The sequence below is a fragment of the Winogradskyella sp. 3972H.M.0a.05 genome (genome assembly GCF_040493455.1).
In the GTDB taxonomy this organism is placed as follows: Bacteria; Bacteroidota; Bacteroidia; order Flavobacteriales; family Flavobacteriaceae; genus Microcosmobacter.
Genome location: NZ_JANFDA010000006.1, coordinates 57,672 through 173,014 on the forward strand (window position 1 = coordinate 57,672; position 115,343 = coordinate 173,014).

105 protein-coding genes and 2 tRNA genes (2 of these 107 cut by a window edge) are annotated in these 115,343 nt (G+C 34.2%); 54 read left to right on the top strand and 53 right to left on the bottom strand.

The genetic code is table 11. The features are described 5' to 3' along the window. Both NCE97_RS12485 and NCE97_RS12490 read left to right on the top strand, forming a co-directional pair. A protein-coding gene (locus NCE97_RS12485) for a peptidase associated/transthyretin-like domain-containing protein (protein ID WP_353779607.1) crosses the window boundary here: on the top strand, nt 1–546 show its 3' portion. The gene continues 1,275 nt to the left of window position 1, outside the view; 546 of the gene's 1,821 nt are visible here — the last part of the coding sequence; its start codon lies off the left edge, out of view; its stop codon occupies nt 544–546. Nucleotides 547–618: 72 nt separating this feature from the next. Continuing rightward, a complete protein-coding gene (locus tag NCE97_RS12490) occupies nt 619–2,433 on the top strand; it encodes a peptidase associated/transthyretin-like domain-containing protein (protein WP_353779608.1) in 1,815 nt (604 codons plus the stop codon). Between the two features lie 72 nt (nt 2,434–2,505). Here NCE97_RS12490 and NCE97_RS12495 read toward each other — a convergent pair whose 3' ends face one another. The 4 genes from NCE97_RS12495 to NCE97_RS12510 form a co-directional block, all read right to left on the bottom strand. Next, a complete protein-coding gene (locus NCE97_RS12495; protein ID WP_353779609.1) occupies nt 2,506–5,232 on the bottom strand; it encodes a carboxypeptidase-like regulatory domain-containing protein in 2,727 nt (908 codons plus the stop codon). Between the two features lie 63 nt (nt 5,233–5,295). Beyond that, nucleotides 5,296–6,180 (bottom strand): GLPGLI family protein, encoded by an 885-nt coding sequence (locus tag NCE97_RS12500; protein ID WP_353779610.1) that lies wholly within the window; start codon nt 6,178–6,180, stop codon nt 5,296–5,298. 156 nt (nt 6,181–6,336) lie between these two features. Then, entirely contained in the window at nt 6,337–7,152 is an 816-nt protein-coding gene (locus NCE97_RS12505) for a GLPGLI family protein (protein ID WP_353779611.1), read from the bottom strand. A gap of 117 nt (nt 7,153–7,269) precedes the next feature. Continuing rightward, on the bottom strand, nt 7,270–8,115 hold the full coding sequence (locus NCE97_RS12510) for a GLPGLI family protein (protein WP_353779612.1): 846 nt from the start codon (nt 8,113–8,115) through the stop codon (nt 7,270–7,272). A 138-nt stretch (nt 8,116–8,253) separates the two neighbouring features. On the opposite strand from NCE97_RS12510, the gene NCE97_RS12515 reads away from it, so the two are divergent. The 13 genes from NCE97_RS12515 to NCE97_RS12575 all read left to right on the top strand — a co-directional run bounded on the left by NCE97_RS12515 (nt 8,254) and on the right by NCE97_RS12575 (nt 20,081). Continuing rightward, complete coding sequence (locus NCE97_RS12515) at nt 8,254–9,780, top strand: sensor histidine kinase (protein ID WP_353779613.1); 1,527 nt, start codon at nt 8,254–8,256, stop codon at nt 9,778–9,780. Further along, a complete protein-coding gene (locus NCE97_RS12520; protein ID WP_353779614.1) occupies nt 9,773–10,456 on the top strand; it encodes a response regulator transcription factor in 684 nt (227 codons plus the stop codon). Before NCE97_RS12515 ends, NCE97_RS12520 begins: the two co-directional genes overlap by 8 nt. A 35-nt stretch (nt 10,457–10,491) precedes the next feature. After that, nucleotides 10,492–11,274: a hypothetical protein gene (locus tag NCE97_RS12525; protein ID WP_353779615.1), complete on the top strand. Its 783-nt coding sequence runs from the start codon at nt 10,492–10,494 to the stop codon at nt 11,272–11,274. 4 nt (nt 11,275–11,278) lie between these two features. Beyond that, nucleotides 11,279–11,893: a deoxynucleoside kinase gene (locus tag NCE97_RS12530; RefSeq protein WP_353779616.1), complete on the top strand. Its 615-nt coding sequence runs from the start codon at nt 11,279–11,281 to the stop codon at nt 11,891–11,893. Continuing rightward, nucleotides 11,880–12,329, top strand: coding sequence for a YybH family protein (locus NCE97_RS12535; protein WP_353779617.1), 450 nt, complete (start codon nt 11,880–11,882; stop codon nt 12,327–12,329). The genes NCE97_RS12530 and NCE97_RS12535 overlap by 14 nt, the downstream gene beginning before the upstream one ends. A 74-nt stretch (nt 12,330–12,403) precedes the next feature. Continuing rightward, nucleotides 12,404–14,017, top strand: a complete 1,614-nt coding sequence (locus NCE97_RS12540) for a glutamate synthase-related protein (protein WP_353779618.1) — start codon at nt 12,404–12,406, stop codon at nt 14,015–14,017. A 3-nt stretch (nt 14,018–14,020) separates the two neighbouring features. Further along, nucleotides 14,021–15,256, top strand: a complete 1,236-nt coding sequence (locus NCE97_RS12545; protein WP_353779620.1) for a cation:proton antiporter — start codon at nt 14,021–14,023, stop codon at nt 15,254–15,256. Then, nucleotides 15,256–17,205: a thiamine pyrophosphate-binding protein gene (locus tag NCE97_RS12550; RefSeq protein ID WP_353779621.1), complete on the top strand. Its 1,950-nt coding sequence runs from the start codon at nt 15,256–15,258 to the stop codon at nt 17,203–17,205. The genes NCE97_RS12545 and NCE97_RS12550 overlap by 1 nt, the downstream gene beginning before the upstream one ends. Continuing rightward, nucleotides 17,206–17,415, top strand: coding sequence for a hypothetical protein (locus NCE97_RS12555; RefSeq protein WP_353779622.1), 210 nt, complete (start codon nt 17,206–17,208; stop codon nt 17,413–17,415). A gap of 1 nt (nt 17,416) precedes the next feature. Beyond that, nucleotides 17,417–17,815: a hypothetical protein gene (locus NCE97_RS12560; RefSeq protein WP_353779623.1), complete on the top strand. Its 399-nt coding sequence runs from the start codon at nt 17,417–17,419 to the stop codon at nt 17,813–17,815. Next, nucleotides 17,815–18,843 (top strand): Rieske 2Fe-2S domain-containing protein, encoded by a 1,029-nt coding sequence (locus NCE97_RS12565; RefSeq protein ID WP_353779624.1) that lies wholly within the window; start codon nt 17,815–17,817, stop codon nt 18,841–18,843. The genes NCE97_RS12560 and NCE97_RS12565 overlap by 1 nt, the downstream gene beginning before the upstream one ends. A gap of 3 nt (nt 18,844–18,846) precedes the next feature. Continuing rightward, entirely contained in the window at nt 18,847–19,635 is a 789-nt protein-coding gene (locus tag NCE97_RS12570; RefSeq protein WP_353779625.1) for a hypothetical protein, read from the top strand. 2 nt (nt 19,636–19,637) lie between these two features. Next, a complete protein-coding gene (locus NCE97_RS12575) occupies nt 19,638–20,081 on the top strand; it encodes a YHS domain-containing (seleno)protein (RefSeq protein WP_353779626.1) in 444 nt (147 codons plus the stop codon). On the opposite strand, the gene NCE97_RS12580 is transcribed toward NCE97_RS12575, so the two are convergent. The 3 genes from NCE97_RS12580 to NCE97_RS12590 all read right to left on the bottom strand — a co-directional run bounded on the left by NCE97_RS12580 (nt 20,078) and on the right by NCE97_RS12590 (nt 21,389). Continuing rightward, on the bottom strand, nt 20,078–20,455 hold the full coding sequence (locus tag NCE97_RS12580) for an STAS domain-containing protein (RefSeq protein ID WP_353779627.1): 378 nt from the start codon (nt 20,453–20,455) through the stop codon (nt 20,078–20,080). The genes NCE97_RS12575 and NCE97_RS12580 overlap by 4 nt on opposite strands. Nucleotides 20,456–20,545: 90 nt before the next feature. Further along, nucleotides 20,546–20,812, bottom strand: coding sequence for a DUF1272 domain-containing protein (locus NCE97_RS12585; protein WP_353779628.1), 267 nt, complete (start codon nt 20,810–20,812; stop codon nt 20,546–20,548). Between the two features lies 1 nt (nt 20,813). Beyond that, nucleotides 20,814–21,389: a PhnA domain-containing protein gene (locus NCE97_RS12590; RefSeq protein WP_353779629.1), complete on the bottom strand. Its 576-nt coding sequence runs from the start codon at nt 21,387–21,389 to the stop codon at nt 20,814–20,816. A gap of 39 nt (nt 21,390–21,428) precedes the next feature. Here NCE97_RS12590 and NCE97_RS12595 point away from each other — a divergent pair, with 39 nt between their 5' ends. After that, nucleotides 21,429–21,953: a GNAT family N-acetyltransferase gene (locus NCE97_RS12595; protein ID WP_353779630.1), complete on the top strand. Its 525-nt coding sequence runs from the start codon at nt 21,429–21,431 to the stop codon at nt 21,951–21,953. Here the strand turns inward: NCE97_RS12595 and NCE97_RS12600 are convergent. From NCE97_RS12600 to NCE97_RS12630, 7 genes are read right to left on the bottom strand one after another with little or no spacing between them, the layout of a single operon-like run. Continuing rightward, on the bottom strand, nt 21,950–22,318 hold the full coding sequence (locus tag NCE97_RS12600) for an MmcQ/YjbR family DNA-binding protein (protein ID WP_353779631.1): 369 nt from the start codon (nt 22,316–22,318) through the stop codon (nt 21,950–21,952). The two genes, NCE97_RS12595 and NCE97_RS12600, sit on opposite strands and share 4 nt — an antisense overlap. Nucleotide 22,319: 1 nt before the next feature. Then, the gene (locus tag NCE97_RS12605; protein WP_353779632.1) at nt 22,320–22,928 is read right to left on the bottom strand and encodes a DUF4230 domain-containing protein; all 609 of its coding nucleotides are present in this window, start codon (nt 22,926–22,928) and stop codon (nt 22,320–22,322) included. Beyond that, nucleotides 22,928–23,284 (bottom strand): DUF4260 domain-containing protein, encoded by a 357-nt coding sequence (locus NCE97_RS12610; protein ID WP_353779633.1) that lies wholly within the window; start codon nt 23,282–23,284, stop codon nt 22,928–22,930. Before NCE97_RS12610 ends, NCE97_RS12605 begins: the two co-directional genes overlap by 1 nt. Then, complete coding sequence (locus NCE97_RS12615) at nt 23,281–24,030, bottom strand: cyclase family protein (protein ID WP_353779634.1); 750 nt, start codon at nt 24,028–24,030, stop codon at nt 23,281–23,283. Before NCE97_RS12615 ends, NCE97_RS12610 begins: the two co-directional genes overlap by 4 nt. After that, on the bottom strand, nt 24,031–25,191 hold the full coding sequence (gene hemW / locus NCE97_RS12620; RefSeq protein WP_353779635.1) for a radical SAM family heme chaperone HemW: 1,161 nt from the start codon (nt 25,189–25,191) through the stop codon (nt 24,031–24,033). Between the two features lie 11 nt (nt 25,192–25,202). After that, complete coding sequence (ruvC, locus tag NCE97_RS12625) at nt 25,203–25,754, bottom strand: crossover junction endodeoxyribonuclease RuvC (protein ID WP_353779636.1); 552 nt, start codon at nt 25,752–25,754, stop codon at nt 25,203–25,205. Beyond that, nucleotides 25,754–26,389 (bottom strand): outer membrane beta-barrel protein, encoded by a 636-nt coding sequence (locus NCE97_RS12630; RefSeq protein WP_353779637.1) that lies wholly within the window; start codon nt 26,387–26,389, stop codon nt 25,754–25,756. Before NCE97_RS12630 ends, ruvC begins: the two co-directional genes overlap by 1 nt. A gap of 27 nt (nt 26,390–26,416) precedes the next feature. On the opposite strand from NCE97_RS12630, the gene NCE97_RS12635 reads away from it, so the two are divergent. The 4 genes from NCE97_RS12635 to NCE97_RS12650 are packed head-to-tail and all read left to right on the top strand — an operon-like array spanning nt 26,417 to nt 30,185. Continuing rightward, nucleotides 26,417–27,388, top strand: coding sequence for a lysylphosphatidylglycerol synthase domain-containing protein (locus tag NCE97_RS12635; protein ID WP_353779638.1), 972 nt, complete (start codon nt 26,417–26,419; stop codon nt 27,386–27,388). Then, on the top strand, nt 27,385–28,515 hold the full coding sequence (locus tag NCE97_RS12640; protein WP_353779639.1) for a glycosyltransferase: 1,131 nt from the start codon (nt 27,385–27,387) through the stop codon (nt 28,513–28,515). The genes NCE97_RS12635 and NCE97_RS12640 overlap by 4 nt, the downstream gene beginning before the upstream one ends. Before the next feature lie 56 nt (nt 28,516–28,571). After that, on the top strand, nt 28,572–29,447 hold the full coding sequence (locus NCE97_RS12645; protein WP_353779640.1) for a hypothetical protein: 876 nt from the start codon (nt 28,572–28,574) through the stop codon (nt 29,445–29,447). Next, nucleotides 29,448–30,185: a Bax inhibitor-1/YccA family protein gene (locus NCE97_RS12650; RefSeq protein ID WP_353779641.1), complete on the top strand. Its 738-nt coding sequence runs from the start codon at nt 29,448–29,450 to the stop codon at nt 30,183–30,185. Here the strand turns inward: NCE97_RS12650 and NCE97_RS12655 are convergent. Genes NCE97_RS12655 through NCE97_RS12670 form a run of 4 tightly spaced genes read right to left on the bottom strand, consistent with a single transcriptional unit; the run spans nt 30,182 to nt 34,225 of the window. Further along, on the bottom strand, nt 30,182–30,658 hold the full coding sequence (locus NCE97_RS12655) for a hypothetical protein (RefSeq protein WP_353779642.1): 477 nt from the start codon (nt 30,656–30,658) through the stop codon (nt 30,182–30,184). The genes NCE97_RS12650 and NCE97_RS12655 overlap by 4 nt on opposite strands. A gap of 42 nt (nt 30,659–30,700) precedes the next feature. Continuing rightward, a complete protein-coding gene (locus NCE97_RS12660; RefSeq protein ID WP_353779643.1) occupies nt 30,701–31,837 on the bottom strand; it encodes a tetratricopeptide repeat protein in 1,137 nt (378 codons plus the stop codon). After that, nucleotides 31,834–33,861, bottom strand: a complete 2,028-nt coding sequence (locus NCE97_RS12665; protein WP_353779644.1) for an energy transducer TonB — start codon at nt 33,859–33,861, stop codon at nt 31,834–31,836. Before NCE97_RS12665 ends, NCE97_RS12660 begins: the two co-directional genes overlap by 4 nt. A gap of 1 nt (nt 33,862) precedes the next feature. Next, complete coding sequence (locus NCE97_RS12670; RefSeq protein ID WP_353779645.1) at nt 33,863–34,225, bottom strand: BlaI/MecI/CopY family transcriptional regulator; 363 nt, start codon at nt 34,223–34,225, stop codon at nt 33,863–33,865. Nucleotides 34,226–34,356: 131 nt separating this feature from the next. Between NCE97_RS12670 and NCE97_RS12675 the strand changes: the two genes are divergently transcribed. Then, nucleotides 34,357–34,854, top strand: coding sequence for a DUF456 domain-containing protein (locus NCE97_RS12675; protein WP_353779646.1), 498 nt, complete (start codon nt 34,357–34,359; stop codon nt 34,852–34,854). Between the two features lie 228 nt (nt 34,855–35,082). Here the strand turns inward: NCE97_RS12675 and NCE97_RS12680 are convergent, their stop codons facing one another. The 4 genes from NCE97_RS12680 to NCE97_RS12695 form a co-directional block, all read right to left on the bottom strand. Then, nucleotides 35,083–35,751, bottom strand: coding sequence for a response regulator (locus NCE97_RS12680; protein WP_353779647.1), 669 nt, complete (start codon nt 35,749–35,751; stop codon nt 35,083–35,085). A 7-nt stretch (nt 35,752–35,758) separates the two neighbouring features. Continuing rightward, nucleotides 35,759–37,777, bottom strand: coding sequence for an ATP-binding protein (locus tag NCE97_RS12685; protein ID WP_353779648.1), 2,019 nt, complete (start codon nt 37,775–37,777; stop codon nt 35,759–35,761). A gap of 114 nt (nt 37,778–37,891) precedes the next feature. Next, nucleotides 37,892–38,062 (bottom strand): hypothetical protein, encoded by a 171-nt coding sequence (locus tag NCE97_RS12690; protein WP_353779649.1) that lies wholly within the window; start codon nt 38,060–38,062, stop codon nt 37,892–37,894. Between the two features lie 468 nt (nt 38,063–38,530). Beyond that, the gene (locus NCE97_RS12695) at nt 38,531–39,391 is read right to left on the bottom strand and encodes a helix-turn-helix domain-containing protein (protein ID WP_353779650.1); all 861 of its coding nucleotides are present in this window, start codon (nt 39,389–39,391) and stop codon (nt 38,531–38,533) included. A 160-nt stretch (nt 39,392–39,551) separates the two neighbouring features. Between NCE97_RS12695 and NCE97_RS12700 the strand changes: the two genes are divergently transcribed. Both NCE97_RS12700 and NCE97_RS12705 read left to right on the top strand, forming a co-directional pair. After that, entirely contained in the window at nt 39,552–40,241 is a 690-nt protein-coding gene (locus NCE97_RS12700; protein ID WP_353779651.1) for a hypothetical protein, read from the top strand. Between the two features lie 222 nt (nt 40,242–40,463). Next, nucleotides 40,464–41,447, top strand: a complete 984-nt coding sequence (locus NCE97_RS12705) for a YHS domain-containing (seleno)protein (RefSeq protein ID WP_353779652.1) — start codon at nt 40,464–40,466, stop codon at nt 41,445–41,447. Between the two features lie 27 nt (nt 41,448–41,474). On the opposite strand, the gene NCE97_RS12710 is transcribed toward NCE97_RS12705, so the two are convergent. The 3 genes from NCE97_RS12710 to NCE97_RS12720 all read right to left on the bottom strand — a co-directional run bounded on the left by NCE97_RS12710 (nt 41,475) and on the right by NCE97_RS12720 (nt 45,124). Then, complete coding sequence (locus NCE97_RS12710; protein ID WP_353779653.1) at nt 41,475–42,971, bottom strand: S41 family peptidase; 1,497 nt, start codon at nt 42,969–42,971, stop codon at nt 41,475–41,477. A gap of 69 nt (nt 42,972–43,040) precedes the next feature. After that, nucleotides 43,041–43,733: a hypothetical protein gene (locus tag NCE97_RS12715; protein ID WP_353779654.1), complete on the bottom strand. Its 693-nt coding sequence runs from the start codon at nt 43,731–43,733 to the stop codon at nt 43,041–43,043. Between the two features lie 5 nt (nt 43,734–43,738). After that, nucleotides 43,739–45,124: an alpha/beta fold hydrolase gene (locus NCE97_RS12720; protein ID WP_353779755.1), complete on the bottom strand. Its 1,386-nt coding sequence runs from the start codon at nt 45,122–45,124 to the stop codon at nt 43,739–43,741. A gap of 147 nt (nt 45,125–45,271) precedes the next feature. Here NCE97_RS12720 and NCE97_RS12725 point away from each other — a divergent pair, with 147 nt between their 5' ends. Then, entirely contained in the window at nt 45,272–46,018 is a 747-nt protein-coding gene (locus tag NCE97_RS12725) for a hypothetical protein (protein WP_353779655.1), read from the top strand. A gap of 296 nt (nt 46,019–46,314) precedes the next feature. Then, nucleotides 46,315–47,685 carry a serine hydrolase domain-containing protein gene (locus NCE97_RS12730; RefSeq protein ID WP_353779656.1) on the top strand — a complete coding sequence of 457 codons (1,371 nt, stop codon included), beginning with the start codon at nt 46,315–46,317 and terminating at the stop codon, nt 47,683–47,685. 36 nt (nt 47,686–47,721) lie between these two features. Here NCE97_RS12730 and NCE97_RS12735 read toward each other — a convergent pair whose 3' ends face one another. Beyond that, nucleotides 47,722–48,243 carry an N-acetyltransferase gene (locus NCE97_RS12735; RefSeq protein WP_353779657.1) on the bottom strand — a complete coding sequence of 174 codons (522 nt, stop codon included), beginning with the start codon at nt 48,241–48,243 and terminating at the stop codon, nt 47,722–47,724. A 225-nt stretch (nt 48,244–48,468) separates the two neighbouring features. On the opposite strand from NCE97_RS12735, the gene NCE97_RS12740 reads away from it, so the two are divergent. The 8 genes from NCE97_RS12740 (at nt 48,469) to NCE97_RS12775 (ending at nt 57,169) form a co-directional block, all read left to right on the top strand. After that, a complete protein-coding gene (locus NCE97_RS12740; RefSeq protein WP_353779658.1) occupies nt 48,469–49,251 on the top strand; it encodes an MBL fold metallo-hydrolase in 783 nt (260 codons plus the stop codon). Between the two features lie 967 nt (nt 49,252–50,218). Continuing rightward, on the top strand, nt 50,219–50,575 hold the full coding sequence (locus tag NCE97_RS12745; RefSeq protein WP_353779659.1) for a helix-turn-helix domain-containing protein: 357 nt from the start codon (nt 50,219–50,221) through the stop codon (nt 50,573–50,575). Between the two features lie 98 nt (nt 50,576–50,673). Then, nucleotides 50,674–51,618, top strand: a complete 945-nt coding sequence (locus NCE97_RS12750; RefSeq protein ID WP_353779660.1) for a TolB family protein — start codon at nt 50,674–50,676, stop codon at nt 51,616–51,618. A gap of 188 nt (nt 51,619–51,806) precedes the next feature. Beyond that, nucleotides 51,807–53,444: a serine hydrolase domain-containing protein gene (locus tag NCE97_RS12755; RefSeq protein WP_353779661.1), complete on the top strand. Its 1,638-nt coding sequence runs from the start codon at nt 51,807–51,809 to the stop codon at nt 53,442–53,444. Nucleotides 53,445–53,524: 80 nt separating this feature from the next. Then, nucleotides 53,525–53,941 (top strand): GNAT family N-acetyltransferase, encoded by a 417-nt coding sequence (locus NCE97_RS12760; protein WP_353779662.1) that lies wholly within the window; start codon nt 53,525–53,527, stop codon nt 53,939–53,941. Between the two features lie 42 nt (nt 53,942–53,983). After that, the gene (locus tag NCE97_RS12765; RefSeq protein ID WP_353779663.1) at nt 53,984–55,354 is read left to right on the top strand and encodes a helix-turn-helix domain-containing protein; all 1,371 of its coding nucleotides are present in this window, start codon (nt 53,984–53,986) and stop codon (nt 55,352–55,354) included. A gap of 186 nt (nt 55,355–55,540) precedes the next feature. After that, nucleotides 55,541–56,230 (top strand): DJ-1/PfpI family protein, encoded by a 690-nt coding sequence (locus tag NCE97_RS12770; protein ID WP_353779664.1) that lies wholly within the window; start codon nt 55,541–55,543, stop codon nt 56,228–56,230. 54 nt (nt 56,231–56,284) lie between these two features. Further along, complete coding sequence (locus NCE97_RS12775) at nt 56,285–57,169, top strand: DPP IV N-terminal domain-containing protein (protein ID WP_353779665.1); 885 nt, start codon at nt 56,285–56,287, stop codon at nt 57,167–57,169. 366 nt (nt 57,170–57,535) lie between these two features. On the opposite strand, the gene NCE97_RS12780 is transcribed toward NCE97_RS12775, so the two are convergent. From NCE97_RS12780 to NCE97_RS12790, 3 genes are all read right to left on the bottom strand, one after another. Next, complete coding sequence (locus tag NCE97_RS12780) at nt 57,536–59,071, bottom strand: serine hydrolase domain-containing protein (RefSeq protein WP_353779666.1); 1,536 nt, start codon at nt 59,069–59,071, stop codon at nt 57,536–57,538. Nucleotides 59,072–59,234: 163 nt separating this feature from the next. Beyond that, nucleotides 59,235–59,939, bottom strand: coding sequence for a LytR/AlgR family response regulator transcription factor (locus NCE97_RS12785; RefSeq protein ID WP_353779667.1), 705 nt, complete (start codon nt 59,937–59,939; stop codon nt 59,235–59,237). Next, complete coding sequence (locus tag NCE97_RS12790; protein WP_353779668.1) at nt 59,936–61,078, bottom strand: sensor histidine kinase; 1,143 nt, start codon at nt 61,076–61,078, stop codon at nt 59,936–59,938. Before NCE97_RS12790 ends, NCE97_RS12785 begins: the two co-directional genes overlap by 4 nt. Before the next feature lie 304 nt (nt 61,079–61,382). Between NCE97_RS12790 and NCE97_RS12795 the strand changes: the two genes are divergently transcribed. The 7 genes from NCE97_RS12795 to NCE97_RS12825 all read left to right on the top strand — a co-directional run bounded on the left by NCE97_RS12795 (nt 61,383) and on the right by NCE97_RS12825 (nt 66,331). Beyond that, on the top strand, nt 61,383–62,114 hold the full coding sequence (locus NCE97_RS12795; RefSeq protein ID WP_353779669.1) for a hypothetical protein: 732 nt from the start codon (nt 61,383–61,385) through the stop codon (nt 62,112–62,114). 2 nt (nt 62,115–62,116) lie between these two features. Further along, the gene (locus NCE97_RS12800; protein ID WP_353779670.1) at nt 62,117–62,356 is read left to right on the top strand and encodes a hypothetical protein; all 240 of its coding nucleotides are present in this window, start codon (nt 62,117–62,119) and stop codon (nt 62,354–62,356) included. A 38-nt stretch (nt 62,357–62,394) separates the two neighbouring features. Continuing rightward, on the top strand, nt 62,395–62,940 hold the full coding sequence (locus tag NCE97_RS12805) for a hypothetical protein (protein ID WP_353779671.1): 546 nt from the start codon (nt 62,395–62,397) through the stop codon (nt 62,938–62,940). 114 nt (nt 62,941–63,054) lie between these two features. Beyond that, nucleotides 63,055–64,194, top strand: a complete 1,140-nt coding sequence (locus NCE97_RS12810) for a redoxin family protein (RefSeq protein WP_353779672.1) — start codon at nt 63,055–63,057, stop codon at nt 64,192–64,194. A gap of 106 nt (nt 64,195–64,300) precedes the next feature. After that, nucleotides 64,301–64,822, top strand: a complete 522-nt coding sequence (locus NCE97_RS12815) for a DUF6265 family protein (protein ID WP_353779673.1) — start codon at nt 64,301–64,303, stop codon at nt 64,820–64,822. Between the two features lie 184 nt (nt 64,823–65,006). Further along, nucleotides 65,007–65,768, top strand: coding sequence for a hypothetical protein (locus NCE97_RS12820; protein ID WP_353779674.1), 762 nt, complete (start codon nt 65,007–65,009; stop codon nt 65,766–65,768). Between the two features lie 77 nt (nt 65,769–65,845). Then, entirely contained in the window at nt 65,846–66,331 is a 486-nt protein-coding gene (locus tag NCE97_RS12825; RefSeq protein ID WP_353779675.1) for a lipocalin family protein, read from the top strand. Between the two features lie 95 nt (nt 66,332–66,426). On the opposite strand, the gene NCE97_RS12830 is transcribed toward NCE97_RS12825, so the two are convergent. The 3 genes from NCE97_RS12830 to NCE97_RS12840 all read right to left on the bottom strand — a co-directional run bounded on the left by NCE97_RS12830 (nt 66,427) and on the right by NCE97_RS12840 (nt 69,973). Then, nucleotides 66,427–67,371: a hypothetical protein gene (locus NCE97_RS12830; protein ID WP_353779676.1), complete on the bottom strand. Its 945-nt coding sequence runs from the start codon at nt 67,369–67,371 to the stop codon at nt 66,427–66,429. A gap of 343 nt (nt 67,372–67,714) precedes the next feature. Continuing rightward, nucleotides 67,715–69,442: a hypothetical protein gene (locus NCE97_RS12835; protein WP_353779677.1), complete on the bottom strand. Its 1,728-nt coding sequence runs from the start codon at nt 69,440–69,442 to the stop codon at nt 67,715–67,717. Between the two features lie 45 nt (nt 69,443–69,487). Next, complete coding sequence (locus NCE97_RS12840; RefSeq protein ID WP_353779678.1) at nt 69,488–69,973, bottom strand: hypothetical protein; 486 nt, start codon at nt 69,971–69,973, stop codon at nt 69,488–69,490. Between the two features lie 130 nt (nt 69,974–70,103). Here NCE97_RS12840 and NCE97_RS12845 point away from each other — a divergent pair, with 130 nt between their 5' ends. Further along, a complete protein-coding gene (locus tag NCE97_RS12845) occupies nt 70,104–70,682 on the top strand; it encodes a hypothetical protein (protein ID WP_353779679.1) in 579 nt (192 codons plus the stop codon). Between the two features lie 125 nt (nt 70,683–70,807). Here the strand turns inward: NCE97_RS12845 and NCE97_RS12850 are convergent, their stop codons facing one another. The 3 genes from NCE97_RS12850 to NCE97_RS12860 all read right to left on the bottom strand — a co-directional run bounded on the left by NCE97_RS12850 (nt 70,808) and on the right by NCE97_RS12860 (nt 73,189). Then, a complete protein-coding gene (locus NCE97_RS12850; RefSeq protein WP_353779680.1) occupies nt 70,808–71,674 on the bottom strand; it encodes a hypothetical protein in 867 nt (288 codons plus the stop codon). A gap of 633 nt (nt 71,675–72,307) precedes the next feature. After that, the gene (locus NCE97_RS12855) at nt 72,308–72,655 is read right to left on the bottom strand and encodes a hypothetical protein (RefSeq protein ID WP_353779681.1); all 348 of its coding nucleotides are present in this window, start codon (nt 72,653–72,655) and stop codon (nt 72,308–72,310) included. A gap of 96 nt (nt 72,656–72,751) precedes the next feature. Further along, the gene (locus NCE97_RS12860; RefSeq protein WP_353779682.1) at nt 72,752–73,189 is read right to left on the bottom strand and encodes a hypothetical protein; all 438 of its coding nucleotides are present in this window, start codon (nt 73,187–73,189) and stop codon (nt 72,752–72,754) included. A gap of 89 nt (nt 73,190–73,278) precedes the next feature. On the opposite strand from NCE97_RS12860, the gene NCE97_RS15955 reads away from it, so the two are divergent. Continuing rightward, nucleotides 73,279–73,500: a helix-turn-helix domain-containing protein gene (locus NCE97_RS15955; protein ID WP_503066114.1), complete on the top strand. Its 222-nt coding sequence runs from the start codon at nt 73,279–73,281 to the stop codon at nt 73,498–73,500. 1 nt (nt 73,501) lies between these two features. On the opposite strand, the gene dinB is transcribed toward NCE97_RS15955, so the two are convergent. Further along, nucleotides 73,502–74,719, bottom strand: coding sequence for a DNA polymerase IV (dinB, locus tag NCE97_RS12865; protein ID WP_353779683.1), 1,218 nt, complete (start codon nt 74,717–74,719; stop codon nt 73,502–73,504). Next, a complete protein-coding gene (locus tag NCE97_RS12870; RefSeq protein ID WP_353779684.1) occupies nt 74,716–77,679 on the bottom strand; it encodes a DNA polymerase III subunit alpha in 2,964 nt (987 codons plus the stop codon). The genes dinB and NCE97_RS12870 overlap by 4 nt, the downstream gene beginning before the upstream one ends. Before the next feature lie 68 nt (nt 77,680–77,747). On the opposite strand from NCE97_RS12870, the gene NCE97_RS12875 reads away from it, so the two are divergent. Continuing rightward, complete coding sequence (locus NCE97_RS12875; protein ID WP_353779685.1) at nt 77,748–78,512, top strand: XRE family transcriptional regulator; 765 nt, start codon at nt 77,748–77,750, stop codon at nt 78,510–78,512. Here NCE97_RS12875 and NCE97_RS12880 read toward each other — a convergent pair. Next, on the bottom strand, nt 78,509–79,240 hold the full coding sequence (locus tag NCE97_RS12880; protein ID WP_353779686.1) for an SOS response-associated peptidase: 732 nt from the start codon (nt 79,238–79,240) through the stop codon (nt 78,509–78,511). The genes NCE97_RS12875 and NCE97_RS12880 overlap by 4 nt on opposite strands. 296 nt (nt 79,241–79,536) lie before the next feature. Between NCE97_RS12880 and NCE97_RS12885 the strand changes: the two genes are divergently transcribed. From NCE97_RS12885 to NCE97_RS12895, 3 genes are all read left to right on the top strand, one after another. Next, on the top strand, nt 79,537–81,363 hold the full coding sequence (locus tag NCE97_RS12885) for a sensor histidine kinase (protein ID WP_353779687.1): 1,827 nt from the start codon (nt 79,537–79,539) through the stop codon (nt 81,361–81,363). After that, entirely contained in the window at nt 81,360–81,968 is a 609-nt protein-coding gene (locus NCE97_RS12890; protein ID WP_353779688.1) for a response regulator, read from the top strand. Before NCE97_RS12885 ends, NCE97_RS12890 begins: the two co-directional genes overlap by 4 nt. A gap of 76 nt (nt 81,969–82,044) precedes the next feature. Continuing rightward, on the top strand, nt 82,045–83,229 hold the full coding sequence (locus NCE97_RS12895; protein ID WP_353779689.1) for a hypothetical protein: 1,185 nt from the start codon (nt 82,045–82,047) through the stop codon (nt 83,227–83,229). Nucleotides 83,230–83,344: 115 nt separating this feature from the next. Here NCE97_RS12895 and NCE97_RS12900 read toward each other — a convergent pair whose 3' ends face one another. From NCE97_RS12900 to NCE97_RS12910, 3 genes are all read right to left on the bottom strand, one after another. Then, nucleotides 83,345–83,755: a hypothetical protein gene (locus tag NCE97_RS12900; RefSeq protein WP_353779690.1), complete on the bottom strand. Its 411-nt coding sequence runs from the start codon at nt 83,753–83,755 to the stop codon at nt 83,345–83,347. Further along, nucleotides 83,752–85,368: a hypothetical protein gene (locus NCE97_RS12905; RefSeq protein WP_353779691.1), complete on the bottom strand. Its 1,617-nt coding sequence runs from the start codon at nt 85,366–85,368 to the stop codon at nt 83,752–83,754. Before NCE97_RS12905 ends, NCE97_RS12900 begins: the two co-directional genes overlap by 4 nt. 223 nt (nt 85,369–85,591) lie before the next feature. Further along, nucleotides 85,592–86,782 (bottom strand): site-specific integrase, encoded by a 1,191-nt coding sequence (locus tag NCE97_RS12910; RefSeq protein ID WP_353779692.1) that lies wholly within the window; start codon nt 86,780–86,782, stop codon nt 85,592–85,594. Nucleotides 86,783–86,935: 153 nt separating this feature from the next. On the opposite strand from NCE97_RS12910, the gene NCE97_RS12915 reads away from it, so the two are divergent. Continuing rightward, on the top strand, nt 86,936–88,267 hold the full coding sequence (locus tag NCE97_RS12915; RefSeq protein ID WP_353779693.1) for a hypothetical protein: 1,332 nt from the start codon (nt 86,936–86,938) through the stop codon (nt 88,265–88,267). A 321-nt stretch (nt 88,268–88,588) separates the two neighbouring features. Here the strand turns inward: NCE97_RS12915 and NCE97_RS12920 are convergent. The 5 genes from NCE97_RS12920 to NCE97_RS12940 form a co-directional block, all read right to left on the bottom strand. Next, nucleotides 88,589–88,662: transfer RNA gene (locus NCE97_RS12920), tRNA-Asp, on the bottom strand. Between the two features lie 72 nt (nt 88,663–88,734). Further along, nucleotides 88,735–89,664 carry a DUF58 domain-containing protein gene (locus tag NCE97_RS12925; RefSeq protein ID WP_353779694.1) on the bottom strand — a complete coding sequence of 310 codons (930 nt, stop codon included), beginning with the start codon at nt 89,662–89,664 and terminating at the stop codon, nt 88,735–88,737. A 3-nt stretch (nt 89,665–89,667) separates the two neighbouring features. Continuing rightward, nucleotides 89,668–90,210 (bottom strand): ClpP family protease, encoded by a 543-nt coding sequence (locus NCE97_RS12930; protein ID WP_353779695.1) that lies wholly within the window; start codon nt 90,208–90,210, stop codon nt 89,668–89,670. 73 nt (nt 90,211–90,283) lie between these two features. After that, nucleotides 90,284–90,601 carry a thioredoxin gene (gene trxA / locus NCE97_RS12935; RefSeq protein ID WP_353779696.1) on the bottom strand — a complete coding sequence of 106 codons (318 nt, stop codon included), beginning with the start codon at nt 90,599–90,601 and terminating at the stop codon, nt 90,284–90,286. 127 nt (nt 90,602–90,728) lie between these two features. Then, the gene (locus NCE97_RS12940; RefSeq protein ID WP_353779697.1) at nt 90,729–92,120 is read right to left on the bottom strand and encodes a dipeptidase; all 1,392 of its coding nucleotides are present in this window, start codon (nt 92,118–92,120) and stop codon (nt 90,729–90,731) included. 105 nt (nt 92,121–92,225) lie between these two features. Between NCE97_RS12940 and NCE97_RS12945 the strand changes: the two genes are divergently transcribed. Next, nucleotides 92,226–92,307, top strand: a tRNA-Leu gene (locus NCE97_RS12945). A 68-nt stretch (nt 92,308–92,375) separates the two neighbouring features. Here NCE97_RS12945 and NCE97_RS12950 read toward each other — a convergent pair. Both NCE97_RS12950 and NCE97_RS12955 read right to left on the bottom strand, forming a co-directional pair. Next, nucleotides 92,376–95,426, bottom strand: coding sequence for a sensor histidine kinase (locus NCE97_RS12950; RefSeq protein WP_353779698.1), 3,051 nt, complete (start codon nt 95,424–95,426; stop codon nt 92,376–92,378). A gap of 56 nt (nt 95,427–95,482) precedes the next feature. Continuing rightward, nucleotides 95,483–96,328, bottom strand: a complete 846-nt coding sequence (locus NCE97_RS12955; protein ID WP_353779699.1) for an alpha/beta hydrolase family protein — start codon at nt 96,326–96,328, stop codon at nt 95,483–95,485. A gap of 134 nt (nt 96,329–96,462) precedes the next feature. Here NCE97_RS12955 and NCE97_RS12960 point away from each other — a divergent pair, with 134 nt between their 5' ends. After that, nucleotides 96,463–97,665, top strand: coding sequence for an alpha/beta fold hydrolase (locus NCE97_RS12960; protein ID WP_353779700.1), 1,203 nt, complete (start codon nt 96,463–96,465; stop codon nt 97,663–97,665). Nucleotides 97,666–97,736: 71 nt separating this feature from the next. Here NCE97_RS12960 and NCE97_RS12965 read toward each other — a convergent pair whose 3' ends face one another. From NCE97_RS12965 to NCE97_RS12985, 5 genes are all read right to left on the bottom strand, one after another. After that, nucleotides 97,737–100,595: an alpha-amylase family glycosyl hydrolase gene (locus NCE97_RS12965; RefSeq protein ID WP_353779701.1), complete on the bottom strand. Its 2,859-nt coding sequence runs from the start codon at nt 100,593–100,595 to the stop codon at nt 97,737–97,739. A 61-nt stretch (nt 100,596–100,656) separates the two neighbouring features. Then, entirely contained in the window at nt 100,657–102,468 is a 1,812-nt protein-coding gene (locus tag NCE97_RS12970; protein ID WP_353779702.1) for a SusE domain-containing protein, read from the bottom strand. A 10-nt stretch (nt 102,469–102,478) separates the two neighbouring features. Further along, complete coding sequence (locus NCE97_RS12975; RefSeq protein ID WP_353779703.1) at nt 102,479–103,618, bottom strand: SusE domain-containing protein; 1,140 nt, start codon at nt 103,616–103,618, stop codon at nt 102,479–102,481. A gap of 11 nt (nt 103,619–103,629) precedes the next feature. Further along, nucleotides 103,630–105,225, bottom strand: coding sequence for a RagB/SusD family nutrient uptake outer membrane protein (locus tag NCE97_RS12980; RefSeq protein ID WP_353779704.1), 1,596 nt, complete (start codon nt 105,223–105,225; stop codon nt 103,630–103,632). A gap of 6 nt (nt 105,226–105,231) precedes the next feature. Further along, the gene (locus NCE97_RS12985) at nt 105,232–108,135 is read right to left on the bottom strand and encodes a SusC/RagA family TonB-linked outer membrane protein (protein ID WP_353779705.1); all 2,904 of its coding nucleotides are present in this window, start codon (nt 108,133–108,135) and stop codon (nt 105,232–105,234) included. Nucleotides 108,136–108,421: 286 nt separating this feature from the next. Between NCE97_RS12985 and NCE97_RS12990 the strand changes: the two genes are divergently transcribed. From NCE97_RS12990 to NCE97_RS13010, 5 genes are all read left to right on the top strand, one after another. Continuing rightward, nucleotides 108,422–109,462 (top strand): LacI family DNA-binding transcriptional regulator, encoded by a 1,041-nt coding sequence (locus NCE97_RS12990; protein ID WP_353779706.1) that lies wholly within the window; start codon nt 108,422–108,424, stop codon nt 109,460–109,462. A 131-nt stretch (nt 109,463–109,593) separates the two neighbouring features. After that, the gene (locus NCE97_RS12995) at nt 109,594–111,102 is read left to right on the top strand and encodes an MFS transporter (RefSeq protein WP_353779707.1); all 1,509 of its coding nucleotides are present in this window, start codon (nt 109,594–109,596) and stop codon (nt 111,100–111,102) included. After that, nucleotides 111,095–111,751, top strand: a complete 657-nt coding sequence (gene pgmB, locus NCE97_RS13000; RefSeq protein ID WP_353779708.1) for a beta-phosphoglucomutase — start codon at nt 111,095–111,097, stop codon at nt 111,749–111,751. The genes NCE97_RS12995 and pgmB overlap by 8 nt, the downstream gene beginning before the upstream one ends. Before the next feature lie 42 nt (nt 111,752–111,793). Further along, a complete protein-coding gene (gene mdxK, locus NCE97_RS13005) occupies nt 111,794–114,100 on the top strand; it encodes a maltose phosphorylase MdxK (RefSeq protein WP_353779709.1) in 2,307 nt (768 codons plus the stop codon). Between the two features lie 12 nt (nt 114,101–114,112). Further along, a protein-coding gene (locus NCE97_RS13010) for a glycoside hydrolase family 13 protein (protein ID WP_353779710.1) crosses the window boundary here: on the top strand, nt 114,113–115,343 show its 5' portion. Its footprint extends 701 nt past the window's final position; 1,231 of the gene's 1,932 nt are visible here — the first part of the coding sequence; the start codon lies at nt 114,113–114,115; the stop codon falls past the right edge of the window.

Below are 115,343 nucleotides of genomic sequence, written 5' to 3' on the forward strand. Positions count from 1 at the left end.
GTCGACGATAACACTTTTTCCATTAATGCTTATGATTTTGACAATCTACAAACTAGTGGCGATATTAACTTCACGTTTACAACTCCTGATACAAACCTCGGAAATCTTCAATCATGCAATGATTTGACAGAGTTTATTCAATATACAATAGATGGTGACACATTCATTAGAACCATGAACATTACAGCTTCTTTCAATGAAAACAGCCCTATAAATGGTGGTCCTTGGATTCAAATTCTACCAGAATCAGATAATGGCTCCTTTAGCTTAAACGGAGCTCTTAATTCTTATCCATTCATTGGAACCTACCCTGTTGCTGACATAAACGATGATAATGCCATTGGTTTTAGCATGACTATTACCGTCCCTATTTCTGAAAGTACTTCACAAATGTATTCTCTTCCACTAGAGGGTACATTTAATGTTAATCACATAGGAAGTGTAGGCGAGTATATTGATATAAGTTTTACAGCAACTTACGATAGTGGAATCCCAGGGAGTCCTGCAATTGCCAGTGGATTAATTCATGTAATTAGGGATCAGTAAAATATTTTGATTAACACCTAGGATTTTTTATTTTCTGACTGTTATATTCTTGACAACCGTAAAAACTATGTTATGCAAAAAAGATCAACCCAATCGCTTTTTATTGCTCTATTTTTTCTGTTATTAATAGGCTGCGATAACGATGACAGCCCTTCAAACACTAATAACGGAGGGAATAATCAAAACACTGAAGCGTTCTCACAGAACTTCGGCAACGAAATTTCCAGACCCTTTCTAGGTACTGTTATTGACAAAAATAAAAATCCTATAGAAGGGGTTACCATTAGTATAGGTAGCAATTCTGCGATGACAAACGTTGATGGTGTCTTCATCATCAACAATGCGACAGTTAATGAGCGTTTTGCTTATATAAGAGCTGAAAAAGATGGATATATTCACGGATCTAGAGCTGTCGTACCAAGTGAAGGCACCAATAAAGTAACCATTATGCTTTTAGAGGAAACTGTTGTTGGCACTACGTCTAGTGGCACTTCAGAAACAATAAGCATGGGCAATGGTGCTTCAGTAGCTTTAGAAGGAGATTATACGAAAGATGATGGCACAAGCTATGAAGGCAATGTAGATGTAATTATGCATTTCCTTGACCCTATAGATGAAGATATGCAGTCCCAAATGCCAGGCATGCTATATGCTGCGAACAGCAATAATGAAGAACGTATGCTGCAAACTTTTGGAATGTTAGCCATAGAGCTTAGAGGAGCTGGTGGTGAAGACCTCAACTTAGCTGATGGTTCTGAAGCCGAAATCACAGTCCCTTTAGATCCAAGTTTGGTGGCTAATGCGCCTTCTACCATTCCACTTTGGTCTTTTGATGAAGTAAATGGTTATTGGAAAGAAGAAGGGCAAGCTAACTTAGTTGGTAATAGCTATGTTGGTACTGTAACACATTTTAGCTTTTGGAATTGCGACATTCCTGCTGAAGCAGTAAATCTCTGTATTACAGTAACTAATGAATCTGGAGATCTTATTTCAAGTTTATATACGACAATTTCAAGTAGTAACTTTGGAACTACAGATGGAAGTACTAATGCTAATGGCCAAGTATGTGGTTTAGTACCTAGTGGTGAATCTCTAGAACTAAACATTTATAGCTTCGACATTTGCGGTGATAACTCGATATACTCACAGAGTATTGGGCCTTTCACTCAAGACAGTAGCATTAATGTTATTATACCTGATACACCTGAGATTATCTATGAAACAGTTTTTGGTCAATTTAATACTTGCAGTGGCGATCCTGTTACTGAAGGTTATGTCCAACTTATATATGGTGAACAAAGTTTAAGTGAAGCAGTTAATGACGGTAGTTTTGAGTTTAATTTGATTAGATGTCAAGAGAATAATAGCTTTCAAATTAAAGGAGTTGATTACGCAAATCTTCAAGCAACAGATAGTATTAACTATACTTTTACAACGCCATTAACAGATATTGGAACTATCTCAGCTTGTAATACAGTAAGTGAATTTATACAGTTTACCCTCGATAACGATGACAATGTGTTAATACTTGATAACATCTATGCTACTTTTACAGAAAACAGCCCTAATATTAATGGCCCTTCTATTCAAATCCAAGGCTTTAGTGACATTGATAATAATCTCTGCTTTTATTTAGATAGCAGATTAAACGAATCTCCTTACCTAGGCACTTACGATCATTATGATTGGAATGACCCTAATGACACTGGTTTCAATCTCATTGAATGCTTTTTTATGTCTAATGAAAATAACAATGTAATTTATAACCTTAATACGCTTGGTGAAGTCGGTGAGTATATCGACATTAATTTTAGTGGTGATTACGAAGACTTTCTAGGAAATCCTCATACTATCACAGGAATTATCCATGCGCTGAGAGATCAATAAAATACATATTAAATAAAAAACGCCAACGGTCACTGAGCGGAGTCGAAGTGAAAGCTGGCGTTTTTTTGATTACTAAATCTCGTAGCGTAATCTGAAAGTAATAAATCTAGGTTGTATGAAGTATTCTGTAGCACTAACAGATACATTCCCTGCGGAACTTTGGTTTTGAGAGCGTGTATCTAATAGGTTTGTGGCCTTGATTTCATATTCCCATTTAGCATCTTTATTTTTTCTGTAGGATAACGAGGCATTCCAAAAATCGAAGGAGTTTATTGTACCATCTTCATCACTAAAATTGTTATAAGCATAGTCTGTTCTGAAAGTCACAGATTTCCATATATATGCATCAAATTCTATTGAAGGAGCGCTTGTGTAGAACTTAGTTCTTGTAGCACCTTGATCATTGTCTTGTATTGTATAACGATACCCTAATTCAACATTTGGTGCGTATCTAAAATTAGTTCGTAATCGAGCTCTATAGGTTTGCGAATAGTTTTCATTGACAGAACGAATGTCATTATTTATTTGATTGAACTTCGTATAGGTAAAGTTTCCATTCAAAGTCGCTCTTATCTTATTAAAAGTGCGTTGAAAACGTCCACTTGCTGTCAAAGATTCGTCAGCAAAATCTGAATTGAACGGCGTACTTACTCTTACTACACTTCCTGGTTCAAAATTTCCTGCAGTTCTTATCAAATCGATATTCTTATTGTAATTGATGTTCGCAAAAACATTAGTATAATTGAACATATTGAAACTGTAGTACGACAAGTTGATATTGTGAGACAATGCGCTTTCTAACTGTTGATCTCCAGAGAAAATAGAATTATAATTATTCAACACTAACCCTCGTGCTAAGTTCGTTACATCAGTGAACTGAGTTTGCATACGATAATTCAAATTAATCTGCTCACTCTTCTTCAATTGCATTATCATATTAAAATCTGGCAATATTCTGAAGAAGTTATCTGTAAAGCTTTGTCCAAACTGAGAATTCTTAGCACTATAGGCATGTGTAGAGAATCCAGGGGTAAATGTGAAAATTCCTGTTTTAACTCTATAGTGTACACCGAGATACACATCACTAAATGTGTACTGCGTGTCGTTTGTATCTAAACCATCATTTATAGTTGGTGTAGTTTCAAAAACTTGCCCATTATCTAAATATTGAAAGATATTAGAATTAAAATCTTGTCTACTATAAATGGTTCCTAGTGTAAGGTTGATGTTGCTCTTGGTGTTTAAGACATTCCAGTAATCTAGTTTAGCATCTAGCTGATTCGATTTTACGCGCTTATCTTGCGCAATATTATAGTTAAGCTGCGCTCCTTCTAACCCTAATGCTTGAGCCGTAACATCATAAGAATCTTCATCGCTGTCTGGATCGTTATCTAGGATAGCATTGTAAAACGGATCTTCATCTTGTAATAAATGCTGAGCCTCTAACGCAAATATGTTTTTCTCATTTAGTGTATAGTAATAATTAAGGTTCTGATTAATACTATAAGGACTAGTATCTTCCAATTGCTTAATATCTCCAATTACTGAAGAATTAAAATTTTGATCTTGAGACTCCTTAGACGTTCTTGCCAAGACATCGTAATCTAACTGATTATTTGCATTGGGCTTGTACTTAGCACTCAGCTTTAGCATTCCCAAATCACTTCTCTGCGTGGTATTGCTTTGTGTGTCTTCATCTGGAATTCCAAGTTCCGGATTGGTATAGGTTACAGAGCTATTCTGCTGTAATTCGTTTCTGTTACTCGAAAAGATTCCAAAACCACTAATATCTAAAGTTTTCTTAGGTGACCAGCTAAAGTTCGCCGCTCCAAATCTGGTATTAATTTCCTTGGCTCTATTATTTTGAAGGGCTAAAAACCCTAAAGCATTGCTGCCTAAATTAATGTTTGTACCGCTTTGTCGACTTGGCATTCTGAAACCTCCAGAAAAATTGAAATAATCCCTTCTAGTAAACGCCACTTCACCTATATTGTTAAGGTCGCCAATTACATTGATACTGTAATTGGGGCTGTAATAGAATAGTTTTGGTTGAATTAAATACAGTCCATCTTCCTGAGAGTCACCGCCTCCTGCAACAATATTACCAAACCAGAAATTTTTCTTGCCCTCCTTCAGCTTAATATTTAATGCTATATTATCTTGATTGTTGGTAACACCTCCAAGTTGTGAGACCTCTGAGTAATTCTTTAATACTTGAACCTTGTCTACAGCATTAGAAGGAATGTTCTTAGTTGCCAATTTAGAATCACCATCAAAGAAATCTTTCCCTTCGACCATGACTTTACTCACTGTTTTCCCTTCGACCTCTATTTCTCCATCATCATTGACTTCCACTCCAGGGAGCTTTTTGAGGACATCTTCTAGCTTCCGTTCTGTACCATCCTTAAAGGAATCGGCATTATAGACCAGTGTATCTCCTTTGATACTTACTGGCATTTCATAGGTTAACTCTACCGCATCCAAGGCATTATCTAACGTCATTGAAAAATCTCTTGCAATGTCCGCTTCTTTAGTACTTAGCTCTTCCTCTATAGTCTTCATGCCTATATAACTCACCTTTAACTGATAGACTGTATTTTTCTTCAGATTGAGTATATATTTTCCTTCATCATTAGATACTCCAAAGGATTCCAGAGCTTTCGTTTCTTTATTTATAGCAATGACATTTGCCAGTTCTAGAGGTGTTCCAATACTATCTTTAACAACACCTTGCATTTTTATTTGAGCAAAAGATTGCCCAGCTACAAAAAGTAGTAATACTATAATAATTTTTTTCATGTCTAGAGGCCTGAAATCTCAGGCGTTTTTTTCTGATTGATTAACTTAATTCTGGAAAGTATTTTAATTCCTTCTGAAGTTTCCACGTCTTCGTCCACCATACATTTCACGCATTTCCTCAACTTTCTTCTTCATGATATCATTGTACTCTTGCTTTGTGACTTCTTTTCCCTTTGAAGGTTTATCGATTGCTTCTTTTATTTCAGGATTCAATACTATCTTAGAACAAAGAATTGTGGTTCTATCTGCGCTCACTTCCAAGATTAAACCTGGAAGCCCCCAATATTCTCCTGGACCTTGATTTACTGGGATTTGTGGTGTATACCAAGCAACAACCTCTATCTCTTTTGGCACTTCAATTTCATCCATAGGATCTGTTGTTTTTGTTGAATCAGAAGCTTTATCAGCATCCTTTTTCTCATCCTTATCTCTATCTCTTCGCCTCATGCTTCTCCAATCGAACTCATCTACTTTCTTTATCGCTGTAGCTTTAAAGCAAGTATACTGACCTATTTGTTTCGTTTCAGAACCCATCTTCCATTCCAATGATTTTAATTCATCATTTATTAAAAACTGCTTTCCAAAAAACTCTTGTTCTTGTAATATTTGTTGATCCTTTACGTTTTTATATTGTGCTCCTCCAGTAAAACTGCTCATAAAAGATCCAAATCCTCTTCCTTGTCCTGGTGCTTCAAGTCGTTCTTCTTCCTTATAAGTGGATTCAAACTTATTGAACGTAAGGACAAAGGTTTTTTCGAGCATACTCTTCATACGTTCCATGATCATTTTCTTTTGCTGTTCGCTCATCTGACCTCTTCCCCAATTATCTAGATCGACAGTGGTCTTCGATTGATAATACGCTACACCTTGAAAATCTTGAGCATTTGAGTTTACAGTGAAAAGAATTGCAATTAGAACTAAGCCGAGTTTTAACGGAAGTGACTTCATGATAAGAATAGTATTTTGATGATTTTTAATTAGTCTCTTTATTTATTAACTCATTATGACTGAGTTAAACATCAATAAAAGTACTTTAATTAAATTATATGACTTTAAATTCGATTAAAAGTTTAACTCAATAAAAGTTAAAATAATCCTAAAAAATCATCTTCTACTTCTTCCCATTCGGTTATTTCGAAACTCTTTCATTTTTTCAACGATCGTCGCCTGATATTCTGCTTTGGTAACTATCTTTCCTTTATTTGGAGCTTCTATCTTGATCTTATCTTCAGGGTTCATTACAATCTTAGAACATAAGATTGTTGTGTCACCTGCACTAACTTCTAAAATCAAGCCTGGAAGTCCCCAATACTCGGAAGGCCCATGCCTTACAGGTATCTCTGGTGTATACCAAGCTTCTATATCCGTCATATTTGGCTCACCAGATTCGTTATCATCATTTCTTATTCTATCCCATGAGAATGAAAACCAAAGGAGATCATTGGTAGGAATAGAGGCTTTGGCTTTGAAACACGTATAGTTCCCTATTTGTTTCGTTTCAGATCCAAGTTCCCAGGTTATTGGTTGCAAGTTGTCTTTCACTAAAAACCTTTTGCCATAAAACTCCTGATCCTGAATCTGTATTTCTGTTCTTACATTCTTATACTGTTCTCCAGCTGCAAAATTCTTTCCCCAAGAATCCGTTGCTCCAGATATCGCATCTAGTTTGTCATCTTCTTTAAATAAAGATTCTTCTTTGTTAAAGGTTAATGTGTACGTCTTTTCCAATCTGTTTTTTAAACGTTCTTGAACTTGTTTCTTCTGAGCTTCACTTAAGCGTGCTCCCCATCGTCCTAGATCTAATGTAGATTTTGAAAAGTAATACGCCTTTCCTTGAAAATCTTTTTCGCTATCATTCGCTGAACTAGATAAAAGCAGTGCAAGAAAAATAATACCAAGTTTGGTTAGAATTGATTTCATAATAGTCTTACTTTATTTTGTTTAACAAATTTAATAAATAATTAAACAAAATGTTTTCTGTTTATCAAATAATTAACATCAATAAGGTTTTTAAGGAATCTAACCAATACCCAAATACTACCCGCCTATTCTTATTTCAAAGGTTTGTCCATCTCGCTCTCCTTCAGGTCGTCTATATCGTTCTTCCATCTCTTTCATTTTCTTTTCCATAATCTTATCAAACTCTTCTTGCGTTACTTCTTTACCTTTTTTAGGTTCAGTAATTTTCACCTTTTCCTTAGGATTAAGGACAATTTTACTACAAATCAGTGTTGTTTGTCCATCATTGACTTCTAATATTAAACCTGGCAACCCTTGAAAATTTCTCGGTCCATTATTCACAGGAATCTGTGGCGTATACCAAGCTGTAGTTGTTCTCATCTCCTTCTTGGTTTCTAATTCATCCAAATCTTTGTCACCATTAATGCTCATGCCGCTTTCTCTAACTTCAACTTCTCTAGTAAATGTAGCCTTATAGCAGGTATACTCTCCTATGTTCTTGGTTTCTGTACCTAGCTCCCATTCGTAATCTTCTAGTTCATCTTTAATTAAAAACAACTTACTAAAGGCTTCATTCTGATTTGTGTAGCGATTCTCTTTAGTATTCTTGTAAAGTACATCCGAACCAGAACCCATACCTACCATAACCATTTGCACTCCTGGTGCTTGAGGTGCTCCCAACTCTTCATCCTCTCTATATGTAGATTCCGATTTGTTGAAGTTGAGTAAGTACGTTTTTTCAAACTGTTTCTTCATCATTTCCATGACTTGATCTTGAAGTCCAGAACTCACTTGGGTACTGTCTAATTGAATGTCGATCTTGGTTTTGCTTTTGTATGTTGCAACACCCTGAAAATCTTGTGCTGAAACATTAGTGGCAATCAACACCAATGCAGCAACTAAAACTCTAATAACTGTTACCATAATTTGATTGTGTTTATAAAATGTTATTGTTTAATCCTTCCACAAAGATTCTACAAGACCTTTAATTATTAGGTTAACTACTGTTAACTAGTGTTAAGCGATTGGTATTAAATCATAATTAACATTTACTTTTGAATTGTGAATGACAAACGATACAGATATACACTATACCTAATTGTAATAGTTATCATTACTACTATAGGGATTCAGGTTTATTGGAACTACAAGAACTACCTTAATAGTAAGCAACAACTTATTAATGATGTTCAAGTAAGTTTGGATAAAGCAGTGGATGACTATTATGCCAATTTGGCTAAGCGCGCCACGATAGGTTTTGCATTTTTGGACAGCCTCCCTGTAGAAATTGATCACATATTTACCGAATTAGACTTTACCAGCAGACTTGAGATCGACACTACATTAAAATTTAATGGTGGTGGTACTTTTCAGTTAGAAATAGATAGTCATAGTGATAGTTTGAGACATCCTTCTGATTCAATCATTAAAGCGCTTAGATTTGGTGCTTTTGAAACCTCAGAAGATTCTTTAAAAACTAGCATTCAGCATTACAAAATTAATACCGATTCTTTAAGAGTATCTAATTTTAAAATGCTAACCTCAAAAGTTATTGCTTCCGCAAATGATGATGCTCTAGATATAGAACTGGTTGACACATTACTAAAATCTGAGCTTAATAGAAAGAAGATAGATATTCAATACCATATAAGTTATGATGATCCTTTTGTAAGGTTCAATAACAAAACACTCGATAACAAAGCCATTGAAAATATAGATAAGGATAAACTCCCTTTAAACACAGTATCCAAATCCTCTTTTTTACCTGAAGGCAGTAAGCTTACACTAAATTTTTCTAATGAAACAATGCTAATACTTAAGCGTATCTTGTCTGGTATTATTATTTCTACGCTACTCGTATTAACGGTAATAAGCCTATTGTTTTACTTGCTCAAAGTTATTAGGCAACAGAAGCAACTTGCTGAAGTAAAGAACGATCTTATCAGCAATATCACTCACGAGTTCAAAACACCTATAGCTACCATTGGAGTTGCGCTTGAAAGCATAAAGGATTTTAATACTATTGAAGATAAAGAGAAAACCAAAAGCTATTTAGATATGTCTAACCAACAACTAGACAAACTAAATATTATGGTGGAAAAACTCTTAGAAACAGCAACTTTAGATAGTGAAAACTTAGAGCTAAATATTGAGAAAATTAATATTTCCGAACTGCTTAGCAATCTAGTATCTAAGTATAAAATTCAGGATATTGAAAAGGAAATTCATATTGAAACTCCATCTGAAGTTTATGCTAATGTTGATGCCTTTCATTTTGAAAATGCTATTAATAATGTTCTTGACAATGCCATAAAATATGGTGGCGATATTATTAAAGTGAGTTTGGAGCAATGGCCACACATGTTTACAGTTAACATATCTGATAATGGTGAAGGGCTGAGCAAAGCTAATAAAGATAGAATCTTTGAAAAATTCTACAGAGTTCCCAAGGGAAATACTCACGACATCAAAGGTTTTGGAATTGGGTTATATTATACCAAAACAATCATTGAAAAACACAATGGCGCTATTAATCTAGACCTCAACAACAACCTTACAACTTTCAAAATTACACTGCCTAATGCCTGACACTATTACAATATTGCTGGCTGAAGACGAACCAGCATTAGGTCAAATTATTAAGGAAAGCTTAGAAACTCGTAACTTCAAAGTATTGCTTTGCGAGAATGGTGAAAAAGCATTACAGGTCTATAAATCTGAAGACCCTGAAGTATTGGTCTTGGATGTAATGATGCCCAAAAAAGATGGCTTTACCTTAGCTAAAGAGATTAGGACCATGGACGATACCATACCAATTATCTTTCTTACTGCTAAGTCACAAACGCAGGATGTTGTAGAAGGATTCACCATAGGTGGTAACGATTACCTCAAGAAGCCTTTTAGTATGGAGGAGCTCATTGTAAGAATTCACAATTTGATTAATCGAACGAAGCTTCAAAAAAATGCAGAGGTGCTAACCATTGGTAATTTCACTTTTAATTTCCCAAAACAAACACTGCAGTTTGATACTGAAGAACCAGAACTTTTAACGCATAGAGAGGCGCACCTACTGTTTCATCTTATCAAAAACAAAAATGAAGTTCTAGATCGCACCCTAATTCTAAATAAACTTTGGGGTAATGATGACTTCTTCTCTGCTAGGAGCATGGATGTCTTTATCAGCAAACTTCGAAAAAAACTAAAAAAGGACGAAAGCATTCAAATAATTAATGTTAGAGGATTTGGATACAAATTAGTTTGCTAAAAACTGGTTCAATTTTTGTATTTTCCCTAACTATTATGAGATGGATTGTTTTCGTACTACTATGTTTTTCAAGATTTGGCCTAGCTCAAGACAGCATTCAATCTACACTTATAAAAAGTGATCAATTCAAAGTCGATCAGATTGTCAGTATAGACAACTTCAATACCCTGTATTATACTTCCGACAATCTCAGCTTCAATAAAAAAAGTGATACACAAACGGTTGATTATAGTAATATTCAACTAGGGAGAATTACATCTGCCGATGCTTTCAACACCTTAAAAATCAATCTATTTTACAAGGATTTTAATACAGTAATCATTTTAGATAACAGGCTCGCCGAAGTCTTCAAAATAGATTTCAATATTACGCAGCCGTACAAAAATGTCTCTTTAGTATCTACGGGATATGATAATACAATTTGGATATTCAACCAAGATTTACAACAGCTAGAGTTATACGATTACAAAGCCAATATTACTAGAGTTTCGTCACTCCCAATACAAGACAATATATTAGCTATAGAAAGTGATTACAACTACTGTTGGTTACTGACCGATAAGCATCTATATGTCTATAATTACTTCGGAAGTTTAATCACTAAATACGAAAACCAAGGTTACACTAATTTGCGAATAGATAGTGGAAATATATTCTTACAGCGAGAAAATCACCTCTATATTTTGCCCAAAAACAGTGATGATATAAAGCCTGTAAAATTACCAGAATTGTTAATAAGTCAGTTTTTGGTAACGAATGAAACCTTGTATATTTACGACGATGAAATGCTTCATCAATTCCAATTAAAAATCGACTAACATTATGCATATTGCTGTAGCAGGAAACATTGGCGCAGGTAAGACTACATTGACTAAATTATTAGCAAAACACTATAAATGGGAAGCACAACTCGAAGATGTTGTAGACAACCCTTATCTAGATGATTTTTACAATCAGATGGAGCGCTGGAGTTTCAATCTACAAGTCTATTTCCTTAATAGTCGATTCCGTCAAATAGCTCAGATTCGTCAGAGCGGCAAGGATATAATTCAAGATAGAACCATTTATGAAGATGCGCATATTTTTGCACCAAATCTTCATGCTATGGGACTTATGACCAATAGAGATTTTGAGAATTACTCTTCGCTTTTTGACCTTATGCAATCATTCGTTGATGGTCCAGACTTACTGATATATTTAAGAAGTTCTATCTCTAATCTAGTATCGCAAATACATAAACGTGGACGTGATTACGAAAACTCTATTAGCATAGATTACTTGAGTCGCCTCAATGAGCGCTACGAAGCATGGATTTCTACTTACGATAAAGGGAAACTCCTTATCATTGATGTAGATAATCTCGATTTTGTTGCCAATCCTGAAGACTTAGGAAGCATAATCAATAAAATTGATGCTGAGATTCATGGTTTATTCTAAGCCAAAATATCTTCTTTTAATTCTTTTTGCTTTTGCGATACTGTTTTCTTGTGAAGAAACTTCAACACTTGAAAACGACAAAAAAGCCATTCTTAATGTTATGAAACTTCAGGAAGAAGCCTGGAACAAGCATGACCTTGAAGGCTTTATGAAAGGCTATTGGAAGAATGATTCCTTAAAATTTTATGGCAGCAGCGGTCTCACCAAAGGATGGCAAAATACACTGGACAACTACAAAAGAGGATATCCAACCTCAGCAGAAAGTGGCGCTCTAAAATTCACTATCGACGACATCTCTCCTATCGAACCTAATAGCTATTGGGTAATGGGACAATATCATCTTACCAGAGACGTAGGCGATGCAAATGGTAATTTCCTTGTTATCTTCAAAAAGATTGATGGCCAGTGGAAAATCATTGCAGACATGTCCTCCTAATCCAAACTTGTAATTAATTTAATACACTTTCGTCCAAAAGGTTGTAACTTTAGTAATCAACTAACAACAACTTTATGTCGAAGAAAATTGAAATTGCAAAGATTTCAAATCTACAAGAAAAGCAACCAGCCTACGCTTTAGTAAAAAATACAGACCTCGTAATTATCAAACATGAAAAAGGTATTTCCATACTCTACGGAAGGTGCCATCATCGTGGTGCATTATTAGCAGATGGTCATATCGATGGTCAAAATCTCATCTGTGGTGTACATGGTTGGGATTACAGATACGACACAGGAATTAGTGAGTATAACAATGATGAGCAACTGCACAAATTCCAAGAATATATAGAAGGTGATTCATTATTGATTGATGAAGATGAAGTCGCTGCTTTTGAGCATGGCCACCCACAACCCTTTGATCGCGATTCGTACTTAGGCACTTATGCCGACACACATCCTGAAGATACAGAACCATATACTGGTTATATCAAAGAACTAGCTCGAAATGGCCTGAAAAACATAGGACATCATGGGTTCTCAGCTTCTATGGGAGTCGATAGAAACACCTTACCTAAATGGAATGACATTCAGTTCTTACCAGCACAGTTGGCCACACGTCCATTATTAGACCATGAAGATGTAGCCACCAAAGTTGTTATAGGTCCTAAAGCTAAAAAACCCTTAGAATTAGACATACCCCTTTTTGTTAGTGATATGAGTTTTGGTGCTTTATCTCGTGAAGCTAAAATTGCTTTATCTAAAGGTGCAGAACTCGCCGGAACTGGAATTTGTTCAGGTGAAGGTGGTATGTTGCCACAAGAACAACAAAGCAACTCGAGATATTTCTATGAATTGGCGTCAGCACAATTTGGGTTTTCTTGGGATAAACTAGACAATGTACAAGCCTTTCATTTCAAAGGTGGTCAAGGCGCAAAAACAGGTACAGGTGGACATTTACCTGGTAATAAAGTTAGTGCCGAAATCGCTAAAGTACGTGGCCTGAATGAAGGTGAAGCTGCCATTTCTCCTGCTGCAAATCCAAACTTTCATACTGTAGAGGATTTTAAAGAGTTTTCAGATAAAGTAAGAGAACGTACAGGCGGAATCCCAATTGGTTTCAAAATAGCGGCTAGCCATATTGAAGCAGATATTCAATTTGCTTTAGACGTCGGTGTCGACTACATCATCCTCGATGGTCGTGGTGGCGGAACAGGTTCTGCGCCAACCATATTGAGGGATAACATTAATATTCCAACAATTTCAGCTTTAGCTAGAGCAAGACAATATTTGGATAAGGTTGGTGCAACTGATATCACATTAATCATTACTGGTGGTTTACGAATTGCCGAAGATTTTGCAAAAGCTATGATGCTCGGAGCCGATGCCATTGCAGTATCAAACTCTGCATTACAAGCGATTGGCTGTTTAGGTATGCGTGCATGTGGTACTAACAATTGTCCTGTCGGAATTGCAACTCAGAAAGAATCACTGAGAAGCCGTTTGATTATTGAATCTTCGGCTAAGCAGTTACACAACTATTTTGATGCGACTAATAACCTTATTAGGGTTATTGCAAGAGCCTGTGGTTATGACGATATCTCGAAGTTCAATAAAAATGATCTTTCAACATTCGATAGAGAGATGCATCATTTAACAGGTATTAATTACGCCGGAGTTAAGTCATAAGTTATGTTCGAATTATTCGTTGGCATTATTGCACTTGCAGCATTCCTAAGTTATTTGAATGCGAAATTTTTACGCCTTCCCGAAACTATTGGTGTCATGATATTATCCATCGTTGTTTCACTTTTATTTGCTGCTAGCTATTTTATTGATAAAAGCTATTTTCATGAAGTAACCGATTTTGCCAGAAGTATTGATTTCAAAACAATATTATTCGATTTCCTACTAGGTGTTTTGCTATTTGCTGGCGCTATTCATGTAAACTTGAAAGGCCTATTAAAAGAAAAAACGCCAGTTTTGATTTACGCTACTATCGGTGTCATTGCTTCTACATTTATTATTGGCTCAGCGTTTTTCTTTTTGGCTTCAGCATTAGGGTTAGAAATAAGTTACCTATATAGCTTGGTGTTTGGTGCATTGATTTCTCCAACGGATCCTGTAGCAGTTTTAGCCTTGCTCAAAAAAGCTGGTGCGCCAAAGCATATGGAAATAAAAATTGTGGGGGAATCACTATTTAATGATGGTGTTGGCATCGTGGTCTTCTTATCTATTCTTTCACTGGCAACAATGATGCATGAATTTGAGTTCACGCATATTGCAGCCGAGTTTAGTAAAGAAGCAGGCGGTGGATTTTTGTTAGGTTTTATTTTTGGTTACATAGGAAAGCTATGTGTAAAGAGTGTCGCCAAAGAACCAGTGATTGCAGTTCACATTTCTCTGGCGATTGTGCTTGGAGGCTATGTACTGTCTAACTTACTTCATGTTTCGGGAGCAATTGCAATGGTCATTGCTGGATTGATTATCGGTAATGGATTACATTCAAAAGATGTGACTGAAAACCTGAGAAATCACATGAATATATTTTGGAAGGTTTTAGACGAAGTCTTTAATGCAGTACTCTTTGTATTAATTGGCATTGTGATGATCACACTAGATTTCAATCTCACGCATCTAATACTTGGAATCCTTTCAATTTTCATTGTACTTTTTGCAAGGTATATTACCATTATCATCTCTAATGTGCTTCTGAAGAAATCGGATAAAGCAAATAAAAAAGAAACCTTAATTTTAACTTGGGCTGGACTCAGAGGTGGAATTTCTATAGCCTTAGCCTTATCACTCCCCGAAGGTGATGTAAAAGATATTATTGTCTACGCTACTTATGTTATTGTTGTATTCTCAATCATCGCTCAAGGATTGAGTATTGAAAAATTAGTCACTAAACTTTTAACTAAGAACTGATGGATAAAAAAATTGTTTGGCACAAAGTTTTAGATAACAAAAGAGAACTTCCAGAAGGCAGAGTAAAAACCGTAACTGCAGCTCATAAAGGCATATGTTTAACACATTATAAAGGAAAGTTTTCAGCTTTAGATAATCGCTGTCCACATCAAGGCGGTCCTTTAGGTGAAGGATCTATAGAAAATGGCCTTTTGAGATGCCCTTGGCATGGTTGGGATTTCGATCCTTGTACAGGAAAACCTCCAGGAGGTTATGATGATGGCATTGATACTTTTCCTATTAAAGAAGAAGGTGATGCAATATATGTTGGTATGGAAGAAGAGCAACCACATCAAACAACAGTCTCAGATATTATGGCTGAGACTATGGTGAATTGGGGCGTGACTAAAGTCTTCGGCATGGTTGGTCATTCCAATCTAGGCTTTGCAGATGCCATGAGACGACAGGAAGAAAAAGGCAATTTGAACTTTTACGGCATACGTCACGAAGGCGCTGCAGCTTTCGCAGCTTCCGCCTATGGAAAGCTAACTGGAAAGCCTGCTGCGTGTTTCTCCATTGCAGGGCCAGGAGCCACCAATATGTATACAGGAATGTGGGATGCTAAGGTAGACAGAGCGCCTCTGTTGGCACTTACTGGCCAAGTAGCAACACAAGTTGTTGGGACTGGTAATTTTCAGGAAGTGGATTTGGTACAAGCGTTTAATTCTGTAGCTGAATTTAATCATCGTGTGCAGAGTGACAGCCGCCATGGTGAATTAATGTCTTTGGCTGTAAAGCATGCTATTTTAAAACGTGATGTGTCGCATCTAACCTTTCCGGATGAAGTGCAAGAACGCCCTGCAAAACCACATGCTAAAGCTAAAGGTCCTAAGAATAGAATTACGTCGTTAGAGATTGCTCCTCCAAAAGCTGCTGCTGACGATGCAATCGCTTTAATAAAACAATCGAAACGTCCTGTAATCATTATGGGACATGGTGCCAGAATTCACAAAAAAGCTATTGTAGCTTTTGCGGAAAAGCTTAATGCTTGTGTTGTGACAACCTTTAAGGGTAAAGGGCTCATAGCTGACAATCATCCTCTTGGCGGTGGTGTATTGGGTCGAAGCGGAACACCAATTGCATCTTGGTTTATGAATGAAAGCGATTTACTCATTGTATTTGGCGCATCTTTTTCCAATCACACAGGAATTACACCTAAGAAACCAATTATTCAAGTTGATTTTGACCCATTGGCTTTGAGCAAATTCCATCAGGTTGAAGTTGCTGTTTGGGGTGAAATTTCTAGAACTTTAGACATCTTCTCTGATGCTTTAAAAGACTATAAACCAGAAATAGACCAACGCAATGAAATTGCTGAACGCTGGACTATCTGGAAAGCTGAAAAGCAAAAACGCCTACTCGAAACATCTGATAACGGCATTAGTTCTATTGCTGTGTTTGACACCATGAATAAACTCACACCAGACGATGCTGTAATGTGTGTCGATGTTGGTAATAATGCGTATTCATTTGGACGTTATTTTGAACCTACCAATCAAGACTTTTTGATGTCTGGCTATCTAGGTTCTATTGGTTTTGCATTACCTGCGGCTATTGGTGCATGGACTGCTGTCGGAAACTCGAGACCAGTTATTGCTGTTGCTGGAGATGGTGGTGTGTGTCAATACTTAGCAGAAATCACGACGCTTGTAAAATATAATATGCCTGTAAAGCTGATTATTTTGAATAATCATGAACTGGGAAAAATTTCCAAAGAGCAACGTGCTGGTGAATTTGATGTTTGGAAGACATCTCTATCTAACCCAAACTTTGCTGAATTTGCGCAATCGTGCGGTGCATGGGGAAAACGTGTCGATAGACAGGAAGACTTGGAAACTGCAATGAAGGAACTCTATGAGCAACCTAAAGCAGGCGTATTAGAAGTTATTGCAGATGTAAACCTGATTTAGATGGAATTAATCATCAACATATTTTTGATAGTGTTAGGGCTTTACGTCTTAATTGGGCTTTTTTTCGGATTGCTTTTCCTTTTCAAAGCTTCAAAAATTGATCCTCTCATGGCAGACACAAAGAAGAAAGTTAGGTTTCTTCTATTTCCTGGTGTTATTGCGACTTGGCCGTTTTTAATTGGAAAGTTATTTAAGTCTAAATCTGCTTAGTATGAATTCAAAACAACGAAAAACACATTTAGTGGTTTGGCTTTTACTAGCTATTGGTCTTCCTGTTTTTATTTTCTTATCGGTTAAGAATTTAGATTTCAATACCAATAACGGAAAGACATCAGAAGTGACCTTTAAATCTGAAAGCACAGTTTTAAAGGTTTCAGAAAATGAATTCATTAAAGTAAACACGTTTAAGGACAGCATAGAAATCATCTTAAAAAAGCCTTTGAAAAACGCCTCTGCTGTTGTTGTCGATTTGAATTCTGAAAATAAGTCCAAAACCCTAGGGCAAATTTCTCAAGCAGGCACATACAGATTTCAAGTGGATAGGCCTGTTGAAAAAATACTCATCATGGATAAAATAAAAAAGCAACCCATAACTACATTGATATTATAATGGCTTTAGATTATAAACTAGTCCTATGGAACCCTTTCAAAAAGCAATATGATAAGATTATTGCCATTGGCATGATCTTGTATATCATTTTGTTTGCCGCTATCACCTTGGTTTTTAATTCTGAAACGAGTATAGAAACATTGATCATTAGGTCGTTCGGTTCACTAGCAATTATAATGCTTCACATTATTTTGGCAATTGGTCCATTAAGCCGATTGAATAGTGGATTCCTTCCTATTCTTTACAATAGAAGACATCTTGGTGTGAGCATGTTTTTGGCAGCGTTCATACATGGTGGCTTTTCTACATTTCAGTTTCATGCATTGGGAGATGTAAATCCTATCTATTCCATTTTCACCTCAAATATGGATTATGGCTCATTGACCAATTTCCCATTTCAGGTATTAGGATTTTTAGCGCTGTTAATTTTATTCGTGATGGCTTCAACCAGTCATGATTTTTTCTTGGCTAACCTTTCAGCTAAGGTCTGGAAGCGTTTACACATGATGGTCTATTTAGCATATGCCTTAATCATTGCGCATGTATTTTTGGGCGCTTTTCAGCAAGAAACCTCCTTATTTACGATTGGGTTTATGATTATTGGTTCCATCACAGTTACTTCGTTGCATCTTATAGCAGCTTTCAAGGAACGTAAAGTTGATAGCATTAAGACTGAAGTCAATGAAGGGTGGTTAAAAGTCTGCGATGTTAATGAGATTGAAGACGACAGAGCAAAAATATTTACGGTAGATAAGGAACGCGTTGCTATTTTTAAATATGAAGGCAAACTCTCAGCAATTCATAATGTTTGCAAACACCAAGGCGGTCCTTTAGGTGAAGGCAAAATTATAGATGGCTGCGTAACTTGTCCTTGGCATGGTTATCAATATTTACCAAACAATGGACAATCACCTCCTCCATATACTGAAAAAGTAGCAACCTATGCATTAAAGCTTGAAGGATCTACAGTTTATATAAATCCCGAAGCTTTTGAAGAAGGCACTGAAGTAGAACCTTGTAATATCTAGATTATGAAACAGAATGATGAATTTTTCGTACCGTATATTGAAGGTAGTTTAGGTTCTAAAACCAAAAAGACGATAAAACGTTTTGGAATAGTAGCTATACTCATTGTCATTTTTGGTGCATTGGTCTTTGGGTTTACTCAAAAACCATTCAAGAATAGCTCTTTTGAGCTTACAAGTACTACGAAGATTGTTGGTACGTTCCATGAGAATCCTTATCCGATGTTGAGAGTACAACTGGCAGACAATACTTATAAGAACATTGTGCTACTGGGCTTTGGAAAATCTAGTGCTAATCCTTACTTGGAGGTATTGCTTACTAAAGAAAAAGGCCTCAACAATAAGATTCTTTCTATCGAGGGAAATTTAATCTATTACAATGGCAAAACGCTTTTACAAATTACTGATGAAGAAAAAGTTGCATTAGTAAGTTCTGATGGTATTGCTCCGACTAAATCTGAAACGATCGAGATGACTTTAGAAGGTGAAATTATTGACCCTAAGTGTTACTTTGGTGTCATGAAACCTGGTTTTGGTAAGATTCATAGGAGTTGTGCTGTACGTTGTATTTCAGGTGGTATTCCTCCTGTTCTGGCTACAACAGACGATAACAATATTTCTAAATATTACTTACTTACAGATTTAAATGGTAATGCTATTAATGATGCTGTGCTACCTTACATTGGAAAACCTTCAGAAATAAAAGGTATTGTTCATAAAATGGATGATTGGCATGTTCTTATGATCAACCCGAATGATATCAAAGTCACCGGTTCCAAATCTTCAATTTATTAATAATGAAAACATATTTTACAGTTCTATTTTTAGGAATTGGGTTACTACTGAATGCTCAATCTATTGATTACAACACTAAGAAGGGATTCGCGGTTCATGGCTATGATGTTGTAGCTTATTTTGATGGTTCTGCCGAAAAAGGCTCAAAAGATTTTGTCGTAACACATGATGGTGTTAAATACAAATTTTCCTCTCAAGAAAATCTAGATAAGTTTAAAGAAAACCCTGTACAATACCTACCTCAATATGGTGGTTATTGTGCGTATGCAGTAGCATTGAAAAGCAAAAAAGTGAATGTAGACCCGAATACTTTCGAAATAAGAGATGATAAACTCTACTTATTCTATAACTCATGGGGAACTAATACCTTAGAATCTTGGCTTGCCAAAACTCCAGACATATTAGTAGAAAAAGCAGACGCAAACTGGGAGCAAATAAAATACTAAGCTGCTTCTTCAGATTTAAAATAGTCGAATAATTCCTTAAGACCACTTCCAACGATAGACAAACGTTTGTTTTTTGTCAATGCTTCGTTGTGTAATTTCACCAAAGCATTAACGCCATAACGATCAATAGTCTCTAAGCCTTCAATACTGATGGTAATTTCATTATTAACATCTAATGCATTGTGAAACGCTTCTTGAAACTGCTGAATGTTTCGTTTGTTCAAAACGCCTTTGACCTTAAAAAAATTATTGTAATTAGATATAGCAAGTGCCATAACATTTACATTAAAATGATTAAACAATAAATTTGGTGCTACTAAAAAATAAGGGAATTCAATGGATTGATAATTATCAATCAACAATTGATGTTTCAAGATGCAACTATTCTAGCAAAAAATAAATTTTAATCGACTAAAGGACAATTGTTTAGACCATGACGCATTTCCTTGAAAGAATCCGCATATCTAACACTCATTGAGACGTTTTTTATGAGCTTCTAGATCTACAGGTTTATGAACTATTTTGGTAGAAACAGGATATTTCTCTAACAATGACTTTGGGCGAATAGGTCGTTGCGTAAAATTACCGCCACAATTTGGACACACATGATGTAGCAGATTCTCCACACAATCCTTGCAAAACGTGCACTCAAAAGTACAGATCATAGCCTCTTCAGAATCATAAGGTAATGACTTGTTGCAGTGTTCGCATGTGGGTCTAATTTCTAACATCTTAAAGCCTCTTTACGTATTTGGTAACAATCACAATATGCTGACCATCTACTTTTCCTTCGATATACTCAGCATTATCATGGTCTAGTGATATTCTTCTCACTGCCGTACCTTGCTTGGCTACCATACTAGATCCTTTCACTTTTAAATCTTTAATAAGAACTACAGAATCTCCTGCTTGCAATACAGCTCCATTGACATCGCGATGTACTAGTTTATCTTCACCATCATCACCATCGCCTTCTGCGTTTGCAAATGCTAAGGTCTCCTCATCGAGATACATCATATCCAAAAGATCTTGAGGCCAGCCTTCTGCCTTTAATCTATTGAGCATACGCCAGGCCATCACTTGCACAGCTCTGTGTTCGCTCCACATACTATCGTTTAAGCATCTCCAATGGTTTGGATCTATATTATCGGAATTCGTCATTTGATCTTCACAGGTATCGCAAACATATAAGCTATCCTGAAGGCTTTGTGAAGCTGGAGGCACTGTAAATACCCTTAAATTTTCTGTTTGCTTGCACAATTCGCAACAATTATGACTACGCTTTTGAAGATCGCGCTCTAGACTCATCTATCCGTTTTTATTATTGAACAAATGTAAGGTTTTGCGATGAACTCATTATCTTTAAGCATGCAAATTGAAACAGAGCGATTAGTTATTAAGGATATCTCTTCTAGTGAAGCGGCTTTTTATTTGAAGCTTTTTAATGATCCTGATTGGATACGTAATATCAGTGATAAAGGCCTTAAAACAGTTGAAGAAGTTGAAGAGTATATTGAAAATAAGGTCTTGAAAGAATTTCAGGTGAATGGAAATGGTTTTTTTACGATTCGTACCAAAGACCATATGAAACCTATTGGTGTATCTACATTATTGTTTAGAGACAATACCTCATTCTACGATGTTGGTTATGGATTAATGCCAGATGCGCGTGGTAAGGGTTATGCAAAGGAAGCTACTCTAGCTATGATGGCTTATGCTGAAAATACTTTTGGTATCCCTAAAATTTACGCTATCACAAAACTAGATAATGAACCTTCTATAGGGTTATTGCAAAGTTTGGGATTTAGCCTGAAAGAGCAATCAACAATCTTTGGTGAAGAACTCAATAACATTTTTGAGTATCAATACTAGTCGTCTTTCAATTGTGCTTGGAGTTTCTTCGGTAAACTTTTAACCACGCAATCATAAGAATGATCAATTAATTCTGAAACCAACTTTGGTGGCAACTCTCCTTTATAGAGCCTAAGTGTATTCCAATGTTTTTTACTCATGTGATAGCCTGGTTCAATACTTTCGTATTCTGCTCTAAGTTCTTGAGCATAGTCCGGATCACATTTTAGGTTGATTGCAGACTCTCCGTTTTCCCAACTGTCCATTCCAGTGAGTAAAAACATCTTATTCATCACCTTGAAGACTAACACATTATCATCAAAAGGAAAATGTTCGGTCACCTCCTTCTTGGATAAACAATATTCGTATAGCTGTTCGATGTTCATGTTATTCAATCAGCTTTTTGGATTTATCTTCTATTACTAAAGCAGAATAATCTAATTGCCATCCAATAGTTTCAACTATGTTCTCCATAAGTGAGATGGTTTGTAAAGCTTCTTTTTGAGCGGCTTCAATGAGACCACTTTCAGGAATTTTCGCTTCTATATGACCCTTAGCTTCTTGATGTAATTCTGTGAGATCATTTGCTTCAAACTTATTGAAATACCCATCTTTTTTGTCGTAGTAATTCAAATCTGTTTCGATAGATAAAATTTCAGGTTGCGGAAAATGATTCAGAAAAATAGTCTTAGAATCTTTATCTGCTCGCAACTGAATTTTAGACAAGTCATATCCGACATGAGCCTTAGCGTTTACGACAACTAATGCTTTCTTTTTGCTCGAAATCAGTTTCAAGAACTTTTCTTTCACATCTTCATAATGGTAAATCTCAGCAAAATCACCTTCAACAGTGATAAACTTACATACGTTCTTAATCTTATCTAGTAAAATCACAGATTGTGAATTGATAAGACTTTGACGCTTCAAAGATTTGAGATATGTGACCACACCCAAACTTGCCAATACGCCTATGATGATTCCTAAAAATGCTTCCATTAATTACTATTTCCTATTTCTCCCAAATGTGTATACTTGAATCCCTTTTCGTACTTAAGTCCATAGCCTAGACAACGGTCAAAAGCAGCATGAGAAAACAATATAATGCCTATCAATTGCAATACATCGCTTCTACTTATGGTGCCAATAATATAAAATGCTAGCGCAATAGCTTTGTGATGAAACACATTGTACATCCACGCTCCTATTTTTTTATCTACTAAATAACCCAACATACTAATATCTGGCACAAAGAACAAGCCAATAAACCACCACCAATTCCATCCCAGCAGTTCAAACCAGAATACGCCTAGCAAAAACATTGCCAGTTCTTCTATTTTAATGGAGAGTTTCATTCTATAACCTTATACAAAATAGGTTTGCTTGGTGAGGCATCGTTTTCGAAGGGTGCAATTTGCAGATTGACAAAATAAGTACCATCATCGATCTTATTGGACACATAGATAAACTCTGTAATGGTTGCATCCATTCTAAGTTTTCCCTTGGTATTCCAAAACGCATTATGACCAGCTAAAAGCCCTTCATCGTATTCCTTATCTACACTAGGTAAATCCACTAACAAATGCTTAATCCCTTTTTTTACCAAAAGCTCGATAGCTTCTAAAGTAAAGTAAGGCCAATTGGTATTAGAGTATTGCCTCGATTTTTTGTCTTTTATATTAGGAATAGTTCGTACGACCAATGCTTCTCTTTTTTTATTCCCTAGAGCAAATTGCAATTGCTTTTTAGAGATTACAAAGTCTTCACCATCTTTCTCTGGAGCCACTGTAATCACTTCGCCTAAAAAGAAAAACTGCTTTAGATTTTTATTAATAGAGTGAACTTTCTCCGTAATATGACCAACACACTCGGTATGCGTACCATGAGCATGAGGGTTGAAGTGAATCCCATTAAAATTTACTGAAGCACCTTCGGCAACGCTAATAGTACTACCATCTATAACTTCTGCCGAAATTTTTGGAGGTCCGATATACCATGCATTTACATTACTGTCTGAACTTTTTAGCGGTATGGAAATATCTAAAGGGTTGGATAAATCTATTTTAAACTTTCTAGAGTTGTATTGTATTTGTGTGATCAATTATAAATTCAGTTTAAAGAGTTGTGAAGCGATACCATCGCTCAAAAATTTTCCTTTTTTGCTAACCTGTAGCTTGTCGTTATGAAGATACAAAAACTCATCGTCAATATACCCTTTAGCTTGCTCTAAAAGATATGACCTATAATTTTTCCCAAAGTCAGTTTCGATCTTATCCAAAGAAACACCCCAAATGGTGCGCAGACCTGTCATAATGTATTCATTATAACGATCTGTCACTGTGAGGGTTTCGACTTCGGAAGGCAATTCATTCTCAGCTATTGCTTTTATGTATTTTGAATTGTTTCTCACATTCCAAGAGCGTTGAGCGCCATTAAAAGAATGTGCTGAAGGTCCTATACCTATATAGGGTTTGCCTTGCCAATAGGCTGAATTATTTTTGCTGAAATAACCTTCTTTTCCAAAGTTTGATAATTCGTAATGCACAAAATCTGAAGCTTCCAGAGTATCAATTAATATGTGAAACTGTTGTTCAGCCTTTTCATCATCGACATTATCAATAATGCCCTTTTTGATAAAGTTTTCTAAGGCGGTTTGGGGTTCTACTGTTAATGCATAACTCGATATATGGGGAATATCAAAAGACAACGCCGTTTCTATATTCTGAATCCATTGTTCGTTTGAAGCGCCTGGAATACCATAAATAAGATCAATTGAAATGTTGTCAAAATAGGCTCTTGCTTCCTCTAGGCAACGTTTAGCTTCTTCGGCATTATGAGCTCGATTCATAAGTTTTAGATCGGCTTCGAAAAACGATTGAATGCCTATGCTCAATCTATTAATTCCAATAGTTCTATAAGCATTGAAGCTATTTTTGGATGGCACTTCGGCTCCGCTCAGTGCCCCAACCAAATCATCTGGATTTGCTTCTAGGGTAATCTCTGGGTTTTCTGCAACATCATAATTAGCATAAACCTCATCAATAATCGATTGCAATTCTGCAATGGTCAATACACTTGGTGTCCCTCCACCGAAGTAAATGGTCTCTACTAATGTATTTGAAAATTCATCTTTTCGTAATCGCAATTCACTTTTGAGCGCCTCGACTAGTTCACCTTTCTTTTTAAACGATGTAGAAAAATGAAAATCGCAATAGTGGCAAGCTTGCTTACAAAATGGTATGTGGATGTAGATGCCTGCCAATTTAAAATCAGTTATTCAACTCTATCTTCGTTCGCTTTTACAAAAGCACTCCAACCAGAGTAACTTTTCCCAACGGATACACGTCCTTGATTGTAGAAATGACATACTGCTGCAGCCAAGCCATCGGTGGCGTCTAGATTCTTTGGTAATTCTTTCAAACCCAAAAGACTTTGAAGCATTTTAGCGACTTGCTCTTTACTAGCATTACCATTCCCTGTGATGGCCATTTTAATCTTCTTAGGTGAGTACTCTGTAATAGGTACTTCTCGACTCAATCCTGCCGCCATAGCCACACCTTGTGCACGACCAAGCTTCAACATACTTTGTACGTTTTTACCAAAAAAAGGTGCTTCGATAGCGATCTCATCTGGATGATAGGTATCAATAAGTTCTACAGTACGTTCGAAAATAAGCTTCAGCTTCAGATAATGATCATCGTATTTTTTTAGGTGCAATTCATTGAGCTGCATAAACGTCATGGATTTACCTACGACTTTGATAAGTCCAAATCCCATGATTGTGGTTCCAGGATCAATCCCTAATATTATTTTTTCTTTACTCATTAATTACACGTATAACAACCACTTAAAGAGAATGTAATTCCTAATGTAGCAGTGAGCACATTTCCGTTAAACGCTCCAAGTCCGGTTAAAGGTGGATCGTAATCATCTAAAGATGTAAATCCATAAATATAAGAGAGGTCTCCATATAGGGAAATGGTTTCAGACATTGCATAATGTAGCTCTACACCAGCCATAAAGTTTGCATAGGTTTGCTTGTTATCACCAAGATTCCCAAGCGGTTTTACAAAAGAAATCCCAGGTCCTGCATGTCCTACGACACCCATTCTTTGAGGCAAAAACCCTAAACTTGTTGTTGGATCGTATACAAACTGTGCATTGATACGTGAATAATTGGTCTTAAACTCCGGAACATCATCTCCACTCGAAAAACGATTGAATCCGTAGTCTAATTTTGCACCAAGTTGAGGCTTGAACATATACTGAATTCCTAAATTCACAGTTGGAAAATTGAGGTTCTTAGAATTTAGTTCATTAACAAAACCTCCCCAAAACGGTCTATTGAATCCTAAAGCGACTTGAGCTTTCCATACATTGGTAGCTTTTTGGGCGAATATCATCTCACAACTTCCAAACAACATTAAAAAAAACAAGGTAGATCTAAAAAGGGTCTTCATCTTATAATATTTGAGTTATTTTGCAGTATGTTCCATACACTTCCATACAAAACTAAGCAATTCTTTTTTGTGCTAATCAAGTTGAGTATCGTTGTTGGAGCCTTTTATTTTATTTATCAAAAACTAGCCGAAAACGAAGGTTTAGAGTTTAGCACTTTTATTCATTTTTTGACTGAAAATCGTGTGTTTTCATTAAAAAATGTCGTTTTTTTACTCGTTTTCACCCTTTTTAATTGGTTTTTTGAAATTTTGAAATGGCAACATTTAGTTGCTTCTATCAAGAAAATTTCCTTAAGAGCATCACTAGAACAAAGCCTTGGGTCATTAACCGCTTCTCTTATTACCCCAAACAGAATTGGTGAATATGGCGCCAAGGCTGTGTACTATTCCAAAACGCATAGAAAACGCATATTATTATTAAACCTCGTAGGCAATGTTTCCCAGATGACCATTACCATGATTCTAGGTACTATAGGGTTTGCTTTTTTTGTGAACAATTACGATATCAACATAGATTACTACAAACTTGTTAGGTTTGTTTTTGTAGTGATTGTTATTGGTGCATTAGGTCTTTTGGGTATTAAGCAGGATCGCTTTCGTATAAAAGGGTTTTCCTTTGAAAAGGTCTTGAAGTTCATTAAAGCCATAAGTGCAAAAACTAAAGCGACTGTACTACTGCTATCATTAATTAGGTACCTCATCTTTTCGTATCAATTCTATTTTTTACTTACAATATTTGGTGTTGAAGTCGACTATCTAAGAGCTATGATGGTGATCACTAGTATGTATCTACTGGCTTCAATAATTCCTTCAATATTTATTTTTGATGTTGTGATTAAGGGAAGTGTAGCAGTGTATTTATTTTCGGCTGTTGGCGTTAATGAGATAAGTGTTCTTAGTATTATATCCATTATGTGGTTATTAAATATCGTCTTGCCTAGTATATTTGGAAGTTACTATGTTTTAAACTTCAATTTTAAAAGCTTTCATGAGGAATGATTACAGTAATTTTTATCATAATCACAGTAATTTATCTAATACTCATCTTCAGTTTTGTAAGAGGGTTTAATAAAGTTGAGGTTTTCAATTTGCAGGACATAAACCCGAAGTCTCGGTTTTCGATCCTCATTCCTTTCAAAAATGAAGCAAAGAATTTGCCTGCATTAGTAGATTCAATTTCAAAATTAAACTACCCTAAACATCTTTTTGAGGTCATCTTTATTAATGATAACTCTGCAGATGATTCTAAACAGATTCTTAGTGCGCTTTGTAAAAAACATCTTAGGAACTATGTTATAACAGTAATCGATAACGAACGTAAATCCAAAGCTCCTAAAAAAGATGCGATAACGCTTGGTGTGTCCAAAGCTAATTTTGAATGGATTGTTACCACAGATGCTGATTGTCTATTACCTAAATACTGGCTAGATAGTTTTGATGAGTTTATTCAAAACTCTGATAGTGATGTTATTGCAGGACCTTTGCTTTATGCTACTTACAACACGTTTTTGGAGCGTTTTCAAGCTATGGATGTTATGAGTCTACAAGGGGCTACTATTGGTGCTTTTGGGCTAAACAACCCATTTATGTGCAATGGTGCTAACTTTGCTTACAAAGCAACAACATTTGAGACTTTAAACGGATTTGAAGGCAATACTAATATTGCAAGTGGTGATGATATTTTCTTTCTGGAAAAGGCTAAACGAAAAGGTCATAAGGTTGATTATCTAAAATCTGTGCATGCTGCTGTGATTTCACATCCAGAACCCAACTGGAACGCTGTTATAGTGCAACGAAAACGATGGGCTTCAAAAACTTCTGCAACCAAAAATACTCTTGGTAGGTTTACTGCTTTAGTTATCCTCTTAATGAATGCTGCGATAGCTTGTGGTTTGGTTTTAGCAATGACTTCAGTGATTTCGTGGAAACTGTTGTTGTATCTGTTTTTTATAAAAATCAATATAGACTTTCTATTATTATTTAAGACAGCTTCATTCTTTGATACCAAAGATGCTTTAAGTAGTTATTGGCTGGCTTGTCTACTCTATCCTTTCTTTAGTACTTACGTGGCTATAGTTTCCATGTTTTCAACCTATAAATGGAAAGGCGAGCATTATTCAAAGTAGAATTATAGAGTGTCGAAGATTTTTGGTAGCTTTACTCGAACCAAAATCTCACACTTATGAAAAGGCTAGTATTCATAGTAATTGCAATGCTTTTCTTTAGTTACAGCAATGCACAACAAACCTACACTGTTAATGGAGAATCTTTAGAATTGAAAACCGAAATTGATGGTACTCTGGATTTACTCTGGAATATCATTGATGGTCAATATCGGTATTTTGTAAGATCCGAAGATGGTACCATTACGGAACTAAAAAATACTCGAGGCGAAGACCGAAAATATCTTGAAGAGTACAAATCTGTTTTAGCGAGTCTTACTAATAATTCAATCTCTACTGAAAAGCTAAAGCTTACTTTATACGATCTCAGAAACTTTATAGACGACTATAATAGCAGTAAGGATAGTAGTTACCAATCCGTGACTACAAAATCTGATGTTCTTGTAAGACTGGGTATTAACGCTGGAATTACCAACAATCCTTTTGTTGAAAACCCTAATAATGACATTGCACCTTTAGGTGTTTTGGAACTGGAGGTTATGGAGCGAAATGTGCTGCAAAGGCACTCTGGGTTTTTACAAGTGAGGCATAGTTTTGAAAATGGCGAATTCAACTATTCAACGACTGAATTATCCTTAGGGTATCGTTATAGAATTGTTAATAAGGAAACGTTTAGTATTTACGGTCAATTGAAATTTGCTACAGTAAACTTCTCTAGAGCTGAAGTCGAAGTTCCACAGGGTCCAACAACAGTTACTAATGAAGCCAAAGACACTGCTTTTGATGCACCAATGATTTTTGGAGTCGGTGCAGAAATTGCTGTTGGAGATTCTGGATTTATTACGATTAATTATGGCGAACTGTTTGCCGTCTTTCTGGATAATCAAGGTAATTTTTCAACTGATATTACATTGGGATATAAGTTTAATCTATAAATGGCATTACGCAATTACAAAACCTCCAACCCTGTTTTTACAGGCTATTTCTGGGATGACGACCGAGACCGATCGTCCAAAATGACCGTCTTCGGAATCTTTGTAAAATCTATGGTTTGCATCCTGGTTATTGCAGCGATAGTTGCATGGATATGGAAACTTCACGAAGGTGGTATGTCTGTGCGATGGTTTACACTTGGAGGCATGCTAGCTTCAATAGTAATTAGTATTGTTATTTCCGTAAGAAAGCATTGGGCGTGGTTTTTAGTGCCTTTGTATACGGTTGCAAAAGGGTGTTTTTTAGGTGGTTTTTCGGCTTATGTAAGAGCTCGATTTCCTGAATTGCCTTATCAGGCCATTGGTGTTACCATCATTACTTTTTTCGTAATGCTTATCTTGTATCAGACCAGAATCATTGTAGTCACTAAGCTCCTTAGAAGTATCATTATCTCTGCTGCTGCCAGTATTTTTGTTGTGTATATCATTTCATGGATATTGAGTTTCTTCGGTATCAAATCTTTTTTGTGGGGTACTTCTAATCTGGCGATTGCCTTTAATGTTATTGCTGCAATTGTTGCTTCTTTTGCTTTGCTCTTGGACTTTGATTATATAGAACGTTATAAAGGCAGAGCGTCAAAGGATAAAGAATGGCTGGCAACCTGGGGACTATTGGCAACTCTGATTTGGTTGTATGCTGAAATCTTGAGGTTCTTGCAAAAGCTAGCAATACGTTTTTAGTCGATTCGTATAACTATAGGCAGAGTAAACTCTGTATCGACTTGTTGCCCTCGTTTTATTGCCGGAAATATCTTAGGTAAGGTTAATAGGCTTCGATTTACTAAGCTGTCTAGTTTTGGAATTTGTGCTTGGGTTAAGCTATCTATTTCTAGAGTTTGAAGTGATAAAACGCCTTGTTTATCAATCGCTATTTTTAAAGTCAGCGTGTCTTCGATATCTTCTGAAACTACAATATTTTGGTTAGAAAAATAATTGGCGACATGATCTATTAATGTCGTTTCAAAGCATTGCTTACGCTCTAGCTTTTCCTGTAATGCTTCACAATTCGAAAAGGATGGATATTGGTCTACATCGTTCCAATTAATGGTTTCGAGTTCTTCTTTTACGATATCTTCTGTATAGACTTTTTTCTTGTCGAAGTATTGACAAGAAGCTACACTAATGAGTAATAGCAAAAGTAGAGATCGTCTCATGGATTAGTTATACTGAAACGAAAAATACAACTTTTTTGAATTTTAGTCCTTTTTAAGAAACTTTTCCTTCTTCAATTCTGATAATCGTCTTTCAGCCAAAGGCTTAAAAGGACTTTGAGGATAAGCTTTTAGATACTCTTCATAGAGCTTTATTTTTGAATCTAAATCACCATAGAATTCGTCCTTAGTTCTCACCAAAAAGAACTGAGCGCTTATGTTGTTTGGATTTTCTTTTAAGGCTTTTTTAAAGACTTCAATTGCCTCTTTGTATTTCTTTAGATAATTGTAAGATGTGCCTAGTTTGGTATATTCTGCATCTAGTGGTATGTCTGATAATTTTAATGATTCTTCAAACCATTTTATAGCTTCTTCATGATCATTTAATCGTTGATAATATTGACCTATAACATACTTGGACGTTGCATCGTAAGGATTGTATTCCAAGACTTTTTTTCGATGTGTTATTGCTTTTTCATATTCGTATTCTTGTCCATAGCTTAGACTTAATTTTTCATGAATAAATTCTGATGATTCACCCATATCCAATAGCTTTTCAAACCACTTAATACTTTGAATATAGTTTTCTTTCCAGTAAAAATTTTGAGCTTTCAAACTAATAAGCGCAGCACTTTCTGGGTAAACTTCAAGTCCTCTATCTACATAAAAATTCACGATATCTGGCTTTCGTTTTTTTAAGTAATACTTTCCAAGCTTTATAATTGCTTTTTGATGTGTAGCGTCGTGCTGAAGCGTAGATTTATACTTATCTAGAGCCAATTCCATAGAATCTTTCATCTTCTCTAGCGCTAACCCTTTTTGATAATGATAATTTGGGTTTTTATAATCCTTATAGATCAGTTTTTCAAATAAGTTTGAAGCTTTAGCATAATCCTTGGTAACTAACAAAATCTTGGCATAATTGTACGTAATGAGCTCGTCCTCTGGAAATGCATTATAACTCTTTTCATAATACAGTTTGGCTTTTTTAATTGAGCCTAGCGCTCTGTAGCATTTGGCAATTTTATCAAAGACTTCTGTACTATCCGAGTGCTTTTTGTAGGCTTCTATGGCTTTGCTATAGTTACCTCTTTCAAAAAAATCATTACCAAGTTGTAAAGCCGAAGACTGTGCTTCGGCTTTCATACATATTAGTAAAAACAATACGATTATTTTCTTCATGCGGCAATTAAAAATTCAATCGGTAAGCTATACATCACATCTACAACTTCTCCTTTATGCTTTCCTGGAACAAAATTTGGCATCGAATAAATGATGCGTATCACCTCTTCTTCCAAATCTGGATGTGATGCTCGGGCCTTTACATTAGTCACTTCTCCTCGTTTGTTTATTTTAAATATAACTTCGATTCGATGTTTTCCTTTTAAACCTAAATCTTCAGCGAGTTTGAGATTGAATTTCTTATTTATGTACTTTGCAATGCCTTGGGATGTACACTTCCTCAATTCTTCCACATCAGATACCGAAGCACATGAAAGAAATGCAGGTGGTAAGTCTACTTTAGTAAATGGAATTTTATCTGTATGTCCATAGCTTTGCTCATCAGAACTTTTATCGTTCGAAGCTTTCTGTTCTGAATGTACCTGGAAAATGATAGGTAAGCTGTAAGGGACAATAACTGCTTTTCCTTGATGCTTCCCTGGGGTAAACTTTGGTAAAGTTGCAATAACTCGCTTTGCTTCTTCTTCCAAATCTGGATGTGGTGCTCTTGCTCGTATACCAGTAATATCTCCATTTTTATCTATTTTGAACAAAACATTGATACGCTGTCTGCCTTCTAATCCAAGCTGTTTTGCAATTTCCATATTGAAATTTCTATTGACGTGCATCGATATGTTTTTAGATAGACATGCCTTTTTGTCCGCATTGGATGTTAGTGATGCGCAAGAAGGATGAACAGGAACCTCATCTATAACTCCAAAAGGTACTTCTACTTCTTCTGCTACATCTTTGTATAATGGATTGTTGAGCCCATTATCTGTGGTAAGTACCAATAATCCTTTTAATGCCTTTTCTTCGAATGGTTGTAGATGACCTTGTGCTTGCATCTGATCAAAAAGGTCTGCTATCTTAGTCATTAAAGTTGTCTTGTTTTGTATTGCTATGTAGTCTTGAATTTGTTTTACTAAATCCTGGTTTATGCTTCGACTTTCTATTGTTTTAGCCAGTAACGCTATCCCTCTTTCTTCATCTGGATTCACATTGCCCTGAACCATTATTTGTTGTTTTATTGCATCAACTTTATTGGTTAACGGACTCGTGGTTTGCTCTGTAACAGTTTGTTCTGTAGTTGATTGTTTTACTGCCGTTTTCTTTGCAGAACAAGAAGAGTAAAATAACATACTACAAACAACTGGGATTAATAGTACATACTTGAGTTTTAGAATCTGCTTTGATTTCTCTTTGGATAACATAAAAATTCGCTTTTTTATTAATGACTGATTGAAAAATGTATTGATAAAAGACATATCGTTGACATCAAAAACTTGTTGAAGTAAGTTTTGATAATAGTCTTTTTTGTTTTGTTGCTTTATTGCTATTGAATCTGCTATGTATTCGTGTAGGCTCGCTATTCTATTTTGATAGATATAGATTAATGGATTAAACCAGAACACAATTCTGAGTATTTCAAATATCAATAGGTCTAGAGTATGTTTTTGTTTTACATGAATGATTTCATGCTTTAGAATAGTATCTCTTTCATTATTGTTTAATTCTTCGCCTACAAAAACAAGATTGAAAAATGAAAATGCCGCACTGCTTTCAAAGAGTTTCACTAAGACAAATCCATCTTCTCGCTGCTTAGGGCTTTTTTGAGCCAAAGCATATAGCTTGTATAGTTTTCTGAAAAAGATAAATAACGCCACAAAAAAGCCTGTGAAGAATATTGTTTTGAGTATGGAAAATGAACTAGACTCAATTATCAGAGTGTTTAGTGGAACTATGTTACTGTTTACAGCATCAACCTCTCCTATCACCACTTCTGGAAGTCTTACAATAAATTCATCGGGAACAATCCCTTGAAATCTACTAATCTCTATAAATGGTAATGCGAACGATAAGCCAATAGTGACGAGCAAGTACAGTCTGTTGTAATTAAAGAAGGTTTCTTTCTTTAAAAAGAGATCATAAATGATTAAAAATATGAGCTGAAATCCTATGGCCTGAGTTAAATAATGTAACATCTTACTTTTCTTTTTTATTAACTTCTTTAAGGATAGATTCTAATTCTTTCATGTTGATATCATTCTTCTTCATAAAAAACGACACCATACTTTTAAAAGAACCCTGGAAGTAATTATCCACTAATTTGTTGATCGATTGATTACTATAAGATTCTTTGGCAACTAAAGGAAAATACACATGGCCTTTCCCTTGCTTTTCATAATCTACAAAGCCCTTGCTTTCTAGAATTCTAACTATGGTAGATACTGTATTATAAGCTGGTTTTGGATCCGAAAATTGTTCAATAATAGACTTCACATTTGCCTTTTCTAATGCCCAAAGGACTTGCATGATTTCCTCCTCTGCTTTTGTAAGTTGCTTCATCTTTCAACTAAGTTTTTAGTTCAATGTATGAAGCAAATATAACTAAATATTTAGTTTGAACTAATTTTTTAGTTAAAAATGTAACAAAAAGAATTTGTCAGCGTCTTACAAAATGCACATTACTTATAATTATGGATATATTTTTAGTGATTGTATCACTACTTCTTATGATACTTGGTATTGTTGGTAGTTTTCTACCTGTGTTACCAGGACCTTTAACTAGTTGGATTGGATTGCTGATCTTGAAATTTTCGGATGCAATTCCAATAAGTAATACATTTCTTGTCCTAACCTTTATTGTTGCTCTTGGTATCTGGATTTTGGATTACATTATTCCGGCTATGGGAACAAAACGTTTTGGTGGTAGTAAAGCTGGAATGATTGGCACAACCATAGGTTTAATCGTTGGGCTGATTGCTCCTATTCCATTCGGGATAATAATTGGGCCTTTTTTAGGTGCACTTATTGGAGAATTAACTAACGATAGTGATTTCAATAAAGCGACTAAAGCAGCTTTTGGATCTTTTCTTGGGTTTATAGCGTCTACATTTTTGAAATTTATCGTGTCAATGATCTACCTCGGATTCTTTCTGGTTAAGGTATTTGGCAATCTAGATACACTCGTATAAAAAAATAACCTAGTAGCTGGGAAGCTACTAGGTTTTTCTTGCTATTAATTCAACAAATAACTTAGAGGGATTAATTAATTACTGTTGACGTATCAAAGTTATGTAAGATGATTAACTTTTTGTTGTGGAAAAACCTCAAACTTGTTACGGAAAAACCGTAGTTTTCAGCAATAGCAAGGGCTAAAAAATATCGACGAATGGTAAAATCTACGGTATTTTAACGATTTACTACAAAAATCCTTTCTCTCTGGCCTCTTTGAGCAAGGTTTCATCCTTGCCATCTTCTACAGAAAAGAGCATTTTTAGTTGTTTTTTGCGTTTTTCTATAGCACTCATAGAAAGGTCTATGTATTCTTTAAGGCTTCTGGTTTTTATACCTTGGGATAATAAGTGCAATATCTTTCTATTAATATCATCGATATAGATATCGCTAATGACCGTCTTCTTAAGGTAATTGCTTACTGTACTGCTGTAGTAAGGCGGTGATTTTAGTATCTGCTGAAAGGCTTCAGCTAGTTCTAATGATGTAAGGTCGCTCTTTATTAAAAATCCATCAGGGTTGATTTCTTTAATGATATTGTGAACTCTATACGATTCATTGAACATGGTAAGAATAATAACCTTAGCATCTGGTAGTCGCTCTCTGGCATATACCGCCAAATCTTCACCTGAAGCAAAACGACCATCGGATGATGCTGGTAAGCTAATATCGAAGAAGCACACATCGTATGGCGTTTCTTCGGAAGCTCTTCTAAGCATTCTATATGCAGTATCGCAATCGTTAGCAGTGTCTATCAGTAACGTTTGGTCATCGTGCTTGGTAGCCATTAGAGTATTTTGATAGCCCTCAATAATGATAGGATGGTCATCAACCATTAAAATATTGATATGCTGCATGGGTATATTAGCTTAAATAAGGTATTTTAATGTCAACAGTGGTTCCTTTATTTAGCTCAGAAGAAAAGACAACGTCACCTTCTAATTCATCGACTCTAGAGTTAATGTTCTTAAGCCCAATCCCTTTACGACTTTTTTGAACATCAAACCCGATTCCATTATCGGAAACACCTAAGCAAATTACGTTATTTTTTAGTTTAATGCTAATTTTTATGTGACTAGCTTGTGCATGTTTGTAGATATTTTGCATGGATTCCTGCACAACGCGGTAGACATTAATCTTGGTTTTATTGGGTATCAATTCCCAATTGATATCGTCGGTATAATCAAAGTCGTAGGTGAGTTGATAAGCCTTGGTTTGTTTTTCGATAAGCTCTGATAGAATATCCATAAAACCAGATCCTGCGACAAAATCCGTATTAAGATCGTGAGATATTTTTCGAATGTCCTGCTCTATGGTTTTGAGCTCATCAATGTATTGCATCCTGCTTTTGATAGCATCCTTGCCTTCCGAAAAATTGAGACTGTCGAGACTAAGTCGCGTCCCAAACAATCGTCCAAGCACACCATCGTGTAATTCCTGGGAAATTCGTTTTTTCTCATTAGCTCTGGCCTCATCAACTTTATCTTGTTGCGATAACATGAGGTTATAGATTTCCTCATTGGCCTTTTGCTGATCTTGTACAAATCGCAATTCTTTGTTCTTAGCACGTTGCGTAATGACAACATATACCAGAGCAACAGCTATAAGTAATGATATTGAAAGTGCGGTGAGCCATAGTCGCTGCTGTGAAATACGAACATTTTCGGCTTCTAACTCATCAGTTTCGAGTTCTATACGCGCATATTTGTTACGTTTGTTTCTTTCAACATTAAGCAAGCTATCACTGAGCTTAATATGTTCGTTAAGGTATCTTTTCCCTTCTTCTCCTTCTTTCAACTTTGACAACAAGATCATTGACTCCAACAAAATGTCATTAGATGATATTTTTTTTGCCAAATCATATGATTTCAAGCCATAATTAGTCGCTAAATCCTTGTCCTGTTGATGTAAGTAAAATTTAGTTAAATCTATAGATACAGCCAACTTCGTAATATCATCTTCTAAGCTATCACTAATTGCATACGCTTCATTGAACATTGTTAGCATATTATTATAATCCGTATGTCCAGCTAACAATTTTGTATAAGCTATATTGTCAATAATCAATGGATAGAAAGTTGGATCATAATCATCATATTCCTGCTTTAAAGAAACCAGACTTTGGTATAGTTCTAATGCTTTATTATAATTTTCCTTCTTCCTATAAATAAAGGCAATATTATTGATTGACAAATAACGATTGTAATCACCATATTCCATCCGCTCACTGATTTCCAAGGCTTGATTATGATAATCAAGAGATTTATCGTAGTTCTTAAGCTTCAATGAAATAATTCCAATAAGATTATTTAGGCTCCAAAGTCTGTCAAGATTTACTTCGGTAACAGGTAAACTTTGATATATTTTAATAGCCTTGACTGCATTTTCTTCACTACCTATATAGTCTTTTTCAGTTTCTTGAATATCAGCTATGTTTAAAAGCACCAATGCTTTACTGTCTAAATTGTTTTGGGAATTATAGAGTTTTAACACCTTAGAGTAATAATAGTAAGCACTATCATTTTCAGATTCCAGATAATAATATTGTGCAATATTTTGAGTAGCAATAGCCATTACCACTGAATCTTTCAATTTGGTAGACAATTCCAGATTTATTTCACTATGCTTCTTATAGTTCTCATAATCTTCGAGAACAAAGTAAGCGGAAGCAACTGCTCTTGAGCTTTCTAATACTATAGAATCATTATTAGTAGTATTTGCTAGTTCAAAAGCGATTTGGGCATTATCTAACCTTTCTTTAGGACTTATATTATTGTTCTTAGACTTTTGAATAAGGTTAGAAATACTATCAACTTTGGTTTGGGCAGATAGTCCATGAAAAGAAATTACTAGAATTAAGTAAAAAAATAAGGATTTCAGCAAAGCTTGATTAAAAAATTAAATCAAATTTAGCTAAAAAGAGAACAGATAAAAAAAGAAAAACAAGAAAACCCTTATAAATTATAAGGGTATTTCTAAATATATTTTGAATAGGGATTAACTTTGTCCGCCTAAGGTTTTCTTCTTTTTAGCATGTGCTAACAGATCATAAGCAGGAGCTTCTTTATAAGTATTCGCTTCATCTTTAGCAATAGTGTCACTAGTGCTTCCAGAAACAGTTAATACTACTACAGCTAGCATAAGTAGAGTAATTTTTAGGGTTTTCATGTGTATTAATTTAGGGTTATACAATAGTTTATCATTAATTATTATGGAATGTGGTATCACATTCAATCGAGGGAGGAAATGGATAATTAATTTAAAGCGGATTATCGCTTCTATTGTACAAAAATCTGAGGGCGTTTTAAGGCACACTAATTTGCCTTAACAGTAAAATGGATTAAAATGTTCTTGAGAAAGTTGATTCAGGGTCTTAAACAAGAACAGCTAATATAGATCAAAATGCCTCATTTTCAAAAGAATCATCGCTGAAATACATATTTTTATCGACGAAATACATTTTTCCTTTACCAAAACACTAATTTTTTAAGGCTCAACGCATTAACATAAGATTCGATATTTTTCAATAAATAAGGATTAAATTTGACAAACCTCTTCTGAAAAATCAATCAAAATGGAGGTGATAATGCAATAAGAGTCATCACAGGTTTTAGGGAGGAATTAGATTAAAACTCGCTAAACCTTTAATTTAACGACATCATTTGGGCAAAGTCCAAACTCTTTCTTAAATAATCTAGTAAATGTTCTTCTTTGTTTAAAGCCATTCATAAAGGCAATTTCCTCAATCAGGAAGTCTTTAGAATTCTTGAGCATATCATAGGCTTTATCTAATCTAACCTTAAGCAAGAAATTATAAGGCGTACGACCGTGGATATCATTAAAAATCCTAATTAGGTGGAACTTAGAAACACATGCGACTTGGCTCAATTCATCTAGTGTTATGTCTTTTGAGAAGTTATCCAATATATAGGTTTTGGCAATATTAACTCTATTGTATAATTCTACTTTTGTAGCCATACTAAGGGAGCATATTTTTTCTATTGCTTTGGAAACTTCTATTTGATGAAACACTAAATTCACAGCAACCTTGTCGTAAAACATAGCATCATCTTCTGTAGGATTGCGTTTAATCTCCTTAAACAATCCCGACATAGCGCTATTATCGAGCCAGTATTTTCCTGTATTAACTTGAAGCACACTCTTTAAATCATGATCATTGAACAATGCTTTGCATTGAATCTCTTCATAATATTTATTGACCATATTCTCGTCCAAATAGATACATTTTCCATCCACTGGTGTCTGCGCATCTACTAAGGTTTCAACTTTATCCCCTTTATTAATTAAAAGAAAGTAATCTGGAGTAATTAGATGTTCTTTACCATTAACAGTGTAAGCTTCTCTTCCATTAATCGGTATTTTAATAGAAATTGGAGAACTATCAACCTTATGATGGCATTCTCTTAATGAGGACGTTATCACAAAATTTCCGCCTTTGTTTGCTTTATTGAAATTACTGTCTGAGTAGTTAAGCATAAGCCTTCTTTTTCAACTCTATTTTGTGTTAATATACCAGAGACAATTATCAAAACTCCCTTATTTAACAAAGATTTATAATCTGCATGAACTTAATCAATTAGAAATTGAGCAATTATATCACCCTCTGGGCTTTCATTAGATATTACTTTCAGAATTTATGAGAAATATTTCCTTCCTAAGTCTGTGTATCTTCGCTTTGGTTTTACTATCGTGTTGGCCAAAAAAAAATGACCCCATTAATCTTACTTATCGATTATTATACAATAATGATTCTATTGGTTATATGACTTGTCATATTAAACTAAATCCTAATGGAGGCATTGTTTATGAAGAAACTCAAACAAATGGTTTTACGGAAAAGAGCTGGTCGTATTTTGATCCCAATTTCAGAATGGATTCTGTTAGAATTCAAGGAAATATTGGTGATCATAAAATTGATTGCTTTACCAAAAAAGAGGGAGACTCATTGAAAGGATATGTTGGGTTTCCTGTTCGGGATAATAAACCCAATCCAATAGTTCTTTCAGAAACCCATGACGTCTATTTTGAAAGATCAGTCGCTTTATTTATTATGCCTTCGGAATTACTGAAGCAAGAGGAGCATCAGATGTTTCAGTATAATGCAACAACAGGCAAATTTTACAGTATTGAGGTAAAGACCAATTTGGAGCTTGAGACCACTAAAATCCCTTCTGGCGAATATAATTGCCAAACAATTACTTACAGTGGTGGTGTCGCCAAGCAAAAATTCTACATCAATAACAAAAACATTATCAAAATTGTGATCATCGGACAGCCTTACGTGTACGAACTCATAAGCAAAAGCTCCGAAAATTCGGAGCTTTAATAACCAATCAAACAGTTAATCAAAAAGTGTGTTACACACTTAAACCATTCATTACGTGTAAATATATCTATCACTAAATAAGATTGAGGTCAAATTATTGCTTTAGTATGATTTTAATTAACTGATATTATGGAATTTAGCAATAATTCAACCCTCGACAATATGTAGGTTATCTACTTTCGAAACACATTCAACACTTTACACTTTAATTATATATTTCCTATGAAAGTTATTGTATTAAGCTTACTTACATTGCTATCGTGCATGACCTATGCTCAAAAAAAATATCCTGTCGGAAAATCTTTCTATAATGTCAATAAAGAAAACATTGCTATAAAAGGTTATGATCTTGTAAGCTACTTTGAAGGCTCTCCAAAAAAGGGTAAAACAAAATTCGCTCACAAACACGAAGGCTTAACATACTTTTTCTCATCTAATCAAAATTTGAACAGCTTTAAAGATAATCCTGAAAATTATCTACCTCAGTATGGTGGCTACTGTGCGTTTGGACTTGGAGCGCCTGCTGGTAAATACGGATTTAATCCGCAAAAGTTTGATATCGATCCGACCTCATACAAAATATTAGACAACAAGCTTTTGTTATTTTTTAAAAACGCTTCATTTGATGCTAAGCAATTTTGGCAGAATGAATCGGAACAGACCATGGTTCGACAAGCTGATAGTATTTGGTCTTCTATCGAAGCAAAGTATAAAGGGTTGAAAATCCCTGAAGGCATGAGTGCCAAAGCTCCTCCCGAAACACTTCAGATGGCTTTTTTAGCTGGTTCTTGGAAAATAGACTATAAACAAAAGCGCCAGGATGGATCTTACAGTTTAACCAAAGGAAAGTGGTATGGTTACTTTACTCCAGATGGTATGTCTATAATAGATTATTGGGGAAAAGGCATGCCAGTGCAAGGTATAAATGTGAGAACTTTTGATCCAAACAGTAATAAGTGGAGCATGACTTGGATCCAAAATAATACGCTTGGTAATAAAGCATTAATTGAAGGAGAAGAAATTAATGGTAAAATGGTTTTTCATACTAAGTATTGGGAGCTTGACCCTACTGGCCAGTATCAAAACCGGATAACATTTTACGACATAAGCGAAAACAGCTTCTCATATTTTATCGATACTTCAACCGATGGAGGAAAAACCTGGATTGAAAAAACCACAATTATCGAGGCTACCAAGGATGATTGATTGCTACAAGCGTATTGCAATTTGACTTTAAATATATTTTAAAACTTGAGTCAAAAAGAAGTCTTTCTTATCCTTAAACTCTAGAACTGCGTCCTTTTGATTGATTGGCTTGTCTGGCATTATATACTTTTCTGTCAATCTTTGTTTGATACGCTTAGAAAAGTCTATTTTCATGAGAGGAATAGACACTTTTATTTTACTATTTGGCAGTTCGTAGACAGCCATTTGCCCTGCTGTCATATCGCGATGCGAGCCTCCTGTTTTTTCACCATAAATCATCCCTCGTTCTTCACTCTTAAACAACGCTGTAAAATACGCTCCTGCTGACACCGTATTACCGCCAACCAATAAATGTACTTTGCCTTTATAGGCATTGGTTTTTGGCTCAACAATTGTATCTCTCAATATATTCAAGTACAAGCCTTCACTACTTTTGGTAAAGGTGTTTTTTAACTTACTCAAATAACTAACAAATTCATCCTTATTTGTAACACTACCAATAGAAACAAGGTGCTCTCTGTGAGGTAAATCGAATGTTTTCATCTTTAAAGCTACTCGCTCAGTAAAATTCTTTTTAGCTATATAAGAATATAAAAGTGGTGGTATAAAAGCATCTCCTCCTCTATTATGCCTTATATCTATGATAAGATGCTTTGGTTTTTTTTCCTTTATGCTTTTAAAAACACTATCGAATCGTTTTTCAAATTCTTGGTAGTGTGCTTTATTGTTTGCGACATGACTTTCGATTTCAAATGAATTCAATTGAAAATAGTAAGTATCAAACTTTGGCAGATATTCTGTGTTGATAATGTTATTTTGAGCTGTTGCATCTAGAGGAAATATTTGGTTAGAGTGAATTGCGCCTCTTTGAGACAACTCAATACCATTAAGAGCTTTTGTATGTTTTTTATTATTAACTATATATTCAACATTGTATACTTCGCCTCCTCCAATTAGTAGACAGTAAAGGATATCGAAATTGGCCTCAATATTTCTCAATTCGTAGGTGTCTTCCAAATTTCCTTTGGTAAGGCTAATTAAAATGTCTCTAGTGCTAAGTCCGTTAATCCCTGTAACCTCTGTTCCAAATGGCAAGTTTTCGTTTTCTGTATTGACGAATAACCTATTGTTTATAATCTTTAAAGGCACAGGAAACAAACGTTGTGTTGTAAGCTGTTTCACCAAAACATTACTAGGCAATGTAAAATTGCCATGTTCATCGGTTTTGAAATCAATAGACGTATTGGATAATACTTTTACAAACTCAAGACTATTCATAGAAGCATTATCTAAGGCTTTCAATTCTTTCTCGACCTCATCTTTTATGGCTTCCAAATCTTTTGCAGTAAGGTCTGGTGACAAACTCGAGATTACATCCATAGCCATTTTGTAATCTTCTTTTAATGCCGCTTCACTCAAAGTAAAATCTTGACCATAAATATTCTGAACAATAAACACTAGTAAAAGGCTTATTCTTAGATATTTGAAACGAAAAAACGTTACTATTTGCTTTAAAGTATTCATTATGCTTTGCTTTAATAACATTACTATCTAATAACAATGAAAAGTATCACTTGAATCCAATGCAAAGGGTTATATTTTGAAGAGGGTATTGTCTAAGTGAGTTTCAAATTCTACTTCAGAAATAATAACCCTTGCATCTCCTGAAGGTAATTTTATCAGTGTTTTGACAGGCATCAAAACCCCATCAAATGTTTTATAGTTTGAATATATTTTTTCTACTCCAGAACTTATTTTCTTGGATTTCCACACCATAAAAGTATTAGCATCAACCCATAAGTGTTCTTCTCCATAAGAGGGTATCTCAAATTTGATGACATGGTATTTTTTGCCATCGACACTTTCAGTATCCATAATAGAATACTTCCCCTCTAGCTTAAGAAAAGTTGCTACTCTAGAATCTATATCGGAACTTATTTTTATTGACATGTTCTGTTCACCAGAAAAGTGTTGTGGCTCGGTATGACCAGCAAATTCGTTGATCTCCCAACCTTTATCTTCATTAAAAACAACCAAATGTTTATTCCCGTTGAAAGTCAATTCTTGTTTCATTTTGTAACCTCTCTTCTGGGCTATATAAAGATCGACCTCTACACCACTTTGGTGTAAAATCCCTTTTACAGTTTTGGTATTGCGCTTCGCAACTTTGTCTTGACCAATCACTTTGAGATGATTATTGATTACCTCATCTGCTGTTTGACCATTTACTGTTAAAGCCGCTGAAAGGCATATAACAATTACTAACCAGTTTTTAATTAATTTCATATTATTTAGTCCTTTATACTTACTGTATTATTAATCCATTTTACAATTTTATCTATGGCATCGTAATCAAAATGTGTAGGAAGTAACGCTGCTATATTACCTCCACGATTAATCCGATAACTCTCTTCCAAAGATCCAATCTTCAAAAAATTATGATCTGTACCCTTCAGCTCTAAAAATGTAGCATTATTGGGATTATTTTTATTTACTATATCTACCAACTCTCTGTGTGAAAAATCATTGATGACTTGTATGTCTGAATCTCCCCATACTGATAATATTTTGGCCTCAGTCTTCAGCCATGCCTCAATACAATTTTTATTGTTCAGGGATTGGCTAAATCTTATGTTTCTACCTAAAAAGTTATCGCTATTGACGAGGCCAAAATCTCGCTGTAAAATTCTGCCGTATTCCTCATTTTTCAATATCATCTCTGATGGTGTCTTATTGTTAACTAAAAGTTCATATAGAAGAACTTCATATAGCTTAAGGTCTTTCTCAGCTTGCACATAATTTTCACCCAATCTCGGTATTTGATTTCTAAGCATTTCTGTCAAGTACTCTCGCCAATGCTTTATGGTTATTCCCATGGTAATTATGCCTTTAACATTAAAATCTTCAGCTATAAATGGCGCTTCCATACCACCAAGGGAATGTCCAAAAATGAAAACATTGTTTGCATCTACTTTTGGATGTTTATAGAGTGCTTTCAGAGCCTCCCTATATGAAGCTACTTCTGTATCAAAATCTATATCGACACACTTTTGCTTATTGTTAGAGTCTCCCATGCCTGGTTTTTCAGCTCGCATTACTAAAAATCCTTTCTTGGCAAGATGGTATACCAACTTCTTATAAGGGTGATTTACTCCCATATTATCTTGCGAAAAACAAGTAAATCCTGGCACAAACAAGATTGCAGGTTTCTTCTTAGCATCCTTATCTGCTGTTATTATTGTCCTAATAAGACCTTGATCAAACGAAAACTGACCATATTCAAACTCCAAACCTTCTTCCTGTTCCTTTGGCTTACCTATTGCTTGTAAAATCATTTCGATCTCTTTTCCTTGTCTGAAAATCTTGTATATTATCTGATCTCCTTCAATGATTTTCACTTTCATATCTGAAAGCGCTGAAAAATCATTCATTAGAACATTATTAATACTGATTATGACATCATTGTTTTGGAGACCTGCCTTAGCGGCATTACTATTTGGAAAAATATACTGGACCAACATGCCTTCTGCTTTGTCCATTTTTAGTTGTTTCGCGATTGCACTATCCACTAATCTTAGCGTAACACCATGAGAAGCTCTTCTTTTAAGTTCCTGGGCATTTGTTAGGGTAGCACAAAAAAGGAGTGTGATAAAAAATACTCTTATTAGCATTTGCATTTCTTTAAATCTCAAATATATTTTCTGAGACTTTCTAAGAGGGTCCAAAAATTGCTAATAAATCCCTGACTTTTCTTCAAAACAAAACACAATAGCAATAAATGAACCTTCTATGTTTTTTAATATTTCTTTTTTTGAAATAAAAAGATGAAGCGTTTTATTCTTCCTATACTATTATTGTTTCATTGTCTTGGATTTTCACAGAATGACAATGAAAATTTTGATGATTTAGATTGGCCTGATGTCCTTAACAACGGGTGGAACGATGTAACGCAAATATCAATTCCCAAAACCGCTCCATCTCCATCTGTAAATCTCATTGATCTGAGCAAGTCTAATAAAGCCATACAGTTGAAGCATACTGTGTCCACTAGCTGTGGCATGTATAAAGCCATTAGTTCTGTTGGAGATTACTCTCTTACTTCTGACATTAGAATCGATAATTGGAGTAATTCATCCAGACCTTTTTTTACAGACTGGGCTATCGCATTAGGGTTTTTTAATATTGTAGAAGGATGGGACTTCAATGGTGCTCCACAAATAACTTTCGTTGCACAACCTGTTTCTAATAATTTAGTGTTATACGCATTGAGGTCGGATGCTAAGCCTAATGAGTTCTTTAATTTGGAATTTCCTGAAAGGCTAGAAAAACACGTTTGGTATACGTTTTCGATTACTCTCGAAAACAAAACAGGTAAAGTAACAACCAAGGTAATCGAAAAGTCTTCAAAAAAAATAATTCATGAAGCGATAACTCAAATTCCAAACTGGAATTCTGAAAAATCAGGTAACTATCAAAATTATGGTTTTTGGGATGGCGAATATAATACGGATGCCACATCTGGAAATCAAGTCACTATCGACAATATAAAATTTAAGACTTCTAAACACTAAAGTAACTAACTAATTCAGACCAGATAACCCTAAAATCATGCTTGCAAATTTCGTGAGTTGTTTAGGGTTATTTTATTGGGTTTTCCTCATGGTGTTTTGAACTACGTAGCGCTAGCTCCTTCCATAGTCAACTAAGATAAAGGCATCCTACCTCTACAACCCAAAAATGGTTCCCCAGAATTGAATTATTAATATTCGAATTCGTGTTTTCAAACAAACTCTAACTCTATATAATAAATAAGCAAAGGCTTTTTTTCTAGGTTTATTCACATTAGAAAATGATTAAACTATAAACCATGAAACCTAAAGTAAATTATCTGTTAGTAATATTAGCTACTCTCTTGATTACTGGTGCTTGTAATAATTCTTCGTTAGATGATAAAAAAGTCGAGCAATTGAATAGTCTTATGCACTATGTGGATTCTACAGATATGTTCAGCGGGGCAATTCTAATCACAAAGAATAAGCAAGTTGTATTTGACAACTATTATGGGTTCTCGGACATGTCTGAAATGACAAAAAACACACAAACTATAAAATATAGCCTCGAGTCTTTGACCAAGCCAATTACTGCGACTGTAATTTTTCAATTAATTGAAGAAGGTAAATTGACATTGGACAGTAAGTTAAATGCACTATTATTAGATTTTCCTTACGATGAGATAAAAATCAAACACTTGCTCAATCACACTTCAGGTCTTGTAGACTATGCTTTTGTAGCTGACAAGAGTTGGTCAACAGATACGGATAACCTTTCAAACAATGATGTCATTAACTATTTAAAATCAAAAGCTCCAGCGCTTAAGTTTAACCCAGGTAGTGAATGGAATTATTGCAATACTAATTATGCAGTACTTAGTAATGTTGCAGAAAAAGTAAGTGGCAAGAAATGGGACGAGTTAATTAAAAACAGGTTTTTTAAGGATTACGAATTTGACACTTCAGAAATTGACTTTGCCAATTTTGACAAAACCGATATCGCTATTGGACATAGCTTTGATTTTTTAAAAGGCAAATACGTTCCTGTATACGAAAAAGATAGGCTGAAGCGAGATTTCTTTTTGAATGGAGTTGACGGAGCAAGAGGTTTATATCTCAGCCCATCCAAATTCAATGATTGGTTTTTAAAGCTGATGAATGGCGATTTTGTATCTAAAGAAAGCTTACAACTGATGGAAACGATTAATCATGACAAAGGTCAATATGGCTATGGTTGGCAGATTAGTACAGATTCATTATTTGGAAAAACGATATATCACCATGGTGCAGGCAATGGCTATAAAAATAGATTTTACAGCTTCCCCGAAAAATCTCTTAACATTTCTATATTCAGTAATATAGGTGAAGAGTACACAGATTCTATTTTGTTAGCAATAATTAATATAATGAAGAATAAGCCTTATGAGTTACCAAAAAAATCAGCTGTACAATTTATAGCTACAGATACTGAAAATAACATACAAAACAAGCTCTCGACTCTAAAGGAAAGAAAAACGTCTTATTACTTTAAAGATCAAGAAATAAAAAATTTGGTATTTAGTTATTGGTATTTAGGTGAGTCTAACAAGGCTGTTAAACTTTTAAAAGGGTTTACTGATATTCTACCAGAAAAGACAGAATTGAGAGACATATATAATCAGATGGTAGCTGCGATCGACTCTCAATAGATTTCAAATCATCTAACATAGATCCCCATTGTACTTTTACTTTATTTTATATTCGAGCAGTACAAGATCTAATCCTCTGTGCTGTTCGGGCAATACTTCTGTAAAAGGGGTTTTTACATTTCCAACTATGCTATATCCATAGCGTCTGTAATAAGTAATGAGTTTGTCATTCTCTTGCCATGTATCCATCCTAATAGATTCGAGCCGCTTAGCACTAGCTTGCTTTTTTAGCCAGCTATGAACATATTTGAAGCTTTTTTGCCCTCTATATAAATTATTAATGACCATGCGATGGAGATAAATCGAATGTCCTGTTTCACGTTTTCCCCAAATAATAGAATCATGAAAGCAAATACTAAAAAAGGCAAGAATAATTTCGTCATTTACTAGTTTATAATGCAATCCTTCCTTGATTTCGTTTTCAATTTGGCGCATATCAAAATTAACCCAAACAGGAAATCCATGCTCTTTTTGAAACCTAATCGCAAAATCTACAAAACGCTCTATCACTAATAGATCATCTTTAGTAGAGGGTTGTATTGAATACTTGTTTTGCAAAAATTTTCGTTAGAAAGCTCTTAGATTCATTGTTCTAGTGTTGACTCACCATATTAACGCTGTCCTTTTTTGATTGATTGAATATTATATAAATATCTAAAATTTGTTAGAAATTTAGTTTAGACTAATCCATATATTTATTCAACAGCATGCAAGAAGACAAATCTTTGAGTGTGGTTTTCACTTTAATAAGTTATTCTATTTTCTTTTACTCAAAAAAACATAATGAAGATCGCCTTTTACTTAGCATTCTTAATCATAATTTTACCCAATAGTTCAAACCAAGCTAATAGTGACATTGAAATTGAAAAAATTGCTAACATGGGAATTCTGGTCAAATACAAAGAACAGAGCCTAATCATTGATGCACTATTTGAGAAACATTTCAATGAATATGAATTCCCGAGTAAAAAATCTATAAAGAAACTGTTTAAACTCAAGTACTTGAAATACGTATTAGTTACTCATACGCATAGAGACCATTATGACTTTGGACTTACAAATCAATTAATAAAAGAGAAACCAACAACAGTTATAATACCAGCCGATTCCATGGGGCCAAAAGGCACCGTAGCTGGTAAGCGTGCAGGGTATTTGGGATTAATAAGCTTTATGGCAATGGAAAATGTATATGATACTTTTACCATCGACTATGAGGTATTTAAAATCACAGGATTTAGACTGCCTCATGTAGGGCGATCAAAAACCGTTAATATCTGTTATTTAATAGAATTCGATAACGGAAAACGAATACTGCACACTGGTGATGCTGATTTAGCTTATTTGTCTAATGAAAAACTTGATGGGCTACTAAGCTCAAGGATAGATATTGCATTTCTGCCTTTTTTTGAAGTTAATAAGCATTACAAGGAATTGAAGGAAATGAATATCTCCAAAATTGTTCCTGTCCATTTCGATTTAAGAGTTAAGAATATTGAAGAACAACTAAGAGAATTAAATATCCCTAACCTGACTTTTCTTCAGAAAAAACAAAAGATAACTCTTTAATTGAAAGCATTAAACATACACTTACTCTGGCTTGAATAGCTCTAGATTTCTAAAGCGCATAAAAATTCACAGCAGCTTTAACGTTTTTCTAAGATAAGAGAATTGGAATTTTAATACATTTAAGATCATCAATCAAAGTAATTCCCTATTCGTTTCAGTACGAGAATTATGCTATTGATATTTAATACAAATATCCTTAGAACCTCAAGTTGAAATGTTTGAATTCTTTTTTCCAATTATTTAAATGGAAGGCTTACTATCTGTTTTAGAAGAGATTAATTTGTTTGCTAACTTGAGTATCCTTGGAGTAGTTCTATTTATTTTAACGGGTATTCTAACAAGAAACAAAATAGCAAAGCTATCTTATGGTCGCTATATCTTAATCTTACTATTTTCTACGGTTATTATAACTATTAACCATATCCTTATTTTAAGACCTTACAATATTGAAGGTTATACCTATGAAAATTTTAGCAATGCCTTCACACTATTATTAGCGCCTTCTTTTTACCTATTCATTTTTGGTAAACTACGTAGAGAACCCAGTCAAAAATCTCTTTTAATTCATTATGGGCCTTTTCTAATATTTTTATTGGCTGTTGTATTAAATCTTGCATTGCCAAGATTAATGTCTAGTGCTTTTTCGATCGTTGAGAACTCGGCATTCTTTTTTCAAAAAATTCAAATTCCAGTTTACGTTTATCTTACCTATCGTATTACAAAGTCAGCCACACAGCATAATAAATGGATTTTTAATTTTCTTTTGGGAATCCTCATAACATTCTTACTATCGACCATCATAATTTTTTACTCAATATTTGTTTATAACCTTCCTAATGTTGTCAAAATATCTGCTGCAATACCATTCCAGATAGTGATCTTATTATTATGTTACAAGTGTTTTGTCGACATGAAACAGGTACTTATTATACCACACTATATAAAATCTAAACTGAGTGAGGATAAAATGAAAGAATACGTTATTCAACTAGATCATTTAATGACGCTTGAAAAACCCTACTTAAATCAAAATGTCAAAATATCGGATGTTTCAAACATGATCAATATCCCTTCTAAGTATATCTCAGAATCTATAAACAGAATCAAAGGTCAAAATTTCTATGACTATATAAATGGCTATCGCATAAAACATGTCACCAGATTATTAGAAGAGGACAATTACGAAAAACTAACGTTATTGGCTATAGCTCAAGAATCGGGTTTTAAATCGGGTTCAACGTTTAATTCATCCTTTAAAAAGGAATTGGGTATGTTGCCTTCAAAATATAGAAAAGAAACACTACATAAAAGAACCGCACTCTAAATACATTTTGTTTAAATGCATGTTTTCGCATATGCTTCGAGAAAAAAAGTGTCCTTATTTAAGGTAACTATACTATTCTTACTAAAAAATTTAAAGTTATGCGCAAGAGATTCCTTTTAGTTACTTTCTTTTCATTATCAATGACAGTTTGCTTTTCTCAAATTGAAGCAAATAAGATTATGTTTTCTCGTTGTAAGGGAACTTTATTAAAAGGAGGCAACATAGATATTATGACCATTGATCCGAGTGGAGAAAAAGAGTCGTTAATTATTAAAGGCACAGTCCCTAACCGAGGTGAGTATAATGCCTATAGCTCTCCAAAAGGTAATTTTCTTTCTTTTAACACCTATAGATATAGCGGCTGGAAAATTGCCATAGCTCCAATAAAAATCGGGACTGTTGGCAACCCAACAAAGTTTACAAATAGTAGTGATTATGAATATAACCTGTCTTGGTCTCCAGATGAATCCAAAGTCGTTTTCCAAGTTTTTAACTGGAACTCAAATGACCAGGATATATATATAGCGAATGCTGACAGAACCAACATGACCAACATAACTAATCAAATGGGAGGAGACAGAACACCTTCTTTTTCTAAGGACGGTAAGAGTGTTTTATTTACCACAGGCAGATATGGCAGTTATGATATATGTTTGATGGATTTGAAAGGTAACATTATTAAAAACTACACTCAAGACAACCTTAGATCGCATGACTTTGCTCCATCATTTTCACCAGATGGAGAAAAAATTTCCTTTCTCTCTAATCGTGATAAACACTGCGACCTCTATATTATAGATAAAAATAATGAGATCATTAATCTTACTGAAGGAAAGATAAGCCCACCCTTTATCTTTAATGGATGGTCAGAATCCGCTTCTTGGGGATACAAAACATCGTGGAGTCCAGATGGGTCTTCTATTGCATTTTGCATGAGTGATGGGAATGATTTAGAAATCTACACAATAAATATTGAAACCAAAGAACTTAGGAAACTCACTGACAATGACTACGATGATTTTAGTCCATTTTGGGTGAAATGATTTTTGTAAGAGGGGGTTAATCAAACAATAGTTAGTTGTTTTCATTATACTCATTAAAATATCGGATTCAAAAAAATAACCCTACAATCTCAATTATGTACGAATTCATTCACTTGCACTTTTTGCTTCAAAATATATAATCTGGGTATTTATAGAAAATATACTTTTCTAAATCTATTCAAGTTAATATGACAATATCGTACTTAAGGAATTATATTTTTCCTCTCTTTTTCATTCTACCATTCATTACTTCTGGTCAAATCAATTATTCTTCAATACTTGATAATTATTTTATCGAAGGTTTGCCTAACTCACCAGGTTTTCACCTCAGCATTATTAAAAATGGCAAACTCGTTTATTCAAAAAATCAAGGATTATCAGATTTAGAACATGGTATAAGTATCACTTCTAAAAGTGTATTTAATATCGCTTCTTTATCAAAACAGTTTACGGCATTTTCTATTTATTTATTAGAAGACAAAGGCAGTTTAGAATTAGATGATAAGATTCACAAGTACTTTGATGGATTGCCAGAATATATGTCACAGATAACTATCAATGATTTAATTCATCACACAAGTGGTATCAGAGATCATGTAGTACTAGCGATGTTAGCTGGACACAATGTTTTTTCTGATAACATCCCTGAAAATTTATTAATGGATATGATTAAAAGACAATCAAGTCTTGAGTTTGAGCCTGGCACTAAGTTCAGCTATAGCAATTCCGGATATCTTTTATTAGCTAAAATCGTTGAAACCGTAAGCGGACAAAAATTCTCAGAATTTACTACAGAAGAGATATTCCAACCTTTAAACATGAACAGTACTTTATTTATGGACAACAATAAAGTTATCATAACTAATAGAGCATTTGCCTATTCAAAAAATGAAAATGGTCATTATGAAAATTCTTTTTCTATAAACGAAAGAGTTGGTGCTGGTGGCTTATACACATCTGGTGAAGACTTTGCAAAGTGGATAGAAAATATTAAAAAAAATAGACTGGGCATAAACAAGCAAAGAGTTCAAAAAAGATTATTGGAGCAACACAATTTAAAAAACGGAAAACTCAATAGATATGCTGGAGGACTCTTTATATCAAAATATAAGGACAACGTAAGGATAAGTCATAATGGTTCTTCTGGTGGTTATAGGAGTAGTTTCTTGTATTTTCCAGACGAGGATTTGAGTATTTATGCCTTTTCTAATGCATCAGATTTTAGTTTGAATCTCTTAAAAATTGTAGATCTATTTTTATTTGAAGATATACCAGAATCTGGCAAAAGTGATGCTCATGATTTTAAAAAATTCTCGCAAGAAAAACTGAAGCAATATGAGGGTGTTTTTAAATTATCTTCTGGATACGTATTGTTGATTCAAGTAAAAGATGAGCATCTATATTATACTATCTCTGGAAATGGCGCCAATATAATTTTACCATTAAATGACAATATGTTCGTCGATCCTAATACAGGAATAAAGATCAAGATAAACACGGAAAACATAGATAATAAAAAAGCCACTATAATATATCCGACCATGTCTATGCCAGAATCGGAAGCACTAAACAAGGCATTTTCTGATCAAGATTATCTGAAACTGTTTGAAGGCAATTTCTATAATAGTGACCTTGACAGATCTTATGAAATCATTAGAGAAGGCGATCATTTAGACATTCAAATAGACGGTAAATCAATTAATAAAATCTATGGTGTTGACAAAAATGAATTTCATGGTGGGGGAATGACTATACTATTCACCAACAATGATACTTATGAATTAAATACCGGAAGAATAAAAAAATTACTTTTTAAAAGAATATAATTGCGTCCAAATTACTTCGTGAACAATGCTCTATATCTCAATCGCTGTTTTTGTTTTAACTTACCACTCAAAATTGCACAATGGATAACTTAACTATTTGCACTGATGTACATAAACTTGATGTAGATCTGATACATCAATTTATTTCTAATTCTTATTGGGGTAAAAACAGAAGCTTAGAACAGACTCAAAAAGCCATACACAACTCACTAAACTTTGGTCTTTACCTCAACAATAATCAAATTGGATATGCAAGAGTGATTTCTGATTGTTCAATCTTTGCTTATTTGATGGATGTATTTATTATTGAAGCACATCGAGGCAAAAAATATTCTAAAAAACTAATGGACCATATTTTAAACCATCCTGAATTAAAAGATGTACAAAACTGGAAATTATCAACAGATGATGCTCATGGGCTATACGAACAGTATGGTTTTGAAAAAATAACAAATCCCGACAATCTAATGGTTCTAAGAAAAAAACAATTTATCTAATCGAATATTAATCTTAAATTACCAGTACATAGATACGTATAAATGAAATCTAAGCTATTCTTAATCTTAATTCCAATTATTATTCTCTCATTACCTTGCTTAGAACTTTATCAAACTACAAATCAAAATAATAAGATAGAACTTAGGTGTCCTCCTTGCGGTTGTAATATGGATCACAAAGTCTTCACTGATATTGATGTTTGCCCTACTTGTAAGATGAAGCTAGTTGAAGTAAATCATGGTGTAAACGCCAAAATAGATAAACACATCTCATGGATTTTCATGACAAATATATTAGGCAAATTATATGACAAACTGATTTATCCAATATTCGTTTTGGGCATTATTATTTCCTTGTTACTCATATTTAGAAACCCTAAAACTGAGGCTATCAACACTTACTTTTTTCTTATAATACTTATCATTGGTCTCTATGCCTTCAAAAATCAGCTTTTTGGGGTTAAAAATGGCTTATCCTCATCTTATAAAAGTATTTTCACGCCTATCTCTTTTATAACAGCTCTTGGCCCATTGATATATTTTTACATTCAGAAAATACTATCCCCTCAATTTAGAGTAAATCAGAAAAACATATATCACTTTTTACCGGTCGTAGCTTTCTTTTTCTACTATTTGGTTTTGCTTTGTTCAAGCGATGTAACTCAAAGTGCTTATATGATTTCACCTTTTGAGGTACGATTTAGTCACTTTGAGCAGCTACTGACTTCCTTAGGAGGGTTAATTTACATATGCCTTTCTTGGAGATATATTTCTAGGCATAAGAAAAAATATCCCTTAACAGATAAGGATATTTATAATTGGGCTTTACAATTTTTATATGGTATGAGCCTAGTTTTCATGTGCTGGCTTTCACTAATTTCTATTAATTACTTTTTATATGATTTAGGTGTAGCTACTGTTTCATACAACTTACTCAATATTTCCTTCTTTCTAGTATTGGTATTTTTCTTTCTGAGCATATTCCGCAAACCAAAGTTTTTCCTAGCGCTAAAAAAACATAATCCTAATTCGAAAAGTGGCTCGAGATTAACCGAACAAGAAATAGAGACCTATATCTCTAGGTTGAATGATACAATGGAAAAAGACAAGCTTTATTTGAATATCAATCTGACTATTGATGATTTGGCTAAAAGTTTGAATACAAATTCCAAATATCTAAGTCTAATTTTAAACCGACATTTAAAAAAGAAATTCTACGAATATATTAACGAGTATAGAATCGAAGAAGCCAAAAAACTGTTACTAGACCCTTCAAAAAACAATTTAACTATTGAAGCGATTTCAAAGTTATCTGGTTTTAAATCTAAATCTACTTTTAATAGCACTTTTAAAAAATTGAATGGGATCACTCCAAAAACATTCATAAGAGAAAAACAGTCAAACAGTAAATAAAACTGAAGCTTCAATTAATCGAACCAGTCTGTTTTACTATGCTTGAATAATCATTTTATCACTAAACCTTTCAGTTAATAAGCTTAAGGAAATGTACAAATTCCCAGAAATGCACAAATGAAAAATTTCTTATTCCCTTAAACATGTTCTTCTTGTTAGCTTTGAGTCTAACAAGAAATTTTGAAGATGAATACATTAAAAACTACTCTTCTCTTGGTTTTTGCAATATTGTCCTTACAAGGCTTTAGCCAAGAGAAATCTAAAAAAATGAATGTCGCAGTTTTTATTTATGACGGTGTAGAGATTTTGGATTTTGCAGGACCAGCTGAAGTATTTTCTGCTTCTGCAAAACGAAACAAAAATGGTCAATGGGAACAAAAATTCAATGTGTATACCGTAGCATTTTCTGATCAGCAAATTACAAGTCAGGGCTTTATATCAATTTCTCCTAACTACAGCATAGCTAATGCACCCAAGCCAGATATTATTGTAATTCCCGGAGGAAGTTCAAGGGCTTCTAGAGAAAATCCAAAAGTCATATCATGGATTAAAGAAAACTCAAAAAGCACAATTTTTCTTACTGTATGTACAGGTGCATTTATACTTGCAGAGTCTGGACTATTAGACAATAACCATGCTACAACATGGTATGGAGCTGTAGAGTCATTTAAAAAAAGGTATCCAAAAGTTAATGTCTTATCTGATGTAAGATTTGTAGATAATGGCAAGATTATAACAACTGCAGGAGTTTCTGCAGGAATAGATGGCTCTTTACATTTGGTTAAAAAATTAATCGGAATAGAATCTGCAAGAAAAACTGCTCAATACATGGAATACGATAAATGGGATGAATCTGCAGGAAGGGTTTTTGACTGATTAGAATACTCAAAAAAATAATCACTTGTATAGAAAAAGAACAAGACTCAAAATATGAAAACTTTATTTAGCCTAATAATTATAATTTTTGCCGTTAAAAGCAATTATTCACAATCAAGAGATGCTTCTTTTTCAAAAGATGGCTCAAAAATAGTTTACGTTTCAAAAGTCGAAGACAAAAATCAAATCTTTATAGCGAACAGTAACGGGTCTAACCCTCAACAATTAACTCATCTTAAAAACAGCTGCTATTATCCTTTTTTATCTCCTGATTCTTCACAAATTGTATTTATGGAATCACTAGATGGCAAAACACTAATTTGCTTAATTGATTCTAATGGTGAGAATTATAAGCGTCTTACAAGTTTAGAAGATGATGCAGCTGATCCTTCTTGGTCACCAGATGGTAATGAAATCATTTTCAGTTCTAAAAAAACCGGCAATAATGAACTTTATATTATGTCCTTAGAAGGAAAAAAATGGGTTCAGCTCACAAACAATGAATTTTCTGATCAGACACCTTCTATATCACCTGTTGGCGAACATGTTGTTTTTGTGTCTGACAGAGATGGCAATAACGAATTATACTTAATGACATTGCGCAATAAAAAAATCACCCGATTAACTATAGACCCAAGATCGGATAGGGTTCCTAGATGGTCTTCTGATGGTAAAAAAATAATTTGGTATTCGAGAGAACCTTCAAAAGTTGCTGGTTCGGGTAAAAAATCTTGGAATGGTGCTGAAATTTATGAAATAGAAATATCTGGAAAAAACAGGAAACAAATTACGCACAACTTTTATAGAGACCAAAGCCCTGCTTTATCTCCAAACGGCAAAGCCGTAATGTTCACATCTAAGAGAACTGGCAAAAATGAGATTTATTTAATTGATAAAGAATCCTCAGAGGTCATTCAATTAACTGACTCAAAAAATTAGAAATCTCTAAAAACAAAAAAGCATCCCAATTTTCACAAGGTGAAAAAAGGAAAGCTTTCCATCGGTAAGACCCAAATCATTGGGTTTCTTACTACGTTATTCCGGCTTTCGCCGAAATAAACAACACAACTAAATTTTAATCTGCGGTCTATAAAACTTTCTAAACCGTCTTTATATCTTCAAGCATTCGATTAAACAAATGCTATATGTTTCTGAACTGGCGACAAATGTATAAACACTTATACACATTTACAAGCATTGTGTTGATTTTGTAATTGAAAACTCCTATTTCTTTGCTGTAGGGTAAAATCCTGATTTTAAGCACTAATCATGTGTTCAAATCCACAAAAACCAACCATTTTTATATTATAGACCATTTAGGTATTCGTGAGCAAAGTTATAAATTAACCCATTATTAGAATCTGGCACAACGGTGAATGCTTGTCTTCCATTTGATATAATGACCACACCTTTACCACCTTCCATTTTAACATCTGTGCTTCCTGTTACAAATCCACCTGCAGTATGTCCAATCCACCCGTTTAGTGAGCGCCATATTAGCGCAACTCCTGCTCCATATGCCAGATTTGCGTCTGGATATTGAACATCTAACATTAAATCGACAGTCGATTCTTCTAAAATCCTATTTCCGTTCAGTATTCCTCGGTTCAAAATTGCAATCAAAAAATTACTCCATTCACTTGTTGAAGTTCTCAATAATCCAGCAGGATAGTCTGGTTTGTATATGTAATCTGGAAACGTATTTCCTGTGGACGTAAAAATATCTGCTAATAACGTATCGTCATAACTCCCTGGGATATCCATTCTGTAGCTTGTATTATTCATTCCTAACGGAGCAAAAATATTCTCATCAGCATAGTCTCTGAAGTCAACTCCAGAAACCAACTCTACCATATAGGCCAAAAGAGCCATACCAGTGTTGGAACTCAAATGTTGTGTGTCTGGCGGATAATTCCTCCAGCTATCAGGATCATAATTCGCTCCAGTTGTCAATAAGTAATTAGGCACCCATGTACTAAATGGTAAACTAGCAGCAGAATCCCATGAATAAATTGCTGCTAAATCTGGTATTTCGCCAAATGTTGGTAATGACAAAGAAGATCGCTGCGTCATTAACTGACGAACAGTTACTGGCACATTAGGAAAATTAGGATTTCTAAACTCATAACCCAAATAAGTTGATACTTCCTCATCGAGATCAATAGCGCCTTGTTCGACTTGCTGCATAACAGCAGTTGCAATGATTAATTTAGCCATGGAGGACGTTACAAATAAAGTCTCATCTGTTGCTTCAGTTTGATTTGCTAAATCGTGCATTCCAAACCCTTTAGAATAAATCACTTCTCCTTCATTTATTAGAGCAATTGACAGAGCATTGATATTCCAAGCATTCATTTCCTGTGCAATGAGCGCCTCTAGATTTGCAATATTGTCTACAAATTCTGTTCCTATCAAACCTTTGGATAAACTACTTGTAGCATCACTCTCATTATTTGACTTAGAAAGAATATAAGCTTTATATACACCAGCATTTACTACTGCATCTCCATCGATATCATTAAGATTAGCTGGTAGCTGATTTTGAAAATCGCTCCCTGTCGGTGACACCGTCCAATACTCCTGAATTTCAAGTGCTTCTTCTAATGTAATATCGTTACCATCCTTGACCAACATTACTCTATACTCAGCTATCATTGATTCGTCATCAGCCTTGTCAAAATCTAACTGAAAATCTGAAGAATCGCCACTATCGGCTACATCCTGCAGTATAATATTAGTAACCTCTCCTACGAATATTTCAATTACTTGTTCTACTCTATCGTCATCACTATTACAACTGAAAAGCAGACATAAAACCGCAAATACACCTATTTTTTTCATAAACTTACTTTTACTTCAAAGCAAGTCAAAGTTTTGAGCAATTGACAGTAATATATTGTGAACGTGGTTTTTTTTTGTGTGAAAACTTACTACAAGTGAGCAGGAAGTTTTATACCAATCCAGTTTTTTGAATTCAGTTAAGTTCTAACTCCTGAATAAGTAATCAAGTAATTAACTTTTGAACGTTAGATCTATAGCTTTTTGATGAAAACACGGTCTTTTCGTTTGACATTAAAAATAAATAGTCACCGCTTTTAACGTGACGCATTTTCTGTATTTTATCTTTATTAATAATGTAAGATCTATGTACTCTCAAAAAGTTTTCATCTAACTTTTCGGAAATGTTCTTGATAGAAATTCTTTTCTTGAACAATCCATCATTCAATACTAAACTCACATAATTATTTTCTGCCTTTATATAGACTATATCCTTAATTTTGAGTCTAAACAATTCATTTTTCTCTTTTACTATCAAGATCTTTTCTTCGGGCGTGTTTAATAGTTCTATGTTTCTTTCGATACGCTCCATTAAGACTCTAAATCTCTTTCGATCGAATGGTTTCAACAAATAATCTAAGGCTTCATTCTCAAAAGCCTTTAAAGCAAAATTGTCAAAAGCAGTGATAAAGACAAGAAACTTAAAATCGCTTTTTTTTACTCTTTGCAAAACTTCGAAACCATTTAGTTTAGGCATCTTAATATCCAGAAATATAATATCTGGTTTATATGTTTTTATATAGTTTACAGCTTCAACCCCATTAGAAGCTTCCTTCACCACCTCAAACTTATTGTAGTTAGACAACAGAGAAACTATACGCTCTCGAGTTAGTCTTTCATCATCAACAACGATTATCTTATACCTGTTCATTTCTTTTTCAAAAGTTTGATTTCTACCATTGCTCCACGATCCAAGTTCACAATATTTAAGTTGAATTGATCTCTATAAAGGTATTGAAGTCTGTTTTTTAAATTTTTTAGGCCAGTCGAATTTTCCTTTGTCATATAATCAACCTCAAATCCCTCTCCATTATCTATGACTTCTAGTAATAACCAATTGCCATTATCCTTAACATTGATGACTATTTCAATATTCTCACCACTTATTTCATAGCCATGTTTAATAGAATTTTCAACTAATGGTTGCAGAATAAAAGGAGGTACTTTAAACTGCTTTAAGTAGTTATCACAGCTAATTCTGTACAACACTTTATTATCAAACCTGAACTTTTGAAATTCCAGATATTTCTCTGTTAAGTCCAACTCTTCTTCTATGCTGATAAAATCAACATTCAATTGGTTTATTGAATGCCTCAATATATCACTCAAGTCAGCTATAGCTTTATCAGCATAATCTGGATCGATATGTAAAAGATTAGAGATTGTCTGCATACTATTAAACAAAAAATGAGGTCGCAATTGAGACTTTAGAATACGTACTTTAGATTCTGTGAGTTCGTTGGTCAATACAACTTTCTCATTCTCTATTTTCTTTAAGTTTTTGACATAGTAGTAAATCAAAATAATCCCCAACATCGACGTGTAGGTTAGAAAATTTAAGTCGATGATATTAAGATAATGCTCTAATGATAAAAACCCCTTAATAGATTCTATTGATCTATTGAATAACAAATGAACAATTGCCACAAAAAATAATATCACCCAACCAAGTGAAAAAGCATAAACAAAGTGCAATGCGATAATATTTCGCCACCTTACTCTATTATTAATCATTGATTTGGTTTGTCCTGCAATAAAAAGCATTACACCTATCACAGCCAGATAATCCAATAAAATTTCGTTTACAAAAAGTGTCAACAGACCTATGTTACTGAGGTCTGGAGTCAATGGAGTCTGCTCAACTAAATTATACTTCCACAGTAAGATTTTAGTATAAAAAAGAATTTCTACAATTAAGTAATACCCAAGTAATATGATAACTAATTGCTTATCTACTTTTTGGTAAGAAAAAAAATACCTCCAAAACTTGCCTATTTTAATAGTCATCATTAGAATATAGGTCTTCTTTATCTACTAAATATATAACAATTTTCTACAAGGCTTAAGACCCCAATCTACAAGGAAATCCAATATTAACAAGAGCATAACACCTCTATTTACCTTATATTTAATTAATTTCAAATTAACAGCAACACTAGTACCAATATTTGAATTTAGGTATAGAAAGGGCTTTTCTAGGTGCGAAAATTTATAGAAAGATTGAAACACTCACCATCATAAAGGAAGCGTCTACTACAAAAAAGTCAATATGAAGCTATATATAAGCTAATTTAATCAATCAAAAAAAAGAAAAATGATGAAGACAAAAAAAACTGTAGCAAATAGAAACATTCTACTCTTACTGTTTTTGTTTGCAGTGACTAATCTTATTTTCTGTCAAAGCAACAATGACTTATTTAACAATATGCTGAATCGAATGGGAGGTGTAGAATTATGGAAGGAAACTAAGTCTCTACATATTGTCGAACAAATGAGAGCAAAGGCTTTACCAGAAATCATTAGACAAGAAATCTGGAGAGATTTGACCAAACCTGCAACTCGATTCCATCTAAAAAGTGAGTCCATGGATAGAACTAGAGCATTTGATGAAGTTCAAGGTTGGGGCATATTAGAAAATGGTAAATCTTACTCATTCAACGCTGATAGAATTAAAAACGAAAAAATGGTCTGGAAAAGGAACTTCATTACCATATGCCATCACATTGCTAATGGTAGCAAAAACTACACAATTAAAGAAAAAGAAGGTTATATATTGGAAGTTTATAATACAACTGGAGAAGAATTATTATGCACAATTGAATTGGATGGTACATTTGCTCCAATTAAATGGGAATCAGACATTGGAGGTGAAGTAGAAACCTACATATATGGACCTCTTAAGCAATTTGGCAAGTACAATCTACCTTCTTGGTGGACATCTTCTGATGGACATTGGCAGTATCATTATTTAAGCTTTTCTGGTTCAAATAAATCTCCAAACATTTCTTTTTTACCACCTGAAGATTTCAAAGTAGATAAAGATTAAATATGAAGAACCTAATAACTGTTCTATATATAGCTACATATCTTCTATTTTGTAGCACTTCGTTTTCTCAAGAAGTTGAACCTTCAGCAGATGTCAATCAAATTATTGATAGTTTAATCTCAAAGGTTGGAGGAAAAGAAGTCTGGAAAAAGGCTTACGAACCTAGTGATAAGTGGCATGTCACCATGGTCGATTATATATTGTTAGACGATCTCCCTACTGTAAAATTCAAATCTTACTAAGTGAAGATTGTAATTATGAATTTCAAACTTTTAAATATATGACTAGATTATTTTTATTATCACTATTAATATCAGTGGTTATACCTTGCGCCTCTTTCTCACAATCGTCAGAACCAAATGACAGTCTTATATACAAGAAAGATGTCGAAAGCATTCAAAGCATAATGGACAGCTATTACGATTGTATATCTGGTCCTATTGGTCAAAAACGAGATTTTGATAGACTTAAAAACTTATTTCACCCTGAAGCAAGACTAATATATTCTTATTGGAACGAGTCATCCACTGTTTCTGAAGTAATGGTATTTAACACCATTGAAGAGTTTATTTCTAAGTTAGATTATCTTGATAAAAAAGGATTCTATGAATACGAAATTCAAAATAGCATAGAACAATTTAGTTCTATTTCTCACGTATTTAGCACTTATACATACCGAGTAGAAGACAATAGTATCCCTCAGAATAAAGGCATCACTAGTTATCAATTGTTATTTGATGGAGATAGATATTGGATTATCTCAATGTTTTGGGCAGCCGAGAACAAGAAGTACAAGATCCCTAAAAAGTATCTTGAAAGAGAATGATTCTTATTAGGTAGATTCAAACTGAGTCAAGAAGTCATTTTCGCACCTAGAAAAGTCCATTTTACAACCTCAACTAGTGATTCTATAGAAAAAAAGACTGATCTTCTAACTCTTATGAGATCTAAGTTTTTCTTACTAATAGCAATCTGCTTTTTCTGCTTTCAGCCACATGTTATTGCTCAAAATGAAAATGATTCTGGAGTTCTAATTCAAAAGGCAATAGAAAAACTCACTAGTGTAAAAAGTGCCAAATTTGACTTTACTTATGAAGTCTCTATTGATGATCAAATAAAGGAATATAAAGGTCTCGCCAAAGTAACACCAAACCCCCAGACTACATTTGGATTTGACTTAGCTATAGTAAAACTTAAAGAAGCCAATAAAGCGCATTTTAATAAAATTGCGAAAATAGATGATGACATATATTTTCACGATTCCAATTCCGGTGAAACGCTTTACAGTCCAGTATATCGATTAGGCGCACCATTGTTCAGCACCAAAGTAAAGCATGCCTTATTGCTATACCAATATCTTCCCGTCTTATCCCAATATGAAAACGTAAAACCAATAATTGGCAGAACTGATAAAATAAATGGTGAAGATTGTTTACAGGTTACTTTTAACCTACCACAGTATCAATTTGACGCTAGTTTTTGGATAGGAACTGAAAGCTATTTAGTCAAGAAAATCGTAGACAGAGAGAACAACCTAACCTATGTGCCAACGAATTTTTCTTCCGAACAAAAAGAAAACATAAATAAGTCTATTGCATTTTTCGAGAACTCTAGTCTTACCGAGTATAATGTTGGCGGACCTACTGTTAATGACATTGCTCCAAATTGGAATCTTGAGAATTTGAGAACTAATGAAACGGTTTCTCTAGATCAATTCAAAGGTAAAGTTGTTGTGTTAGATTTTTGGGCAACTTGGTGTGCACCTTGCCTAAGATCAATGCCAGAAATGAATAAACTATCGAACGAATTTAATAATGACCTGGTTAGCTTCATTGGTATTACTTACAACGAAAAAGGAGATGCACTAGAACATATAAATAACAAAGGATATGACTATATCTTTCTTTCAGGGAATAAATCCATTGGAAAAAATTACGGATTAGACACTATAGGAATACCTACGGTTTATGTAATCGATCAAAATGGCAAAGTCGTTGAATTCGAATCTGGATATCAAGGAACAAAGGGTATTAATCGACTCAGAAAAACAATCCAGATGTTATTAAAAAGTGAAGATTAGCTTGAAAACCTTCTTATAAGATTGGATAGCTATGAGTGAAGCTACTTACTGATTCTAGAAATAGATGATATTAAAATAGGTTTTTACTGGAAAAACTAAAACAGTTATGAAAAACTCAATAATCATATTGATTCTGGCACTTACAATCAATAATTTGGTAACCGCTCAAAAGAAGATTTCGGATAATGTTTTACAACTTAATGAAAACTCAACAAGTCCAGCATCAACTTTGAACGATATAAAATGGATTGTCGGACATTGGGAAGGAGAAGCTCTTGACGGCAAATGCGAAGAAACCTGGTTACCTGCCCATAACGGTCGCATGATTGGAACTTTCAGAATGACAGAAACCAAAAAATTCAAATTCTTTGCTTTTTCGACGATTATGGAACAGGGCAACAGTTTAGAGATGAGAGTGAAACATTTTAACTACAATTTTGAGGGCTGGGAAGAAAAAGATCGATACATAGCCTTTCCGTTGGTCAAAGTAGAGAAGAACAAAATATACTTTGATGGTGTAACGATGGAAAAAATAGGCGATGATAGACTAAATGTCTATATGTCTATTAAATATAGAAACGGAACTGTAAGAGAAGAAAAATACAGTTATCAACGCACCAAAATCTAAACTAACTATACTTAATCATCTAAACGAACAGCTCAAAAAATCCTTCCTAATCTTTAATGTATCTAATTGGACATATTCCTTTTAGAGCTGATGACTTACCAAAAATATTCTAAATCAGTTCTTACCATTTCAGTAAGAATTATGTAAATTTGGTACTAGTGGACTGACTCTCCAAAAAAAAGCAATGAAAAATTTATTCATTTTACTTTCATTGTCCGTACTTTTTATTAGTTGTGATTCGGACGATGACGCAACAACCGTAACTCCCCTCAAACTACAGAACAAACAAGTAAGATATCATAATGGCGTCTTTTATGAAATCGATGCAATTTATAACACCGATTTTAAACTAGACTCGTTGATTATCAATAAATTTCAAGCCGGCCCATTTTATAACTTAACTACCGCTCAATACACGGATGGTATTATTACTTCGATCCGTGAGCAATGGGATTACGAAAGTACTTCGGTTACAGATGTTGATATAACATATGATGTTACATTTGATGATGGGCTTGTAATCTTAACATCAGACACCAATATCATTGAGATCAGTCATACTAATGGTTTTATTGATTCCATCGTACAGCAAAATGTTGACTTCCCAGAGTTTGGCGAAATTACAACTCTTACTAGAGACTCAGAGAACAACCTATTGACCTATGAGTTCTCGAATGGAAATGTGATTAATTATTTTTCTGATTTTGATTCTGGTAAACAAGTAAGTCCAGGAGGAACCATTATTGATGTTACTCAAAATCATCTCATAACATTTTTGGATCTAAAAGTTACGGCCAATAATCCAAGAACAAAAGCTCAAAGTATCCTCGGAGCTGAGCCCATTCTCCGTACTTTCAGTTATGAATACGACAGTGATGGCTATGTAACAAAAACAATTGATCCTGGAGGTGTGTTTTATCTAGACATATTTTATATAGAACCATAAAACAAAAAAGTATCCTAATTTTCATAAGGTGAAAAATAGTTGAGCAATTAATCAACAAAAAGTACGTTACACACAGTATGAAAAACTACACTATTCTAATTGCAATACTAATACTCTTTTCTTGTTCTGAAAAAACCACAGAAAAAGACCCATTAATAGGTAGTTGGAAATTGATAAAAAGTGCCAACATATACAAGAAGAAAAAAACTGTAGAGCATCCACCTTCTCCTTGTTTTTCTGAAACTAGATTCATATTTAAAAAAGACGGAACGTTTCATTACAAGTGGATTGAAAAGAATAAAGAAACTGGTGAATGTTACGAAAAACCAAAAGATTTTTGGACAGGATCATGGAAAGTTAAAAAGGGTGGAAACTATGTTATTACTAACATCTTTAAGTACTCTAAAGAAAATATAGTAGTTTCTATAGATTCAACAAACACCTATACCTTTGCCGACAATAATAATAGATTAAAGATTTACAATGATTTTGAAAAATCAGGAACTTCGGTCTTGGATGAGGTAGTAATAGCTGATTATGTTATTTATGAGAAGGTGGATTAATCTATCTTTTTAATTCTCCCCAAAACAAAAAAGCATCCCAATTTTCACTGAGTGAAAAAAGGAAAGCTTTCCATCGGTAAGTTATAATTGATTAGTTATTTAATTACATTTTCGATATTAAGAGTGTATTGCTCTTTAATATTTTCACCTGCATATTGTAATGCTGTCTCTAATTTATCCTGCGAAGGTTCATAATACACCTTAAATGAGCCGTATTTTTCGTTGAGTTTAGTATTGATTACCCTCTCCGTTAATTTGAAATAATGTAAACTATATTTGTTCCACTCTTCTTCAAAATAGATGCTTAATGCTTCTTGATAATCTTGATTGTTAAACTCCTCAAATTCCTTACCATCAAACCAGTTAAAGAACCAATTAGAAGCTCCTAAAACAATCTCAGATTTAAGATAGTGATTAAAAGAATCTTTCTCAATCTTACCATTCAAATTAAGCACAGTAATAAGACTATCTTTTACTTTACTAACGCGTTGCCATGCTTCCTTAATTTCTAAATCTCTCAATTTTCTATCGTGACGAACAGCCTCATAATATGGATTCTCTGTATAATACCTTCTCAGAAAATTATGATTTTCATCTTCATATACCACTGCATCCAAATCATGCGATTCCGACCATGTATTAATAGTATAACTCTCTGAAGGCTCAACAAAGAGCGTAGGATGATAAGCTAAAAAGTTTTTACACAACAGATACTGATATAGGTCTGGATTCATTTTAAACACCTGAAGCGTCCCTGGAATATTTTTAGAGCTACTATCTATTTTAACCAACATAGATTCTTTTAGGTCAATAGTAAACTTGAAATTACCAACACTATCTACAACTGTTGAATCAATTATAAAATCTTGGGTTAAAAAGTTGAAATGATTATTATCCTTTAAATATACCGTTGCTCCAATTAATTCTTTGCTATTACCAGAAATTGTAGTTTTTGAGTTGGTCTTTTCAACAGCTTCTTTTTTGGGGTTATTATTACAGCTTACCAGTACTATAACAAGTATAAGCAGGAGTCTTTTCATGCTCAAATATAAAGAAAATAAAGTGCGGCTTTTTGATCATTTTACATCAACCTCCCTAAAAACAAAAAAGCATCCCAATTTTCACTGAGTGAAAAAAGGAAAGCTTTCCATCGGTAAGTCCCAAATCATTGGGTTTCTTACTACGTTATTCCGGCTTTCGCCGAAATAAACAACACAACTAAATTTTAGTGCTAAAAAAAGCTCCAACTATGTTGAAGCTTTTGGCAATGTTTGCGGTCTGGACGGGACTAAACTATAACTCAAATAATATTTTACAATATAAATTTATTTTAAGAAATCAAAAACACCAATATCTGAATATACGAAATTCATTTTATTGAAATTAAGCGCACTCCTTTTCTTGCTTTAATCCAAACCCAAATTGATTCCATGATTCAATACTCAAATCCTTAATCTTAATTCTAGCCTGATCAAAAGAATAATATTCAAAAGCTTTCTGAAAATTAATTCTCATCAATACATTTTTATTAATAGCTCTTTTAGAATCCAAGAAAATTATTGATCTAAGAAATTCTTGAACAATATCAGAATTAACTAAGAAAAGAGCGATCTCAGCCTGGTCTTTTTCGTCAAAACCTATAAAATAGCACGTATCATCCAACATTAAAGGTCTTGATTTTTTTGGTGTGATTAACGAAAACCTCGTTGATTTATATAATCCAGAAATCCCCACTTTATATTTCTTGAATGAATAATCACCAATTCCAAAAATTGAAAAAGGCGGTTTATTCTTGTATATTGATGATTTACGATTGTTAAAAACATCTAGATGTGAGTTCAAATATTTAAATGTAAGAGGTAGCTCTTCTTTTATAAAATCAGTCTGTTCTCCAACCTTGGTCTGAGTAATAATAGTATATTTACGACAATCATTTATCACCTCTCCTTTTAAGTCTGAACTCTTTAGTAATCCATAAATTAAATCGCTCTCAATGGGAATCTTTTCTCCTAACCTATTAGTTAAAAAATTATCCTTATAGTCTACTTCCATAACTCGTGAACAATCATGTTTCACGCCTGATCTCCATTCAAATTCAGATATTCCATCAATTAAATTTGCTTTATCATAATTTTCAATGGAATTGACAAATTTATCCCTGTACCAACCAAAAGTATCTTTAATTTTTAAATCATATAAATTTCTTTCCAAGCAAGTAAAACTTGGAGTACTATTTAATTTCGTTAGGAACAATGAGGAGTCAACAGAAGCATTGAACTCTTTTTTAGAGTCAATATTAAGTTTCTCCATTTCACCCAATGAATAATTATTAGTTTTTTGATCATAAATGAGGTTTTTTATTACTGAGTTTTTAATCAAAAAAGCCAAGATTCCGACATGAAATTGAAAAGACCTTAGCATATGTAATGTGATAAACTCTCCAATGTCAAAATTACCATTCCCAGTAATGGCACTAATGCCGTTGAGCTTTTTAAAATTTGATTTACTTGGTAAATTATTAGATTTAATACTTCCAAGTTCTGAATTTGTGACCCAGGGCGGATTCCCAATAATTAAGGTTTTTAGTTCTTTCGTCTCATTAGCTAAATCAGAAAAAGAGTATTCAAATACGTTACCATGAATGATATCAATCTCAGGTAAATTCACACAGTCGTTTATAAGAAAATAGGACAGAATTTTAAATTTAGTCTCCCATACATAGGGTTTATAAATTTCTACACCTACTATCCTTGAAAAGGAATTTGATCCTTCTAAAGATGCCAAAATAAAATTTCCCTTCCCACAAGTGGGCTCTAAGAGAAATTCAAAATCACTATGCTTAGAAGCAATATAACTATATACTTTACAAGCAAGATCTTCATTAGTCTGAAAATCCCCAAATTCTCTTCCTCCCTTTTGAAATTCCTGCTTACTACCTTGAAAAAGTATATTTTCTAACTCTAAAACATCTTCTTCTGAGGAAAAAAAGTTGTTTATCCCACTTACGTTTTTTAATAATTCATTCAACCTCTTATAGTCAGGTAAAAGTTCTTTGTTCTTTTTGAAAAAATCAACTACAATATCATTTATAATTATCTCAAAATTATCCATTCGTACCAATCTCTATTTTAATAATTGAATTTAAAATATTTCGCTTCAGAAATCACTGATCATTTTTCTAATCTCATCCATTTTCTTCGCTTCTTTATCCATGAAAACCTCGTATGCTTTTCTCAACCCTTTAAGGAACTCTTTCTTTGATTGATTTTTATCTACCTCCAATGGCTTAGGCATTTGTATTACACCCCAACCTTGAGCTTCAATTGTTAGACAATTCCAACTTAAATGCTCAAATGGCAATAATCCTGAGTCATCAATGTACTTTACCCCATCTTTTGTGCTTTCGTAGTTCACAAAAATAAAGTACAACTTGTGTCCATCTTGCTCAATCCATTTTATTAACCTTTTTGCCGAAATAATATTTGGAGAATAGTTATTCTTCAGGATGTTATTGCTTTTAACATTTACAGGGCTTTTGATATCATCATTTAATAAAAAGTCCCCAATAGCTTTCCTTGTGCCCTTTGCAGTGGCTCCATACTTGTTAGCTGCTTCAATCTCTATTGCTCTATAGTCATCCATTTAATTTGCCTAATTAGTGATAAATAATTCAGCACTAATATACAAATTGTAACATGTGACTACACTCAGAAAAAATTAATAATTTTAAAGTCTTATCAAAGATTAGTTACATTATTAAAATTAGATAATTATGGACCACATAATAGGAGTTATTATTGGCTTTATAACCTTTTTTATTTTCCCAATATCTGAGCATATAGCTAAGAGACTATTTTCTAAAGAACTTGGCAACCCTGAGCTTTGGTTTCTTCCAGAATTTGGATTCAGGCTTGTAATAAGAAACATCCCTAATGAGACCAAACTTTATGATATAAAGTATCAATCAAAAATTATCAAAATTATACCATCTACAGCTTACTCTTCAGTATCAACCATTGACGAAACAATGTTAACTGAAACCGAAGAATTTTTCTTATTCTCGGGTAGCGACCAAGTAATGCTAAGCTTTCAGTTAAATAACATAGAAAACGAAATCGTTTTTGTTCATACTGATAAACTGGGTAAAGAAAAATGTTCATATCCATTGAGTAAAATTGATAATGTTATTTGTGATTATATGGCAAATATTGATAACAAATTTCATTTTGATGTAAAAAAGGGAAGGAGAGTAAACATTTCAAAAAATGATTTAAAAAATTACTATGATTTAATTTCTAAAAACAATAATGAGCAGAGGCTAATGTTGTTAAATATTCAGTCTGTCTGTTAATTTGCGTTTGTACCAAAAAATTTAATTAAGGTCTTACCAAGACCGTAATCCACTTTAATTACTTAAGTGACTACGGATATTAATTGATGGAATTAAAAAAGGGTACCTTTATGATACCCTTATTACTAATATTGGCTCTCAACATTATCATTGTAATCTCTAAGACCGACAAATAAGCTATAGAATTTTGGGTCTTTCACGCCGTTATTTATCCTTTTTGCATTTCTCAGAATTTTAGAAGATATATTATAAGAATAAATTTTAAACGATTTTATTTCTCTAATCATCTCTAGATCTTTATCTGATGGTCTAAACTTTGCAAAAGCAGGTACTATAGATTTTAATAATTCATAAAGACTCAAAACCAATTTTTCATCCTCTTGAGGATCACAAGAATCTTTTAAACTATCTATTAAATCAATCATGCTTTCCTCAACGCCATCATCAATAAAACTTTCTTCTTCATATTCTGCCACATTCATGTGGATAGTAGAATTAGTTTTCTTGTTATTAGTTTTCTTGTTATTAGTTGTTTCGCTTTTTTCACCCACATGAGATGGAAAAATACCATTTTTTGAAGTAGGATTTTCCAAATTCAAGGCACTATGTGCTACTCCAGGTTTTGATCTAATGTTTGCTTTATAATTCTTATATTTCTTAGAATTAACCCTTAGAAACTGATTAATATTTTTAAAATCCAGAGCATAGAAATTAGGTTTCGTAAGCCCCTGTCTCTTAGCAAATAACAGACCAGCATCCTCTAGAATTTTTATATTCTTCATAATTATATCCTTACTAAACATAGTTTCTTCTCTAATATCATCATGACTTATGAAGAAACCCTCTTTTCCATTTTTGTGAGTTAATTTCCCCTTACTCTTCCAATAATTATGTTTGTAAATTAATGTTGCCAATATATCGGCTGCTTTAGTACCCAATGCATATCTTACTATTTTATTAGATGCTATGAATTCATTTTCATCATTATTCATGAATTCCAAAATATTATAAAATTTTGATCCTAAGACTAGAATCTGTCTTTAAGTCCCTTTGTGAAGTTATTTTTTAAGGTTATATGTCCTAAAGAAACTTTATTTTACAAAAATATGTTATTTTTCTTACAAAAAAAAGTTTTTTTGTAGGTTTTTTTTTATTTTTTACAATTTCATTTTCAGTGGTTTTTGTTTTTAGCCTAAAAACCGTCTCAAAAGCTTGGTTATCTAAAAACAGCATAAACGGCTAATCAATCCTAATGGAGAAGTGATAATAATGGTAGTAGCCTCCAGAAATAACATAAACTACCTTTAACTCTTTGGATAGTTTTATTGAGTTTACAATTAGTCTTTGATCCTTTTTCAGTTTACCAACATCATAATTTGCAACTACATAAAATGGGCATTTAATTTCTACAAGTTTATTTCTAAAGTCTATGATGAGCAGAGATTTATTTGAGCAGTGGCTTAACAAATACTTTAAGTATTTACTGTTCATATAGTTATTATAAATTATAAGATTTTATTTTATTTCTTATCGCTAATAAGATACAAGCGCATAATATTATATCCATCTCATTAGGTTTTTAAATTCTTGAAAAAAAGGAGCATTTCTGCTCCTCTTTTTTTGCCTTACATAATAATTTCTGTTTCCTTAACTAAATGCTTTTCAATAGCTTCCAATTGATCATCTTTGTACTCCCACCGATGTGATAGTTGAATCGTTTCCCCTGTTTCCTCTATTGTATAAGCATAGGGATCACATGCCACCTTTGCTACTTCACCTTGGAATTCCATTCCAATAACTGTTTTACATGCTTCTCCATCTAAGGTGCAAGGCACGATCGCTCTACGTGATGTAAAATAAATGCGATTTGTTTTTTGACTTAAGACTGGTTGAACACCTCCTTCTACGATAAGTGCATTAAACTTTTCTCCATTACTTTTCGTGATAGTTTTGAAATTCTTTACTGTAACCATTTTAAATAATTTTTATGTTAAACAAGTTGGGGAGGACTCTCCCAATCTTCTAGAACGGGGTGGCTTATGACTAATTACTTGCCTCTTTAGCAGTGGCTACTTTTTTCTATCGTAATACAGGTGTAAAACTTGATCTATACCAGATTCATGGTAGGTAAAGAAGTCCAGACCTTCAAAGAGCTCAAAGTAGACTTTAGTTTTTGTAGCTAGCCTGTAGGCTCTAACCGTAATCATTTGATAGCTGCTATCTATGGATGTGATTACATAGTCTGCTCTGTTTTCTTTATTGTAATCAATCATCATTACCTGGGGATTAGCACTTTTTTGAACTAGTTTAAAATAATAGCGTTGATTTACCTGGTTAGGATAGCATTTACTTGAATCAAAAAAATTACAGATCTCAAGCTTATTAACATCAAATGCCAATAATTCACCTTCCCATTCAACTCCATTAGTATAATATTCTAAATCATTTTGTGCTATAGACAATTGCCCTGATAATAGTATATGTATTAATAATATGTAAGTTCTCATAATTGCTGATTATCAAAATTAATAATAATAATTTATTTTGCGTCCTTTAGTCCGCATTAATTATATAAGCATCTCCTTCCTTTGCTTTAATGGTTGATGTAAATAAGATAATTTGTAATTATATTGCTAAGGAGTGGGTTTCAACTAGCAAATCCAATAGATCTTTTGCGTTAGACCATAATGTAGATGAAAAAACAGTAAGAAAGATTTTGCAGAAAGACGGTTATAGAATGCCAATTAGAACACTCTATAAGATATGTGAAGCAAGGGAAATTAGTCTCTCTGAGTTCTTTTCTTTAATTAAACATTAGCTTACTGTCTCCTATTTGCTAGAAGTGGTGGTGGTTCACCAGTAAAAGGATTCCATCTACTAATACTTTTAGCACCAATACCTGAAGCTCTTAGAACTGCCCTATCACCATATCTCTCTCTCATTTTATCCATAGCTTGATATAAGCTTATGACCTTATCATTATCTTCAAATAAATTGATTTGATATCCTCCTTCAACTATATGACTAAACTTTACACCTACAAGGCGTACTAATAATCTTCTATTATATAGATTTTTAAAAAGCTCCTTTACTAAAGGAATAATAATATGATCTGCTGAAGTATATGGTATTCTCTTTTGTAATGTGTGAGTTTCTCTATCTGAATATCTTATCTTAAATGCCACACAAGCAGTTAACTTATTTGCTCTTCTTAATTGATAAGCTAAGTTTTCAGCCATTGCAATAATGATGCTCTCTAGTTTTTTTATGTCTGTAGTATCTCTATCAAAAGTTCTTTCCGTAGATATAGATTTACGCTCATTGTACTGTACTACAGGACTATTATCAATACCATTAGCTTTTTTCCAAATTGATGCACCATTCTTACCAAAAACCTTTTCCATCATATAAATTGGCATTTCTTGTACAGTCTTAATGCGTTTTATTCCTAAATCACACAATGATTTGTAGGTTACCTCACCTACCATAGGTATTTTTCTAACAGAGAGTGGAGATAAAAAAGGCTTCTCTGTACCCCTATCAATGTGTATTTGATTATTGGGTTTAGCTTCACCCGTTGCTATTTTTGATACCGTCTTATTTATGGATAATCCAAAGGATATAGGAAGTCCTGTTTCTTTAATTATTCTCTTTCTTATTTCTGTAGCCAGTTTATGACAACCAAAGAACTTATCCATCCCGCTTAAATCAATGTAAAACTCATCTATTGAGGATTTTTCATATGTAGGAACACTCTCTTTTATTATTTCAGTAACTACATCAGAAAATTTAGTATAAGTTGATGAATTTCCCCTTAGAACTATTGCTTCAGGGCAAAGCTGCTTTGCCATTCTCATAGGCATTGCAGAATGTATCCCAAAATCTCTTGCTTCATAACTACATGAAGCTACTACCCCTCTATCTGATGTTCCTCCTATTAAAACTGGCTTCCCTATCAAACTACTATCTAGTAATCTTTCACAAGACACAAAAAATGTATCCAAATCCATATGAACAATAGACCTATCCTTATTCATGATGCCAGTGCTTTATCATTGTACCTAGGGTCAGATATTATTGGTAGTTTTTCCATTTTACTTACCTCAATAGAAATACAATCAAACTCTTCCATTACCTTACCTGTAATCTCATAAATACCTTTGCCTCTAAATGGATATTTCTTAGCAATAGGTGGAAAATGAACTGTATCAATAAAGTCTCCTAAAACGTCTAAAAACGTCCCAAAATGCATCCTCTTGCCGCTGTGAGTACTAGTATTTTTAATTGTTACCATATAACCACAAATACTAACCATTTTTCCTATCATTTTTGGTAGATGTCGTGCTTTAAGCACACTAGTAATAGGTTCAGATAATAGATTGAATGGACTACTTAAAGGGAATCCAAGTAATTCCATTTCATCAAAAGCATCCTCTAAGTTTGTATTAGGTAAATTTGGCGTTTTGTAAGTGATTCTTTCTTGCTTAAATAAAGTAACTACATGCTCTTCAAAACTAATCTTGTTAATCTTCATATGAGCTTCCCACAACAACTCTCTTTTATTTCTTCCTGTAAATCTAAAAGCATTAATCTTAATAAGTATTTTAATTTGCTCTACTGATATAGAAACCCTATCAATAAAATCATCCATACTTTTAAAATTACCATACTTATCTCTTTCCGCTAAAATGTGACTAATTGTATTACTTTCCAATGAGTGCAAAAACATAAACCCTAAGTATATATTCTTCCCCTCTATTATAGTTTGAGATCTACTATTGTTGATGCAAGGAGCCTCAATATTACCTCCATGAAGTCTTGCCTCATGTACATAATATTCTGTTCTGTAGAACCCTCCAAAATTGTTAATTGTGGCTACCATATACTCTAATGGGTAGTATGCTTTAAGAAATAAACTTTGGTAACTTTCTACTGCATAAGATGCAGAGTGCCCCTTAGCAAAAGCGTAGCCTGCAAAACTTTCAATTTGTCTCCATATATCTTTAACTAACACCTCTTCTTTTCCAGCTTTCTCACAGTTCTTAAAGAATTGTGCTTTTACCTTTTGAAACTCTGCCCTAGACCTAAACTTTCCTGACATACCACGCCTTAGCATATCCGCTTCTCCCAATGTTAATCCCCCAAAATAATGAGCGACTTTAATTACATCCTCTTGATATACCATGACACCATAAGTATCTGGCATTATATCCCTAAGTACGGGATGAGCATCTTTTCTTCTCTCAGGATTTCTATACCTAAGAATATACTCTCTCATCATACCAGATTTAGCCACACCTGGCCTTATTACTGAACTAGCTGCTACTAAGCCTAAGTAATTATCTACTCTTAGCTTCTTAAGAAGCATTCTCATAGCTGGAGACTCAACATAAAAACACCCTATTGCTTTAGCATTTCTAAGTAAATCCTTTATTTGTTTATCTTCCTTGAATCGCTTGATATCATGTATATCAATTGGTGGTTTATCAGGTTGATTATATGCTACAACTTCAACAGCTTCTTTTATCTTTCCTAAACCTCTTTGACTTAATATATCAAACTTATACAGCCCTATATCTTCAGCTACAACCATGTCAAATTGTGTCGTTGCGAATCCTTTAGGAGGAATAAAAGTTGATGTATAATAGTGAATAGGTTTTTCTGAAATAATAATACCCCCTGCATGTATTCCCAAATAGTTAGGAAACCCTTGTATTAACTGACTATAACTCACTACTAACCTAGAAAGTTTATCCAAATGATTATAGTTATACTGACCAGAAGACAGTTTGTCTATTTCAAGCTTGGGAAGACCAAACACTTTTCCCAACTCTCTAACTGATGCTTTGTACTGAAAGGTATTATACACCGTCAATAATGCGGTATGCTTAAACCTTTTAAAAATAAAATCAGTAATATCATCTCTGTCCCTCCATGAAAAGTCTATATCAAAATCAGGAGGGTTCTTTCTATATAGATTAATAAACCTTTCAAAATAAAGGTCAAGCTCAATAGGGTCAACATCAGTTATTCTCAATAAATAAGCTATAATACTATTTGCCCCACTTCCTCTACCTACATAAAAATATCCTTTACTACGCGCATACTTTAATATCTTCCAATTAATTAGGAAGTAGGATACAAACCCTTTTTCCTTGATAATGGTCAATTCTTTACTTATTCGTTCTAATATTTGATCTTCTACGTTAGGATAGCGATATGCTAATCCATCATAAGTAAGCTTTTCCAGAAGCTTGAAATCAAGAGATGTATTCCCTGTATAAGATTCTTGATTATTTGGAGTCTCAGAACTGAAATCAAAATCAATTATACAGCTGTTTAGAATCCTATAGGTGTTACTCACTATATAAGGAAACTCTTTATAGTGTGATAGTATATTATTTACATCAGATATCGTATGGTCAGGGCTACCTTGCTCTGATAAACTAAGCTTACTGAGTAGAATATTATTATCTATTGCTCTTAGTAATCTGTGTGCGTTATAACATTTTTTATTTTGAAATGATACCGTCCATAATACCACTAACTTCTTTTTCTCCTCTTTCCACTTAGAAAATTTTAGTTTATTCAATTCATTAGGTCGTATCCCTATAAACTCATCCTCTTTAAGATTTATATTATTACTCTTGCTAAATGGATATATGGTTACTGTACCATAAAGATTTGGTGAAACAGTAGGAACTTCAGATTTACTATGCAATATTTCAGATAAATAAGAATTGATGTTTTGAAAGCCAATATTATTCTTAGCTAAAAGAATAAACTGTTGGTCAGCACCATTTCTAAAATCTACACCTAAAACTGGTTTGATATTGTAACTCTTGGATAGTCTAACAAAGTCTAGACATGCAGAAGTATTATTTATATCAGTTAAAGCCATAGAAATAGCACCGTGACTTCTACCAAGCTTCAATAATTCCTTGGTATCTATAGTACCATATCTAAGACTATAATATGTATGACAATTTAAAAACAAAGGGGTAGCAATTAATATTTCAAATTTAGTGTGTTTTTGTAGTAATTATTGCTTATATTTGTAGTATTGTGAAAAACATCACTAAAAATATCAGGCATTTAAGAAGACTCAAGAACAAGACTCAAGAGCAATTCGCAGACGAACTTGGTGTATCTCGTTCAAGGATAGGGTCTTATGAGGAAGGTAGGTCTGAACCACCAATAAGTTTCTTAGAGGAGCTATCAAATTACTTTAACCTACCTATTGATGTAATAATTAAGAATGACCTTACCAAAGCCACCAACGTATCATTCATGGAAATTGGTAATAAGAGGTTATTGTTTCCTATTGTGGTCGATAGTGACAATCAGAATTTCATCGAAGTTGTGCCAATAAATACCTCAGCAGGTTACTTAGATGGTTATGATGATCCTGAATACATTGAACAACTAGCTAAGATGAAGCTTCCATTCATACCCACAGGTAAGCACAGGGCTTTTCCTATTAAGGGCGATTCAATGCTGCCACTAAAGGATGGTTCTTTTGTTGTCGCTAGTTTTGTTGAAGATATCAACGATATAAAGGATGGTAAATCTTATATCATTATAACGCAAAATGATGGTATGACGTATAAAAGGGTTTATGATCATGGCGAAGCTTTACACCTAAAGCCTGATAACAAAGATTATGAGGATTACTTAATATCTAAAAGTGATATTTTAGAATTATGGGAGTTTACTTGTAGTATCAATACCCAAGAGTATGATGTGACTGAGTTAAAAATTAGTGGCATTGCTCAAATGTTAAATGAGCTAGGTGTAGAACTAAAAGAACTAGCAAAAAAAGTAAGTTAAAATAGTGTTCCCTTATCTACTGGCTCTAAAAACTCTGGTGTGTTAGTATTAATACCTTTTTTGTATAAATCTCTAGTCACTGGGTGAGCCTTAAACTCTTTACTAGTAAAACCATAAGCCATTAACTCATTTAAAGATTGTTGATTCATTCCCTCATCCATCCAATCTTCAAATAAATCTTTTGCAAGCACAAGAGGCATCCTTCTTCTCTTGTTGTGTATTTCAGCAAAAAACTCATTAGCTTCTACCGTTAGAATTGTAGCAGAGAATAACTGATCGTCTAATTCATTATAAAGTCCAGCGAACATAAATAAATCACCTTCAGGATATTCCTTAGATGGTTGATAGCAAAAATGTGGTATAGACACTCCATTTTCGTGGTGAGGTTCAAAAAAACCATCAGCTAATATCAAGCAGCGCTTACTTTCAGCACTTTCTCTGTAGGATGACTTTTCAAAAATACTTTCTGCTCTAGCATTTAGAGTATTACTTTTCTTTCTAAAAGCAACAGGATCATGTATACCCCAGCTAGGAACAAGACCCCAACTAGCAGGATATATAGCTTCTGGCTCATCCATCTTAATGATATAAAGATTGCCATAAGTAAATCCGTTCAAATGATAGTACGGATCATACTCTAGAGGAAATTCAAAATCAGCATCAGAAAGATTGATTAAACTTTGCTGTATTTGTTGCCTCTTTTTTCTTAGGGAAGTTGAGTAGCACACATTCTAAGATAAGAAAAACCTATTTAATCTCATTATTTTATGTTATATTAGATATACTAAACTTAAGCAAAACCGTTCCCTAAAAACAAGCTTAGTCGCTATTCCAATTCATTTATTTAGAACTCTAAAATAACTTCATTTAAACTATAATGATCTAAGGCTTGTACTTATATAAACACAGTCTAATATTGATTTAGATTATTTATCCCATATCTATCATTGATTTGATTAAATATTGGCTCTTGCAATAAAGAGAATAAGTCAATTAGTAAAATATTAGCAATAGATAAATTAAAATGAAACTCAAAACAGTATATCCATTATTTTTCATTTTAATTTTCACTTTAATCTTAAAAAGTCAAAATCAAAACCCTAGTACTGTTCTACTCAAAAATCTAAGAGAAAGAAAAATAAGCCAACTAAGCGACTGTCTAGAATCTTCAATTAATAAAATAAACAAAAAAGAATATTATTTCTATAAATGGGAATTAAGCAAATTAAGAAATGGAATTAATGATTCTTTTGTAGGAAACAAAATAATTTATTCAGGACAAAAAAATCACAGGCAAGAGTTTATGTCTAAAATTTACAGAGGCGAAAAAAAAATACTAGAACACAACTCTAACCTTGCATATAATGAATATAAGAAGGCTCTTAAATTTGCCCTAAAGTTAAAAGACTCTTCTTTAGTATGTACATCTCTGTACAGAATTTTACTTTTAAAATCTCAAAATCACAAACTAGCTTTAAATGTTGAAAAATATATAAAAATGTATCAAAGATACGCCAACAATCAATTAGAAAAATCCTATGCTGAGTACTACAATATATACTTCAATAAAGTTGGAGATAAAAAGAACTTAAAGCGTGGATTGATGCTATGTGAAGAAAGTAATAACTACTACTGTGAATTACTGTTTTATCAGCATATTGGCTTTATTTACAGCTCTGTATTCAAAGAATCTGATAGTGCCGAATATTTTTATAGTAATGCTTTAAATATAATTGATAATAACAAAACAGAATATTTCTTGCAACAACACAGAAAAAAAATACTATTTAATTTAGGTTATATTAAGTTCAGTAAGAAGAATTATAAATCAGCCCTTTCATATTTTAATCAAGCAAATTTAATTAGCACTAATCATAGGAGGTTAGAAGATGATTCTATTATTTCACATTGGAAATATAAGATATATAAAAATTTAAAAATCAAGGATAGCGCATTAGCATATCTAGAAAAGAAAGATTCTATTAACAGAGCGCTAATATTATATAGAGAAAAATTAATTTCAAATGATGAAAACAGCAAATACTACAATCCTAATTCCGAAAGTGTAAAACTTGTTCTAGCAATTTTTTCTCTTAAGATTATCTTCTGCGGTATATTAATAATAAAGAACCTACACAAAAAAAGAGAAAAGATCAAACAGGAAAAGCTTATTAAAGAAATTATGCTTCAAAATCTTATTAAAGAGCAAGAGATTAAAAGTATTAGCGACGTGATTTTAGGACAAGAAAAGGAAAGAAAGTTAATTGCTGATGAACTTCATGATGATCTAGGTGGGTTACTTACAACTCTGAAACTCTTTCTTCAAAACATAAAAGTTCAAAAGAATGAAATGAATAAGCACGATAGTAAATTATTTAACAAAGCAGAAGAATTGGTAAATGAAGCCTACATAAAAGTGCGCAATATTGCACATACAAAAAACTCTGGGGTTATGGTGAAAGAGGAGTTTTTACCTACCTTAAAGAATTTCGCGGACACTGTATCCTCCTATTCTAGTCTAAATATTAATATTGACGACTTTGCCCTTGACAGAAAACTCAACAAATCAATTGAACTCACCTTATTCAGCATTATTCAAGAGCTAATAACCAATGTTATAAAACACTCAGAAGCTACTATGGTAAATATCCATTTTACATCCTTAAGTAATAATTTAAATGTAATCTTTGAAGACAACGGCATAGGATTTAATTACTTAGAGCTAAATAACAAAAAAGCTATGGGTATAAACTCTATCAAATCCAGAATAAAGGGATTGAAAGGGAAAATCAATATTGATTCAACACCAGGAGTTGGCACATCAATAATTCTTAATATTCCTATAGCATGATTAGAGTGATATTAGCTGAAGACCATTTTGCCCTTATTGAAGGAATTAAACTATATTTTGAATTTGATAATGATATCAAAATTATTGGTTACGCAAAAAATGGTAAAGAGCTTATTGAGTTAGCACATAAGACAAAGCCAGACATTATTATAACAGATATCAAAATGCCCATCGTTGATGGCTTAACAGCCACAAGAGAAATCTCAAAATCACTCCCTAATACAAGCGTCATTACTTTCACAATGTATAACCAAGAAAAAGTAGTAAATGAAATGTTTGAAGCTGGTGTTCAAGCTTATGTTCTAAAAAACTCGAGCCTAGAAAAATTGAAAGAGGCGATAATAATTGTTCATAATAACGGAACTTATTATGATCCAAATATAATTCAACCAAATAAACAACCTCGCGATTCTATTTTAACCAAAAGACAATTGGAGATACTTAGATTACTTGTTGAAGGAAAAACCAATCAACAAATTGCAAATCTTCTATATATTCAAAAATCTACTGTTGAAACTCACAGAAAAAACATGGCAAGAAAGCTTAAACTCAGTGGGCAAAATGAACTACTAAGATATGGGCTACAACAGCGGTATAAATACTAATCAGTATTTACCCACACGTGGGTATTTTTTAATCAGTTCTTAGAAAATAATTTTGGTTCTAATAAAAATTAGAGTCATGTATAAAAAAATTATTACACTAGTAATCGCCTCAATAATTAACTTAAGTTTAATCGCTCAAAGTGATATAAAAAAATCAACTTCAGAACAAATAAAAGAAGAAAGAAATGCTGAACTTGAAATTAAAGATTCAATACTTAAACAAATTGATATAGATATTGAGAACCTAAATGAGCTTTTAAACAAATCCAAGAAACGTAAGGAAAAACTGGAAACATTAGAAAAGCTCCATTTAGCTCTTGAAACAAGAATTAAATACCTAGAAGAATATCCAAAAACCAAAATTAAATTTAATGGTCAATTAGCATTTACTGAGTTATTGAGCATTCAAAGAGATATCAAGCCTGCTGATTTATTTTCACAATCTCAAATATTCTTTACAGAGCTTGACAAAATTAGTAACGTTAATCAATATCACTCTTTTACTCACTGGCAATCCGAATATTACAAATTTTATGAGAGAAGAAAAGGAAAAAGTGATTTTATAGAACTATTAAACAACTCTATTAAACTCATAACAGACACTTCAAATGACGTCCCATTATTTGGATCTATTTTTCAAACTGCTGTTTCCGGTATTTCGTACTTACTTACATCATTAGGTAACCGTGACAAAGACTTATTACAAAAAACTCCTGACTTAATTCTATTATTAAATTCCATTAGTCAATTTGAACAACAAAAAGAAATAATTGATTTTGAGTGGCTAACAATCAATGAAGATCTTGAACAACTGAAAAAAGAGAATAATGAAATATTGATGGAACAAATAATTTATTACAACTTAAGCCTAAAAGGATTAGAGAAATACCTAAAAACTACCATAGAAGCTGAAAGAGATGAATACAAATTTGAATGCAGAGAATCTATTGCAAAAAAGCTCAATGAATTGGACAACACCCCTGAGAGCAAATGGCTGGCTGAAGTAGAAACATTCATGTATAGAGTTCAATCATTGAGACTTAGATTTGGCGAATTAACACATAGAATGCTTGCAAACATTGAGAATTACGAAAAAATAATTAAAGCATATTCTAATAATTCAATATTTCCATTAGAATTTACTAATAGAATTAATAGTATAGGAAACTCTCTTTCTTTAGTAAGATCAAAGTTTTATGAAACCTTTAATCCTGATAATTATATAAAAGATTCAGCAATAATGTATTTAGGTAGAATGTAGAAGGCAATTAAGAAGCTTAAATGTATCTATTTCAGGTTCTCTAATTCCAAAACGATACTTTTCTGCACTATTTCTCCATAATGCTCTTGAGTAGTTTGAATTTTTGAAAACCATATCAATCTTCGTAGAGAGACTTGATAATAAACCCAAGATAAACTCCAAATAAACTTTCAATAACACCTAATAATCCAATAAAGTTTTCTACCGGGGTAATTGTCTGCCTATGTATTAAATAGAATACCGACACCAAAAATATTATTGGTATAATGGTAGAAATTACCAGATATTGAGAATTTATATTTTTTGAGTGCTTTAATGATTTATTCTTGTTTTTTATCACATAAGATATAATAGCAGTTGTAATCATCGCCAATACAGGCACAATAGTTGACATTGCAGCTTGAAAATCCTCAGAACTAATCCATTCATCATTTATATATCTTAATTTAATTAGATATCCAATTATTATAAAGTGTGATATAATAAAAAAATAGCTTAGAAAAATTTTTAGTTTAACCTCTTTCATTCCTTGATAACATATGATTTAAATAATTCAAATAAATTACTTCCATATTCTTTAACATCCCTATTTAACACATCAACGCTAAAATCATTTCCTTTATTCTGGATAAAATCATAAGTTGGATTGAACTTTGGATTGCCATTTTTAACATACTTCCCTGAAATATTAAGCAGAAGAGTTATCAGCAAATTATCAGAATCATAATTTTGAACAAATAATTCATACTGAATCTCAAAATTTTCCCAAATCCTATTATCTCCGGTTATAAGACCATTTACACATTTAATTATTATCAACTTATTACTTTTAATAAGATTAAAACTTTTTGAGGAAAGAATTTGTCTATAATTTTCTAATAAAAAAGACTCAAATTGGCTTTTGTAATAACTTTCTAAACCTTTTAACTTACTAACTCCAAAGTCAGGATTTAACCTTATATCTTCAGATTTACCCTCTCTTGATGGTCTAGCAGTCGAAGTATAATTAACATTTCCCCTTTTCAACTTTTTTGTTTTTGGAACTTTGAACGAATATCTATCAAAAGGCCTCTCAATGAAAAAAACCAATGTATTGGGATCATCTATCCTAAAATTCATTTCTTTGATCATTTTCAAAGTCAATTTGTTTTGGGCGTCTGTTACACGCCATTTTTGTTTAAATAAACTATCAAACTTCCTCTCTGTAATAGATGCATAGATTCTAATTTCATTCTTAGATGCTAGTTTTTCTTTATTATTAGCAATCTTCAAACTATCCTTTATTTTATTATTAGAGCTCTTATTTTTTGAACCTTCCTTAACAATTTGATTAGCCTTCATTCTTTCTTTCCTTATTCTCTCACGTGCCGCTAAGATTTCTTCTTTTCTTGCCTTCAATTGCCTTATCCTTTCTTCCCTACGAGAAAGCAACGAGCTTATATTGGCCTTTTTTGCGTCACGTCCCATTTCACCAACTAATCTTGAGGAAAACATCAAACTATCAAGCTCTCTTTGCTCTTTCTTAGTCATTTGATCATAAACCTGTTTAATCACCTTAGATCGCTTAATTTGAAAATACCTAAAGTAGGAAGTTCTTGGACTACTAATCGTAAAGCTCCTATTTTCTTTATCTAATGAAAGGACTCTTTTGAGAATCGCAAACTGATATTGCATTAATGAATAATTAATTATATCATCATGATCTAAAAGAATTATCTCTATTTCAATATTTTTCAGTTTATTCTTCAAATCAGAAAGCCCTCTCATTTGAAACAAAGCACTATACAAATCAAAAACATCTTCATCCTTAATACTATTCAAAGCATCCTCAATCAAACTTTGTTCATAAATCTTTAAGAATAACGTCTCAAGACTATTATCCCTATCACTAATGTTAATGACATGATACAATGTAATTTTCAAGTCTCTCATTGAGTCAGAAATTGTGACATCGTACAACCATGCGAGACTTCGTAAACTAAGTTGATCCTCTTTATAACTCAAAAAAATCCTTGAGTTAACATTTTCAAAATCCTCATTGAATAGCATTCCAAACTTCCCATCTGTTTGAGAATAACTCCTTACTTGAAATACAATCGTTAACACGCAGATTATGTAAATTATCTTTTTAGGAATCATATGGCAATCAATAAAATTCATTGTTAAACTATTATTTTTCATCTAATTGATAACATCGCCTGTCATAAATAAATTGAATAATAAGATTGGGGTCTATATCTAAATAATTATAGAACCAGAGATAATAAAGAGTAATAATGACTTATAAAACAATCATTAGTAAATAGGAGACTCTAATATAAACAAAGTCATTGTTATCTGAAAACTACAGCCATCAAACAATTTAATATCTCAATTTATGAATTGCCGTTTTAATTATTACATCACTAATTTTCCCATAATACTCTTGCGTTGTCTGGATCTTTGAATGCCCCAATAACTTACTTACTATATCCATAGGAATTCCATTATATAACAAAATAGTAGTTGCAAAGGTTTTTCTTGCAATATGATGGGTAAGATTTATATCTATACCTACAATAGAAGCTATTTCCTTTAGATAGGCATTGAAGTTAGTATTAGAAATACTATTGAAAACATTTTTAGAATCCATATGATAGTATTTATCTCTAATCTCTTTTGCCTTTGGTAATAAGGGGACTTTATAACAACGCTCAGTCTTCTGTCTCTTTACAGTTACCCATAGCTCTCCATCAAAACCTACAGCTATATCTTTTTGTTTTAGATTCTTCATTTCCTTAAACCCTAAACCAGTATAACAGCAAAAAATAAATAAGTCTTTAATATATTCTAAACGCCTTGTCTTCATTTCTACACCTTCAAGTTTTTTAAGTTGTTCAGGAGTTAAAGATTTCACCTCCTTCTTAACTGATTTGACCTTATATAGCATAAAAGGGTCTTTGATTAGATAATCTTCTGAAATAGCATACTTCACAACCCTCCTAAAGCGCTGAATAGCCTTATTTAAGGTGCTTTGCTGCAGTTTCTTTTCTGTCTTAAGGAAATATTCATATTGATCTAAAAAACTGCTTTTAAGACGCTTAATTTGGATGTCATTAGACTTGAATTTATGCTTGATAAAATCCTTTAAGTGTACACCAGATTCTAAATACTTCTTATAAGTGACGTCTTTGATATCTATACCAATTAATTTCTTGATTCTATCACTGTGTAGATTATAGACTTCCATAACTCCAAACTCTCTTTTATTGGTTTCTCCTTTATACTGTCTGTATATGTCATCTACATTAAACTCTGTTCCCTTAACCTGTAAGAACAAAAAAGCCTGACTAAGTTTTGTCTTAATCAGGCTCAATTGTGTATTGACTAGTTCTGCATCAGGTTCTGGTGGTTCTGCTCTTTGTAGTTTACGATTCCAATGCTTTGGATTGATGAATTTTCCTGTAGAAAAATCCTTTCTAACCTTTTTGTATGTTATTCTACATCTTATTGGACATAACCCTCTTGAGTTGGTCTTAGCAGAATACAACATAAATAATATATTTAATTTCATGATTATCAATAATTTAATTATTTTATAAAATGGTACACCTTGGAAGAAAGTGGTACACCAAATGGTACACCTTTAATAAGTGAAAAATTTATAATATTTTTAAGTGTTACTATCCCCTTTATTTAATTGCTTACAGTTTTTTTAATTAAGATTATGAGTAAGCTAAACGAAGAAGATTTAATAAACATAGAAGCCCGTTTATTAGAGCAAGAACATAGACCATTTACATTACTTAAGAATTTCTTCAACAGAAAGAAATGGGATGAAAATGATCCTAGAAGGAAAGCAGTTAAAGTAGCGTTAATTTGGAGATTAATGTTCTCTCCTGGAACTGTTGCTGCAACTGGAGGGTTTATTGCTCTTTTATCCTTAGTTGTTCTCGTTTGGCAAACAAAAGTGTTAATAAAACAAACAGATGTTCTGCTAGATCAAAACTTAAAAATAGATTCACAAAATGATAAAATAGAAAATCAAACCTACTTGATTGAAGCCCAAAGAAGATCAACTCTCCAATTTGAAATTTCTGAAATATTAAATAGACTGGATTCTGAGCTTTCAAAAGAAAATATAGAAAGAAACATCTCACAGAAATTAAAAAGCAGGATAATTGCTGCAACTATAGCTATGAAGCCATATAGAAGTTATGAAAATGATAGTCTCTTGCCTTCTTACAGCTATGAAAGAGGACAACTGTTTACTGCTTTATTAAATAGTCAAGCTAATGAGATAGATATTGATGAGATTTTACTGTATGGTAATTTTAATAACATGTATTTAAAAAATGTCTTTATTGGTAATAGATCATCAAAAGATGAGCAGAATTATTGGGAAATAGACCTATCTAACAGCTTAATTTCAGAAGTTACTTTTTTCATAAACAGTTATCACTTTAAATGTAATAATTGCACCTTGAGTAAAACTAATATCCAGGGATTAAATAAAATAATGTTTTTTGAAAATTCTACTCTAGAGGATATAGTGTTTACACAATATCTTTCTTTTGACAATTCTGAGCTTGTCATTAAAAACACCCAATTAGAGAAAATTAAACTTGAAATTAAAGACGCCAAGCATAATAATATCAAGAAAAGTTGGGTAACAATTAATATTTCGGGGGAAGATTCCAAATTTAAAAACATAGTTAGTGATCATAACCTTAATTTTATTAATGAGGACTATTCTAAAATCAATATGGAGTACATTTTTTTAAAAAACAAACAAGCTATTAAGTTTAATACTTCGCCCTTGCAGGATGAAGTATTCGATACAAGTGATTACTTTTATATACATAATATAATTCTCTATAAAAACGATAAAATAAACTACGAAGATTATGGGCTTCATGTAAAAGTGTTTGATAATTCAAGTAATTTTAGTGAACCTCTTTATCTTACCAATTATATAAGAAAAGATTTAAGGAGTCCTTTCAAGATTGAAACTGATATTAACTACCCAATTCAAGTTTTGCATTCAATAAAAAAATGATTCTGATATGATTTAATATTAATTTATGCTATTAAATTGATAAACGTGTTGGTTAGAATCATCAGCTAAAAAGTTTGAGTTGAATAAATGGATTTGAGCTAACTAAACACCCTATTTATAGGTGTTGTATTTACCACCCTCCCTAAAAACAAAAAAGCATCCCAATTTTCACTGAGTGAAAAAAGGAAAGCTTTCCATCGGTAAGTCCCAAATCATTGGGTTTCTTACTACGTTATTCCGGCTTTCGCCGAAATAAACAACACAACTAAATTTTAGTGCTAAAAAAAGCTCCAACTATGTTGAAGCTTTTGGCAATGTTTGCGGTCTGGACGGGACTCGAACCCGCGACCCCCTGCGTGACAGGCAGATATTCTAACCAACTGAACTACCAGACCGTTGCACTATTGCGGATGCAAATATACACGGCTTTTTTTATATCGCAAACCTTTTTGATTATTTTTTGAGGTCTAAATAAACTTTTGTCGCTCTATCATATAGGTTGTCAAAATACTATCAAATCCTCTATTGATATCGGCTTCGACATACTTTATCCTATACTGACCACACTTCAGTCTAAGCTCGTCGAAATAATTGCTCACCGCTTCTTCATAATTTGCCTTAATATTATCGGCATACAGGTTAATGTATTCACCTGTTTCAACATCAACGAAGCGTTTTGGTTTATTGTCAAAATCAAAGGTTAACTCTTTACTTCTATCAAAGACATGAAACAAAATAACTTCGTGCTTATTGTATTTTAAATGTCTCAAGGCTTCAAACAACTTTACTTCATCTTCTGAGGTTTGAAACATATCTGTAAACACAAAAATCATTGAGCGTCTATGAATCTTCTCTGCTATTTCATGAAGATAGGCATAGGTCTCTGTTGTTTTATTTAGCGGCTTGGAATCTACAGTTCCTGCTAATTGATTTAGCAGCATCTGGTGATGACGTTCGCTTCCTTTTTCTGGTGCATAAAAATCATATTGATCACTATAAATACTCAACCCAACAGCATCTCGCTGTTTCTTTAGGATATGCATTAATGATGCTGATGCCAATGCCGAAAATGCTATTTTGTTCAAACTATCTATGGAGAAGTTTTTCATCTCTGGATAATGCATTGAACTACTATTATCCAAAATGATATGACATCTCAAATTAGTCTCATCGTCATAGCGTTTTGTGTATAGCTTATCTGTTTTGGCGTAAAGCTTCCAATCGATATGCCTAGTGCTTTCACCTTGATTGTAGATTTTGTGCTCTGCAAATTCTGCCGAAAAGCCATGAAAAGGACTCTTATGCATCCCAGCAATAAAACCTTCAACCACCTGCTTAGCAAGTAGCTCTAGGTTCTTAAATCCTCCTGCTTTATTTAATTCGGCTCGTAAATTCATCTATTAGATAATACCATCGACAATACCATAAGCTACAGACTCTTCTGCGCTCATCCAATGGTCTCTGTTGAAATCTTTAAGTACTTTATCGTAATCTTGTCCACAATTCTCAGCAAGGATTTGTGCACTCAATTCCTTGGTCTTCAAAATCTCTTGCGCTGTAATTTCAATATCACTGGCTTGCCCTCTTGCTCCACCACTTGGTTGGTGAATCATCACTCTGGCATGTGGTTGTATGAATCGTTTTCCTTTTTGACCAACAGACAGTAAGATTGAACCCATCGATGCAGCTAATCCTGTACAAATTGTAGATACTTCGCTATTCAGTGACTTAATGCAATCGTACATGGCAAAACCAGAGGTAACATAACCTCCAGGGCTGTTAATGTATAAATGAATATCCTTAGTCTCAAGACTGTCTAAGTACATTAAACGGTCTATAACATGTTTGGCAGAATCGTCATCGACTTGCCCCCAAAGAAACACCTTGCGTTCTTCGAGAAGCTTACCATCGATTTGATCTTGTATTTTTGATTTTTTACTCATCGTTTTTATTTTCACCTAAAATAAAAAAAGGTTCACCAACGGCAAACCTTTTATCATTTCTTTTGGATTCTTATTATAAAAGTGAATCGATAGCTTCTGTATAAGCGTTCTTTGGAGCTACACCTACTTGTCTTCCTACAACTTCTCCATTTTGAAATACTAATACAGTAGGAATGTTACGTACACCATACTTCGCTGCAAACTCTTGATTTGCATCTACATCTACTTTACCTACGACAGCTTTTCCTTCGTATTCTTCTGAAATTTGGTCAATGATTGGACCAACCATTCTACAAGGTCCACACCATGCAGCCCAAAAATCTACCATTACTGGCTTGTCACTGTTTAAAACAGTTTGTTCAAATGTTGCATCTGTTATCTCTAATGCCATAATCTATAATTTAATCGTGTTTTTTACTTATTTTAATTATGCAATATTAGTCAAAAAATTTGCCAAAGCTTACAATCGTACTATTTGTTTTGCTTATAGGCTGATTGTCAACAATTATAGTCTTATTTTATTTACTCTTAAGTTCCGTAAAGTGCTTATAAAACCAAGGAATGGTTTCTATGCCTTTTAGGTAATTCCACACACCAAAGTGCTCGTTAGGTGAATGTATAGCATCACTATTCAACCCGAAGCCCATCAATATGGTTTTGCTTTCCAATTCTTGCTCAAATAAAGACACAATTGGAATACTTCCTCCGCTTCGTTGCGGAATTGGCACCTTACCAAACGTCTCCTCGTAAGCCTTTGATGCAGCTTGATACCCTATACTATCAATTGGTGTCACGTAGCCTTGACCCCCATGATGTGGATTTACTTTAACGCGCACACCTTTTGGCGCAATGCTTTCAAAATGTGTTTGGAATAATTGTGTGATTTCTTCCCAATCTTGATTTGGTACTAATCGCATAGAAATCTTTGCATATGCTTTACTAGCAATTACAGTTTTAGCACCTTCACCTATATAACCTCCCCAAATGCCGTTGACATCTAGTGTTGGTCGGATAGAATTACGTTCGTTGGTTGTATAGCCTTCTTCACCATAGACTGCTTCGATATCTAAAGCATCTTTATACGCTTCTAAAGAAAATGGTGCTTTAGCCATTTCGGCACGTTCTTCCTTAGATAATACTTCTACCTTATCATAAAATCCTGGTATTGTAATATGATTATTTTCATCGTGAAGTGAAGCAATCATCTTCGTTAATACATTAATAGGATTTGCAACTGCACCGCCATACAATCCAGAATGCAAGTCCCTGTTTGGACCTGTCACTTCAACTTCAACGTAGCTCAGTCCTCTTAATCCTGTTGTTATTGATGGTATATCGTTAGCAATCATACCTGTATCGGAAATCAAAATAACATCATTTGCTAGTTTTTCTTTATTTCTTGGTACAAACCATGCTAAACTCTCCGAACCGACTTCTTCTTCGCCTTCAATCATAAACTTGACATTACAAGGCAATTGTCCTGTTTCCGTCATGTATTCCATAGCTTTTACATGCATGTACATTTGACCTTTATCGTCGCAAGAGCCCCTGGCAAAAATGGCGCCTTCAGGATGAATGTCTGTTGGCTTTATTACAGGTTCAAATGGTGGTGAATCCCATAAATCTAATGGATCTGGTGGTTGCACATCGTAATGTCCATATACCAAAACTGTTGGTAAGTTTTCATCAATTATCTTTTCTCCAAATACGATTGGGTAACCTGGTGTTTCACAAATTTCGACATGATCACATCCTGCTTTATGTAGACTTTCTTTGATGGCTTCAGCAGTTTTTAACACATCTTCTTTATATGCTGAATCTGCACTTATTGAAGGGATTTTGAGCAATTCTACTAACTCGCTAAGGAAGCGATTTTTGTTAGCATCTATGTAAGATTTTATGGTATTCATAATTAAGGTTGAAATTTTCTCAAAAATACAAAATACTAAGTGACATTTTTCTTATGAAAAAGCTATTTGAATTTTGAAACTATTGTTTATATTTGCAGTCCTTTTGCGGGCGTGGTGGAATTGGTAGACACGCTAGACTTAGGATCTAGTGCCGCGAGGTGTGAGAGTTCGAGTCTCTCCGCCCGCACAATATAGAACAAGCTTCTTGGAAACAAGAGGCTTTTTTTCTGCCTTCTTTTGACAAAGAAAACACAATCAATACATTTTTGGCAAATGAAAAACCACCCTTGTGCCCAGTGGCTTTTCTGCTTTCATTAAGTTCTCTATCTTGAACGTGATCTTGTCTTTATTGACAGAGTTGTACAAATGGATTCGCTCTCCCAGTATGTTCATCGCAAAGGACTTATGGTTCAGGCGGTTTTGGTTTTTTTCCCTTGAGGCTGCTCTCCCTATACCATTGTCAACAATCTCACTTACCAGAAAATCCTGTTCTTCTTTGAAGGCTATGCTCAGCACCCTGTCCTCCTCCTTGTGCTTTAAACCATGGTGGATGGAGTTCTCTACGATCGGCTGCAACAGCATGCAAGGGATCTTCATCATGTCCAAATCCATCCCCGGTTCTATATCAAAGTTATATGACAGGTTATTCCCAAGGCGCAACTTCTCCAACTCTATATAGGATTCCAGGTATTGGACTTCATTCTCTAGAGATATACGATCAGAACTGTTTATCTCCAGGGTTAGCCTCAACAGCTTCGAAAACAGCACAAGGTATTTGTTTGCCTTTAATTCGTCCCCCTTTATGATAAGCCCCTGTATGGCTCCCAGAGCATTGGAGATAAAATGCGGGTTCATCTGGGCTTGGGTCGCCTTTGATTCCAGGTCCAGCAATCGTTTCCTGTAAAAGATCTCCTTTTTGAGGTTTAAGTACTTCCTGTAGAAAAAATAGGCCACAACAAATATGAACACAGCCCCCGAAAGAATGATGAACCAAAGCCTCTTGTAAAAAATCTGCTCTACAACCACATCATATCTCAACTGGTTCGTTAGGTCTCCTCTTGATGTGATACCCCTGATCTCGATGGTATACCTATCGGGCTTTAAACCAAAAAGATTCAGCTCATTGGCCTTGCCAAGATCGACCCAGGCTTCATCAATCTCCCTGATACGGTATTGGTATGTAGACTCTTGGTGAGAAACAATATCGTTAATCGAAAACAAGAAGGAGATGTAATTATGGTTGTAGGGAAGCGATATGTGCTGTTTGTTGCCAAAGTAGGAATACCCCAAACTGTCCTTGCCTTGCTCATGCTTTTTTATCCCAACTAGCCATAGCTTTTTCTCTTCCTTGTACGTATCTATACTATCTGGATGGAACCTCACGACCCCATTGATCCCACCGGCAAAGACCTCGCCTCCACTATTGGTAAAAAAAGAACGGTAGTTGAACTCATTGTCGGGCAATCCATCCTTGACCGTAAAGTTCTCTATCGCCCTTGTCTTACTGTCAAATCTCACCAGGCCGTTGAAGGTAGCAAACCAAAGGGCATCCCCAGAATCGGCAATCCCAGTGACCCTCTCGTTCTTTAGCCCATCCTTTTTGGTAATGGAGACGCTTTCTTCAGGGTCTGTGCCTATCTTCTGTATACCGCCTTCGGTCCCCAGCCATATGCCCCCCATTTCATCCTCATGGATCACGCGCACATTATTGGTGCCATTTCCCGAAAAACTGTAATGGGACACCTCATTGGTAACCAGGTCTTTTTTATAGACCCCTCCATTCTCGCCCATTCCCATCCACAAAAACCGCTTGCTGCTGTCCAGAAGGAGCGAGTAAACCCTTTTGTTCGACAAGTTGACGCTATCGCTCAGCTGATTGAAGGGGGCATAGCTATGGGTCTCTGTGTTGAACTTCAAAAGCCCATCATCACTTGCTATCAGCAGCTCTCCAGGGGCCAGTTCCATAAGCTGGTAGGTAGTATTCAACCTATCAAGGGAATCGAAAGAAAAACGCTTTCGTGTATTTAAATCATACCTGTAAACAGCTCCTTTTTCACTTAAGGCCCAAAGGGTGCTGTCATCCTGCAATATAAAGTCATAAAGGTCTATAGGCGCCTTTATTCTAAGTTTTTCAAAGCCGTTGCTGCCCTTCTTTTTTACAAAAAAACTACTATATGCATACACATAAATATTCCCTTTGGAGTCTTCCTGGAAGCTTCTCGTGCTAAAGCCCGGTAGGTGCTTTTCAAATTTCTCCTCTATAAACTTTATGCTCTTTATTCCTTCATCTGTATCAACTATCAGGGTTCCATTGTTTAATAACGAAAAGTCTTGATATTTTGAATAGTAAGTGAAGCTTATAGTACTGTTAAGTTCTACTTTTTTAGACAGGGAAGTATGATACTCCTGCCCAGTTTTTTCAATCTTGTAAAAGAGTAAACTACGCTCTGAGATTAAAAAAAAGTCAATCCCTTGAGAAAAAGAAGGGGCTAAATCTCTGGGGATAATGTTTAGACTCGGTTTGTTAAAATAAATGACCTGTCTATCGATTGAAGGAATATATCCATATGGAATCTTTTCCCCTTCATGAAAGAAATGCCCCGAGGTTCCCTCTGGGAACAATGCTCCATTATCCGTTAAATAATAATAATATTGGTCACTTTCTAAAATGGTCTCCAAGTGCGGTCTTTCGTCGTCTATAGAAACTTTATAGATCCCCCTTACTACTTCATCACTAGATATCCCTCTAAGAATCAAAGCATTGTCCTCTAGGACATCACTGACATAAAACATTAAACCCTCTTCATTTAAAGAATAGACACTTATTTTCTTATCAGCGGACAGACGGTACATATCACTATTAATATTGATAAACCAGAGGTTCCCATCATGGTCATTCTTTATTGAACTAAAATCATTCAACCCTCCTGTGCGCTCATTAATATATGCAATCCAACCTGATTCGCCCGTGAGCGTATTGACAAAAAATATCCCAGAATTTGTTCCTGCGTATATGGTCCCTTCCCGCTCTGAAAAACAGTATACTATTATGGAGTTCTCCCTACTCTTCAAGGGATGATTAAAAGGGATTAATGCACCTGTGCCACCTTGGTCCTTTATGATTCCTCCATAGGTAGAGTACCACAATACCCCTTTTTTGCTCAGATACAAGGTCTTGTTAGTAGTAATGCTATAGCCATTATGGTTTGTGGGCAAGGACGTGATCTTTAGTTCTTGGCCCGCTAATTCCCATGAGAGGAACAAGCTCAAAAAAAGCAGATGGCATATGAAAACTCTTCCTCTCATTGATTACTTTTCAACCTTTTGAATATTTCAATATAAACTTTTTTGATAAATAGATTTTAAACTTGGGCATCTATTATATTAAACCAAGAATCTATCTTCGGCCAAAGTAATGCATATCTGGGTTTGAAAAAATTAAAATGCCCAATGGAATCTAGTCCTATTTCTTTTGGATTAATATGCTCATGGTACTTATAAGGAGATCCATAAGACTCATATAAATGCTTAACGGATTTTTGTGGCGCCAACATCTGGTCATCAGAAAAACTTAAAAACTTCACTGGTAGATTCAAGTCCTTGTATTTTCTACTTGCGTCTTTTTCAGCTCCTAATATCCCAGATTTGTTTTTACCTAGTTTTGCCCAGTCTCTAGCTATTGATTTATGAAGGTTATACTTTCCACCATAAACAAAGGATGGTAAATAGCCAAATAAGCTAGTAAACAGTGGAATAAGAAAATACCAGAACATTACTACTTTTAGCTTAAAAACACCTGTCCAGTTTTTGTTTGACACATTTTGTGAAGCTATCAAGTAAGCCGCTTTTATTTCACAACTTTTTTCAGCCAAAGGAAATAGTTGTCCCGCAATGCTGTGTCCTAAAAAATATAGATCATCTTCGGGGAACTTTCTTTTGGCAAAATCTATGACTGAGTTCATATCTTTTCGCCCCCAATCACTTATTTTTTGTTTACAATGCTTTGGCGCTTGTTTGTGATTTACCATAGCGTAATAATCAAAACATATAACACTATAAGACAGGTCGAAATAATAATTGGCTATGTCTCTGTAAAAATTTCTTGAAACACCTATCGCTGATCCTATTATTAGCACTTTGGTGCTTTTTGGATTCCACAATACTGTGCAATTAATTTCTCTACTTTTATTTACTATTTTTATATCCATATCGATAATATTTTTTCTATTCCCCTAATTTTCAAGTCAAAAGTACTAGTGACATCACTTGATTTGAATTTGCAATTAGTATTATTATCTATGCGAAAGGGATTATTAAAATGTAATCGTCTTATTTAACATTAATGACAACTCCGATAACAAAATATGCTAGCTCAGGAAGTATAAAATTGGCCTATCAGCAAATAGGGGATGTTGGAGACTATTTAATATTAATCCCTGGTTGGGTAACGAATATCGAAGAATCGTGGAACATTCCTCAATTATCGGCTTGGTTGACCTACTTGGCTTCATTTACAAGATTGGTCATTTTTGACAAAAGAGGAACTGGTTTATCGGATAATGTAAGTCAACAAAATCTTCCAAACATTGAGCAGAGAGCGGAAGACCTCAAAATTATTATGAAATCCATAGGGATTGAAAAAGCTAATTTCATGGGATTGTCGGAAGGAGGGCCGCTCTCAATATATCTAGCTGCCAGTTTTCCTGAAATGGTTAATAGGTTAATTCTCGTTGGAAGTTTTCCGAAATGGATAAAAACTAGTGATTATCCTTACGGAAAGACAAGAGCCCAACACGATAAAATCAAAGCTTACATCTTTAAACACTGGGGAGAACCCATTGGCTTAAACTTGATGGCTCCTAGCATTAAAGACAATACAATTGCGCAAGAACAATGGGCTAGATTCTTAAGAAGAAGTGCTAGTCCAAGCAATGCCAAAGTATTATATGAGATGAATATTGAAATTGATGTACGCAATTACTTGAAGGATGTTGTCGCTCCAACATTGATTATGCATAGATTGGAGGATGCCCTAATAGAGTTTGGTCATAGCAAGTATTTACATGAACACATTGCCGACTCTCAATTAATTACTTCAAATGGTAAGGATCATTTACCTTGGTTTAGCGTAAAAAGAAAAGAGGTGATTACTATACAAACGTTTTTGAAAGATGGTAAAGCTATTGATAATCCGAAGCTAGATTTCCTGACTATTGAAGACATTTTTATATTGTATGACATAAAGGATTACGTTCAAAATCACTTTCATGAGGACTTAAAAATAAAAGACTTAGCAAGACTTTTTGGACTTAATGAATACAAAGTAAAAAGAGGTTTTAAACTGTTATTTGACACGCCTGTAATTAGTTATTTAACGGACATAAGGCTTGATAAGGCTAGTAAACTTTTAATGGGTCCAAAGGAAACCATCGAATCCATTGCTGAACAAGTTGGGTACGAACATGCCAATAATTTCTCAGTCGCTTTCAAAAGGAAATTTGGCTTATCACCAAGCAAGTATCGATCTGATATAACGAATATATAATCTCGATATCAACACAAAAAAAGCTTCTCAAATTTGAGAAGCTTTTTCATTCAATATGAAAAACTGCCTAACTACAGCTTTATTAGTTTAGAGGACATTGTTGCTCCATTATCGTTCGTGGCTTTCACTAGATATACACCTTGATTAAGATCGCTTATATCAAAAGTGGATTGTCTATCAAAATCACCTTCAAATGTTTTTATTGCCTTACCAGTAAGGTCAAATATTTGTAAACTATTTACAGAAGCACTTAAGGTAAACGATGATCTCGTTGGGTTTGGATATAATCCCAAACTCGAGATTTCAAACTCGTTTGTACTTAATGTCTCTGGTGGTTGGTTTCCATAAACTCTATACTCTCCAGGTTGAAGATTAATAGGTGCCGTTGTACTTGTAACATTAAGAGAGGTTGTTCCGTTTTCATCCATTAAATCGTACCATGTTCCTGTATAAGGGAAATCTGGAGTGACATTTTGAGCAACTACATCAAAGTTTGCTAGAATCACAACATTCCTTAATTGAGTAGTAGGAATACTATTGTCGAATACATAGATTCTTGTTATTAAGCTCCCTGAATTTATAGCATAATCGCCTTCAAACACTGGCTCGTTAATTTTTAACGAATGCATTCTAGACCAATCGTCATAAATTTTACTACGATCTGCGTCACCCAACCAGTTTTCTGCCCATTGAGGCTGCGGTTTAGTGTCTAGCTTACAATCTGGATTATTTACAGTTCCATTTGGACAAGTGAATATTGAATTATCCATACCCAATGCTCCAAAATGCCATATCATCTTAGGTCCTGGAATAAGTACAGAGACCGCACCTAATGCTGGCATTCTCGAGAGTGCAACATCCAATTCTCTGACATTATGCGATGGTGTGGAGTTATTACCAAAAACAACGCTTTCATACATCACACGCTCTTCGTCATGACTTTCTGGGTAGCCTATTAATCGAGGACCATTAAATCCTCTACTAACATGTCCCATTCTATTGATGTTATTGCTAAATCCTTGGTGTAGGTCGGTATATTCTGAGGTCATTTTACCCCACATCATCACACCTTTTCCTTCGCCAAGTCTATAATTAGCCCACTGTTGCTCTTCATTATCATTCCCAAGATGCTCAAAGATCGCATAGTGATCTGGGTCAACAGCCCAAGTATGATCAACATATTCTCTAAGTACGTCTACTCTGTCTTGCTGGTATACGTTTGTACATCCAAAGTCTCCATCAAAAGTTCCGTTACCACAGTTTTGCGTAAATCCTTTGGTTAAATCCCAACGGAATCCATCAATCTTATATTCTTCAATCCAAAACTGAACTACATTCTTCACGTACTCTCTTGTAAATGCATTACTGTGATCAAAATCACTTCCTACATTAAAAGAATGCGTAGGGAATACATTAAAGTAAGGATTGTCAGTTGCTGGTCCTCCCCATCCGTCTCCGTCTGGGTCATCCATCCACATTCTTACTAATGGATTTCTTCCAAATGCATGGTTGAACGCAATATCCAAGATTACAGCAATGCCATTTTGGTGGCATACGTCTACAAATTCTTTAAACTTATCTGGTGTACCATAAAACTTGTCTAGCGCCATGTGGAATGACGTGTTATAGCCCCAACTTTCATTGCCTTCAAACTCCATTACTGGCATAAGCTCAATAGCATTGACATTTAGGTCTTTAAAGTAATCGATACGATCTATTAAATCTTGATAATTTCTATCGGCATCGAAGTCTCTGACTAAAACTTCATAAACAATTAAATCTTCTTCTTTTGGTTTTGAAAAATTGTCAACTACCCAGTTGTATGGTGTTTGACCAGTCTGCAAAACAGTTACCTCACGCTGCTGTCCTGTTGGGTAAGCAGGAAGGTTTGGAAACGTAGATGCTGGAATGAAAGGATCATCAAATGGTGAAAGTACTAAAGATGAATATGGATCTGCCGTTTTTACTAATGATGGTGATCCTGAAATAGGATTAGTATCAAACACCCAATACTGATAGGTTTCTACTTGTCCCGGAGTTAATCCTGAAAGTTCTAACCAAAACTTTCCAGTACCTGGATCCCTCTTCATAATATCTGAATCAGTTGGAGAATACCCATTCCAACTACCGGCTACTTGGATAAATTCTTTTCCTGGTGCTGTAAGCACTAAGGTTGCCATAGTTGGGTCAGCATCATAGTTGATTCCGTCGGTTAAGCCTCCTGGTAAAGCTTCTTCAACAACAGTTGGTATCACCAACACATCTAATCTGGCTTCTGCAGTATCTGTTGAGCTTGGAGGTGTTCCTACAAATCGTATTTGTCCACTTTCAGTGATATTCGTTACTGATCCATTACAATTAGGAAATCCACAGCTTCCTGTGTCTACAAGAACATCATTATAATACACTTCAAAAGAACCCATTACTGTAGTTGATCCTCCAGAAATTATCGTTGCAGTTACATTTACTGTTCCTCCTGAAGCTACTAATATTAAATCTTCTGTTGGAGAACTAACTTCAACTCTAACTCTACCTACATCAGCAAAATAATCTATACTTTGATTAGACCCATCTTGTGATTTGATAAGGTATCCTATTCTAGAAATGCCTGTATTTTCGTAAAACGTGGTTGGTGTTAACGTATAGCTATACGTACCATCCATGTTGTCTGTAAACTTCGCTGTTTCAGGAGAATCAAAAAAGTCTGTTCCTGTTGCAGTAGGGTTATTTATTTGCACATCGTTAGAATCGAAATGCCATGCCCAAAGGTAAATGTCTGATACACCCCATTGTGCAACTGGGTCAAAATCAGAAACTGTTATTGTAATTTCTTCATCTTCATCAAAGGATGAAGGCGTAATTGTTAATGTTTGTGCAGGGCCGTACACAAAGCAAAACATTAATAATAAAAAAGGTACTTTTTTAATCATAGCAGTTTAGAGTTAAAAAAAGGCTATGTTTTCACATAGCCTTGTATTTATTCAAATTTTATCAATTTAAAGAAATTGTAAAGTTACCTGTGTCTAGAGTCAAGGTATAAGTTCCTGGCGTTCCATTGAAGAAGAAATTGTTATCTCCATCCATAGCATCATTAAAGTTACCATCAATAGTATAACCTTCTCCTTGATAATGAGGATAATTTAATCCTGAAGCCCAATCACTATTCACTGTAAAGAATCTGAAAGCATCATTAGTAAACTCTACATCTCCTGAATATACTCCTGGTCCTACACATGGTAGCGCCACTGGAGTATCCCAAGACCATCCTGCATCTACAACTCCTGCTCCTACTAACCATAATTGGTCATATTCGCATTCAGATTGCTCTGGACCAACAGTAATCAGTTTGTTGACATCATCTACAGTTAGGTAATATGTCCCTGGTGTACCATTGAAGAAGAAGTTATTATCTCCATCCATGGCATCATTAAAGTTAGCGTCAATAGTGTAACCATTTCCTGCATAGGTAGGATAGTTAGTACCACTTCCCCAATCACTATTTACAGTAAAGAATCTAAAGGCATCGTTAGTAAACTCTACATTACCAGCATAAGTACCTGTACCAACGCAAGGTAATGCTACTGGCGTATCCCAAGACCATCCTGCATCTACAATACCTGCTCCTACTAACCATAATTGATCAAAATTACAGTTTGGCCCTACTACTGGAGGCCCTAAAGTAATGGTCTTTGCTTGTGTGTCTAATTCAATAAAATATTCTCCTGGTGTACCATTGAAGAAGAAGTTACTGTCTCCATCCATGGCATTGTTGAAGTTACTATCTATTGTATAGTTTAGAGCTTCATAATAAGGATAGTTCAATCCAGATCCCCAATCGTTATTCACAGTAAAGAATCTGAAAGCATCATTCGTTAAGTTGATATTACCAGAGTACTTGTTTCCTTGTAATGGTAATTCAATTGGTGTATCCCATGACCATCCTGCATCTACTGCTCCTGCTCCAACAACATATAATATCGGCGCTAACTCAATGCTATAAGGTGTTACTGTAATTGTAGTCGCTTCAGAATAACGCTCCATGTTGCCACCTTCCATTTCAATAGTTGCCTTAATTCTGATATCCATAGCGCTTGCTTCTTCAGCTACTAAACCAGAATTTAATGCATCTTCATTGAACGCTTCGTGTGTTCTAGATAAGGTCGTTGCACTGTTTTCAGTTGCTACAGTTACTGGACTAGCAAAGTTAGTTCCACCTTCAGCAAACTGAACTTCGTAATTAACAACAGCTGAACTGTTTTCTCCAAAGTCAGGATCGTCCCAATCAATGGTTATGGCAACATCATTTGGTGTAGTTTCAACAAGTACAATTGAAAATGTACTATCTGGACTCGTAATCATCGGAACTGTTTGTGCATACGAAGACACACTAAAGTTTACAATGTTAGAGTCGACATCTCCTGTAGATACTCTCATAAACACAGGGAAAGGTTCAAATGCTTGCCCTCCTGCATCTAGGACTGTGTCGTTAAACTCTGCAACAGACATTGAGAATGTATTCGTAGTTGAAGATCCTATAACTGAAGGATTTTCGAACAACGGATCCACATCCAACTCTACCATATATCCTCCAGAACCGTCAGTAAGACCATCATTCCATACAATAGTGAATGCGGTACTTTCTGGTAAGTTAAAATTCAGATTAATGTTAGAAATCGATGGTTGTATAATCTCTAATGCTGGGTCTGGTTGAGTGATATCAATACTCTCCTGAGTCTCACATCCAGCAAGAATAAAGAACAATCCTAATAAAGGGTATCCTAATTTTTTAATTATATTTTTCATATCGCTTTTTTTATAAGTTAAGTGGAATCATGATATAACCTCCTGTAAGGTCATTGAACCAAACTTCATATTCATCTTCCACAACTACAGGAATATTACTTCCTCCTTCGGTAGCTACACCAGAAAACTCTGTTGAACCACCCCAAGTTGAGCCTGTATTAGTCATGAATTGTAAATCTCCAGGTGCTAACGAAACATTACCTGCATACCAAATATGCGAATCGAAAGCTAAAGGAGTCATTGACACATCACCTCCAGTCGATCCCGAACCTTGTAGTGTAATACTTGTATAGTCAGCTGCTCCTGTTGCGTTAAATGCTTCAACAGTGTAGCTCATATCTGAAAAGTTGACTGTAAACGTGTAAAAACCGTCTGCTTCAATTCCGAAACGTCCTGGATCGCTATCTTGAGTTCCAGGATTTCCTGCTATACCTCCAGAAGCTTCGATAGGATCACTTCCATCTGGGTAAGTTGTTCCCCATTGTGGTTGCCATAAACCTCTAGTTTCTAAAACCTTAAATCTACCGTCGCCTTCACCTCCACCACCTTTGGTAAAGAAACCTGTATATCTGTAAAGATTACTGTTTTCAGCATCTCTAATTAATGGTGGGTTATTGTTATTGTTGTTCCAATCTGCTGCAGTACCATTACCTACTAAGTAGTAATCTTCGAAAGCATAATTGAAGAACGGAAACACCTCAAAACTTATCACATTAGAACTTACTGGAAGTCCATTTTGCGTTCCAATAGACGAAACCACTCTTGCATAAATGGTATTCCATGCAAAAGGCGGTAAGCCTGCAGCGCCTACTGCAGAGTTTAGCTCGTTCATTGACAGTGTTACAGAATTTGTACCAGTAACATTTGTAGCTGTTATTGGTGCTGTAAATGCCATATCCGAAGATACCTCTACAGCATAGTTTTCTGAAGCTGGCTGACCATAATCAGCAACTGTCCAAGCAAAAGTAACTGCAGGGTTCCCAGTATTGATAGCATCTAATTCAACCATTGAATTGGTAAGATCCGATAATACTACTGGTGTAGTCTCAGTAGCTGTAAATACTGATGAGTCATCTTCACAGGATACTGCAAAAATCGCCACCATGCATATCGCTACAGAAAAAGTTAATATTTTTTGTATTCTCTTCATTGTTATCATTTTTAGTACCCAGGGTTCTGAGTTAAATTTGGATTAGATGATAGACTCAAATTAGGAATTGGATATAAGTCGAAATGATTTGGAATTGCAATTCCATTACTACCATTTCCTTTCCAAGCCCAGTTATAATTACCTCCAGTGTATAAACCGTAACGAATTAAATCTTGACGTCTATGAGCTTCCCAATGTAGCTCTCTTGATCTTTCATCCAAGATGAATTGTAACGTTAAATCCGTTTCGTCAATCATGTTAGGGTTGTTAGCACGAGTACGCAATTCGTTAACCAATTGCACTGCAGTTGATACAGATCCTCCGCCACCTCTTAGCGTCGCTTCAGCATACATTAAATACACGTCTGCTAATCTAAATAATGGGAAATCGGTATCTACAAAAGTTTGATCTACTCCAAAACCACCTGTAGAGGTTGCATTAGAATACTTTTGAATTATAAATCCTGTATCTCTATCCGATATATCTACAATACCAATAGGTCTTCCTTCAGAAATGATTGTATTTCTTGCATCACTCCCAAAATCTCCACCTTGCCAAAGCTCGGCAAACTCTCTTCTTACTCTAAGGGCTCCACCCCATCCGCCAGCGCCAACGCCAACTTCTTCTCCATTTACTTCAATACTACCAACTGAACCGTTAACCATTACAGTTGTTGGCCCAAAGTTTTGAGTAGTAAATCCATCTGATACTATAGGGAAGATAATTTCCTTGTTAGCAGAGTTTGTATTGTTATCTGCCATGAAGTTGTGCAGGTAGTTATCAGCTAACTCATATCCAGAACCTAATAGTTGATTACAATAATTCAAACAATCTGCATATCTATCTTGTCCTATGTATACTTGTGCATTGAGATATAGTTTTGCTAAAATCATATAAGCAACACCTCTATCTGCTCTACCATATTCATTTTGTCCTGCAGCAATTAAATCTGACTCTATTGCTAGTAATTCAGACTCAATGAAAGAGAATAACTCAGCTCTATTAGCTTCAGGCAAAACAGCATTGATAGGATCTGCTTCAGTACCAAAGTTGGCTTTTCCGAATAAATCCATCATATAATAATATGATAATGCTCTCAACAATCTTGCTTCAGCTCGGAAAGCTACAATCTCTTGTCTTGTAGCTTGAGAAACACCTCTACTATCCAATTTAGCATCTGTAGTTTCTCTCAAGAAATTGTTAGCCAATGCTATTGTAAGGTGAGTTCTACTGTACATTCCTAAGATCAATGGATTTTGCGCAGTCCATATGTTTCTTTGAAGTTCACGTGTTCCAGGATCGTTTTCATAAGACCAAATCATTTGATCTGCTGCAAGGGTTTGCATGTATAATAATACTCTACCAAATTGGCTAGTACCTGCATCAATTCCTTCAATATTAGAAGATCCTGCTCCTTCGGTTCCGGTAAGAGCTAAGTTGGCATAAACACCTGCAATTACTTGCCTGTATGCGCCTTCATTTTGAAATAGCTCGCTACCTAATAACGTATCATCATCGTTTGGAGTAATATTTAAATCGTCAGTACAAGAGACTATAAATATTAGCATCAACGATAGGATACCAACTATACTAATTCTTTTTTTCATAGTTTTTTAAAATTTAATATTAGCACCAACTAAAATATTTCTTGATCTAGGGTAAATGGTATTATCAATACCATTAAACACTTCTGGGTCTAGACCACTATACTCAGTTATAACAAATACATTTTGTACACCTCCCCAAAGTCTCACGCTTTTTAAGACGTCACTAATGTTGCGGAAAGTATACCCAAGTGTAATGTTATCCATTCTTAGGAAAGATGCATTTTCAACATATGCATCTGATATAATATTATCAGCTGTTCTTTGGAAATTAGTCTGTAACACAGACGTAGGGATATTTCCTAAAACAGAGTTATCTAGTAATAATTCGTACTGCGCTCTTGCAGAGTTTACGTTGTTGTAAACGTAGTTACCAATATTTGCTCTTAAGTTAAAAGAGAAATCAAAATTCTTGTAATTAAAGTTTGATTGGAATCCTAAAACAACATCTGCATCTGGAGACTCTTTCAAGTATCTATCTTCATCATTAATGATGTTATCTCCATTAAGATCTGCATAGGCTCCTTCGATTAGTCTACCTTGAGAGTCTCTAAGCTGTTTGAACACATAGAAAGAGTTAGGTGCTTCACCTTCTCTAAATAACTGGATGAAGTTTCCTGTACCACCAGCAATACCTCCTGTGGTTACATCTTGTCCGAAAGCAAGTTCAGTAATTTCTCTATCTAAGAATGTCGCATTGAAATTCACATCCCAAGACATGTCTTCTTTATTGATGATATCTAAATTCGTAGTGAACTCAATACCCTGGATTCTTAAGTTTCCAATATTCTGAATGACACTGTTAGAGAAGTTACTACCATCTGGTACTGGCGCATTAAATAGAAGATCTTCTGAATCTTTTTGGAAGAAATTCAAACTACCTGAAACTTTATCATTAAAAAGTCCATAATCAATACCAACTTCTATAGTTTGTGTTTCCTCCCATTTTAAATCTGGATTGATTTCTGAAGGAATCAACGAAGCTACTACAGTATTACCAAATTGGAACTGAGAGTTTTCATTACCAGTTCTATAACGACTTAAGAATAAGTCTGTATCTGTAATCTCTTGCTGACCAGTGATTCCATAACCTACTCTTAATTTTAAGTTTGAAATCGTATTAGAATCTTTCAAGAAGTCTTCATCACTAACTTGCCATGCAAGTGCTCCTGAATAGAAATTACCCCATCTATTGTCTTCACTAAATCTAGACGTTCCATCTCTTCTGTAAGTAAAGGTCGCTAGGTATTTCTCGTTATATTTCACATTAGCTCTTCCAAAAAATCCGATGAGAACAATATCTGGATCCGCAAACGTATCTCCAATGCTCAATGGATCTACTCTATTCCCTGTGAAGAATCCTTCGTTAGTAAACTTCTGGTAAGAGTAACCTCCCATAATCTCAGTATCAAAATCGCCAAATTCTCTTTTGTAACTTAATGTTCCATCTAAAGATTGGTTCTTTCTTATTTGATAATTAACAGAGCTATTTGCAGAAATGTCATCATTTGTTGCAAATACAGAGTTGTTAGTAACAAACCCTTCTGTCTCATCATATCCTAAGTTAATTGTAGCTCTAAGTTCTGGTAAAAAATGAAACTTATAATCTAAGTTAATATTACCAAATACTCTTTGAGAGTCTCCTATGTTATTCGTTTGTAATAAAGAAGCAACAGGGTTTGTTGTTCCGTTAGACAACACATTTCCATCTCTATGCTGGTAGAAACCTCCAAAAGGAGATGTAGGATCTAGCACTGGTTGCGTAGGGTCGTAACGTAATGCAGCACCGATCTGACCTGTATCAGCAAATCTATTATCTTCAAAAGATAAGTTAGCATTCACATTAACTTTCAAGTGATCGTCAAAAAGACTAGGGTTTAATGATAAAGACAAGTTTCTTCTATCAAACAACGATGTCAACAACGCTCCTTCTTGTTTTGTGACTCCAAAAGAAAAACGTGTTGGCAATACATTGAATAAAGATCCTCGTAAAGTTACATTATGAAGTGCCGATACTGTTTCTCTAAAAATCTCATCTTGCCAATTTGTATTCGCAGTACCAAGTAAACTTGTATCTAAATTAGATCCGTTAATTGGTTGAGAGTTTACTAAGTTTCTAAACTCATCTGCAGAAAATACATCTATTTCATCAGCGTTTTCACCAAACGTAAATTGAACGTCATAATCTGCACTAAATGTAGATCGTCCTTTCTTTGTTACAATGATGATGACACCGTTAGATGCTCTAGAACCATAAATTGCAGTTGCCGAAGCATCTTTCAAAACAGAAAATGATTCTATGTCGTTAGGATTAATACTTGCTAAAATTCCTCGAGAACCATTTACGTTATCATTCGTAATTGGTAACCCGTCTATTACTATCAATGGATTATTAGATGCATTAATTGATGATCCTCCTCTAATTCTAATTTCAGAACCAGTACCTGGAGCTCCATCGAGCTTTACAGTAACACCAGCTACACGACCACTAAGAAGGTTTTCTGGAGTTACAATATTTCCTCTTGTAAAATCTTTGGAAGTTATGGCTTCTACTGACCCAGTCGCATCCTTTTTGGTTGTTGTACCATATCCAATAAGTACAACTTCGTTTAATTGCGCGATATCTTCAGCAAGTGCTACATCAAGAGTTGATCCTCCTGTATAAGTCACTTCCATGTTTTTATATCCTAGGTAAGAAAAAACTACAACGTCTCCCTGATTTAGGTTGATGGTATATTTTCCATCAAAATCTGTAGATGCACCGTTAGTTGTTCCTTTAACGATAACATTTACTCCCGGAAGAGGTAAACCATTAGCTTCATCTGTTACAGTACCCGAAACTGATGTTTGGGAAAACGCCAAACAAGGAATCAAGAAAACAAATAACAGAAGGCTATTTAAAACTGTTTTCATACACATTAATTATTGTTAAATTGGTTTAGTTAAGGTTTATATTTATTACTTCTCGGGTTAAATCTAATGTAAATTTTATGTTAAACCTTAGCCCAATTTTTGCGAAAACGTTTTCGTGTTAACAACTTTTCCAAAAAAGGCAATTATTCAATAAAAACGGGCGAAAAATACCATTTACATAAAAAGGATATGTAAAAATTATGAAGTTAGGAATGCAAACTCAAATTTAACGTATATTAGCTTAAATAACAACTTTATTTTTTCGTTAACATTTAAACCGAATTTCTTGAAAAGAAAAGTCACTCTAAAACAAATTGCTAAAGAATTGGATGTATCGATTTCTACGGTTTCAAAAGCACTCAGAAATAGCTTAGAAATTAGTGAAGATACTAGAGAAAAAGTACAGGCATTTGCCAAGCTATATAATTACAGACCAAACAATATTGCACTTAGCCTTAAAAACAGAAAAACCAAGACAATAGGTGTCATTATCCCTGAGATTGTCCATAATTTCTTTTCAAAAGTCATTAGAGGTATTGAGCTTGTGGCCAATGCCCAAGGCTATAACGTAATTGTAGGGTTGTCTAATGAATCCTTTGACAAGGAAGTTCTTAATATGGAAATGCTTGCCAATGGTAGTATTGATGGTTTCATTTTATCAATTTCAAAGGAGACATTGCTTCAACAAGATTATCATCATTTCAATGAAACAATAAGTCAAGGCATGCCGATTGTGATGTTCGACAGAGTGATTACCGATATCAATTGCGATAAAGTCATTGTGGATGATTTTGAAGGTAGTAAAAAGGCAGTAAATCATTTAATCTCCAAAGGTTGTAAATCAATCGGATTAGTTACCACCAAAGATTATGTCAGTGTAGGTCGATTGCGTACACAAGGGTATATTGAGGCTATCGAAGACCAAGGTGTGGATTTAAACTCGGATCTTATTCTTAAAGTTGATGACAAAAACGTTTCTGAAGAACATCTTGAGTCTCTTGAAAAGCAAATCGAGCAACTCTTTGAAAGTAATCCAAAAATGGACGGTGTTTTTGCTGTTAACGAACTCTACGCGCTTATGGCTATGAAAATTGCTAGAAAACGTGGATTGAAAATTCCTGAAGACATTCGATTTATTGGCTTTACAGATGGAGTGCTATCCAGACATGCCACACCTAGCCTTACCACTGTGAGTCAGCATGCTCAGAAAATGGGTGAAAAGGCTGCAAAACTCCTCATTGATCGCCTAGATAATGATGAAGATGAAGAGCATTTTGAAACCATAATTATTGAGACAGAATTGATTGAGCGAAACTCTACCGAATAAAATTTTCTAGAGCGAAATAAAATTTCTTTACTATATTTACAGCGAAATCAAGGTTTGTATTTCTTACTTCTCACATAATAAACCTTGATAAGTCTTAGCGCTTATCGTGTTGTTAACCAAATAATTACGATATGAAAAAGCGTAAATTAAGTTTCTGGGAAATCTGGAATATGAGTTTCGGTTTCTTAGGAATCCAGTTCGGTTTTGCCCTACAAAATGCAAATACTTCAAGAATTTTTGAAACCTTAGGTGCAGAAGTTGATGAACTTGCTGTGTATTGGCTTGCGGCTCCTGTTACAGGACTCATTGTACAACCCATCATAGGATACTTTAGTGACCGTACTTGGCATCCTAAATTAGGACGACGACGACCCTATTTCTTAGTAGGTGCAATTCTGGCTTCCATTGCCTTGTGTCTAATGCCAAACTCTCCAGTGCTATGGATGGCTATTGGTACACTTTGGATTATGGATGCATCCATAAATATCTCCATGGAACCCTTCCGAGCTTTCGTAGGTGACAATCTTCCTGAAGAACAAAGAACCGTAGGCTTTGCTATGCAAAGTTTCTTCATTGGTATTGGAGGATTTGTTGGATCTGCTATGCCTTGGGTATTTTCTAATTGGCTAGATATCTCTAGTGAAGCACCAGAAGGTGTTATTCCAGATACAGTAAAATATTCCTTCTATATTGGAGCAGCCGCTTTTCTCTTGGCTGTGCTTTGGACAGTAATTAGATCAAAAGAATATTCCCCTGAAGAATTTGAGGCATTCGAAAAAATGGAAGCAGCTGAGCATGCTTCAGAAAACCAACAAGAAGTTACTACCAATAAGCAAAATACCATAGGGCTTATTATGATGCTAGTAGGTCTTATCTCGACCATGGGACTAGTATATTTTGAATTGAAAAAAGACTTATACATTTTATCTGTAGGCTTAGCAATTGTTGGACTCTTGTTCTTATTGGCCGCAGCACTTAGAAAGAAAAATGTTGATAACGGTTTCGTGAACATCATGACAGATTTATTGAGAATGCCAACAACAATGAAGCAGTTAGCATCAGTTCAATTCTTTTCATGGTTTGCTATGTTTTCTATGTGGATTTATGCAACCTCTGGAGTCACTAGTCATATCTATGGTACCAGTGATACATCTTCGGCATTATACAATGAAGGTGCTGACTGGGTAGGTTTCCTGATGGGAATTAAATTTTTAGTAGCCGCTCTTGTAGCATTTTTAATTCCTGTGCTTGCGAAATACACAAGCAGGAAAGTTGCGCACTTAGTCTGCTTAACATTAGGTGGCATAGGACTTATCTCATATTTCTTTGTTAGCAACCCAGACTATTTATTAGTTTCCATGATAGGTGTTGGTATAGCATGGGCAAGTATCTTATCGATTCCTTATGCGATGCTGACAGGTGCATTACCTGCTAACAAAATGGGATATTATATGGGAGTTTTCAATTTCTTTATTGTAATTCCACAAATCGTAGCAGCATCCATACTTGGATTTATGCTTTCTACTTTTTTTGATAGTGAGCCAATATATGCTTTGGTGGTTGGCGGCGTATCTATGATCCTTGCAGGATTCTTGACATTAAGAGTAAGTGACAATGCTTCAGTAGAAATTAATGAGTAAAAAAGGTTTCATATTCGATCTGGACGGTGTTATCGTAGACACAGCAAAATATCACTTCTTGGCATGGCGAAAGCTTGCCAATAGCTTAGATATTGACTTTTCAGAGACTCAAAATGAGCAACTAAAAGGCGTAAGTAGAGTACGCTCCCTGGAAAAAATATTGTCATGGGGAGACATTACCATATCCGAAGACAAGTTTATGGAGCTTATGGCTAAAAAAAATGATGATTATCTAACACACATCAATACTATGGATGAAAACGAAATCCTTGCCGATGTTCCAAAAGTGTTAGAGCATTTGAAAGAGCAAAAACAGCCTATTGCTTTAGGCTCTGCCAGTAAAAATGCGCGCACCATTTTAAAGAAAGTTGGACTCTATAAATCTTTCGATACCATTGTAGACGGAAATGATGTCTCTAAAGCAAAACCAGATCCCGAAGTATTCCTTATTGCTGCTAAACAACTAAACACAAATCCTGAAGACTGTATCGTTTTTGAAGATTCAGTTGCAGGTATACAAGCTGCTAACACAGCCAACATGATATCAATTGGTATTGGTGAAGAAAGTATTCTTGGTGAGGCAGATTATGTATTCAAAGATTTTACCCAAATCTCAAGTGAATTTATAACCGAATTGATAACTAATTAAAAGAACAACTGGTGGTTTTTAATCAGCCAGTCTTAATATAAAATGAATCAAGATTATATCATACCCAACGAGTGGTCGATCATAGAAGAAGGATTCGATAACGAACGTGTTAAATCTTCAGAAAGTTTATTTAGCATAGGAAATGGAGCCATGGGTCAACGTGCCAATTTTGAAGAACACTACTCTGGCGATACGTTTCAAGGAAGCTATATTGCTGGTGTATACTATCCCGATAAAACCAGAGTTGGTTGGTGGAAAAATGGTTACCCAGAATATTTTGCCAAAGTATTGAATGCTCCCAGCTGGATAGGCATCAATGTGTCTATAAATGGAGAGCAACTCGATCTATTCAATTGCAAATCTGTAGACAACTTCAGAAGAGAGCTCAACATGAAAGAAGGTTGGCTATCTAGAACATTCGAAGCACTTCTTCAAAATGGTGTAAAGGTTAGCGTAGAAACAAAACGCTTTTTAAGCCTCGATCATGATGAAATAGGCGCCATTAATTATAATGTCACCCCTTTAAATAGTGATGCAGATATAATATTCCAGCCTTATTTGGATAGTGGCATCACTAATGAAGATTCCAACTGGGACGATAAATTTTGGGACACAATTAATGTAAGTCACGAAAACAACAAGGCTTTCATCCAGGCAAAAACCATGAAAACAGATTTTTACATCTGCACTTTTATGGAATCCAAAGTTTTTATCAATGGGAAGTCTGTTTTGGTAGAACCAAATATTAAAGCCGATGCTACCTATGCATCATTCAGTTATAAACAGCAAGTAAAACAAAACGAAACCTATACGATCAATAAATTTGGTGGTTATACTGTAGACAGAAATCACAACAAAAACGATCTAATTTCAGCAGCAAACAATGTGTTGAACATTGCCACAAGTAAAGGCTTTGACACACTTCTTGAAGCACAAAATAAAGCTTGGTCTAAGATATGGGACATGTCAGACATAACTATCGAAGGTGATGTGAAAGCACAACAAGGCATTCGTTTCAATATACTACACCTCAACCATACCTATCTTGGGAAGGATTCCAGATTAAATATTGGTCCTAAAGGATTTACAGGTGAAAAATATGGAGGAAGTACCTATTGGGACACTGAAGCTTACTGTATTCCTTTTTATATGGCCACAAAAGACCAACAAGTAGCGAGAAACTTGTTAGAATACCGATACAATCATCTTGGCAGAGCAATTGAAAATGCCGAGAAACTTGGATTTACCAATGGTGCTGCACTATACCCAATGGTAACTATGAATGGTGAAGAATGCCATAACGAGTGGGAAATCACCTTTGAAGAAATTCACAGAAATGGAGCAATAGCTTATGCCATTTTCAATTACCACAGATATACAGGAGATTATTCCTATATACCAGAAAAAGGTCTAGAAGTCTTAATTGGCATTGCAAGATTCTGGCATCAACGCGCAACATTTTCAACAGATAAAAACAAGTATGTCATCCTTGGTGTTACCGGTCCAAATGAATATGAAAATAACGTCAATAATAACTGGTACACTAACTATATAGCACAGTGGTGTATTAACTATGCGTTAGAGAATATTTCGATAATCAAATCAGACTATGGAACCGATTATACGAGAATAATGAACAAGGTTCGTTTGTCTGAAGCCGAAATGTCGCAATGGGAAGCCGTAGCTGACCAGATGTATTTCCCCTACTCAGAAAAGCATAACGTTTACTTACAACAAGATGGTTTCCTCGATAAGGAACTGATTACTGTAAGTGATCTCGATACCTCTCAAAGACCTATAAATCAAAAATGGTCTTGGGATCGTATCCTACGTTCACCTTATATAAAACAAGCAGACACCTTACAAGGGTTTTATTTCTTTGAAGATCATTTTTCAAATGAAGAATTAGAACGTCATTTCGATTTTTATGAGCCATACACAGTTCACGAAAGTTCGCTATCTCCTTGCGTACATAGTATCCAAGCAGCTAAACTTGGACGTATGGATCAGGCTTATGAGTTTTATTTAAGAACATCTCGTTTAGACCTAGACGATTATAACAAAGAAGTTGAAGAAGGATTGCACATCACCTCAATGGCTGGAACCTGGATGAGTATTGTTGAAGGCTTTGGAGGCATGCGAATAAAAAATGGCACATTGAGTTTTACGCCTCAAATTCCAAAGCAATGGGAAGCGTACTCTTTTAAGGTCAATTTTAGAGGGCAGATCATAAAAGTGAATGCATGTAAAGGGCATACACATTTTGAATTAGAAGGTGAACATGATCTAGATATCATCGTAAATGATAAAAAAGTGACGATTTCACCAAACAACCTGATAACACTTTAAAATCAAAATATCATGAAGAAACTAATCCTTTTAATCTGTATTAGCTTCTTCTTTTCCTGTAATCAAGATAAGAAGGACAATGACCAACCTATTGCGAACAGTGAACCTGTTTCCAATGAATCCTTAAATCGCGTCGAACCTCCTCATTGGTGGGTTGGAATGAACAACTCTAACCTCCAACTCTTAGTCCATCATGAGAATATTGGGAGTTACACACCAACTATTTCTTATGCTGGTGTTTCCATAGAAAAGGTGCATACCGCTAAAAGTCCTAATTACCTATTTATCGACTTAGCTTTAGATAATGCTTCAGAAGGTAAATTCGATATTGTTTTTAAGAATGATCAAGGTGACGAGAAAAAGCACACATACGAGTTGAAATCTAGAGAAAAGTCTGCAGAAGACTATGTTGGTTTCAACAATACAGATGTTGTGTATTTAATTACTCCAGATCGTTTTGCAAATGCAAATCCTGAAAATGATCTTTCTGAAGACCTTAATGAAAAGACAATTAATCGAAGTGACGATTATGCCAGACACGGAGGTGATATTCAAGGAATAACAGAACATTTAGATTACATTTCTGACTTAGGTTTTACAGCAATATGGTCTTCTCCTCTACTGATCAACGACATGCATCAAGGGTCCTACCATGGCTACGCAATTACAGATTATTACAGAGTAGATCCAAGATTTGGAACCTTTGAAGAATATAGAACCTTAGCAGATAAGGGAAGAGAAAAAGGCATTAAGCTTATCATGGACCAAGTGGCCAATCACTGTGGATTAGAACACTGGTGGATGAAAGATTTGCCATTTGAAGACTGGCTTAACTATCAAAAAAATTACGAAGACAATATTGAAAACTGGAACTGGGAAGTCACAAAATTTTCAAACCATAGAAGAACATCCAATCAAGATACATACGCTTCAAAAGTTGACAAGCAAGATAATACCGACGGATGGTTTGTCGATGCGATGCCAGACCTTAATCAACGTAATCCATTTATGGCTAAGTACATTATCCAAAATAGTATTTGGTGGATAGAAGCCCTTGGTCTTGGTGGTATACGACAAGATACCTATCCATACCCAGATAAAGATTTTATGAGTGATTGGGCAGGCGCTATTATGGAAGAATATCCAAACTTCAATATTGTTGGAGAAGAATGGAGTTACAATCCACTACTCATCGCCTATTGGCAAGAAGGCAACAATAACAAAGATGGTTATGATTCTAATT

Excerpts from the sequence above, each read along its gene's own strand:
- NCE97_RS12490 (WP_353779608.1), top strand. The coding sequence starts at position 619 with ATGCAAAAAAGATCAACCCAATCGCTTTTTATTGCTCTATTTTTTCTG.
- NCE97_RS12495 (WP_353779609.1), bottom strand. The coding sequence starts at position 5,232 with ATGAAAAAAATTATTATAGTATTACTACTTTTTGTAGCTGGGCAATCT.
- NCE97_RS12500 (WP_353779610.1), bottom strand. The coding sequence starts at position 6,180 with ATGAAGTCACTTCCGTTAAAACTCGGCTTAGTTCTAATTGCAATTCTT.
- NCE97_RS12505 (WP_353779611.1), bottom strand. The coding sequence starts at position 7,152 with ATGAAATCAATTCTAACCAAACTTGGTATTATTTTTCTTGCACTGCTT.
- NCE97_RS12510 (WP_353779612.1), bottom strand. The coding sequence starts at position 8,115 with ATGGTAACAGTTATTAGAGTTTTAGTTGCTGCATTGGTGTTGATTGCC.
- NCE97_RS12520 (WP_353779614.1), top strand. The coding sequence starts at position 9,773 with ATGCCTGACACTATTACAATATTGCTGGCTGAAGACGAACCAGCATTA.
- NCE97_RS12525 (WP_353779615.1), top strand. The coding sequence starts at position 10,492 with ATGAGATGGATTGTTTTCGTACTACTATGTTTTTCAAGATTTGGCCTA.
- NCE97_RS12530 (WP_353779616.1), top strand. The coding sequence starts at position 11,279 with ATGCATATTGCTGTAGCAGGAAACATTGGCGCAGGTAAGACTACATTG.
- NCE97_RS12535 (WP_353779617.1), top strand. The coding sequence starts at position 11,880 with ATGGTTTATTCTAAGCCAAAATATCTTCTTTTAATTCTTTTTGCTTTT.
- NCE97_RS12540 (WP_353779618.1), top strand. The coding sequence starts at position 12,404 with ATGTCGAAGAAAATTGAAATTGCAAAGATTTCAAATCTACAAGAAAAG.
- NCE97_RS12545 (WP_353779620.1), top strand. The coding sequence starts at position 14,021 with ATGTTCGAATTATTCGTTGGCATTATTGCACTTGCAGCATTCCTAAGT.
- NCE97_RS12550 (WP_353779621.1), top strand. The coding sequence starts at position 15,256 with ATGGATAAAAAAATTGTTTGGCACAAAGTTTTAGATAACAAAAGAGAA.
- NCE97_RS12555 (WP_353779622.1), top strand. The coding sequence starts at position 17,206 with ATGGAATTAATCATCAACATATTTTTGATAGTGTTAGGGCTTTACGTC.
- NCE97_RS12560 (WP_353779623.1), top strand. The coding sequence starts at position 17,417 with ATGAATTCAAAACAACGAAAAACACATTTAGTGGTTTGGCTTTTACTA.
- NCE97_RS12565 (WP_353779624.1), top strand. The coding sequence starts at position 17,815 with ATGGCTTTAGATTATAAACTAGTCCTATGGAACCCTTTCAAAAAGCAA.
- NCE97_RS12570 (WP_353779625.1), top strand. The coding sequence starts at position 18,847 with ATGAAACAGAATGATGAATTTTTCGTACCGTATATTGAAGGTAGTTTA.
- NCE97_RS12575 (WP_353779626.1), top strand. The coding sequence starts at position 19,638 with ATGAAAACATATTTTACAGTTCTATTTTTAGGAATTGGGTTACTACTG.
- NCE97_RS12585 (WP_353779628.1), bottom strand. The coding sequence starts at position 20,812 with ATGTTAGAAATTAGACCCACATGCGAACACTGCAACAAGTCATTACCT.
- NCE97_RS12590 (WP_353779629.1), bottom strand. The coding sequence starts at position 21,389 with ATGAGTCTAGAGCGCGATCTTCAAAAGCGTAGTCATAATTGTTGCGAA.
- NCE97_RS12595 (WP_353779630.1), top strand. The coding sequence starts at position 21,429 with ATGAACTCATTATCTTTAAGCATGCAAATTGAAACAGAGCGATTAGTT.
- NCE97_RS12600 (WP_353779631.1), bottom strand. The coding sequence starts at position 22,318 with ATGAACATCGAACAGCTATACGAATATTGTTTATCCAAGAAGGAGGTG.
- NCE97_RS12605 (WP_353779632.1), bottom strand. The coding sequence starts at position 22,928 with ATGGAAGCATTTTTAGGAATCATCATAGGCGTATTGGCAAGTTTGGGT.
- NCE97_RS12610 (WP_353779633.1), bottom strand. The coding sequence starts at position 23,284 with ATGAAACTCTCCATTAAAATAGAAGAACTGGCAATGTTTTTGCTAGGC.
- ruvC (WP_353779636.1), bottom strand. The coding sequence starts at position 25,754 with ATGAGTAAAGAAAAAATAATATTAGGGATTGATCCTGGAACCACAATC.
- NCE97_RS12630 (WP_353779637.1), bottom strand. The coding sequence starts at position 26,389 with ATGAAGACCCTTTTTAGATCTACCTTGTTTTTTTTAATGTTGTTTGGA.
- NCE97_RS12635 (WP_353779638.1), top strand. The coding sequence starts at position 26,417 with ATGTTCCATACACTTCCATACAAAACTAAGCAATTCTTTTTTGTGCTA.
- NCE97_RS12640 (WP_353779639.1), top strand. The coding sequence starts at position 27,385 with ATGATTACAGTAATTTTTATCATAATCACAGTAATTTATCTAATACTC.
- NCE97_RS12645 (WP_353779640.1), top strand. The coding sequence starts at position 28,572 with ATGAAAAGGCTAGTATTCATAGTAATTGCAATGCTTTTCTTTAGTTAC.
- NCE97_RS12650 (WP_353779641.1), top strand. The coding sequence starts at position 29,448 with ATGGCATTACGCAATTACAAAACCTCCAACCCTGTTTTTACAGGCTAT.
- NCE97_RS12655 (WP_353779642.1), bottom strand. The coding sequence starts at position 30,658 with ATGAGACGATCTCTACTTTTGCTATTACTCATTAGTGTAGCTTCTTGT.
- NCE97_RS12660 (WP_353779643.1), bottom strand. The coding sequence starts at position 31,837 with ATGAAGAAAATAATCGTATTGTTTTTACTAATATGTATGAAAGCCGAA.
- NCE97_RS12665 (WP_353779644.1), bottom strand. The coding sequence starts at position 33,861 with ATGTTACATTATTTAACTCAGGCCATAGGATTTCAGCTCATATTTTTA.
- NCE97_RS12670 (WP_353779645.1), bottom strand. The coding sequence starts at position 34,225 with ATGAAGCAACTTACAAAAGCAGAGGAGGAAATCATGCAAGTCCTTTGG.
- NCE97_RS12675 (WP_353779646.1), top strand. The coding sequence starts at position 34,357 with ATGGATATATTTTTAGTGATTGTATCACTACTTCTTATGATACTTGGT.
- NCE97_RS12680 (WP_353779647.1), bottom strand. The coding sequence starts at position 35,751 with ATGCAGCATATCAATATTTTAATGGTTGATGACCATCCTATCATTATT.
- NCE97_RS12690 (WP_353779649.1), bottom strand. The coding sequence starts at position 38,062 with ATGAAAACCCTAAAAATTACTCTACTTATGCTAGCTGTAGTAGTATTA.
- NCE97_RS12695 (WP_353779650.1), bottom strand. The coding sequence starts at position 39,391 with ATGCTTAACTACTCAGACAGTAATTTCAATAAAGCAAACAAAGGCGGA.
- NCE97_RS12700 (WP_353779651.1), top strand. The coding sequence starts at position 39,552 with ATGAGAAATATTTCCTTCCTAAGTCTGTGTATCTTCGCTTTGGTTTTA.
- NCE97_RS12705 (WP_353779652.1), top strand. The coding sequence starts at position 40,464 with ATGAAAGTTATTGTATTAAGCTTACTTACATTGCTATCGTGCATGACC.
- NCE97_RS12710 (WP_353779653.1), bottom strand. The coding sequence starts at position 42,971 with ATGAATACTTTAAAGCAAATAGTAACGTTTTTTCGTTTCAAATATCTA.
- NCE97_RS12715 (WP_353779654.1), bottom strand. The coding sequence starts at position 43,733 with ATGAAATTAATTAAAAACTGGTTAGTAATTGTTATATGCCTTTCAGCG.
- NCE97_RS12720 (WP_353779755.1), bottom strand. The coding sequence starts at position 45,124 with ATGCAAATGCTAATAAGAGTATTTTTTATCACACTCCTTTTTTGTGCT.
- NCE97_RS12725 (WP_353779655.1), top strand. The coding sequence starts at position 45,272 with ATGAAGCGTTTTATTCTTCCTATACTATTATTGTTTCATTGTCTTGGA.
- NCE97_RS12730 (WP_353779656.1), top strand. The coding sequence starts at position 46,315 with ATGAAACCTAAAGTAAATTATCTGTTAGTAATATTAGCTACTCTCTTG.
- NCE97_RS12740 (WP_353779658.1), top strand. The coding sequence starts at position 48,469 with ATGAAGATCGCCTTTTACTTAGCATTCTTAATCATAATTTTACCCAAT.
- NCE97_RS12745 (WP_353779659.1), top strand. The coding sequence starts at position 50,219 with ATGAAAGAATACGTTATTCAACTAGATCATTTAATGACGCTTGAAAAA.
- NCE97_RS12750 (WP_353779660.1), top strand. The coding sequence starts at position 50,674 with ATGCGCAAGAGATTCCTTTTAGTTACTTTCTTTTCATTATCAATGACA.
- NCE97_RS12755 (WP_353779661.1), top strand. The coding sequence starts at position 51,807 with ATGACAATATCGTACTTAAGGAATTATATTTTTCCTCTCTTTTTCATT.
- NCE97_RS12760 (WP_353779662.1), top strand. The coding sequence starts at position 53,525 with ATGGATAACTTAACTATTTGCACTGATGTACATAAACTTGATGTAGAT.
- NCE97_RS12765 (WP_353779663.1), top strand. The coding sequence starts at position 53,984 with ATGAAATCTAAGCTATTCTTAATCTTAATTCCAATTATTATTCTCTCA.
- NCE97_RS12770 (WP_353779664.1), top strand. The coding sequence starts at position 55,541 with ATGAATACATTAAAAACTACTCTTCTCTTGGTTTTTGCAATATTGTCC.
- NCE97_RS12775 (WP_353779665.1), top strand. The coding sequence starts at position 56,285 with ATGAAAACTTTATTTAGCCTAATAATTATAATTTTTGCCGTTAAAAGC.
- NCE97_RS12780 (WP_353779666.1), bottom strand. The coding sequence starts at position 59,071 with ATGAAAAAAATAGGTGTATTTGCGGTTTTATGTCTGCTTTTCAGTTGT.
- NCE97_RS12785 (WP_353779667.1), bottom strand. The coding sequence starts at position 59,939 with ATGAACAGGTATAAGATAATCGTTGTTGATGATGAAAGACTAACTCGA.
- NCE97_RS12790 (WP_353779668.1), bottom strand. The coding sequence starts at position 61,078 with ATGATGACTATTAAAATAGGCAAGTTTTGGAGGTATTTTTTTTCTTAC.
- NCE97_RS12795 (WP_353779669.1), top strand. The coding sequence starts at position 61,383 with ATGATGAAGACAAAAAAAACTGTAGCAAATAGAAACATTCTACTCTTA.
- NCE97_RS12800 (WP_353779670.1), top strand. The coding sequence starts at position 62,117 with ATGAAGAACCTAATAACTGTTCTATATATAGCTACATATCTTCTATTT.
- NCE97_RS12805 (WP_353779671.1), top strand. The coding sequence starts at position 62,395 with ATGACTAGATTATTTTTATTATCACTATTAATATCAGTGGTTATACCT.
- NCE97_RS12810 (WP_353779672.1), top strand. The coding sequence starts at position 63,055 with ATGAGATCTAAGTTTTTCTTACTAATAGCAATCTGCTTTTTCTGCTTT.
- NCE97_RS12815 (WP_353779673.1), top strand. The coding sequence starts at position 64,301 with ATGAAAAACTCAATAATCATATTGATTCTGGCACTTACAATCAATAAT.
- NCE97_RS12820 (WP_353779674.1), top strand. The coding sequence starts at position 65,007 with ATGAAAAATTTATTCATTTTACTTTCATTGTCCGTACTTTTTATTAGT.
- NCE97_RS12825 (WP_353779675.1), top strand. The coding sequence starts at position 65,846 with ATGAAAAACTACACTATTCTAATTGCAATACTAATACTCTTTTCTTGT.
- NCE97_RS12830 (WP_353779676.1), bottom strand. The coding sequence starts at position 67,371 with ATGAAAAGACTCCTGCTTATACTTGTTATAGTACTGGTAAGCTGTAAT.
- NCE97_RS12835 (WP_353779677.1), bottom strand. The coding sequence starts at position 69,442 with ATGGATAATTTTGAGATAATTATAAATGATATTGTAGTTGATTTTTTC.
- NCE97_RS12840 (WP_353779678.1), bottom strand. The coding sequence starts at position 69,973 with ATGGATGACTATAGAGCAATAGAGATTGAAGCAGCTAACAAGTATGGA.
- NCE97_RS12845 (WP_353779679.1), top strand. The coding sequence starts at position 70,104 with ATGGACCACATAATAGGAGTTATTATTGGCTTTATAACCTTTTTTATT.
- NCE97_RS12850 (WP_353779680.1), bottom strand. The coding sequence starts at position 71,674 with ATGAATAATGATGAAAATGAATTCATAGCATCTAATAAAATAGTAAGA.
- NCE97_RS12855 (WP_353779681.1), bottom strand. The coding sequence starts at position 72,655 with ATGGTTACAGTAAAGAATTTCAAAACTATCACGAAAAGTAATGGAGAA.
- NCE97_RS12860 (WP_353779682.1), bottom strand. The coding sequence starts at position 73,189 with ATGAGAACTTACATATTATTAATACATATACTATTATCAGGGCAATTG.
- NCE97_RS15955 (WP_503066114.1), top strand. The coding sequence starts at position 73,279 with ATGGTTGATGTAAATAAGATAATTTGTAATTATATTGCTAAGGAGTGG.
- dinB (WP_353779683.1), bottom strand. The coding sequence starts at position 74,719 with ATGAATAAGGATAGGTCTATTGTTCATATGGATTTGGATACATTTTTT.
- NCE97_RS12885 (WP_353779687.1), top strand. The coding sequence starts at position 79,537 with ATGAAACTCAAAACAGTATATCCATTATTTTTCATTTTAATTTTCACT.
- NCE97_RS12890 (WP_353779688.1), top strand. The coding sequence starts at position 81,360 with ATGATTAGAGTGATATTAGCTGAAGACCATTTTGCCCTTATTGAAGGA.
- NCE97_RS12895 (WP_353779689.1), top strand. The coding sequence starts at position 82,045 with ATGTATAAAAAAATTATTACACTAGTAATCGCCTCAATAATTAACTTA.
- NCE97_RS12900 (WP_353779690.1), bottom strand. The coding sequence starts at position 83,755 with ATGAAAGAGGTTAAACTAAAAATTTTTCTAAGCTATTTTTTTATTATA.
- NCE97_RS12905 (WP_353779691.1), bottom strand. The coding sequence starts at position 85,368 with ATGATTCCTAAAAAGATAATTTACATAATCTGCGTGTTAACGATTGTA.
- NCE97_RS12910 (WP_353779692.1), bottom strand. The coding sequence starts at position 86,782 with ATGAAATTAAATATATTATTTATGTTGTATTCTGCTAAGACCAACTCA.
- NCE97_RS12915 (WP_353779693.1), top strand. The coding sequence starts at position 86,936 with ATGAGTAAGCTAAACGAAGAAGATTTAATAAACATAGAAGCCCGTTTA.
- NCE97_RS12925 (WP_353779694.1), bottom strand. The coding sequence starts at position 89,664 with ATGAATTTACGAGCCGAATTAAATAAAGCAGGAGGATTTAAGAACCTA.
- NCE97_RS12930 (WP_353779695.1), bottom strand. The coding sequence starts at position 90,210 with ATGAGTAAAAAATCAAAAATACAAGATCAAATCGATGGTAAGCTTCTC.
- trxA (WP_353779696.1), bottom strand. The coding sequence starts at position 90,601 with ATGGCATTAGAGATAACAGATGCAACATTTGAACAAACTGTTTTAAAC.
- NCE97_RS12940 (WP_353779697.1), bottom strand. The coding sequence starts at position 92,120 with ATGAATACCATAAAATCTTACATAGATGCTAACAAAAATCGCTTCCTT.
- NCE97_RS12950 (WP_353779698.1), bottom strand. The coding sequence starts at position 95,426 with ATGAGAGGAAGAGTTTTCATATGCCATCTGCTTTTTTTGAGCTTGTTC.
- NCE97_RS12955 (WP_353779699.1), bottom strand. The coding sequence starts at position 96,328 with ATGGATATAAAAATAGTAAATAAAAGTAGAGAAATTAATTGCACAGTA.
- NCE97_RS12960 (WP_353779700.1), top strand. The coding sequence starts at position 96,463 with ATGACAACTCCGATAACAAAATATGCTAGCTCAGGAAGTATAAAATTG.
- NCE97_RS12965 (WP_353779701.1), bottom strand. The coding sequence starts at position 100,595 with ATGATTAAAAAAGTACCTTTTTTATTATTAATGTTTTGCTTTGTGTAC.
- NCE97_RS12970 (WP_353779702.1), bottom strand. The coding sequence starts at position 102,468 with ATGAAAAATATAATTAAAAAATTAGGATACCCTTTATTAGGATTGTTC.
- NCE97_RS12975 (WP_353779703.1), bottom strand. The coding sequence starts at position 103,618 with ATGAAGAGAATACAAAAAATATTAACTTTTTCTGTAGCGATATGCATG.
- NCE97_RS12980 (WP_353779704.1), bottom strand. The coding sequence starts at position 105,225 with ATGAAAAAAAGAATTAGTATAGTTGGTATCCTATCGTTGATGCTAATA.
- NCE97_RS12985 (WP_353779705.1), bottom strand. The coding sequence starts at position 108,135 with ATGAAAACAGTTTTAAATAGCCTTCTGTTATTTGTTTTCTTGATTCCT.
- NCE97_RS12995 (WP_353779707.1), top strand. The coding sequence starts at position 109,594 with ATGAAAAAGCGTAAATTAAGTTTCTGGGAAATCTGGAATATGAGTTTC.
- pgmB (WP_353779708.1), top strand. The coding sequence starts at position 111,095 with ATGAGTAAAAAAGGTTTCATATTCGATCTGGACGGTGTTATCGTAGAC.
- mdxK (WP_353779709.1), top strand. The coding sequence starts at position 111,794 with ATGAATCAAGATTATATCATACCCAACGAGTGGTCGATCATAGAAGAA.